Source organism: Streptomyces sp. 1-11 (genome assembly GCF_007176755.1).
Classification (GTDB): Bacteria; Actinomycetota; Actinomycetes; order Streptomycetales; family Streptomycetaceae; genus Streptomyces.
Genome location: NZ_BJTV01000005.1, coordinates 55157 through 164863, shown reverse-complemented (window position 1 = coordinate 164863; position 109707 = coordinate 55157). Strand labels below are relative to the sequence as shown.

Annotated in this window: 107 protein-coding genes, 1 tRNA gene, 1 pseudogene and 1 riboswitch (2 of these 110 only partly in view); of the genes and pseudogenes, 45 read left to right on the top strand and 64 right to left on the bottom strand. The window is 72.8% G+C overall.

The annotated features are described in order from the left end of the window. Positions 1–418, bottom strand: partial view of a DUF3027 domain-containing protein gene (locus TNCT1_RS12680; RefSeq protein ID WP_143630998.1) — the beginning only. 509 nt of this gene lie to the left of the window's left edge; 418 of the gene's 927 nt are visible here — the first part of the coding sequence; it begins with the start codon at positions 416–418; its stop codon lies off the left edge, out of view. A gap of 394 nt (positions 419–812) precedes the next feature. On the opposite strand from TNCT1_RS12680, the gene TNCT1_RS12675 reads away from it, so the two are divergent. From TNCT1_RS12675 to TNCT1_RS12660, 4 genes are all read left to right on the top strand, one after another. After that, on the top strand, positions 813–2216 hold the full coding sequence (locus tag TNCT1_RS12675) for an MFS transporter (protein WP_143630997.1): 1404 nt from the start codon (positions 813–815) through the stop codon (positions 2214–2216). Positions 2217–2278: 62 nt separating this feature from the next. Then, complete coding sequence (locus TNCT1_RS12670) at positions 2279–2779, top strand: DUF2771 domain-containing protein (protein WP_143630996.1); 501 nt, start codon at positions 2279–2281, stop codon at positions 2777–2779. Beyond that, the gene (locus tag TNCT1_RS12665; protein ID WP_174266263.1) at positions 2749–3498 is read left to right on the top strand and encodes a futalosine hydrolase; all 750 of its coding nucleotides are present in this window, start codon (positions 2749–2751) and stop codon (positions 3496–3498) included. Before TNCT1_RS12670 ends, TNCT1_RS12665 begins: the two co-directional genes overlap by 31 nt. After that, entirely contained in the window at positions 3488–4336 is an 849-nt protein-coding gene (locus tag TNCT1_RS12660) for a 1,4-dihydroxy-6-naphthoate synthase (protein ID WP_143630995.1), read from the top strand. Before TNCT1_RS12665 ends, TNCT1_RS12660 begins: the two co-directional genes overlap by 11 nt. A gap of 43 nt (positions 4337–4379) precedes the next feature. Here TNCT1_RS12660 and TNCT1_RS36810 read toward each other — a convergent pair whose 3' ends face one another. Next, a complete protein-coding gene (locus tag TNCT1_RS36810; RefSeq protein WP_143630994.1) occupies positions 4380–4763 on the bottom strand; it encodes a cold-shock protein in 384 nt (127 codons plus the stop codon). Positions 4764–4924: 161 nt separating this feature from the next. Here TNCT1_RS36810 and TNCT1_RS12650 point away from each other — a divergent pair, with 161 nt between their 5' ends. Further along, positions 4925–5188 carry a hypothetical protein gene (locus tag TNCT1_RS12650; protein ID WP_143630993.1) on the top strand — a complete coding sequence of 88 codons (264 nt, stop codon included), beginning with the start codon at positions 4925–4927 and terminating at the stop codon, positions 5186–5188. On the opposite strand, the gene TNCT1_RS12645 is transcribed toward TNCT1_RS12650, so the two are convergent. Both TNCT1_RS12645 and TNCT1_RS12640 read right to left on the bottom strand, forming a co-directional pair. Next, positions 5152–5781: an HAD family hydrolase gene (locus TNCT1_RS12645; RefSeq protein WP_174266262.1), complete on the bottom strand. Its 630-nt coding sequence runs from the start codon at positions 5779–5781 to the stop codon at positions 5152–5154. The two genes, TNCT1_RS12650 and TNCT1_RS12645, sit on opposite strands and share 37 nt — an antisense overlap. 308 nt (positions 5782–6089) lie before the next feature. After that, positions 6090–7079 (bottom strand): hypothetical protein, encoded by a 990-nt coding sequence (locus TNCT1_RS12640; RefSeq protein ID WP_143630991.1) that lies wholly within the window; start codon positions 7077–7079, stop codon positions 6090–6092. 122 nt (positions 7080–7201) lie between these two features. Here TNCT1_RS12640 and TNCT1_RS12635 point away from each other — a divergent pair, with 122 nt between their 5' ends. Further along, positions 7202–9733: a helicase C-terminal domain-containing protein gene (locus TNCT1_RS12635; protein WP_143630990.1), complete on the top strand. Its 2532-nt coding sequence runs from the start codon at positions 7202–7204 to the stop codon at positions 9731–9733. A 118-nt stretch (positions 9734–9851) separates the two neighbouring features. Here the strand turns inward: TNCT1_RS12635 and TNCT1_RS12630 are convergent, their stop codons facing one another. After that, on the bottom strand, positions 9852–10415 hold the full coding sequence (locus TNCT1_RS12630; protein ID WP_143630989.1) for a hypothetical protein: 564 nt from the start codon (positions 10413–10415) through the stop codon (positions 9852–9854). A gap of 148 nt (positions 10416–10563) precedes the next feature. On the opposite strand from TNCT1_RS12630, the gene TNCT1_RS12625 reads away from it, so the two are divergent. After that, on the top strand, positions 10564–12213 hold the full coding sequence (locus TNCT1_RS12625) for a DNA repair helicase XPB (protein ID WP_143630988.1): 1650 nt from the start codon (positions 10564–10566) through the stop codon (positions 12211–12213). Here the strand turns inward: TNCT1_RS12625 and TNCT1_RS12620 are convergent. Next, a complete protein-coding gene (locus TNCT1_RS12620) occupies positions 12165–13229 on the bottom strand; it encodes a glycosyltransferase 87 family protein (protein ID WP_143631515.1) in 1065 nt (354 codons plus the stop codon). The two genes, TNCT1_RS12625 and TNCT1_RS12620, sit on opposite strands and share 49 nt — an antisense overlap. Before the next feature lie 144 nt (positions 13230–13373). Beyond that, positions 13374–13556, bottom strand: a complete 183-nt coding sequence (locus TNCT1_RS12615; protein WP_143630987.1) for a hypothetical protein — start codon at positions 13554–13556, stop codon at positions 13374–13376. Between the two features lie 340 nt (positions 13557–13896). On the opposite strand from TNCT1_RS12615, the gene TNCT1_RS12610 reads away from it, so the two are divergent. Further along, on the top strand, positions 13897–15987 hold the full coding sequence (locus TNCT1_RS12610) for a UvrD-helicase domain-containing protein (RefSeq protein ID WP_143630986.1): 2091 nt from the start codon (positions 13897–13899) through the stop codon (positions 15985–15987). 140 nt (positions 15988–16127) lie between these two features. Here TNCT1_RS12610 and TNCT1_RS12605 read toward each other — a convergent pair whose 3' ends face one another. Both TNCT1_RS12605 and TNCT1_RS12600 read right to left on the bottom strand, forming a co-directional pair. Beyond that, positions 16128–16838 (bottom strand): copper homeostasis protein CutC, encoded by a 711-nt coding sequence (locus TNCT1_RS12605; RefSeq protein WP_143630985.1) that lies wholly within the window; start codon positions 16836–16838, stop codon positions 16128–16130. A gap of 91 nt (positions 16839–16929) precedes the next feature. Then, positions 16930–17607 carry a maleylpyruvate isomerase family mycothiol-dependent enzyme gene (locus TNCT1_RS12600; protein ID WP_143630984.1) on the bottom strand — a complete coding sequence of 226 codons (678 nt, stop codon included), beginning with the start codon at positions 17605–17607 and terminating at the stop codon, positions 16930–16932. Between the two features lie 51 nt (positions 17608–17658). Here TNCT1_RS12600 and TNCT1_RS12595 point away from each other — a divergent pair, with 51 nt between their 5' ends. Then, positions 17659–18303: a hypothetical protein gene (locus TNCT1_RS12595; protein WP_143630983.1), complete on the top strand. Its 645-nt coding sequence runs from the start codon at positions 17659–17661 to the stop codon at positions 18301–18303. Positions 18304–18392: 89 nt separating this feature from the next. Beyond that, the gene (locus TNCT1_RS12590; RefSeq protein WP_373920471.1) at positions 18393–19445 is read left to right on the top strand and encodes a GNAT family N-acetyltransferase; all 1053 of its coding nucleotides are present in this window, start codon (positions 18393–18395) and stop codon (positions 19443–19445) included. Here TNCT1_RS12590 and TNCT1_RS12585 read toward each other — a convergent pair. After that, on the bottom strand, positions 19427–19705 hold the full coding sequence (locus TNCT1_RS12585; protein WP_143630981.1) for a DUF4031 domain-containing protein: 279 nt from the start codon (positions 19703–19705) through the stop codon (positions 19427–19429). The genes TNCT1_RS12590 and TNCT1_RS12585 overlap by 19 nt on opposite strands. Before the next feature lie 7 nt (positions 19706–19712). After that, complete coding sequence (locus TNCT1_RS12580; protein WP_143630980.1) at positions 19713–20096, bottom strand: hypothetical protein; 384 nt, start codon at positions 20094–20096, stop codon at positions 19713–19715. A 55-nt stretch (positions 20097–20151) separates the two neighbouring features. On the opposite strand from TNCT1_RS12580, the gene TNCT1_RS12575 reads away from it, so the two are divergent. From TNCT1_RS12575 to TNCT1_RS12565, 3 genes are all read left to right on the top strand, one after another. Beyond that, positions 20152–21057, top strand: coding sequence for a MurR/RpiR family transcriptional regulator (locus TNCT1_RS12575; protein ID WP_143630979.1), 906 nt, complete (start codon positions 20152–20154; stop codon positions 21055–21057). Between the two features lie 34 nt (positions 21058–21091). Continuing rightward, positions 21092–22015 (top strand): N-acetylmuramic acid 6-phosphate etherase, encoded by a 924-nt coding sequence (gene murQ / locus TNCT1_RS12570; protein ID WP_143630978.1) that lies wholly within the window; start codon positions 21092–21094, stop codon positions 22013–22015. A gap of 130 nt (positions 22016–22145) precedes the next feature. Then, entirely contained in the window at positions 22146–22721 is a 576-nt protein-coding gene (locus TNCT1_RS12565; protein ID WP_143630977.1) for a hypothetical protein, read from the top strand. A gap of 19 nt (positions 22722–22740) precedes the next feature. Here TNCT1_RS12565 and TNCT1_RS12560 read toward each other — a convergent pair whose 3' ends face one another. From TNCT1_RS12560 to thrC, 5 genes are all read right to left on the bottom strand, one after another. Next, the gene (locus tag TNCT1_RS12560) at positions 22741–23865 is read right to left on the bottom strand and encodes an NADH:flavin oxidoreductase (protein WP_143630976.1); all 1125 of its coding nucleotides are present in this window, start codon (positions 23863–23865) and stop codon (positions 22741–22743) included. 205 nt (positions 23866–24070) lie between these two features. Beyond that, the gene (groL, locus tag TNCT1_RS12555; protein ID WP_143630975.1) at positions 24071–25693 is read right to left on the bottom strand and encodes a chaperonin GroEL; all 1623 of its coding nucleotides are present in this window, start codon (positions 25691–25693) and stop codon (positions 24071–24073) included. A gap of 347 nt (positions 25694–26040) precedes the next feature. After that, positions 26041–26244, bottom strand: a complete 204-nt coding sequence (locus tag TNCT1_RS12550; protein ID WP_004929928.1) for a cold-shock protein — start codon at positions 26242–26244, stop codon at positions 26041–26043. Positions 26245–26687: 443 nt separating this feature from the next. Next, on the bottom strand, positions 26688–26963 hold the full coding sequence (locus TNCT1_RS12545) for a MoaD/ThiS family protein (RefSeq protein WP_020940781.1): 276 nt from the start codon (positions 26961–26963) through the stop codon (positions 26688–26690). Beyond that, complete coding sequence (thrC, locus tag TNCT1_RS12540) at positions 26960–28243, bottom strand: threonine synthase (RefSeq protein WP_174266260.1); 1284 nt, start codon at positions 28241–28243, stop codon at positions 26960–26962. The genes TNCT1_RS12545 and thrC overlap by 4 nt, the downstream gene beginning before the upstream one ends. Before the next feature lie 17 nt (positions 28244–28260). Beyond that, positions 28261–28401: riboswitch (SAM riboswitch) on the bottom strand. 157 nt (positions 28402–28558) lie between these two features. Between thrC and TNCT1_RS12535 the strand changes: the two genes are divergently transcribed. Both TNCT1_RS12535 and TNCT1_RS12530 read left to right on the top strand, forming a co-directional pair. Next, on the top strand, positions 28559–29503 hold the full coding sequence (locus TNCT1_RS12535) for a glucosyl-3-phosphoglycerate synthase (protein ID WP_143630974.1): 945 nt from the start codon (positions 28559–28561) through the stop codon (positions 29501–29503). Positions 29504–29647: 144 nt separating this feature from the next. Further along, the gene (locus TNCT1_RS12530; RefSeq protein ID WP_143630973.1) at positions 29648–31066 is read left to right on the top strand and encodes a trehalose-6-phosphate synthase; all 1419 of its coding nucleotides are present in this window, start codon (positions 29648–29650) and stop codon (positions 31064–31066) included. Positions 31067–31088: 22 nt separating this feature from the next. Here TNCT1_RS12530 and otsB read toward each other — a convergent pair whose 3' ends face one another. From otsB to TNCT1_RS12515, 3 genes are all read right to left on the bottom strand, one after another. Beyond that, a complete protein-coding gene (otsB, locus tag TNCT1_RS12525; RefSeq protein ID WP_143630972.1) occupies positions 31089–31922 on the bottom strand; it encodes a trehalose-phosphatase in 834 nt (277 codons plus the stop codon). A gap of 67 nt (positions 31923–31989) precedes the next feature. Next, the gene (locus TNCT1_RS12520; RefSeq protein WP_143630971.1) at positions 31990–32217 is read right to left on the bottom strand and encodes a DUF3263 domain-containing protein; all 228 of its coding nucleotides are present in this window, start codon (positions 32215–32217) and stop codon (positions 31990–31992) included. Between the two features lie 35 nt (positions 32218–32252). Continuing rightward, on the bottom strand, positions 32253–33488 hold the full coding sequence (locus TNCT1_RS12515) for an extracellular solute-binding protein (RefSeq protein WP_174266259.1): 1236 nt from the start codon (positions 33486–33488) through the stop codon (positions 32253–32255). Between the two features lie 142 nt (positions 33489–33630). Between TNCT1_RS12515 and TNCT1_RS12510 the strand changes: the two genes are divergently transcribed. The 3 genes from TNCT1_RS12510 to TNCT1_RS12500 all read left to right on the top strand — a co-directional run bounded on the left by TNCT1_RS12510 (position 33631) and on the right by TNCT1_RS12500 (position 36796). Beyond that, positions 33631–34584 carry an ROK family protein gene (locus TNCT1_RS12510; protein ID WP_143630969.1) on the top strand — a complete coding sequence of 318 codons (954 nt, stop codon included), beginning with the start codon at positions 33631–33633 and terminating at the stop codon, positions 34582–34584. Next, complete coding sequence (nagA, locus tag TNCT1_RS12505) at positions 34584–35747, top strand: N-acetylglucosamine-6-phosphate deacetylase (RefSeq protein ID WP_143630968.1); 1164 nt, start codon at positions 34584–34586, stop codon at positions 35745–35747. Before TNCT1_RS12510 ends, nagA begins: the two co-directional genes overlap by 1 nt. 119 nt (positions 35748–35866) lie before the next feature. Beyond that, the gene (locus tag TNCT1_RS12500) at positions 35867–36796 is read left to right on the top strand and encodes a 1-phosphofructokinase family hexose kinase (RefSeq protein WP_143630967.1); all 930 of its coding nucleotides are present in this window, start codon (positions 35867–35869) and stop codon (positions 36794–36796) included. A gap of 28 nt (positions 36797–36824) precedes the next feature. On the opposite strand, the gene TNCT1_RS12495 is transcribed toward TNCT1_RS12500, so the two are convergent. Both TNCT1_RS12495 and cdgB read right to left on the bottom strand, forming a co-directional pair. Then, a complete protein-coding gene (locus tag TNCT1_RS12495) occupies positions 36825–37769 on the bottom strand; it encodes a carbohydrate-binding protein (protein WP_143630966.1) in 945 nt (314 codons plus the stop codon). Positions 37770–37887: 118 nt separating this feature from the next. Then, entirely contained in the window at positions 37888–39543 is a 1656-nt protein-coding gene (cdgB, locus tag TNCT1_RS12490; protein ID WP_143630965.1) for a diguanylate cyclase CdgB, read from the bottom strand. A 343-nt stretch (positions 39544–39886) separates the two neighbouring features. Between cdgB and TNCT1_RS12485 the strand changes: the two genes are divergently transcribed. Then, positions 39887–40462 carry a flavin reductase family protein gene (locus TNCT1_RS12485; protein WP_235902557.1) on the top strand — a complete coding sequence of 192 codons (576 nt, stop codon included), beginning with the start codon at positions 39887–39889 and terminating at the stop codon, positions 40460–40462. A 22-nt stretch (positions 40463–40484) separates the two neighbouring features. On the opposite strand, the gene arfB is transcribed toward TNCT1_RS12485, so the two are convergent. Next, complete coding sequence (gene arfB / locus TNCT1_RS12480) at positions 40485–40922, bottom strand: alternative ribosome rescue aminoacyl-tRNA hydrolase ArfB (RefSeq protein ID WP_143630964.1); 438 nt, start codon at positions 40920–40922, stop codon at positions 40485–40487. 171 nt (positions 40923–41093) lie between these two features. Here arfB and TNCT1_RS12475 point away from each other — a divergent pair, with 171 nt between their 5' ends. The 3 genes from TNCT1_RS12475 (at position 41094) to TNCT1_RS12465 (ending at position 44198) form a co-directional block, all read left to right on the top strand. Then, complete coding sequence (locus TNCT1_RS12475) at positions 41094–41669, top strand: TerD family protein (RefSeq protein ID WP_143630963.1); 576 nt, start codon at positions 41094–41096, stop codon at positions 41667–41669. A 118-nt stretch (positions 41670–41787) separates the two neighbouring features. Then, entirely contained in the window at positions 41788–42342 is a 555-nt protein-coding gene (locus TNCT1_RS12470) for an N-acetyltransferase (protein ID WP_143630962.1), read from the top strand. A gap of 299 nt (positions 42343–42641) precedes the next feature. Then, positions 42642–44198 (top strand): M4 family metallopeptidase, encoded by a 1557-nt coding sequence (locus tag TNCT1_RS12465; RefSeq protein WP_174266288.1) that lies wholly within the window; start codon positions 42642–42644, stop codon positions 44196–44198. A gap of 43 nt (positions 44199–44241) precedes the next feature. Here the strand turns inward: TNCT1_RS12465 and TNCT1_RS12460 are convergent, their stop codons facing one another. Next, positions 44242–45633 (bottom strand): M1 family metallopeptidase, encoded by a 1392-nt coding sequence (locus tag TNCT1_RS12460; protein ID WP_174266258.1) that lies wholly within the window; start codon positions 45631–45633, stop codon positions 44242–44244. Positions 45634–45703: 70 nt separating this feature from the next. On the opposite strand from TNCT1_RS12460, the gene TNCT1_RS12455 reads away from it, so the two are divergent. Beyond that, on the top strand, positions 45704–46204 hold the full coding sequence (locus TNCT1_RS12455) for a hypothetical protein (RefSeq protein ID WP_143631507.1): 501 nt from the start codon (positions 45704–45706) through the stop codon (positions 46202–46204). 4 nt (positions 46205–46208) lie between these two features. Here TNCT1_RS12455 and TNCT1_RS12450 read toward each other — a convergent pair whose 3' ends face one another. Next, on the bottom strand, positions 46209–46892 hold the full coding sequence (locus TNCT1_RS12450) for a pentapeptide repeat-containing protein (protein WP_174266257.1): 684 nt from the start codon (positions 46890–46892) through the stop codon (positions 46209–46211). 117 nt (positions 46893–47009) lie between these two features. On the opposite strand from TNCT1_RS12450, the gene TNCT1_RS12445 reads away from it, so the two are divergent. Continuing rightward, positions 47010–48524 carry an MFS transporter gene (locus tag TNCT1_RS12445; protein WP_143630960.1) on the top strand — a complete coding sequence of 505 codons (1515 nt, stop codon included), beginning with the start codon at positions 47010–47012 and terminating at the stop codon, positions 48522–48524. Here the strand turns inward: TNCT1_RS12445 and TNCT1_RS12440 are convergent. Genes TNCT1_RS12440 through TNCT1_RS12430 form a run of 3 tightly spaced genes read right to left on the bottom strand, consistent with a single transcriptional unit; the run spans position 48513 to position 51119 of the window. Continuing rightward, complete coding sequence (locus TNCT1_RS12440) at positions 48513–48995, bottom strand: GNAT family N-acetyltransferase (RefSeq protein WP_143630959.1); 483 nt, start codon at positions 48993–48995, stop codon at positions 48513–48515. The genes TNCT1_RS12445 and TNCT1_RS12440 overlap by 12 nt on opposite strands. 41 nt (positions 48996–49036) lie before the next feature. After that, positions 49037–50443: an FAD-binding oxidoreductase gene (locus TNCT1_RS12435; RefSeq protein WP_143630958.1), complete on the bottom strand. Its 1407-nt coding sequence runs from the start codon at positions 50441–50443 to the stop codon at positions 49037–49039. A gap of 10 nt (positions 50444–50453) precedes the next feature. Continuing rightward, on the bottom strand, positions 50454–51119 hold the full coding sequence (locus tag TNCT1_RS12430; protein WP_174266256.1) for a rhomboid-like protein: 666 nt from the start codon (positions 51117–51119) through the stop codon (positions 50454–50456). 275 nt (positions 51120–51394) lie between these two features. Between TNCT1_RS12430 and TNCT1_RS12425 the strand changes: the two genes are divergently transcribed. Then, positions 51395–52588 (top strand): nitrous oxide reductase family maturation protein NosD, encoded by a 1194-nt coding sequence (locus TNCT1_RS12425; protein WP_143630957.1) that lies wholly within the window; start codon positions 51395–51397, stop codon positions 52586–52588. Between the two features lie 59 nt (positions 52589–52647). Then, complete coding sequence (locus tag TNCT1_RS12420; protein WP_143630956.1) at positions 52648–53676, top strand: methyltransferase; 1029 nt, start codon at positions 52648–52650, stop codon at positions 53674–53676. Between the two features lie 88 nt (positions 53677–53764). Here TNCT1_RS12420 and TNCT1_RS12415 read toward each other — a convergent pair whose 3' ends face one another. The 7 genes from TNCT1_RS12415 to TNCT1_RS12385 all read right to left on the bottom strand — a co-directional run bounded on the left by TNCT1_RS12415 (position 53765) and on the right by TNCT1_RS12385 (position 59009). After that, entirely contained in the window at positions 53765–54088 is a 324-nt protein-coding gene (locus tag TNCT1_RS12415; protein ID WP_143630955.1) for a TcmI family type II polyketide cyclase, read from the bottom strand. A gap of 20 nt (positions 54089–54108) precedes the next feature. Next, entirely contained in the window at positions 54109–54588 is a 480-nt protein-coding gene (locus tag TNCT1_RS12410; RefSeq protein ID WP_143630954.1) for an SRPBCC family protein, read from the bottom strand. A gap of 1 nt (position 54589) precedes the next feature. Beyond that, positions 54590–54844 carry an acyl carrier protein gene (locus TNCT1_RS12405; RefSeq protein ID WP_143630953.1) on the bottom strand — a complete coding sequence of 85 codons (255 nt, stop codon included), beginning with the start codon at positions 54842–54844 and terminating at the stop codon, positions 54590–54592. 45 nt (positions 54845–54889) lie between these two features. Next, positions 54890–56131, bottom strand: coding sequence for a ketosynthase chain-length factor (locus TNCT1_RS12400; RefSeq protein ID WP_143630952.1), 1242 nt, complete (start codon positions 56129–56131; stop codon positions 54890–54892). A gap of 6 nt (positions 56132–56137) precedes the next feature. Then, positions 56138–57397 (bottom strand): beta-ketoacyl synthase, encoded by a 1260-nt coding sequence (locus tag TNCT1_RS12395; RefSeq protein WP_143630951.1) that lies wholly within the window; start codon positions 57395–57397, stop codon positions 56138–56140. Next, a complete protein-coding gene (locus TNCT1_RS12390) occupies positions 57394–57834 on the bottom strand; it encodes a cupin domain-containing protein (RefSeq protein ID WP_143631495.1) in 441 nt (146 codons plus the stop codon). The genes TNCT1_RS12395 and TNCT1_RS12390 overlap by 4 nt, the downstream gene beginning before the upstream one ends. An 89-nt stretch (positions 57835–57923) precedes the next feature. Further along, on the bottom strand, positions 57924–59009 hold the full coding sequence (locus tag TNCT1_RS12385) for a SchA/CurD-like domain-containing protein (RefSeq protein WP_143630950.1): 1086 nt from the start codon (positions 59007–59009) through the stop codon (positions 57924–57926). 201 nt (positions 59010–59210) lie between these two features. On the opposite strand from TNCT1_RS12385, the gene TNCT1_RS12380 reads away from it, so the two are divergent. Next, positions 59211–60851 (top strand): FAD-dependent monooxygenase, encoded by a 1641-nt coding sequence (locus TNCT1_RS12380; protein ID WP_143630949.1) that lies wholly within the window; start codon positions 59211–59213, stop codon positions 60849–60851. A gap of 60 nt (positions 60852–60911) precedes the next feature. On the opposite strand, the gene TNCT1_RS12375 is transcribed toward TNCT1_RS12380, so the two are convergent. Then, positions 60912–60985 (bottom strand) — tRNA-Thr (locus TNCT1_RS12375). Between the two features lie 175 nt (positions 60986–61160). Here TNCT1_RS12375 and TNCT1_RS12370 point away from each other — a divergent pair. The 4 genes from TNCT1_RS12370 to TNCT1_RS12355 all read left to right on the top strand — a co-directional run bounded on the left by TNCT1_RS12370 (position 61161) and on the right by TNCT1_RS12355 (position 65588). Continuing rightward, positions 61161–62561, top strand: a complete 1401-nt coding sequence (locus TNCT1_RS12370; protein ID WP_143630948.1) for an RNA-guided endonuclease TnpB family protein — start codon at positions 61161–61163, stop codon at positions 62559–62561. A gap of 316 nt (positions 62562–62877) precedes the next feature. Further along, a complete protein-coding gene (gene msiK / locus TNCT1_RS12365) occupies positions 62878–64017 on the top strand; it encodes a diacetylchitobiose ABC transporter ATP-binding protein MsiK (RefSeq protein WP_143630947.1) in 1140 nt (379 codons plus the stop codon). A 228-nt stretch (positions 64018–64245) separates the two neighbouring features. Beyond that, positions 64246–64707: a hypothetical protein gene (locus TNCT1_RS12360; protein WP_143630946.1), complete on the top strand. Its 462-nt coding sequence runs from the start codon at positions 64246–64248 to the stop codon at positions 64705–64707. A gap of 149 nt (positions 64708–64856) precedes the next feature. Further along, positions 64857–65588, top strand: coding sequence for a nucleotidyltransferase family protein (locus tag TNCT1_RS12355; protein WP_143630945.1), 732 nt, complete (start codon positions 64857–64859; stop codon positions 65586–65588). A gap of 86 nt (positions 65589–65674) precedes the next feature. On the opposite strand, the gene TNCT1_RS12350 is transcribed toward TNCT1_RS12355, so the two are convergent. The 7 genes from TNCT1_RS12350 to TNCT1_RS12315 all read right to left on the bottom strand — a co-directional run bounded on the left by TNCT1_RS12350 (position 65675) and on the right by TNCT1_RS12315 (position 72499). Then, positions 65675–67381: a DoxX family protein gene (locus TNCT1_RS12350; protein WP_174266255.1), complete on the bottom strand. Its 1707-nt coding sequence runs from the start codon at positions 67379–67381 to the stop codon at positions 65675–65677. A gap of 153 nt (positions 67382–67534) precedes the next feature. Beyond that, complete coding sequence (rlmB, locus tag TNCT1_RS12345; protein WP_143630944.1) at positions 67535–68476, bottom strand: 23S rRNA (guanosine(2251)-2'-O)-methyltransferase RlmB; 942 nt, start codon at positions 68474–68476, stop codon at positions 67535–67537. Positions 68477–68572: 96 nt separating this feature from the next. Beyond that, complete coding sequence (gene cysS / locus TNCT1_RS12340; protein WP_143630943.1) at positions 68573–69973, bottom strand: cysteine--tRNA ligase; 1401 nt, start codon at positions 69971–69973, stop codon at positions 68573–68575. A gap of 44 nt (positions 69974–70017) precedes the next feature. Beyond that, complete coding sequence (locus TNCT1_RS12335) at positions 70018–70422, bottom strand: PPOX class F420-dependent oxidoreductase (RefSeq protein WP_143630942.1); 405 nt, start codon at positions 70420–70422, stop codon at positions 70018–70020. A gap of 55 nt (positions 70423–70477) precedes the next feature. Further along, on the bottom strand, positions 70478–70972 hold the full coding sequence (gene ispF / locus TNCT1_RS12330; RefSeq protein WP_143630941.1) for a 2-C-methyl-D-erythritol 2,4-cyclodiphosphate synthase: 495 nt from the start codon (positions 70970–70972) through the stop codon (positions 70478–70480). Next, the gene (gene ispD / locus TNCT1_RS12325) at positions 70962–71714 is read right to left on the bottom strand and encodes a 2-C-methyl-D-erythritol 4-phosphate cytidylyltransferase (RefSeq protein ID WP_143630940.1); all 753 of its coding nucleotides are present in this window, start codon (positions 71712–71714) and stop codon (positions 70962–70964) included. Before ispD ends, ispF begins: the two co-directional genes overlap by 11 nt. A gap of 302 nt (positions 71715–72016) precedes the next feature. After that, a complete protein-coding gene (locus TNCT1_RS12315; protein ID WP_003953493.1) occupies positions 72017–72499 on the bottom strand; it encodes a CarD family transcriptional regulator in 483 nt (160 codons plus the stop codon). Between the two features lie 636 nt (positions 72500–73135). Here TNCT1_RS12315 and TNCT1_RS12305 point away from each other — a divergent pair. Then, positions 73136–73831: a copper chaperone PCu(A)C gene (locus tag TNCT1_RS12305; RefSeq protein WP_143630938.1), complete on the top strand. Its 696-nt coding sequence runs from the start codon at positions 73136–73138 to the stop codon at positions 73829–73831. Between the two features lie 71 nt (positions 73832–73902). On the opposite strand, the gene TNCT1_RS12300 is transcribed toward TNCT1_RS12305, so the two are convergent. Beyond that, positions 73903–74583: a response regulator transcription factor gene (locus TNCT1_RS12300; protein ID WP_010358452.1), complete on the bottom strand. Its 681-nt coding sequence runs from the start codon at positions 74581–74583 to the stop codon at positions 73903–73905. Beyond that, complete coding sequence (locus tag TNCT1_RS12295; protein WP_143630937.1) at positions 74580–75833, bottom strand: cell wall metabolism sensor histidine kinase WalK; 1254 nt, start codon at positions 75831–75833, stop codon at positions 74580–74582. Before TNCT1_RS12295 ends, TNCT1_RS12300 begins: the two co-directional genes overlap by 4 nt. A gap of 234 nt (positions 75834–76067) precedes the next feature. Between TNCT1_RS12295 and phoU the strand changes: the two genes are divergently transcribed. Together phoU and TNCT1_RS35985 are read left to right on the top strand one after the other, a co-directional pair. After that, on the top strand, positions 76068–76757 hold the full coding sequence (gene phoU / locus TNCT1_RS12290; protein ID WP_143630936.1) for a phosphate signaling complex protein PhoU: 690 nt from the start codon (positions 76068–76070) through the stop codon (positions 76755–76757). A 193-nt stretch (positions 76758–76950) separates the two neighbouring features. Further along, positions 76951–77106, top strand: coding sequence for a hypothetical protein (locus tag TNCT1_RS35985; RefSeq protein ID WP_216856612.1), 156 nt, complete (start codon positions 76951–76953; stop codon positions 77104–77106). Positions 77107–77183: 77 nt separating this feature from the next. Here the strand turns inward: TNCT1_RS35985 and TNCT1_RS12285 are convergent, their stop codons facing one another. The 6 genes from TNCT1_RS12285 to TNCT1_RS12260 form a co-directional block, all read right to left on the bottom strand. Further along, positions 77184–78383 carry an ANTAR domain-containing protein gene (locus TNCT1_RS12285; protein WP_143630935.1) on the bottom strand — a complete coding sequence of 400 codons (1200 nt, stop codon included), beginning with the start codon at positions 78381–78383 and terminating at the stop codon, positions 77184–77186. A gap of 129 nt (positions 78384–78512) precedes the next feature. Further along, positions 78513–79244: a GAF and ANTAR domain-containing protein gene (locus TNCT1_RS12280; protein ID WP_143630934.1), complete on the bottom strand. Its 732-nt coding sequence runs from the start codon at positions 79242–79244 to the stop codon at positions 78513–78515. Beyond that, positions 79241–80068: a GAF and ANTAR domain-containing protein gene (locus TNCT1_RS12275; RefSeq protein ID WP_143631491.1), complete on the bottom strand. Its 828-nt coding sequence runs from the start codon at positions 80066–80068 to the stop codon at positions 79241–79243. The genes TNCT1_RS12280 and TNCT1_RS12275 overlap by 4 nt, the downstream gene beginning before the upstream one ends. Before the next feature lie 182 nt (positions 80069–80250). Beyond that, positions 80251–80712, bottom strand: coding sequence for a hypothetical protein (locus tag TNCT1_RS12270; protein WP_143630933.1), 462 nt, complete (start codon positions 80710–80712; stop codon positions 80251–80253). 102 nt (positions 80713–80814) lie between these two features. Further along, positions 80815–85377, bottom strand: coding sequence for a HEAT repeat domain-containing protein (locus tag TNCT1_RS12265; RefSeq protein ID WP_143630932.1), 4563 nt, complete (start codon positions 85375–85377; stop codon positions 80815–80817). 94 nt (positions 85378–85471) lie between these two features. Next, a complete protein-coding gene (locus TNCT1_RS12260; protein WP_143630931.1) occupies positions 85472–85909 on the bottom strand; it encodes a hypothetical protein in 438 nt (145 codons plus the stop codon). Between the two features lie 71 nt (positions 85910–85980). Here TNCT1_RS12260 and TNCT1_RS12255 point away from each other — a divergent pair, with 71 nt between their 5' ends. Further along, the gene (locus TNCT1_RS12255) at positions 85981–86577 is read left to right on the top strand and encodes a TetR/AcrR family transcriptional regulator (protein ID WP_143630930.1); all 597 of its coding nucleotides are present in this window, start codon (positions 85981–85983) and stop codon (positions 86575–86577) included. 526 nt (positions 86578–87103) lie between these two features. On the opposite strand, the gene TNCT1_RS12250 is transcribed toward TNCT1_RS12255, so the two are convergent. Next, positions 87104–87325 (bottom strand): hypothetical protein, encoded by a 222-nt coding sequence (locus tag TNCT1_RS12250; RefSeq protein ID WP_143630929.1) that lies wholly within the window; start codon positions 87323–87325, stop codon positions 87104–87106. Positions 87326–87600: 275 nt separating this feature from the next. Between TNCT1_RS12250 and TNCT1_RS36265 the strand changes: the two genes are divergently transcribed. After that, positions 87601–88488, top strand: coding sequence for a sulfocyanin-like copper-binding protein (locus TNCT1_RS36265; RefSeq protein WP_235902576.1), 888 nt, complete (start codon positions 87601–87603; stop codon positions 88486–88488). 369 nt (positions 88489–88857) lie between these two features. Here TNCT1_RS36265 and TNCT1_RS12235 read toward each other — a convergent pair whose 3' ends face one another. After that, positions 88858–90831 (bottom strand): heavy metal translocating P-type ATPase, encoded by a 1974-nt coding sequence (locus tag TNCT1_RS12235; RefSeq protein WP_143630928.1) that lies wholly within the window; start codon positions 90829–90831, stop codon positions 88858–88860. A 120-nt stretch (positions 90832–90951) separates the two neighbouring features. Between TNCT1_RS12235 and TNCT1_RS12230 the strand changes: the two genes are divergently transcribed. Beyond that, entirely contained in the window at positions 90952–91356 is a 405-nt protein-coding gene (locus TNCT1_RS12230) for a metalloregulator ArsR/SmtB family transcription factor (RefSeq protein WP_143630927.1), read from the top strand. 187 nt (positions 91357–91543) lie between these two features. Here TNCT1_RS12230 and TNCT1_RS12225 read toward each other — a convergent pair whose 3' ends face one another. Continuing rightward, entirely contained in the window at positions 91544–92662 is a 1119-nt protein-coding gene (locus TNCT1_RS12225; RefSeq protein WP_143630926.1) for a hypothetical protein, read from the bottom strand. Between the two features lie 907 nt (positions 92663–93569). Here TNCT1_RS12225 and TNCT1_RS35545 point away from each other — a divergent pair. Both TNCT1_RS35545 and TNCT1_RS36930 read left to right on the top strand, forming a co-directional pair. Then, the gene (locus tag TNCT1_RS35545) at positions 93570–94163 is read left to right on the top strand and encodes a hypothetical protein (protein ID WP_160160396.1); all 594 of its coding nucleotides are present in this window, start codon (positions 93570–93572) and stop codon (positions 94161–94163) included. Between the two features lie 304 nt (positions 94164–94467). Next, positions 94468–94653: pseudogene (locus TNCT1_RS36930) on the top strand (hypothetical protein); the annotation flags it as partial. 52 nt (positions 94654–94705) lie between these two features. Here TNCT1_RS36930 and TNCT1_RS12210 read toward each other — a convergent pair. After that, positions 94706–95467, bottom strand: coding sequence for a phosphoglyceromutase (locus tag TNCT1_RS12210; protein WP_143630924.1), 762 nt, complete (start codon positions 95465–95467; stop codon positions 94706–94708). 211 nt (positions 95468–95678) lie between these two features. Here TNCT1_RS12210 and TNCT1_RS12205 point away from each other — a divergent pair, with 211 nt between their 5' ends. Further along, on the top strand, positions 95679–96962 hold the full coding sequence (locus TNCT1_RS12205) for an MFS transporter (RefSeq protein ID WP_143630923.1): 1284 nt from the start codon (positions 95679–95681) through the stop codon (positions 96960–96962). Positions 96963–97083: 121 nt separating this feature from the next. On the opposite strand, the gene TNCT1_RS12200 is transcribed toward TNCT1_RS12205, so the two are convergent. After that, positions 97084–97314: a hypothetical protein gene (locus TNCT1_RS12200; protein WP_143630922.1), complete on the bottom strand. Its 231-nt coding sequence runs from the start codon at positions 97312–97314 to the stop codon at positions 97084–97086. A gap of 371 nt (positions 97315–97685) precedes the next feature. Further along, positions 97686–98135 (bottom strand): DUF2000 domain-containing protein, encoded by a 450-nt coding sequence (locus TNCT1_RS12195; RefSeq protein ID WP_143630921.1) that lies wholly within the window; start codon positions 98133–98135, stop codon positions 97686–97688. Between the two features lie 49 nt (positions 98136–98184). Here TNCT1_RS12195 and TNCT1_RS12190 point away from each other — a divergent pair, with 49 nt between their 5' ends. Then, positions 98185–99003: an AraC family transcriptional regulator gene (locus TNCT1_RS12190; RefSeq protein WP_143630920.1), complete on the top strand. Its 819-nt coding sequence runs from the start codon at positions 98185–98187 to the stop codon at positions 99001–99003. Here TNCT1_RS12190 and TNCT1_RS12185 read toward each other — a convergent pair. From TNCT1_RS12185 to mshA, 3 genes are all read right to left on the bottom strand, one after another. After that, positions 98996–99799, bottom strand: coding sequence for a hypothetical protein (locus TNCT1_RS12185; protein WP_143630919.1), 804 nt, complete (start codon positions 99797–99799; stop codon positions 98996–98998). The genes TNCT1_RS12190 and TNCT1_RS12185 overlap by 8 nt on opposite strands. A gap of 162 nt (positions 99800–99961) precedes the next feature. Next, positions 99962–100462 (bottom strand): YbjN domain-containing protein, encoded by a 501-nt coding sequence (locus TNCT1_RS12180; RefSeq protein ID WP_143630918.1) that lies wholly within the window; start codon positions 100460–100462, stop codon positions 99962–99964. After that, entirely contained in the window at positions 100455–101792 is a 1338-nt protein-coding gene (mshA, locus tag TNCT1_RS12175) for a D-inositol-3-phosphate glycosyltransferase (protein ID WP_174266254.1), read from the bottom strand. The genes TNCT1_RS12180 and mshA overlap by 8 nt, the downstream gene beginning before the upstream one ends. A gap of 356 nt (positions 101793–102148) precedes the next feature. On the opposite strand from mshA, the gene TNCT1_RS12170 reads away from it, so the two are divergent. The 3 genes from TNCT1_RS12170 (at position 102149) to TNCT1_RS12155 (ending at position 105969) form a co-directional block, all read left to right on the top strand. Then, positions 102149–102937 (top strand): class I SAM-dependent methyltransferase, encoded by a 789-nt coding sequence (locus TNCT1_RS12170; protein WP_174266287.1) that lies wholly within the window; start codon positions 102149–102151, stop codon positions 102935–102937. 288 nt (positions 102938–103225) lie between these two features. Next, the gene (locus tag TNCT1_RS12160; protein WP_143630915.1) at positions 103226–104347 is read left to right on the top strand and encodes a C40 family peptidase; all 1122 of its coding nucleotides are present in this window, start codon (positions 103226–103228) and stop codon (positions 104345–104347) included. 320 nt (positions 104348–104667) lie between these two features. Next, the gene (locus TNCT1_RS12155; RefSeq protein WP_143630914.1) at positions 104668–105969 is read left to right on the top strand and encodes a PP2C family protein-serine/threonine phosphatase; all 1302 of its coding nucleotides are present in this window, start codon (positions 104668–104670) and stop codon (positions 105967–105969) included. A gap of 19 nt (positions 105970–105988) precedes the next feature. Here the strand turns inward: TNCT1_RS12155 and TNCT1_RS12150 are convergent, their stop codons facing one another. The 3 genes from TNCT1_RS12150 to TNCT1_RS12140 form a co-directional block, all read right to left on the bottom strand. Further along, positions 105989–106336: a DUF2516 family protein gene (locus TNCT1_RS12150; RefSeq protein ID WP_174266253.1), complete on the bottom strand. Its 348-nt coding sequence runs from the start codon at positions 106334–106336 to the stop codon at positions 105989–105991. A gap of 106 nt (positions 106337–106442) precedes the next feature. After that, positions 106443–107087: a hypothetical protein gene (locus TNCT1_RS12145; protein WP_143630912.1), complete on the bottom strand. Its 645-nt coding sequence runs from the start codon at positions 107085–107087 to the stop codon at positions 106443–106445. A gap of 75 nt (positions 107088–107162) precedes the next feature. Further along, on the bottom strand, positions 107163–107648 hold the full coding sequence (locus TNCT1_RS12140) for a helix-turn-helix domain-containing protein (protein WP_143630911.1): 486 nt from the start codon (positions 107646–107648) through the stop codon (positions 107163–107165). 178 nt (positions 107649–107826) lie between these two features. Here TNCT1_RS12140 and TNCT1_RS12135 point away from each other — a divergent pair, with 178 nt between their 5' ends. Beyond that, a complete protein-coding gene (locus tag TNCT1_RS12135) occupies positions 107827–108774 on the top strand; it encodes an aminoglycoside phosphotransferase family protein (protein ID WP_143630910.1) in 948 nt (315 codons plus the stop codon). Here TNCT1_RS12135 and TNCT1_RS12130 read toward each other — a convergent pair. After that, complete coding sequence (locus tag TNCT1_RS12130) at positions 108710–109225, bottom strand: HAD domain-containing protein (protein ID WP_143631483.1); 516 nt, start codon at positions 109223–109225, stop codon at positions 108710–108712. The two genes, TNCT1_RS12135 and TNCT1_RS12130, sit on opposite strands and share 65 nt — an antisense overlap. Positions 109226–109329: 104 nt before the next feature. Beyond that, on the bottom strand, positions 109330–109707 hold the final stretch of the coding sequence (locus TNCT1_RS12125; protein ID WP_143630909.1) for an aminoglycoside phosphotransferase family protein. It continues 1800 nt past the right edge of the window; the window shows 378 of its 2178 coding nt (coding positions 1801–2178); the start codon falls outside the window, past its right edge; it ends in the stop codon at positions 109330–109332.

The window sequence follows — 109707 nt, the reverse complement described above, 5'->3', positions numbered from 1 at the left end:
CGACCGAGTTCGGCGGGGGCTCCTCCTCGCCCGTGTAGCCGGGCTCCAGGCGCAGGTCCTCCTGGTCGGTGGGGAGCAGGTCGCCGGGGCCGAGGTCGCCGGGGCGCAGGCGCTCGCTCCAGGGCACCCATTCGGGGGCGAGGAGGGCGTCCGGACCGGGGAGCAGGACCACCTCGTCCAGGGTCACGAACTTGGCGCGGGAGGCGCGGGCGACCGTCGCGGCCCAGCGCCAGCCCCGGTACCCCAGTTCCTTGCACTCGAAGAAGTGCGTGACAACACGGTCGCCCTCCGACACCATCCCGACGTGCTCGCCCACCACTCCGGGTGCGGCGGCCTCCTCGGCGGCGGCGCGGGCGAGGTCGACGGCCTCGGCGCACAGACGGTCGGGGGTGCGGCTTCGCGTTGTCGCTGCGCTCACAGGTATCGCTTCTCTCCTACGCCGTCTGCAATGAGTGCGGCTGCCTCCGGCGGTTGGCGGGACGGAGCGGACCTGGGGGCCGCATCGACGTCCGCATCCGATCGCGCTCGGGCGCACCTCTGCCATCCATTCTGCGTTATGGCTGAGATACGCACGCTACCCGGTCGCCGGTGGTCGGGGACAGTCCGCCGCTGCCCGGCGATGTTTCCCGAGCGGCCGCGCGTGCCGGTTGGCCGAGAACCGGCCCCGGCGGACGGCCCGGTTGGCCGAAAGCCGACCGGTTCGCGGGCAGGCGTCCGCCCCGGGGTGATCGGGGGGCGGGCCGGCCGTCGCCGGGTGGCCGGCCGACTCGCTTGGATCCAAACCGCACTATCGGGCGGGGTCTCGGGGCACTATGAACGACGTGGCAGCCACGGACAAGGGCAGCGTTCGGGGTGGCGGTTCGGGCCGGGTCGGCGGTGCCGTCCGCTCGGTCGGCCGCGCCCTGCACCTTCCCGTGACCGGGACCGCGCGCGGCATCCGGAGGGTCACGCACGCCCACGGCGCGGGCGAGTCGGGGCTGGGCAAGCTGATCGAGCTGCACGCGGTGAACGGCGCCGGGGACGTCATGATCACGGTCGCGCTGGCGTCGACCGTGTTCTTCTCGGTGCCGACCGACGAGGCCCGCGGGCGGGTCGCGCTCTACCTCGCGATCACCATGGCTCCGTTCACCGTCCTGGCGCCCGTGATCGGGCCCCTGCTGGACCGGCTGCCGCACGGGCGGCGGGCCGCGATGGCCGGGGCGATGCTGGCCCGGGCCCTGCTGGCGCTGATCATCTCGGGGGCGGTGGCGAACGGGAGCCTGGAGCTGTATCCCGCCGCGCTGGGGGTGCTGGTCGCGTCCAAGGCCTACGGAGTGGTCCGCAGCGCCGTCGTGCCCCGGCTGCTGCCACCGGCGTTCTCGCTGGTGAAGGCGAACTCCCGGGTCACCCTCGCCGGGTTGCTGGCCACCGGGGTGGCCGCGCCGATCGGGGCGGGGCTGCACGCCCTCGGTGATCCCTGGCCGCTGTACGGAGCGTTCGTGATCTTCGCCGCAGGGACGTTTCTGTCTTTCTCCCTGCCGCGCAAGGTCGACTCCGCCAAGGGCGAGGACGTGGCGCTGCTCGCGGCCGACGAGCAGCACCTGCACGGGGAGCGGCGCAAGCAGCAGGCCAGGCGGCCGGGGCTGCGGACCGTGGGACCCGCCGTCACGCACGCCCTGGCCGCCAACGCCGCGCTGCGCTGCCTGTCCGGCTTCCTGATCTTCTTCCTCGCCTTCCTGCTGCGCGAGCACCCGCTGACCGGGGAGAGCGCGGCGGTCTCGCTGGGGATAGTGGGGGTCGCGGCCGGTGCAGGCAACGCGCTCGGCACGGCGGTGGGCGCCTGGCTGAAGTCGAAGGCGCCCGAGATCATCATCGTGACGGTCGTCGCGGTGGCGCTGGGCACGGCGGTCGTGGCCGCCGTATTCTTCGGGGCCTTCCTCGTGGCCTGCCTGGCCGCCGTCGCCGGGTTCGCCCAGGCGCTGGCCAAGCTGTCGCTGGACGCGCTGATCCAGCGGGACGTGCCCGAGCAGGTGCGCACCTCGGCGTTCGCCCGGTCCGAGACCCTGCTGCAGATGGCGTGGGTGTTCGGCGGCGCGGTCGGCATCGTGATGCCGCTGAACGGCACTCTGGGCCTGGCGGTCGCCGCCGCGTTCGTGGCCGCCGGCTGGCTGAGCACGCTGCGCGGGCTGCTCGCCTCGGCCCGGCACGGCGGCCGGACCAGGGCGCGAGTGGCGTAACGAACCGGGCACGCCGCACCCCACGTGGGCGGACGGCTGCGGGTGCCCGATAGCCTTCGGTCATGACCACGCTGCCCCGCGGCGAAGCCGCTGATGTAACACGTGCTGTGCGACGCCGCCGCGCCGTCGCCGCCGCCGGCGCCGTTACCGCCGGACTGCTCGTCCTTTCGGCCTGCGACAAGCCGACGCCCGTCGCGACCGTCACCGTAGGCCAGGACTCGGTCAGCTCGGAGGCGCTCTGCTACAACGACGGCAAGTCGCTGGACGCCAAGTCGATCGCCAAGTGCGCGAAGAACTCCAAGGACATCAAGTCCATCAAGGTGGGCCAGGACCAGGAGGTCCGCTTCGGCGTCGACCCGAAGATCGCGGACGCCGGCTGGACGATCCTGGTGAACGGCAACCCGTTCTCCGAGTCGAGCCACCTGACCACCCGCACCCTCCCGTACAACGCGTTCTTCAACCAGCAGTACGGCACCCAGGGCGACACCAACACCGTGTCCGTCCAGATGGGCAGCAACCCGCCCAAGGGGCTGTGGTCGTTCAAGGTGAAGAAGGCGAGCTGACCACGCCTTCCGCACGCTTCCTCGTCGCCACCGCCGTCCCGGCCGAACGGGACGCGGTGGCGGGGGCCTTCCCCGGCGGGACGACGGCGGTCCCCCTGCCGGGCGCCGCACTCGTCCGGGTCCCGGGCGGGTGCGACCTGCTGGCCGCCGGCGTCGGACCGGCCCTCGCGGCCGCCTCCACGGCCGCCGCGCTCACCGCGGCCGCACTGGCCGGCACGCCCTACGACCTCGTCGTGTCCGCCGGGATCGGCGGGGGCTTCCCGCCCGCGGCGCCGCTCGGCTCGCTCGTCGTCGCCGACGCGATCACGGTGGCCGATCTGGGCGCCGAGACCTCCGACGGCTTCCTCCCGGTCACCGAGCTGGGCTTCGGAACCATCACCCACCGGCCGCCGGAATCACTCGTACGAGCGGTTGCCCAGGCCACCGGCGCACGTGTCGGCACCGTCCTGACCGTCTCCACCGTGACCGGCACCGCCGGCCGCGCCGCCGAGCTGCGCGAGCGTCACCCCCGGGCCCTCGCCGAGGGCATGGAGGGGTTCGGCGTCGCCGAGGCGGCCGCCGCGCACGGCGTGCCCGTGCTGGAGATCCGCGCGGTGTCCAACCCGGTCGGCCCGCGCGACCGCGCCGCCTGGCGCATCGGCGAAGCCCTCGCCGCCCTCACCGAGGGCTTCGGGAAGCTCACGCCCGCACTGGAGAGTTGGAACCCACATGACCGCTGATCAGCTTCAGATCGCCTACTCGCCCTGCCCGAACGACACCTTCGTCTTCGACGCCCTCGCGCACGGCCGCGTCCCCGGCGCCCCCGCGCTGGACGTGACCTTCGCCGACATCGACATCACCAACGGGATGGCCGAGCGCGGCGAGTTCGACGTGCTGAAGGTGTCGTACGCGGTGCTGCCGTACGTCCTCGACGAGTACGCGCTGCTGCCGTGCGGCGGGGCGCTGGGCCGGGGCTGCGGTCCGCTGGTGCTGACCCGCGAGGCGGGGGCGGAGCTGACCGGGGGCACGGTCGCGGTGCCGAGCGAGAAGTCCACCGCCTACCTGCTGTTCCGGCTGTGGGCCGCGGACACCCTGCCCGGCGGGGTCGGCGAGATCGTCGTCATGCCGTTCCACGAGATCATGCCGGCCGTGCGGGACGGCAAGGTCGACGCGGGGCTCGTCATCCACGAGGCGCGCTTCACCTACCAGAACTACGGGCTGCACAAGCTCGCCGACATGGGCGAGCACTGGGAGCGCACGACCGGGCTGCCGATCCCGCTGGGCGCGATCGTCGCCAAGCGCTCGCTGGGCGAGGCGGCGCTCGGCCGGCTCGCCGAGTCCGTGCGCGCCTCCGTACGGGCCGCCTGGGACGACCCGGAGGCGTCCAGGCCGTACGTCATGGCGCACGCCCAGGAGATGGACCCGGCCGTCGCCGACCAGCACATCGGGCTGTACGTGAACGAGTTCACCGCCGATCTCGGCGACGACGGCTACGCCGCGGTCCGCGGGCTGCTCACCCGCGCGGCGGCCGAGGGGCTCGTGCCGCCCCTCGGTCCGGACGCGCTCGCCTTCCCGTAGGCCGCCGCCGGGCGGGCCCGGCCGGAAGCGGCCCCGGCCGGAATCAGACGTCGAGCTGGTCGGCGACCGCGCGCAGCAGGCCGGCGATCTTCTTGCCGGAGGTCTTCTCCGGGTAGCGGCCCCGCTCCAGGCCCGGCGTGATGTTCTCGAGGAGGGTGGTCAGGTCCTGCACGATCGAGGCCAGCTCGTCGGGCTTCTTGCGCTGGGCCGCCGCGACCGAGGGCGCCGGGTCGAGCACGGTCACCGACAGTGCCTGGTCGCCGCGCTGACCGGCGACGACCCCGAACTCCACCCGCTGTCCCGGCTTGAGCGCGTCGACTCCGGCGGGAAGTACCGAGGAATGGACGAAGACGTCACCGCCGTCGTCGCGGGAGAGAAAGCCGAAGCCCTTCTCACTGTTGAACCACTTGACTTTGCCGGTGGGCACGTCTGTCCTCGTCCTCGTACTCGTCGGAAAATGCTCGGAAACGGCTGGTGATAGCAGAGAGCGGGCCGACCATGACCCGCCGCTACCAAGGCTAATGGTCTTCGGGCGGGTGACAAGACGTCCCCCGGTTGTTCTCTCGCGCTGGGAACTACCCTGGTCCGGTGCGTGACAAAACCCAACCGAATTCCGCCGGGCCCGGTGACGGACTGATCCGCGCCGGCGCCATCGTCTTCTTCGTCGGGGCCGTGGCCACCCTCGTCACGATGGCCCCGCTGCTGCTCGGCACGAAGCCTTTCCCGACGTTCATGTTCGGCCTGAGCATGCTCATGGCCGTCGGCTTCCTGATCGCCGGCGCGGGAATACTGCGTTCCGTCGCCGCCGGACGCCGTCAGGCCAGGGAGGCCGCCCCGGGCGCCTCGCGGTAGCCGGCCAGCCAGGCCGGGAACGCGCCGAGGTCGTCCAGCACGACGTCCGCACCGGCGGCGCGCAGTTCGTCGCCGTCGCACGGTCCGGTGGCCACGGCCACCGAAAGGGCGCCCGCCGTGCGGGCGCCGCGGACGTCACCCACATGGTCGCCGACGTACACCCGCGCGCCGTACTCGCGCAGCGCCAGCGCCTTCTGCTCGGCCCACAGGTCCCCGACCACCACGTCCGGTTCCAGGCCCAGGTGGGCGAGGTGCAGCTTGGCGTTCGGCTCGTACTTCGCCGTGACCACCATGGTCCGCCCGCCGGCCGCCCGCACCGCCTCCATCGCCTGCCCGGCCCCGGCCATGGCGGGCGTCGCGGCGATCGCGGTCGCCGGGTACATCTCCCGGTACAGGTCGGCCATCGCGGGGACCCGCTCCGCGGGGAACCAGTTGATCAGCTCGTCCGCGAGGGGCGGGCCCAGCCGGGTGACCGCGAGGTCGGCGTCGATGTACGTGCCCGTCCGCTCCGACAGCGCCAGGTAGCAGGCGCGGATGCCGGGGCGGGAGTCGATGAGGGTCATGTCCAGGTCGAAGCCGACGGTGAGGGTCATGGGGGTCATTGTGCCTGGGGGCGCGGTGCGCCTTCGGGTGCGGTGCCCCTCCGGGTGCGTGCGCCTCCGGGTGCGGTGCGCCTCCGGGTGCGGGTGCGCCTCCGGGTGCGGGTGCGCCTTCGGGTGCGGGTGCGTGGGAGGCACCCGGCCTCCGGCCGGATGGGGGTTCCCACCCGCACCGCCCGTGCGGGTTTCGTGGTCGGGTGCGGGTGGCCCCGGCGGGGGGCCTTCGCCGTCGGCGGGTGCGGGTGGTCGGCCGGGGGCGGTGAGCGCGGGGGCCGGGGTCAGCGGGAGCGCTGGGGGCGGGGTCAGCGGGAGCGCTGGGAGCGCCAGACCAGGTAGAGGGCCGAGGCCACCGCGGCGCCCCGGACCACCCAGGGCCAGGTCTGGGTGAGGGCCTCGTTCATGTGGCCCTGGGCGATGGGGTCGCCCCAGCGGCCGGTGTTCCTGCCCCACAGCCAGACGAGGCCCGCCGCCACCGCCGAGCCGGGCAGGACGAGTACCGCCCACTTGGTCTCGGCCGGGGTCAGGCGCCGGGAGCCGTAGGCGATCAGCCAGCCGAGGAGCAGCGCGAACCAGTTGCCGAGCACGGCTCCAGCGACCAGCGCGGCGGCGGCCAGCAGCAGGAGCGGGTTGGTCCAGCCGGCGGCCGGGCGGGGCAGCGGCAGGAGGCGCCGGCGCGCGGGAGCCGTGACCTGCTCGGCCCGCTCCTTCGCCTCCGCCGGGTCCTCCGGGGCGGGGCGGTCCGCCTCCTCGGGGTCCTTCGGGGGGCGTTTGAGCAGGTCGGGGATCTCCACACCGCCCACGAAGCCCGGCACCGCGTCACCGGCCTGCATCCCGAACGGGCCGTCGTCCACCCGCCACCAGTCGGGACGGGCCGCGCTGTCCCCGAGTTCGTGCGCGGCCGCCAGGTGCGGCGGCGAGGCGCCCGCGCGCGGGGCGGGCGGCTCCGGCGCGGCGGGGCGCGGACGCGGTACGACCCGGCGCAGCCCCTTGGGCCGCGCCGCCGGCTCCGGCCCGGGCTCGCGCTGCACGGGGACGGCGGCGGGCGGCGGCTGCGGGGCCGCCGCCGCGCCGCCCGCGGCCTCGACCACCTCGTCCGGCGTGCCGAGCCGGTCCAGGATGCCGCGCACAGCGGCCGGGCTGTCCACGGCCGCTCTGGCGCGGTGCCGGTCGATCTCGTCGCGCAGTCGTGACACCAGCCGCATCCGGGCGGACGACGGCAACTGCCGTTGCTGAGCGACGTCCCCGACGCGGCTCAGATACTCGTAGACGACCTGATCGCTCTCGATCCCCACGGAACCCCTCCGGGGCGACGCCGATGAAACCCCTTGCCGATATGACCTGTTGAGGACGGTAGCGCAGACCGGCGCCGAACAGCCGCCCGGCGTTCGGCACGGCACCCGCTAACGTGGGTCAGATGAGCCCCGAGGCCAACTCAGCCCCCCGTTCCCTCGCCGAATCGCTCCGCATGAGGGACGACGCCTCGCTGGCCGCGCTGCTGCGCAGCCGCCCCGATCTCATCACCCCCGTGCCCACCGACCTCACCCAGCTCGCCACCCGCGCCGGCACCCGCGCCTCGGTGCTGCGGGCGCTGGAGCGGCTGGACCGGTTCGCCCTGCAGACGGCGGAGGCGCTCGCGGTGGCCCCGGACCCGGCGTCGTACGGCACGCTGCACGGTCTGATGGCCGGTGACACGGGGGACCCGGCCGTCGCCGCCGCGCTGCCCCGCGCCGTCGCCACCCTGCGCGAACAGGCGCTGGTGTGGGGCGACGACGACCGGCTGCGGCTGGTGCGCACCGCGCAGGAACTGCTCGCGCCCTCCGCGCAGCACCCCTCCCCCACCGGTCTCGGCCCGAGCGTGCAGGAGGCCACCTCGGGCATGTCGCCGGGGCGGATCCAGGAGATCGTCGCGTGCGCCGGTCTGCCCTCCACGCACGACTCGGTCTCCGCGGTGGCCGCGCTGACCGGCCTGTTCACCGACCGCAGGAAGATGGCCAAGCTGCTCTCCCAGGCGCCGGAAGCCTCCCGCGAGGTGCTGTCCCGGCTGGTGTGGGGGCCGCCGTACGGGCAGGTCACCCCGGATCCGGCGGCCCATCTGCGCTGGCTGCTCGACCGCGGCCTGCTGCTGCCGACCGCGCCGGGCACGGTGGTGCTGCCCCGTGAGGTGGCGCTGCACCTGCGCGAGGGCCGCGCCCACCGCGAGCCCGAGCCGCGTCCGCCCGCCGTCGAGCCCGCCACCACGCACGACGCTCAGGTGGTGGACGCCACCGCGGCCGGGCAGGCCTACACCGCGCTGGCCACCGTCGAGGAGCTGCTGAAGGACTGGGACGAGGGCGGGCCCGCGGTGCTGCGGGCCGGCGGTCTGAGCGTGCGGGACCTGAAGCGGACCGCGGTCGCCCTCGACGTGTCCGAACCGGTCGCCGCCTTCTGGGTGGAGCTGGCCTACGCGGCCGGCCTGCTCGCCTCCGACGGCGAGGCCGACGAGCGGTACGCGGCCACGCCCGCCCACGACGAGTGGCTGGAGCTGCCGCCGGCCGAGCGCTGGGCCCGGCTGGCCCAGGCCTGGCTGGCGGCGACCCGGACACCGGGGCTGATCGGCGGACGGGACGCCAAGGACCGCACGCTGTCGGCGCTCGGCCCGGGGCTCGACCGGTCCGCGGCGCCCGAGGTGCGGCACCGGGTGCTGACCCTGCTGGCCGGGCTCCCGGCGGGCGCGGCGCCGGCCGCCGACGCGGTCCTGGCCCGGCTGCGCTGGGAGCGGCCGCTGCGCGGCCCCCGGCCGGACGGGGAGGAGGACCTGCGCTCCCGGCTCGCCCGCTGGACCCTGGCGGAGGCGGAACTGCTCGGCGTCACCGGGCGGGGTGCGCTGTCCGCGCACGGCCGGGCGCTGCTGGGCGGGACCGCGCCCGGACAGCCGGCGGGCGGGGCGCGGTCCGCCGGACCCGGTGACAAGCTGCCCGTGCACCACCGTCCGGCCGCACCGGCCGAGCCGCCGACCGCCGCCGAGCAGGCCGTCGCCGCCGGCGCCGCCGCCCGGCTGCTCGCGCCGCTGCTGCCCGAGCCCCTGGACCACGTGCTGCTGCAGGCCGACCTGACGGCGGTGGCCCCGGGCCCGCTGCGGCGGCCGCTCGCCGAGACGCTCGGGGTCCTCGCGGACGTCGAGTCCAAGGGCGGGGCGACCGTCTACCGCTTCACGCCGGCCTCGGTGCGCCGTGCGCTGGACGCCGGGCGGGCCGCCGCCGATCTGCACGCCTTCCTCACCGCGCACTCCCGCACGCCGGTCCCGCAGCCGCTGGCCTACCTCATCGACGACGTGGCCCGCAGACACGGCCACCTGCGGGTCGGCGCGGCCTCCGCGTACGTGCGCTGCGACGACGACGCCCTGCTGAACGAGATCCTCGCCGACAAGCGGTCGGCCGCGCTGCGGCTGCGCAGGCTGGCGCCGACCGTCCTCGCCACCCAGGCGGACCCGGCGACCCTGCTGGAGGGCCTGCGCGCGATGGGCTACGCGCCGGCGGCCGAGTCCGCCGAGGGGGACGTGCTCATCGCCCGCGCCCATGCCCACCGCACTCCGCCGCGCACCGCGCCCGAGCCGGTGCCGGACGGCCCGCCGCCGCCCGACGCCACGCTGCTCTCGGCGGCGATCCGGGCCATCCGGGCGGGTGACCTGGCCGCCACCGCGCCGCGCAAGGCCACCGGCGCCGCTCCGGCCCGGGGCGAGCTGCCGCGCACCGGTTCCGCCGAGACCCTGGCCACCGTGCAGGCCGCCGTGCTGACCGGCGAGGCGCTGTGGATCGGCTACGTCAACGCCGAAGGCAGCGCCAGCCAGCGGGTGATCGCCCCGATCCGGGTCGAGGGCGGCTTCGTCACGGCGTACGACCACACGGCCGACGAGGTCCGCACGTACCCGCTGCACCGCATCACCGGGGTCGCCGAACTGGAGGAGTGACCCGGGCATGTCCTGCAGTCCGGTCAAGGGTCCTGGACGGCGCGTCCACGGGCAGCCCGGCCGGGAGTGACACCGGCGCCAGCGTGCCGGTGCCGGGTGGGCGTCGGTCCGGAGCCGGTCAGCAGCCCCGGACCGGGGCGTTCACGGGCAGGCCGAAGTGGGCGCGGGCGGTGGCCTGCAGGGTGCCGGCCGGCATCGAGTCGCCGGGATCCGCCCGGTGGCCGAAGTTGGCGTCCACCCATTGCCCGTACCCCACGCCGTCCGGCGGCCGCAGCGCCGACACCACGCGGTAGCCGCCCGGCGCGCCCGCGTCCTGGCGCAGCCGCAGCACCTGCGGGCCCTGGGCGCCGCCGCACTCCAGCAGCGCGCCCGCCCGCACCCCGTACTCCAGGCACAGCGTGCTCACGCCCGCCCGCACCAGGCCGTCGTGCTCGTCGAGGTCCCGCGCCTGCGCCCGGCAGAACCACCGCGCCCGCAGTCCGGGCACCGCCTCCCCGTACCCGCCGCCCCGGGAGTCGGCCACCAGCCGGGCCTCTATCACCGGCCGCACCGCGCGCCACAGCCGTCCGTCGACACCCGTGCGCCCCTGCAGGCCGTCGCCGCCCTGCCCCATCGCCCACACCCCGGTCGCCACCAGTACCCCCGTGGCCGCCAGACCGGTCCCCCACCTGCCCACCGACATAGCCCCGACCTCCCTCACCGGGCCGCGCCCCGCGCCGTACCCGCAGGTGAAGACCCGCGGCGGGCGCCGAGGGTTGCGGTGGCCACGCCGCGATCACCCGCTGGTAGGGCACACTGGACGTTTGGCCGTGCGGAAGGGAAGTGCGTAGGTGAACGGACCGCTTATCGTCCAGTCGGACAAAACCCTGCTCCTGGAAGTCGACCACGAGCGGGCCGACGACTGCCGTCGGGCCATCGCGCCCTTCGCCGAGCTGGAGCGGGCCCCCGAGCACATCCACACCTACCGGGTCACCCCGCTCGGCCTGTGGAACGCGCGCGCGGCGGGGCACGACGCCGAGCAGGTCGTGGACGCGCTGGTGCAGTACAGCCGCTACCCGGTGCCGCACGCGCTGCTCGTGGACATCGCCGAGACGATGGACCGGTACGGCCGCCTCACCCTCTCCAAGCACCCCGCGCACGGGCTCGTGCTCACCACCACCGACCGCCCGGTGCTGGAGGAGGTGCTGAAGTCCAAGCGGATCGCCCCGCTGGTCGGCGCCCGCATCGATCCGGACACCGTCATCGTGCACCCGTCCGAGCGCGGGCAGATCAAGCAGACGCTGCTGAAGCTGGGCTGGCCGGCCGAGGACCTCGCCGGGTACGTGGACGGCGAGGCGCACCAGATCGACCTGCTGGAGGACGGCTGGGCGCTGCGCCCCTACCAGAAGCAGGCCGTGGAGAACTTCTGGCACGGCGGCAGCGGTGTCGTCGTGCTGCCCTGCGGCGCGGGGAAGACGCTGGTCGGCGCCGGGTCGATGGCCCAGGCGAAGTCCACCACCCTGATCCTGGTCACCAACACCGTCTCCGCCCGGCAGTGGAAGCACGAGCTGGTGAAGCGGACCTCGCTGACCGAGGACGAGATCGGCGAGTACAGCGGGACCAGGAAGGAGATCCGCCCGGTCACCATCGCCACCTACCAGGTGCTGACGACCCGGCGGAAGGGCGTCTACCCGCACCTGGAGCTCTTCGACTCCCGTGACTGGGGGCTCATCGTCTACGACGAGGTGCACCTGCTGCCCGCTCCGGTCTTCAAGTTCACCGCCGATCTCCAGGCGCGGCGGCGGCTGGGACTCACCGCCACCCTGGTGCGCGAGGACGGGCGCGAGTCGGACGTGTTCTCCCTCATCGGGCCCAAGCGGTTCGACGCGCCCTGGAAGGAGATCGAGGCGCAGGGCTACATCGCGCCGGCGGACTGCGTCGAGGTCCGGGTCAACCTGACCGACTCCGAGCGGCTGGCGTACGCGACCGCCGAGACGGAGGAGAAGTACCGCTTCTGCGCCACCACCGCGACCAAGCGGAAGGTCACGGAGGCGATCGTGCGCCGGTTCGCCGGGCAGCAGATCCTCGTCATCGGCCAGTACATCGACCAGCTCGACGAGCTGGGCGAGCACCTTGGCGCCCCGGTCATCAAGGGCGAGACCTCCAACGCCCAGCGCGAGAAGCTCTTCGACGCCTTCCGCGAGGGCGAGATCAGCGTGCTGGTCGTCTCCAAGGTCGCCAACTTCTCCATCGACCTGCCCGAGGCCACGGTCGCCGTCCAGGTGTCCGGCACCTTCGGCTCCCGCCAGGAGGAGGCCCAGCGGCTCGGCCGGGTGCTGCGCCCCAAGGCAGACGGCCACCAGGCCCACTTCTACTCGGTCGTCGCCCGCGACACCATCGACCAGGACTTCGCCGCCCACCGCCAGCGGTTCCTGGCGGAACAGGGCTACTCCTACCGGATCGTGGACGCCGACGAGATCCTGGCCGAGGGCACCGGCTGAGCCGCGGTGAACGCGGCGCCCGCCAGCAGCGCGAGCCCCAGCAGCGGGTAGGGCGAGGCCAGCGGCTGCTGCCACCAGGACAGGCGCAGGTCGTCGTCGCCCTGGTGGGGCACCAGCCACAGCGTGCGGGCGGTGAACACGGCCGCCGTCACGCCCGCGACCAGGGCGCGGCCGTCGGCCAGCAGCACCGCGAGCAGCGGCACGCACCACACCCAGTGGTGTGACCAGCTGATCGGCGAGATCAGCAGGGCCGTGAGCGCGGTCAGCAGGACGCCGTGGCGGTCGTGCCGGGCGCGGGCCGCCAGGTACAGGCCGGCCACGCCCACGGCCGCCGCCGGGAGGAACCAGCGGGGCCCCGGCGCCGGGTCGTGCAGCGCGCGGGCGATCAGCCCCTGCAGGGACTGGTTGTCCACGATCCACGCCTTGCCCACCCGGCCGGTCTCGTACAGCCGCCGCGTCCAGTACTCGGCGCTCGCCGCGGGGAGCAGCAGGACGCCGAAGAGGACGGTGGCGGTGAAGGCCGCCGTCGCCGTGGCCGCCTCGCGCATGCGGCCCCTCAGCAGCAGGTAGGCGATGAAGAGCGCCGGGGTGAGTTTGACGCCGGTCGCCAGGCCGAGGGCCAGTCCCTTTCCCCGGGCGCCCGGGGGGCGGGTCAGGTCCCACAGGACCAGGCAGGTGACGGCGAGGTTGATCTGGCCGAAGAGGACGGTCTGGAAGACCGGTTCGAGCCAGAGGGCCAGGGCGGTGGCCGTGCAGAGCAACGGCGGAGGCAGGGGCGGAGGGCGGGAGGCGAGCCGGGCGGAGAGGGTGACCAGCGTGGCGAGCAGGAGCGCGTTGCCCGCGAGGAACGCCGCCTTCAGGACGGGGGCCGCGATCCAGGCCGCGGGGGCGAACAGGGTCGCCGCGAAGGGCGGGTAGGTCGCCGGAAGCCGCCAGTGGGTGACCGTGAAGCCGTACAGGTCGCCGCCGTGCAGGGCGGCGGCGCCCTCGGCCCGGTAGACCAGCACATCGGCCATCGGGGCCCGCTGCAGCAGGCACAGGGCGGCGAAGGAGCAGAGGGAGACCGCCAGGAGAAGCGGCGGGAGGAACGAGGGGATACCAGGTGGCAGGGCGAGGAGGGGCTTCACCGTCCGTTTCCGCACGGAGGTGACCCTATGCCGTCACTTGCGGCGTATGCCCGCTTCCTCGCCGTACTCGCCGAGGATCACGACCTCGAACGCGGCCTCCGCGAACACCTTCACGGCGCGCAGGACGTTGCCGAGGGGGTGGTGATGGGGGCCGTCCAGGGCCGTGGCGCCGGACGGCGGCCGGAGCGGGGCTGGAGAGATGGTCGCTGCACTCATGTCTCCATGGTGGAACGCGGGACGCCTGTCCGGAATCGGTCTCCGGGTCCAATTACCGCGAGCCGCGCATAGCCCTCCGGGTGGAGCGCACCCCTACACCCGATCGATCTCGTCCCTTAAGGGGCGGCACGGCGGAGAGAAAGGCCCGGGCGCGCAGCAGAGAATCGGACGGACCTAAATCCATTGGCTCCTCGCCCCCTCCCTCACCTAAGATCTCCGCTCTTGCCCGCCTCCTCTCGGAGTGCCGCCGCCCGGCCGGAAACCGGACGGCATCGTCGCCGGCCCGAAGACCGACGGCATTCGTCGTAGCCACGCAGCAGGCCCACCCGGAGGCACCCCCTTGTCCACGCCCGCCCACGAACAGCTCGACGGCCCGCTCGACGGCTCGCCGGACGCCCCGCTCGACGACCCGCTGGCCCGGGAACGCTCCCACCTGGCCTCGTCCCGGTCGGCCCTGCGCGCCATGCGCGAGGACGTCGAGGCGCTGGACATCCGCGACGTCACCGCGAACTGGGTCAACGCCGCGGTGCTCGCCCACCAGATCGACGAGCGCATCAAGGCGCTGGCCGACCTCAGCGACACCCCGCTGTTCTTCGGCCGGCTCGACTACCTGCACGCCCCCGGCGCGTCGCAGGCCGAGGGCGCGGAGGGCGAGCAGTTCTACATCGGGCGGCGGCACGTGCACGACGCCGACGGCGACCCGATGGTCATCGACTGGCGGGCCCCGGTCTCGCAGCCCTTCTACCGCGCGTCCAAGAAGAACCCGATGGACGTCGCGCTGCGCCGCCGCTTCGGCTACACCGGCGGCGACCTCACGGCGTACGAGGACGAGCACCTGTCCGACCCGGCCGAGGCGGCCACCACCAGCAAACTGCTCCAGCAGGAGATCGAGCGGCCGCGCGTCGGCCCGATGCGCGACATCGTGGCCACTATCCAGCCCGAGCAGGACGAGATCGTCCGCAGCGGGCTCGGCGGCACCGTCTGCGTGCAGGGAGGTCCCGGCACCGGGAAGACGGCCGTCGGCCTGCACCGGGTCGCCTACCTCCTCTACGCCCACCGGGAGCGGCTCGCGCGCACCGGCACGCTGGTCATCGGCCCGAACCGGTCCTTCCTGCACTACATCGAGCAGGTCCTGCCGGCGCTGGGCGAGCTGACCGTGCAGCAGGCGACCGTGGACGACCTGGTCGCGCAGGTGGAGGTGCGCGGCGCGGACGACGCGGCCGCCGCCGTGATCAAGGGCGACGCCCGCCTCGCCGAGGTGCTGCGCCGGGCCCTGTACTCCCATGTGAGCACGCCCGCCGAGCCGGTCGTGGTGGTGCGCGGCTCGCGGCGCTGGCGCGTCCCGGCGTACGAACTGGAGGAGCTGGTACGCGAGTTGCTGGACCGCGACATCCGCTACGGCGCCGCGCGCGAGGCCCTGCCGCAGCGGATCGCGCACGCGGTGCTGGTGCAGATGGAGCGGTCCGGGGAGGCGCCGGACGACCGGGTGCAGGACGCGGTCGCGCGCAACAGCGCGGTCAAGGCGGCCGTCAAGCAGGTCTGGCCGGCCGTGGACCCGGCGAAGCTCGTGCTGCGGCTGCTCACCGACGCCGACTTCCTCGCCGAGCACGCCGAGGGACTCCTGGACGAGGACGAGCAGAAGACCATCCTGTGGGCCAGGCCGGTGCGCAGCGTGAAGTCGGCGAAGTGGTCGGCGGCGGACGCGGTGCTGATCGACGAGGCGACCGACCTGATCCAGCGCACGCACTCGCTGGGCCACGTCGTCCTGGACGAGGCGCAGGACCTGTCCCCCATGCAGTACCGGGCCGTGGGGCGCCGCTGCACCACCGGCAGCGCGACCGTCCTCGGCGACCTGGCGCAGGGCACCACGCCGTGGGCGACCCGGAGCTGGGAGGAGGCGCTGGCCCACCTCGGCAAGCGCGAGGGGGTCGTCGAGGAGCTGACGGCCGGTTTCCGCGTCCCCACCGACGTCATCACGTACGCCTCCCGGCTGCTCCCGCACATCGCGCCGGGGCTCACCCCGGTCGCCTCGGTCCGTGAGAACCCGGGCTTCTTCGAGGTCCGCCCGATCGACGGGCCGGCCGACGTGGTCGCCGCCTGCGAGGAGTCGCTGCGCAACGAGGGGTCGACGGGCCTGATCGCCGCGGACGCCCGTGTCCCGGTGCTCGCCGAGGCGCTGGCCGCGGCCGGCATCGCCCACCTGGCCCCGGGTGAGGAGACGACCCGCGAGACCCGGCTCACCCTGGTGCCGGCCTCCCTCGCCAAGGGCCTCGAGTACGACTACGTCGTGCTGGACGAGCCGGGGGCGGTGGTGGACGGCGAGCCGGACGAACGGACCGGACTGCGCCGCCTGTACGTGGCCCTGACCCGTGCGGTGTCCGGCCTGATCGTGACGCACACGGCCCCACTGCCGGAGCAGCTCGCCGAATAGGGGCAGTTGGCGGGCGGCGGACGGCGCCCGGCCGGGCCTGCCAGCGCCGGAGCGCCCTGACCCGCGGCAGGCGGCGGGATCCCCTGCCGGTGTGCGGCCCGTACCGGCGGGTGCCCGCCGCTGGTGTCCTGGAGGGGCCCTTAGGACCTGGCCAGGGCCGCGTCCGCGTCGAGCACCGACCGCCACTGCTCGACCGCCGTCGCCGAGACCGGTCCGAGCCAGCCGTCGGGGCGGGCCGCACCGCCGATGTGGAACGCCTCGATCCCGGCGGCGCGCAGCCGCGGCACATGGTCGAGGCGCAGTCCCCCGCCCACCATGATCTGCTGCTCGTAGCCGGGCTCGCCGCACAGCGCCGCCTCGGCGACCAGGGTCGGCAGGCCGTCGTCCACGCCGGTCGCGGCTCCGGCCGTCAGATACGTGTCCAGACCGGGCAGCCCGGCGATCCGGCGGCGCAGGGCGTCGCGGTCGGCGGTGCGGTCGATGGCCCGGTGGAAGGTCCAGCGGCAGCCGTCCAGCGCGGCCACCAGCCGCTCCACCGCGGCCAGGTCGACCGCGCCCACCGGGTCGAGGAACCCGAGCACGAACTGGTCGGCGCCCGCGTCCCGCATCTCCCGCGCGAGCGCGACCAGCCGGTCCACGTCACCGGCCGCGAACCCGTCCGCCAGCCGCAGCATCACGCGCAGGTCGATGTCGACGGCGGCCCGGATGCCGGCGACGGTGGCGGCCGGCGGGGTGAGTCCGTCGGCCGCCATCTCGGTGACCAGCTCGAGGCGGTCCGCGCCTCCGGCCTGGGCGGCGACCGCGTCCTCGATGTCGAGGGCGATCACCTCCAGGACTGCACGCTTGCTCATGGCACCCCATTCATCGGCGGTATTCGTCGGCGGTTCATCGACGGCTACAGGTCTAGTCCAATCCAAGACTACGCCGATCCGGGGACGCCCTTCAGCCGAAGATGTTCAGCTCTCCCTCCCGCGCCCCCGCCAGCTCGTACCCCGCCCCGGACAGCGGCCGCCCGGAGTACAGCCGTACGAGGGTCGGCGCATCGCCGATGTAGCGGGCGGGCGGGGCGTCCGCGGCCACGGCGCCCAGCCGCAGCGGCTCGTCCATGTCGTCGAGGTCGGCGTGCAGCGACAGGTGCTCCTTGTCACGCGTGACCCGGGCCAGCAGCGCCAGCGCGTCCGGCAGCCCGGCGCCCGCGTAGGCCCCGGGCTCGCCCAAAACCTCCCGCACGTCCCCGGCGTGCACCCACTCGCCCAGCGCGACCATGTCCAGCACCCCGCCGGCCTTGGCGATCACCGGCCCCGCCTCGGCCATCCCGCGCTCCAGCTCGTCCACGACCTGGGCGTTCGTCCACCGGGCGCGTTCGGCGATGTCCCGGTCGTTGGACTCGGGCGAGAACACGCCCTTCTCGAACCGGCTCTGCACCACCCGGGTCAGCGCGGCGGAACAGTGCGCCAGCACGTCCCGCACGGTCCATCCCGGACACGCGAGGGTCGGCAGCGCGAAGTCCGCGTCCGCACGCGCCCGCAGCAGCGGTATCAACACGTCCCGCTCGGCGGCCAGGAGCCGGCCGGGCAGCTCGGGGTCTCGTACGTCGTGCACATCCGCAGGAGTCGTCATGGGTGTCACGCTAGGGGGCCGATGAGCACACGTCACGGAACAATGGGGGGTATGGCCGACCTCGACGCCCTGCGTGCCCGCTTCGCCCGCGCCCTGGAAGGAGCCCGCGGCCCCGGCGGCGGCCCCGATCCCGCCCGGTACGCCGACAACCTCCTGGCCCGCTGGCAGGAGCCGCAGCGGCACTACCACACGCTGACCCACCTCACCGCGGTCCTCGACCACGTCGACACCCTGGAGAAGTACGCCGCCGACCCGGACGTGGTCCGGCTGGCCGCCTGGTTCCACGACGCGGTGTACCTGCCCGACCGCTCCGAGAACGAGGAGCGCTCCGCGGCGCTGGCCGAGCGCGCGCTGCCCGAGGCGGGCGTACCGGCGCCGAAGACGGCCGAGGCCGCCCGTCTGGTCCGCCTCACCGTCACCCACGCCCCCGCCGCCGACGACCCCGACGGCCAGGTCCTGTGCGACGCCGACCTGGCCGTCCTGGCCTCGCCCCCGTCGGAGTACGCCCACTACACGGCCGAGGTCCGCGAGGAGTACCACTTCATCCCCAGCGACGCCTTCCGCGAGGGCCGGGCCGCCATCCTGCGCCAACTCCTCGGCCTGCCACGCCTCTTCCACACCCCGCACGGCCGGGAGCACTGGGAACGCACGGCTCGCTACAACCTCACGGGCGAGCTGGAACTGCTGTCGGGCTGAGGAGTTCGGCCGGACAACCGGAAATACCGTCGCCCCCCTCGGGCCGCACCCCTAGGGTTCGCCCCATGCGACCTATGAACGGGGAAGACGTGACCAAGGCCGTCGACGGGTGCCTCGCGGTGCTCGGGCCGGTGGCGGGGCGGGACTGGGAGGAGGTGCGGGGCGCCGGTCTGGAGTGGAGCTGCCGGAGGACCGTGGAGCACGTCGCGAGTGATCTGATCGCCTACGCGGGCCAGTTGGCCGGCCGGCCGCAGGACGCCTACACACCCTTCGAGATCCGGATCGACGAGGACACCGACAACGCCGGCCTGCTGGAGGTCGTGCGGACGACGGGTGCGCTGCTCGCCGCCGCCGTACGCACCACCCCGCCGCACGTACGCGCCTTCCACCCCTTCCCCTTCCGCACCGCCGACCGCGAGGGCTTCGCCGCGATGGGCGTCGCCGAGGTGATCCTGCACACGCACGACGTGGCCCGGGCGCTCGGCGTCGCCTACGAGCCGGCCGACCATCTCGCCGACGCCGTGCTCGGCTGGCTGTTCCCGCACGTGCAGCCCGGGCCCGCGGCCTGGCCGACCCTGCTGTGGGCGACCGGCCGGGGCGAACTGCCGGGGCGGGCCCCGGTCACCGAGTGGCGCTGGAACAACAACCTCGTCCTGCCCGCCGAGCGGCTCGATCTGGTCGGACTGCGGCCGGCCGTCGCCCGCGATCTCCGGCTCGGCGGCGACGGGGGGCTGGACTGGCTCGAGGGCGGGCCGTACGAGGGCACGCGGGAGGCCGCCGGCTTCATGGTGAAGGCGTACGAAGGGGGCGTGCACCGGCCGGAGTTCGGGGTCTTCGCACTGGTGCGGAAGGAGGACGGCCGCGCGGTCGGCGGCATCGGCTTCCACGGCGTGCCGGACGAGGACGGCCGGGTGGAGATCGGCTACGACCTGGTGGAGGGCGCCCGCGGCCAGGGCTACGCCACCGAGGCCGTGCGCGCGCTGGCGGACTGGGCGCTGGCCCGGGACGACGTCGCCTCGCTGTTCGCGACCGTGGAGCGGGAGAACACCGCCTCGCAGGCCGTGCTGGGCCGGGCCGGCTTCGCACGGGTCAGCGAGGAGGACGGCAGCGGCGCCGAGTTCGCCTACGAACTGCGGCGCTGAGCGAGCCCCTTGGGCCGGCGCAGCCCCGCCGCGCGCAGCAGCCGCACCACCTCGCGACTGCTGATCTGCACGGCCCCGGCGGCCACCGCGTCCGCGTACCGGTGCGACGGAAGGTCGTAGTGGTCGCGTTCGAAGGCCCGCCGGGGCACGCCGAGCCCGGCGGCGAACACGTGCAGTTCGTCGTAGGAGGCGTCGCTCACCAGGTGCGACCACATGCGGCCGTGGCCGGGCCAGGCCGGCGGGTCGATGTAGACGGTCACGGGCGCCTCATGAGGTGTGCGTCCCGCCCGTGGCCCCGCCGAGCGACCCCACCGAGGCGACCTTGACGCCGGCCTTGTGGCACACCCAGTGCGGGTCGGGGCCCAGTTCCGGCTCGACGTCCAGGGCGTGCGGGTCGCCCGCGCCGCACACCGGGCACAGCGGCCAGCGGCCGTAGCGCTCCAGCAGCGCGTCCTGGACGTCCTGCGCGACGAGCCCGGGCAGGAAGGGCACGCCGTCCGGCCACTGCTCGACCCACCAGCGCCGTTCGGCGACGGAGTCCTCCACCAGTGAGACCACGTCTGCCTCGGCGACCTGGCCCGCGACCAGGTCGGCGAGCACCAGCGCGCGGGCCGTGTGCAGCGCCTGCTCGAGCGGGGTGAATGACTCCATGGTCCCATTGTGCGCACTCTTGACCGCGAGACCGAACCGAAAATATCTTTCATCGGTGACCCAGGACGTGAAGGAAATTTTCGGCAGTCCGGTCGGCTCCCTCGCCGCGAAGGTGCGTACCCTCGCGCCGTCCATGACCCGCTCCATGCAGCGCGTCGCCGAGGCCGTCGCAGGCGATCCGGCCGGCTGCGCCGCCCTCACGGTCACCGGCCTCGCCGAACTGACCGGCACCAGCGAGGCGACGGTCGTCCGCACCGCCCGCCTGCTCGGCTACCCCGGTTACCGCGATCTGCGCCTCGCGCTCGCCGGCCTGGCCGCCCAGCAGCAGTCGGGCCGGGCGCCCGCGATCACGACGGACATCGCGGTGGACGACCCCATCGCCGACGTCGTGACCAAGCTCGCCTACGAGGAGCAGCAGACCCTGGCCGACACCGCCGCCGGGCTCGACACCGCACAGCTCGGCGCGGCCGTCACCGCGCTCGCGGGCGCCCGCCGCACCGATGTGTACGGGATCGGCGCGTCCGGTCTCGTCGCCCAGGACCTGACCCAGAAACTGCTGCGGATAGGGCTCATAGCCCACGCGCACAGCGATCCGCACCTCGCCGTGACCAACGCGGTGCAGCTCCGCTCGGGTGACGTGGCGATCGCCATCACCCACTCGGGTTCCACCGGCGACGTCATCGAGCCGCTCCGGGTCGCGTTCGACCGCGGGGCGACCACCGTCGCCATCACCGGCAGGCCCGACTCGCCGGTGACGCAGTACGCCGACCACGTGCTGACGACGTCCACGTCACGGGAGACGGAGCTGCGGCCCGCCGCGATGTCCTCCCGGACCAGTCAGCTCCTGGTGGTGGACTGCCTGTTCGTCGGGGTGGCACAGCGGACGTACGAGAGTGCGGCGCCCGCGCTGGCCGCGTCCTACGAGGCGCTGGCACACCGGCACCGCTCCACCCCCAGGTGACTGCAAGCACGCGAATCGGAGAGAGCCACCCCCCATGACCTCCCAAGACCTGCGCAGTGAGCTGGAGTCCCTCACCACGGAAGCGTTCCGGCCGGAACTCGCCGAGATCGACCGGCTGCCCACCCTCGACATCGCACGCCTCATGAACGGCGAGGACGCGGGCGTGCCCGCCGCCGTCGCCGCGCGCCTGCCGCAGATCGCGGCGGCCATCGACGCCGTGGCCGAGCGCATGGCCCGCGGCGGGCGCCTGGTCTACGCCGGCGCCGGCACCGCCGGGCGGCTCGGCGTCCTCGACGCCTCCGAGTGCCCGCCGACCTTCAACACCGAGCCCGGCCAGGTGGCCGGTCTGATCGCGGGCGGCCCCGAGGCGATGGTCACCTCGGTCGAGGGCGCCGAGGACTCCGCGGAACTGGCCCGCGAGGACCTCGACGCGCTGAAGATCGGGCCCGAGGACACGGTGGTCGGCATCTCCGCCTCCGGCCGCACCCCGTACGCCGTCGGCGCCGTCGAGCACGCCCGCGCGCTGGGCGCCCTGACCATCGGCCTGTCCTGCAACGAGCACAGCGCGCTCGCGGCCGCCGCCGAGCACGGCATCGAGGTCGTCGTCGGGCCCGAACTGCTCACCGGATCGACCCGGCTGAAGGCAGGCACGGCACAGAAGCTGGTGCTCAACATGCTGTCGACGATCACCATGATCCGGCTGGGGAAGACGTACGGGAACCTGATGGTCGACGTCCGCGCCTCCAACGCCAAGCTGCGGGCCCGTTCCCGCCGCATCGTCTCGCTGGCCACCGGAGCCCCCGACGAGGAGGTCGAGAGGGCGCTCACCGAGGCGGGCGGCGAGGTGAAGAACGCCATCCTGATCGTCCTCGCCGGTGTCGACGGCCCCACGGCCGCCCGCCGCCTGGCGGACTCCGCCGGCCATCTGCGCGCCGCGCTGGGCACGACGGCCACCTGAGCGGGCGCCGGCCGGGGCGTACCACCGCCGCCGGGGCGTACCACCGGCCGCGGGCGCGTTACCGTCGAACTGCCGGCTCCGGCCGGCGCCACCCTGCACCCGGAGAAGCCGAAGGACTGCGCGGACCGACATGAACCACGCCCAGCTCACCGCCCTCGGACGTGCCCTCAGGCTGCTCGGGGAGCACGGGGAGGCCCTGTCCGCCGACACCCCGGACGCCCGGCTGCACGAGGTCAAGGCCGATCTGCGGCGGGCCCTGGACCTGCTGGACGAGACCGTGGGGGCGGGGGCGCCCACCACCCGGTGCCCCGAGCACCCGCACGGCCCCGTCGACAGGAGCGCGCCCGATCTGTGCCTGCTGTGCGAGACCCGGCGCCGGGCCGCCCGGCGCTCGGAGTACCAGAGCGGCGGCCGGGCGCAGGCGGACGCCGCGCCCGCCGCCGGGACCTCTCGGTACGGCGTGCGCGCAGACCGCCCCCAGCCCCAGCAGCGGTGGCTGCCGGAGGCGTGGAACGGGCGGGAGTGGCAGCTGTGCGGGACGCCCCGGCGGGACCGGCGGGAGGCCGAGGCGTACCTCGCCGCCCAGCGGCGCGGCTCCCGGCCGGCGATGGCCTACCGGCTGGTGCACGAGTTCACCGACTACGAGGTGCTGCGGGTGTGGGGGACGCCCGTCCAGGTCGACATCGAGCCGATGGGCAACCTGTAGGCGTCCCCGGGACCACGCCTCAGCTCAGGGACTGCAGCGCGGCCGCGTCGTACGGCTTCAGCTCGTCGAAGCGGTCGCCGAGCACCTTGGCCGCCCACTCGGGGTCCTGCAGCAGGGCGCGGCCGACGGCCACCATGTCGAACTCCTCGGCCTCCAGGCGGTCGAGCAGGTTGTCGATGCCCTTGACCGGGGAGCCCTCGCCCTGGAAGGCGTTGATGAAGTCGCCGTCGAGGCCGACCGAGCCGACGGTGATGACCGGCTTGCCGGTGAGCTTCTTCGTCCAGCCCGCGAGGTTCAGGTCGGAGCCCTCGAACTCGGGGAGCCAGTAGCGGCGGGTGGAGGCGTGGAAGACGTCGACGCCCGCGGCGGCCAGCGGGGCGAGGATCGCCTCCAGCTCCTCGGGGGTCTCGGCGAGGCGGGCGTCGTAGGCCTCCTGCTTCCACTGCGAGAAGCGGAAGATGACCGGGAAGTCCGGGGAGACGGCGGCGCGGACGGCCGCCACGATCTGCGCGGCGAAGGTGGTGCGGGCGACCGGGTCGCCGCCGTAGGCGTCGGTGCGGCGGTTGGTGCCCTCCCACAGGAACTGGTCGAGCAGGTAGCCGTGGGCGCCGTGGATCTCCACGCCGTCGAAGCCGATGCGCTCGGCGTCGGCCGCGGCCTGGGCGAAGGCGCCGATGACGGCGTCGATGTCGTCCTGGGTCATGGGCGTGGCGTCCTCGGTGCCGTCCACGCGCAGCCCGGAGGGGCCGTGGGAGGGGGCGTCCGGGTGGGGGTTCTGGCCCTGCTTGCGGACGGTGCCGATGTGCCAGAGCTGCGGGACGATGGTGCCGCCCGCCTGGTGCACGGCCTCGGCGACCTTCGCCCAGCCGGCGAGCTGCTCCTCGCCGTGGAACCGGGGCACCCGGCTGCTGCCGCCCGCGGACTCGTGGCCGACGTAGGTGCCCTCGGTGACGATCAGGCCGACGCCGGCGGCGGCGCGCCGGGCGTAGTAGGAGACCACGTCCTCGCCGGGGACGCCGCCGGGGGAGAACATCCGGGTCATCGGCGCCATCACGATGCGGTTGGGGACGGTCAGACCGCCCAGGGTGATGGGGCGGGAGAGGATCTGGGCCGCGCGGGAGGCGGGGGGCGGCGTGACGGTCACGTGGGGGCTCCTCGGTGACGACTCGGTTGACCGATTGGTATGTGCGCACGCATTGTTGCAGCTCCTTAAGCAAACCTCCCAGGGGCGGTGGCGCATTCCGCCGGCGGCCGAGCGGCGCTGTGATCCCGGACACGCCCGAGGGCGGCACCCCCTGCCACAGACAGGGGGTACCGCCCTCGGAAAGGACAGGCCGATCCGCGTGGGATCAGAAGTCCATGTCACCGCCCGGCATGCCGCCCGGAGCGGCCGCGGCGGCCTTCTCCGGCTTGTCGGCGATGACGGCCTCGGTGGTGAGGAACAGCGCGGCGATGGAGGCGGCGTTCTGCAGCGCGGAACGGGTCACCTTCGCCGGGTCGATGATGCCCTCGGCGACCAGGTCGACGTACTCGCCGGTCGCGGCGTTCAGGCCGTGGCCCGGGGTCAGGTTGCGCACCTTCTCCACCACGACACCGCCCTCGAGGCCGGCGTTGACGGCGATCTGCTTCAGCGGGGCCTCGAGCGCGAGCTTCACGGCCTGGGCGCCGGTCGCCTCGTCACCCTCGAGCTCCAGCTTCTCGAAGACCTGGGAGGCCTGCAGCAGGGCCACGCCACCACCGGCGACGATGCCCTCCTCGACGGCGGCCTTCGCGTTGCGGACGGCGTCCTCGATGCGGTGCTTGCGCTCCTTGAGCTCCACCTCGGTGGCGGCGCCGGCCTTGATGACCGCGACACCGCCGGCGAGCTTCGCCAGGCGCTCCTGCAGCTTCTCGCGGTCGTAGTCCGAGTCGCTGTTCTCGATCTCGGCGCGGATCTGGTTCACACGGCCGTTGACCTGCTCCGAGGAGCCGGCACCGTCGACGATGGTGGTCTCGTCCTTGGTGATGACGACCTTGCGGGCGCGGCCCAGGAGGTCCAGGGTCGCGTTCTCCAGCTTGAGGCCGACCTCCTCGGAGATGACCTCGCCGCCCGTGAGGATGGCGATGTCGCCGAGCATGGCCTTGCGGCGGTCGCCGAAGCCCGGGGCCTTGACGGCGACGGACTTGAAGGTGCCGCGGATCTTGTTCACGACCAGGGTCGACAGGGCCTCGCCCTCGACGTCCTCGGCGATGATCAGCAGCGGCTTGCCCGACTGCATGACCTTCTCCAGCAGCGGGAGCAGGTCCTTGACGGAGCCGATCTTGGAGTTGGCGATGAGGATGTACGGGTCCTCGAGCGACGCCTCCATGCGCTCCATGTCGGTGGCGAAGTAGGCGGAGATGTAGCCCTTGTCGAAGCGCATGCCCTCGGTGAGCTCGAGCTCGAGGCCGAAGGTGTTGCTCTCCTCGACGGTGATGACGCCTTCCTTGCCGACCTTGTCCATGGCCTCGGCGATGAGCTCGCCGATCTGGGTGTCGGCGGCGGAGATGGACGCGGTGGAGGCGATCTGCTCCTTGGTCTCGACGTCCTTCGCCTGCTCCAGCAGGGCGGCGGAGACGGCCTCGACGGCCTTCTCGATACCGCGCTTCAGGGCCATCGGGTTGGCGCCGGCGGCCACGTTGCGCAGGCCTTCCTTGACCAGGGCCTGGGCCAGCACGGTCGCGGTGGTCGTACCGTCGCCGGCGACGTCGTCCGTCTTCTTGGCGACTTCCTTGACCAGCTCGGCGCCGATCTTCTCGTACGGGTCCTCGAGCTCGATCTCCTTGGCGATGGAGACACCATCGTTGGTGATCGTGGGGGCGCCCCACTTCTTCTCGAGGACGACGTTGCGGCCCTTGGGGCCGAGCGTCACCTTGACGGCGTCCGCGAGCTGGTTCATGCCGCGCTCGAGGCCGCGCCGCGCCTCCTCGTCGAACGCGATGATCTTGGCCATGTGAAGTGGTCCCTCCAGGACTGGGGGTGATTCCTTCGGACCGCGCCCGCGCCCGCGACGGACGGCTCGCCTGCCGCGTGGTTCCTTGCCCCACTTGGCCTGCGGGCCTCACCGACCCGGTCCTCACTGTCACTCTCACCTTCAGAGTGCTAACGCCAATGATTAGCACTCGGCATGGTCGAGTGCAAGCGCCTTCGGGGTTGCGGGGCGCTGTCAGCCCCCGGCGAACAGGGGGGCGCGCGGCCCGGGCGCGTGGGCGCCCCCGCCCCGGCGCGCGCGGGGGCGCGCCGGGCACGGCGAAGGGCCCGCACCCTGTGCGAGGTGCGGGCCCTTCGTGCAAGAAACGTTCAGGCGCTGAGGCGAACCATGTCGGCCTGCGGGCCCTTCTGGCCCTGCGAGATCTCGAACTCCACCCGCTGGCCCTCTTCCAGGGTGCGGTAGCCGTCCATCTGAATGGCGCTGTAGTGGACGAATACGTCCGCACCACCGTCGACCGCGATGAAGCCGTACCCCTTCTCCGCGTTGAACCACTTGACGGTGCCCTGAGCCATGCCTAACTCCCCTATTACTGGCCCTTGCACAGATCCACACTTCGCGGACCCGGGTCAGACCTCACCCCCCATTGGCCGGGGGCGTGCGCCGGAACGCGTCGACCGCCGCTGAATGTATCTGCCCAACTGCCGTCTGCAACAGGTCAATCGGACGAGAAATATGGACGCGAACGGTCCGGAATGTAGCGTGAATTCGCCCGAATTCAGGGCAAGTCGGGCCCCATAAAATACGCAAAAGCCGCAGAGAGAGCCCGCACTTTGGCTGTTTCTTGTCGGGTGCACCGCGGTGAATCCAAGACTCCCGGCCAACGATCCGGGGGCGGGTTCCCCAACTCTACCGTGCTCAATCAATCAGAATGGCCCCCTCCGCTTCTCTCGCGGAGGGGGCCATTCAATGAACAATCGGTAACCGGCGTTACCGAAGGTAATGATCGGTCATTCTGTCAGCCGCCGGCGACGGCCGGAATGATCGAGACGCCGGCGCCGTCCGGCGTCGCGGTCTGCAGGCCCTGCTCGAAACGGACATCGTCGTCGTTCACGTACACGTTGACGAAGCGGCGCAGCTTGCCCTGGTCGTCCAGCACGCGGGCGGCGATCCCGGTGTGGTTCTTCTCCAGGCTCTCGATGACCTCGGCGAGGGTGGCGCCCTCGGCCGCGACCTCGGCCTGCCCGCCGGTGTAGGTGCGCAGGATGGTGGGGATGCGAACGGTCACGCTCATGCGAGGCCAGCCTCTCGGAAGGAGTCCAGGTTCGGGCGGATGGTGGCGGTGAGGCCGGTGCCGGCCACCGCGTCGAGGGTCTTGAGGCCGTCGCCGGTGTTGAGGACGACGGTGGTCTTCGCCGGGTCCAGGACCCCGTCCTTGATCAGCTTGCGGGTGACGCCGACGGTCACCCCGCCCGCCGTCTCCGCGAAGATGCCCTCGGTGCGGGCCAGCAGCTTGATGGCGTCCACGATCTCCTCGTCCGTCACGTCCTCCACCGCGCCGCCGGTGCGGCGCGCGATGTCCAGGACGTACGGCCCGTCGGCCGGGTTGCCGATGGCGAGGGACTTGGCGATGGTGTCCGGCTTCTGCGGCCGCACGACGTCGTGGCCCGCCTTGTACGCGGTCGACACCGGCGAGCAGCCCGCGGCCTGGGCGCCGAAGATCTTGTACGGCCGGTCCTCGACCAGGCCGAGCTCGATCAGCTCCCGCAGACCCTTGTCGATCTTGGTGAGCTGGGAGCCGGAGGCGATCGGGACCACGATCTGGTCCGGCAGCCGCCAGCCGAGCTGCTCGCAGATCTCGTACGCCAGCGTCTTGGAGCCCTCGGCGTAGTACGGCCGCAGGTTGACGTTGACGAAGCCCCAGCCCTCGCCGGCCGGGTCGCCGATCAGCTCGGAGCAGAAGCGGTTCACGTCGTCGTAGTTGCCCTCGATGCCGACGAGTTCGCCGCCGTAGACCGCGGCCATGACGACCTTGCCCTGCTCCAGGTCGTGCGGGATGAACACGCAGGAGCGGAAGCCGGCCCGGGCGGCGGCGGCGCCGACGGCGCCGGCCAGGTTGCCGGTGGAGGAGCAGGACAGGGTGGTGAAGCCGAAGGCGCGCGCGGCCTCCAGGGCCTGGGCGACGACGCGGTCCTTGAAGGAGTGCGTCGGGTTGCCGGAGTCGTCCTTCACGTACAGCCCGCCGGTGACGCCCAGCTCGGCGGCCAGGTTGTCGGCCTTGACGAGCTTGGTCCAGCCCGGGTTGATGTTGGGCTTGTCGGCCACGTCGGCGGGGACGGGCAGCAGGGGCGCGTAGCGCCAGATGTTCGCGGGGCCCGCCTCGATGCGCCGGCGCAGCTCTTCGGCGTCGTAGCCGGAGAAGTCGTAGGCGATCTCCAGCGGGCCGAAACACTCCTCGCACGCGAAGACCGGTCCGAGGGGTACCCGGTGGCCGCATTCGCGACAGCTCAGTGCAGCGGCGGGGCCGAGGTCGACGGCGGGATTGCTGGTGCTTGCAACTGTCTGCACAGCCATGGAGGCGAGGCCCTTTCTCCTCATCTTCCTCACGACGCATCTCGCCGTGAGACGGATTTGGCACCTTCCCTGGCCGGGAGCCTCGCGCGAACGAGTGCGGCTCAGGGGGGTTGCCGGGGCTTCATCGGGCCGTGTCCCTCTGCCCCTCTGGATGAGCGGTATTCGGTTGTGAACGCCGGGCGACCCCCGACATGCGATGGTCATCGGCGTTGTTCAAGACTGTAACCGACGGCCGGGACAGTTGAGACAGTCGTCCGAACCGCGAGATGCATCACTCCCGTGAGGTGTGATCACGACAGTGAGGAGCCCCAGACCGTGCTGGAAGAAGTCGAGCGCTGGCTGGCCACCCGCTCCTGGTCCGTGGCCGACCGTCCGCTGCACGGGGTCCTGGCCGCCAAGCAGCGCACCGGACTGTCCGTCTCCGTCGTCCTGCCCGCGCTCAACGAGGAGGAGACGGTCGGCGAGATAGTCGCCGCCGTCCGCCGGGACCTCATGCGCCGGGCCCCGCTGGTCGACGAGCTGGTCGTCGTCGACTCCGGCTCCACCGACCGCACCGCCCAGGCCGCCGCCGCGGCCGGCGCCCGGGTGGTGCACCGCGACGCCCTACTGCCGCGCATACCGGCCGTCCCCGGCAAGGGCGAGGTGCTGTGGCGCTCGCTGCTGGCGACGAGCGGGGACATCGTCTGCTTCGTCGACGCCGACCTGCGGGAGTTCTCCTCCGACTTCGTGCTGGGCATCGTCGGCCCGCTGCTCACCGACCCGGACGTCGACCTGGTCAAGGCGATGTACGACCGCCCGCTCGGGGGCGCCGCCGGGCAGGGCGGCCGGGTCACCGAGCTGATGGCCCGGCCGCTGCTGAACATGCACTGGCCGCAGCTCGCCGGGTTCGTGCAGCCGCTGGGCGGGGAGTACGCGGCCCGCCGCTCGCTGCTGGAGCGGCTTCCGTTCCCGGTGGGCTACGGGGTGGAGCTCGGCATGCTGGTGGACGCGCTGCACCTGGTGGGCCTCGACGCACTGGCCCAGGTGGACGTGGGCGTGCGCAGGCACCGGCACCAGGACGGGCAGGCGCTCGGCCGGATGGCCGCGGCGATCTACCGCACCGCTCAGCTCCGGCTGGCCCGCGGCCACCTCGTGCGGCCCTCGCTCACCCAGTTCGAGCGGGGCGAGGACGGGTTCGAGCCGCGCACCTACCCGGTGGACACCGAGGAGCGGCCGCCGATGGCGGAGATCGCGGAGTACGCGCACCGCAGGGTGGCCTGAACCCGCACCGCAGGGCGGCCTGAGCCGCCGGGCGGGCGGGGCGCCGGGCGGGCGCCGCGGACGGGGGAAGAACGGCTGTATACAGCCCCCTTCCCGGGCGGAGCGTACGTTTGAGCGTTTCCGGGCCGGGCTAGGTTGAGAGTCATGTCTTCCACGCACGCCGCTGAGGTGCTGGTCGCGTCCAACCGCGGCCCGGTTTCGTACGAGGTGCTCGAGGACGGCTCGCTGCGCGCCAAACGGGGCGGGGGCGGGCTGGTCTCGGGACTGTCGGCCATCGGGCCGGACACCAACGCGGTGTGGGTCTGCGCCGCGCTCGGCGACGGCGACCGGGAGGCGGCACGGCGGGCCGGGGGCGGCCTGCTGCCGGCCGAGGACACCGGCGGGCAGCACGTGCGGATGCTGGACATCGACGCGTCCGTGCACCACGACGCCTACAACGGCATCGCCAACTCGGTGCTCTGGTTCGTCCACCACATGCTCTACCAGACCCCGCTTGAGCCGGTCCTCGACGCGGAGTTCCGCCGCCAGTGGGCCTCCTACCAGGCGTACAACCGGGCGTTCGCCGAGGCGCTGGCGCAGGAGGCGGCCGAGGGCGCCGCGGTGCTGATCCAGGACTACCACCTGGCCCTCGCCCCCCGCATGCTCCGCCAGCTCCGCCCCGATCTGCGCATCGGCCACTTCTCGCACACCCCCTGGGCCCCGCCGGACTACTTCCGGCTGCTGCCCGACGACATCGCCGCCGAGCTGCTGACCGGCATCCTCGGCGCGGACCGCGCGGCGTTCCTGACGCAGCGCTGGGCGGACGCGTTCACGGACTGCTGCCACGCGGTGCTCGGACCCGGCATCCCGTCCGGCACCAGGATCGGGGTGCACGGGCTCGGCGCGGACGCCGACTTCCTGCGCGAGCGGGCGCACCGGGCGGACGTGGACGAGCGGATGACGGCGCTGCGCGCTGAGGTCGGCGAGGGGCGCCGGACCATCGTCCGGGTGGACCGCACCGAGCTGTCCAAGAACATCGTGCGCGGGCTGCTGGCGTACCGGCAGCTGCTGGAGAGCCGTCCCGAGTGGCGCGAGCGGGTGGTGCACATCGCGTTCGCCTACCCCTCGCGGCAGGACCTGGAGATCTACCGCGACTACACGGCCGAGGTGCGGCGGGTCGCGGAGGAGATCAACTCCCGCTACGGGACGCCCGGCTGGACGCCGGTGGTGCTGCACGTCAAGGACGACTTCGCCCGCTCCCTGGCCGCGTACCGGCTCGCGGACGTGGCGCTGGTCAACCCGATCCGGGACGGCATGAACCTGGTCGCCAAGGAGGTGCCGGTCGTCTCCGACGAGGGGTGCGCGCTGGTGCTCTCACGGGAGGCCGGGGCGTACGAGGAGCTGGGCGAGGACGCGATCGTGGTGAACCCGTACGACGTCGTGGGGACGGCGGAGGCGCTGCACGCCGCGCTGGGCATGTCCCCGGGCGAGCGGGCCGAGCGGTCGAAGAGGCTGGCGGCCGCGGCGACCGCGCTGCCGCCCGAGCGGTGGTTCCTGGACCAGCTCGACGCGCTGACCGGCTGAGGAGTCCGGCGGCGGGGCCGCGTCAGCCGAGCCTCGCCGCCAGTGCGCCCAGGAGCGCGACCACGCCCTGCGGGCCGTCGACCACCAGGTCGGCCCGTTCGGCCAGTTCCGTGACCTCGGTGCTGCCGCTGCAGACCAGCAGGCCGGGGATGCCCTCGGAACGCAGTTCGGTCACGGCCGCGAAGGCGGGGAGGTCGCCGAGGTCGTCGCCCGCGTAGAGGACGGACCCGGCGGCGGTGCGGCGGACGTGGTCGAGGAGGGCGACGCCCTTGTCCATGCCGGGCGGCCGCAGCTCGAGCACCAGCCGGCCGGGTTCGACGATCAGGCCGTGCCGCGCTGCCAGCTCGGCGAGGGGTGCGCGCAGGGCCTCGAAGGCGGCCTGGGGGTCGTCGGCGCGGCGGGTGTGCACGGCGACGGCCCGGCCCTTGTCCTCGGTCCAGGTGCCGCGCCCGGCGCCGGCCCGCTCCAGCAGCCGGGGCAGCTCGGCGCGGACCGCGGCCACACCGGGGTGCGGCGGGGGCGCGGTGACCTCGCCGGTCGCGGCGTCCCAGCGCTCGGCGCCGTAGTGGCCGAGGACGGTGAGGTGCTCCAGACCCGGCACGTCCGCGAAGCCGCCGTAGCGCACCGCGACCTCGGCGGGCCGGCCGGTGATCACGGCGACGGAGGCCACCTCGGGGGCGAGCGCGGCGAGCGCGGGGACGGTGCCGGGGTGGGCGCGGGCCTGTTCGGGGTCGGCGACGATCGGGGCGAGCGTGCCGTCGAAGTCGAGGCCGATCACCGCCGCGCGGGGCTTGGCCAGCAGCGCGTGCAGTCCGTCGCGGCCGGCCTGGGTCGCCGGGGTCGGCAGGAGGTCCATACAGGGACACTATCCGGCGGGGGCCCGGGTCACTCCTGGAGCTTCTGCCCCGCTCGGCGCCGGGGTGTCAGCGCTCCGCGCGGCGGGCGTCGCGCACCCGGCGCAGGCGGTTGACCGTCACCGGGTCCAGGGCGAGCGCCCGTGCGTCGTCCAGGAGGGCGTTGAGGAGCTGGTAGTAGCGCACCGGGGCGAGGCCCAGCTCCTCGCGGATCGCGCGCTCCTTCGCGCCGGGGCCGGAAAAGCCCCGGCGTTCCAGCGCGAGGATGGCCTGTTCGCGGCTGCCCAGTTCCTCCATGGGGGCAACCGTAGCGCCGGGCACCGACAGCTGGCTCAGTTGACGTCGGCGCTGTCCGCGGCGGCGGCCGTCGACTGCAGCCGGGACAGGACGTCGGCGGGGCTGCCGCCGGGGGCGACCGCCTTGCCGATGTCCTTCTTCACGGCGGCGCTGACCGAGGCCCACGAGGTCTTGCCGACCGGATAGAGCTGGGAGACCGGCAGTTCGTCGAGGAAGGGGCGCAGCGCCTTGTCGGCGGCCGCGTCCGAGGCGGACATGGCGCTGGACGCGGAGTCGGTGACCGGCAGCAGCCCATACTCGCGGGAGAAGGCGAGGACGTTCTTCTTCTCGTAGACGAAGTCGAGGAAGTCGCCGATCTCGCGGGCGTGCCCGTTCTGCCTGAAGCCCATCATCCAGTCGGTGACGCCCATGGAGGCCTTGGTCCGGCCGGTGCGCCCCGGCATCGGGACGGTGCCGAACTTCACGCCCTTCCTGGCCGCCTGCTGGATCAGCGTGGGGTGGCCGTTGAGCATGCCCACCTGGCCGTCGGCGAAGGCGGCGAAGGCGTCCGCGCGGTTCAGTTTCCCGGGGGCGACGGGGCCGGTCAGGCCCTTGCCGACCAGGTCGTCCCGGAGCCAGGTGAAGGTCTCCACGTTCTTCGCGGAGTCGATGCTGTAGGCGCCGGCGTCGTCGGTGTAGCCGTCGCCGCCGCCCAGCAGCCACTGCATGGTCTCGGCCTGCGCCTCCTCCGGGCCGAGCGGCAGCGCGTAGGGGTACTTCACGCCCTTGTCCTTGAGCGCGCGGGCGTCGGCGGCCAGTTCGTCCCAGGTGGCGGGCGGGGTGATGCCAGCCTCGTCGAAGAGGGTCCTGTTGTAGAAGAGCACCCGGGTGGAGGCCGCGAACGGGATGCCGTACTGCACGTGCTTCCACTGGCCGGCGTCGGAGAGCGCGGAGGGGAAGTCGGCCTGGGTGCGGATGGAGAGCAGGTCGGAGGCCTGGTAGAGCTTGTCCGCGGCCGCGTAGTCGGCGTAGGCGCCGATCTGGGCCAGGTCGGGGGCGTGCCCGGCGTCGACCATCTCCTTGACCTTGCGGTCGACGTCGTTCCAGGAGTAGACGCTGACCTCGACCTTCACCCCGTGCGCGGCTCCGTACTCCTTGGCCAGCGCGTCCCAGTACTTCTGGGAGCCGTTCGCCGCCGAGTCGCCGTAGTCGGCCGCGACGAGTCTGAGGGTCACGTCGGAGCCCGTGCTCCCGCAGCCGCCGAGGACCGCCGTCATGCCCAGTGCGGACATCACCGCGATCGTTCCTGCCGTACGCCGACGCACCCTCAAAGCCCCAACCCTGCCGTCTGACCGTTCAACATGTGGACACGTAAGGTCTACACCACGTGAGTGGACTAGACCTCTTGTGGGTCAGGGGGCCACACTGTCCCCCGTGAGACATGTCATCGCCCTGGACGTGGGCGGTACCGGGATGAAGGCCGCCCTCGTCGGTGACGACGGCGCGCTGCTGCACCGCGCCCGCCGGGCGACGGGGCGCGAGCGCGGGCCGGACGCGGTGGTCGGGACGATCCTCGGCTTCGCCGCCGAGCTGCGCGCGTACGGCCTGGAGACCTTCGGCGAGCCGGCCGCGGCGGCCGGCATCGCGGTCCCCGGCATCGTCGACGACGAGCGCGGCATCGCCGTGTACGCCGCCAACCTCGGCTGGCGGGACGTCCCGCTGCGCGCGCTGCTCGCCGAGCGGCTCGGCGTCCCGGTGGCACTCGGCCACGACGTGCGCACCGGCGGCCTCGCGGAGGGGCGGATCGGCGCGGGCAAGGGCGCCGACCGGTTCCTGTTCGTGCCGCTGGGCACCGGGATCGCCGGCGCGATCGGCGTCGACGGCCGGGTGGAGGCCGGCGCGCACGGCTTCGCCGGCGAGATCGGGCACATCGTCGTACGGCCCGGCGGCACACCGTGTCCCTGCGGGCAGCACGGCTGTCTGGAGCGGTACGCCTCCGCCTCCGCCGTCAGCGAGGCGTGGGCGGCGGCCTGCGGAGACCCGGAGGCGGACGCGGCCGACTGCGCCGAGGCCGTCGCGTCCGGTGATCCGAACGCCGTCCGGGTGTGGCAGGAGGCGGTGGACGCGCTCGCCGACGGGCTGGTCACCGCGCTCACCCTGCTGGACCCGCGCACGCTGATCATCGGCGGCGGCCTGGCCGAGGCGGGGGAAGTGCTGTTCCAGCCGCTGCGGGACGCCGTCCGGCGCCGGGTCACCTTCCAGAAACTGCCGTCCATCGTCCCCGCCGCCCTCGGCGACACCGCCGGCTGCCTGGGCGCGGGACTTCTCGCCCGGGATCTCCTCGACTCCACCGACCCCACGACCGACCCCACGGAGGTAACCGCCTGATGGCTCCCAGCTTGGTACTCGCAGGTGCTCGGGTGGTACTGCCCACCGAAGTGGTGGACGACGGGCGCGTGGTCGTGGAGGGCACGAGGATCACCGCGGCCGGCCCGGCGGACGCCGTGAGCGCCCCGGCCGGCGCCGAGGTGATCGACGTGAGCGGTCACTGGCTGGTCCCGGGTTTCGTGGACATCCACAACCACGGCGGCGGCGGGGCGTCCTTCTCCGGCACGGCCGAGGAGATCCTCACCGCCGTCCGCACCCACCGGCGGCACGGCACCACCACGCTGGTCGCCTCCACGGTCACCGACGAGATGGACCTGCTGGTCCGGCAGGCCGGGCTGCTGAGCGAGCTGGCCGAGCAGGGGGACATCGCGGGCATCCACTTCGAGGGACCGTTCATCTCGCCGTGCCGCAAGGGCGCGCACTCCGAGGAACTGCTGCGCGACCCCGACCCGGGCGAGGTGCGCAAGCTGATCGACGCCGGGCGCGGCCGGGCGCGGATGGTCACGCTGGCGACCGAGCTGCCGGGCGGCATCGACTCGGTGCGGCTGCTCGCCGAGCACGGGGTGATCGCGGCGGTCGGGCACACGGACGCCACCTACGAGCAGACCGTCGCGGCCGTCGACGCGGGCGCCACGGTCGCCACCCACCTCTTCAACGCCATGCCCCCGCTGGGCCACCGCGCCCCCGGCCCGATCGCCGCCCTGCTGGAGGACGAGCGGGTCACCGTCGAGCTGATCAACGACGGCACCCATCTGCACCCGGCCGCGCTGGAGCTGGCGTTCCGTCACGCGGGCGCCGGGCGGGTCGCGTTCATCACCGACGCCATGGACGCGGCCGGCATCGGCGACGGCCGCTACATGCTCGGCCCGCTGGAGGTCGAGGTCAGCGAGGGCGTGGCCCGGCTGGTGCACGGCGGCTCGATCGCCGGTTCCACGCTGACCCTGGACCGCGCGTTCAAGCGGGCGGTGACGGTCGACGGGCTGCCGGTGCCGGACGCCGTCACCGCGCTGTCCGCCAACCCGGCCCGGCTGCTGGGGATGTCCGACCACATCGGCTCCCTGGAGCCCGGCAAGGACGCCGACCTGGTGCTGCTGGACGCGGACTTCGACCTCAAGGGCGTGCTGCGCCAGGGAGAATGGGTCGTCGCGCCCCGACTGCCCTGATCCGTCCCGGCGTCCGGAGACGGCGGCCGACCCGCGCACTGGGCCGGCCGCCGTCTCTTTGGCATGATCAGGTCCCCGCAAACCGATGACGCGACGGACTTCGAGGGAGGTCGGACCGGGTGCTCCTCACGGTCACGCTGAACACCGCTCTCGACATCACCTACCGCGTGGGGTCGCTGCGGCCGCACACCTCGCACCGGGTCTCCCAGGTCATCGAACGGCCGGGCGGCAAGGGCGTGAACGTGGCCCGTGTGCTGGCCGCCCTCGGCCACGAGGTGACGGCGACCGGTTTCGCCGGCGGCCCCACCGGCCGGGTGCTGCGCGAACTCCTCGCGCGGACACCCGGGGTGACGGACGCGCTGATGCCGATCGGCGGGGCCACCCGGCGCACGGTCGCCGTGGTGGACGAGCGGACCGGCGACACCACCCAGCTCAACGAGCCCGGCCCGCAGATCTCCCCGGCCGAGTGGGCCGCCTTCCAGGACCGGTACGCCGAACTGCTCGGCGGCGCCTCGGCGGTGGCGCTGTCCGGCAGCCTCCCGCCCGGCCTGCCGGTGGGCGCGTACGCGGGTCTGATACGCGCGGCCCGCGCCCGCGGTGTCCCGGTGCTGCTGGACACCAGCGGGGAGCCGCTGCGCCGCGGGGTCGCGGCCCGGCCCGACATCATCAAGCCGAACTCCGACGAGCTGGCCGAACTCACCGGCTCGCACGAGCCATCGCGCGCCACCCAGGACGCCCGGCGGCGCGGCGCCCGCGCGGTGGTCGCCTCCCTCGGCCCGGACGGCCTGCTCGCCGCCACCCCCGAGGGCCGCTGGCGCGCCGCCCCGCCCGCCCGCGTCCACGGCAACCCGACGGGCGCCGGCGACTCGGCGGTCGCGGGCCTGCTGTCGGGACTCGTGGAACAACTCCCCTGGCCGGACCGGCTGACCCGGGCGGCGGCCCTGTCGGCGGCGACCGTACGGGCGCCCGGGGCGGGGGAGTTCGACCCCGGGACCTACGCGGAACTGCTGGGGCGGGTCGCGGTGACCGGAGTGGTCAGCGCGGCATGAGGACCCGCGGGCCCTCGCCCTCGGCGCCCTAGCTCTTGACCTGGCCCTTCTTGATCCAGAGCTGGTCCAGCAGGGCGTCGCACTTGTCGCCGGGCTGGCAGGAGATGGAGACCGTGTTGTGGCCCTTCTCGAGCGTGGGCCAGACGAACGTCGTGGTCCAGCCCTTGGAGAAGTCGCCGTCGTTGGTGTGGGTGTAGTTCTTCAGCGGCAGCTTCGTCGCGAACGGCTTGCCGTTGACGGTGACCGTCATCGCCTGGTCCTCGCCGACCACGCTGAAGTGCGCGAAGAGGGTGTAGGCGCCCTGCTCGGGAACGTTGTCGAACGTCCAGGTGACCGAGGACCCCACGCTGTTCAGGCCGCCCACGTACGTGCCGCCCGCGGCCTGGGCGCCCTTGACGTCCGAGGCCTTGGCGGCGTTGCCGGCGAGCTGGAGGGCGGCGGCGTCGGCCTTCGGCAGTTCGCCGGACGGCGCCGAGGCGCTGTTCGACGGGCTGGGCTCGCTGCTCTGCGACTGGGCCGGGGAGGCGTCCGCCTGGTTTCCGGACTTGTCGTCGCCGGTGTTGCCGTTGATCATCGCCACGCCGATGCCGATGACGACCGCGGCGACCACCGCGATCGCGCCGATCAGCAGGCCCTTGGTGTTCGGGCCGCGCCGCCCGCCGCCACCGCCGGCCGGCGCCATGGACTGCCGTCCCGACGGGGCGCCGCCGGGCAGCGTCTCCGGTGCCTGGTAGTGGGCGTTCGGCTGGCCGTAGCCACCCTGCTGCTGCGGGGCCGCGGTCTGCTGCTGGCCGTAGCCGGCCTGCGGCTGGGCGTACTGGCGCTCGCCGACCGCACGCACTCTGCTGACCGAGTTCGGATAGCCGTAGCCACCCGTCGGCGGCTGGGCCCCTCGGGCCTGGCCGTCGGCGTACAGATAGCCGAACGGGTCGTCGTCCTCGGGCGTGCTCGCGCCGTTGTCGCCGGGCGTCATCCCTTGGTACTCCTCAACAGGTGCGGGTGGATGCGATACGGGTGTGGAATGGCGAGCCTACCCGCTCCGACTGGGCCAAACGGGTGACTCGCATCGCATCAACTCACTGACCTGCGATTCATCCGGCACGCCGGTGCTGTTTGGGACGAGATCGTTTCTCTACGTACATCCGCTCGTCGGCGGACTTCAGCACTTCGTCCGCCGTCATCCCGCAGTGCGCCCAGCCGATGCCGAAGCTCGCGCCCACCCGGACCGCCCGGCCCTCGGCGCGGATGGGCTGGATGATCTCGTTGCGCAGGCGCACGGCGAGGTCCTGGGCGTCGGCCTTGCCGAGACCGTCGGCGAGGATCACGAACTCGTCGCCGCCGAGCCGGGCGACCGTGTCCCCGTCGCGCACCCCGCGGGTCAGCCGCCGGGCGACCTCGATGAGCACCGCGTCGCCCGCGTTGTGGCCGAACCTGTCGTTGATCGACTTGAAGCCGTCCAGGTCGCAGAAGAGGACCGCGAGCCCCTTGGCGCCGTCGTCGTGGGCGCCCTCCGGGGCGACGGTGTGGACGTGGTGGTCGTAGCCGTCGAAGGCCTCGGCGCCCTGCGCGAAGTCGAAGCCGTGCCCGGGCGGGGCGTCGAAGGCGGGGTGGCCGTAGGCCGCGTCCAGGGACTCCAGCGCGCCGGCGTGGGCCGGCCGGTGGCACAGGCGCGCGGAGAGCCTGGAGCGCAGCTCGGCGGAGTTCGGCAGGCCGGTCAGCGAGTCGTGGGAGGCGCGGTGGGCGAGCTGCAGCTCGCGGCGCTTGCGCTCCTCGATGTCCTCGACGTGGGTCAGCAGGAAGCGGGGCCCGTCGGCGGCGTCGGCGACGACGCTGTTGCGCAGGCTCACCCAGACGTAGCTGCCGTCGCGGCGGCCCAGGCGCAGCTCGGCCCGGCCGCCCTCGGCGGACGTCCGCAGCAGGGTGCCGATGTCCTCGGGGTGGACCAGGTCGGAGAAGGAGTAGCGGCGCATCGCGGAGGCGGGCCGGCCGAGCAGCCGGCACAGGGCGTCGTTGGTGCGCAGGATGCGGCCGTGCTGGTCGCCGCCCATCTCGGCGATCGCCATGCCGGAGGGCGCGTACTCGAAGGCCTGCCGGAAGCTCTCCTCGCTGGCCCTGAGCGCCTGCTGCTCGCGCTCCAGGCGGACCAGGGCGCGCTGCATGTTGGACCGCAAGCGCGCGTTGCTGATCGCGATGGCGGCCTGGAAGGCGTACATCTGCAGGGCCTCGCGGCCCCAGGCGCCGGGGTGCCGGCCGTTGCGCGGCCGGTCCACGGATATGACGCCGAGCAGCTCGCCGGAGGAGTTGCCCTGCGCCCCGGGCGTGTACATCGGGGCGAAGAGACGGTCGGCGGGGTGCCACTCGTCCTCGAAGCGGGGAGCGGGGCCGTCGGTGTACCACTGCGGGACGTCGTCGTCGTCCAGCACCCAGCCCTCGGTGTGGGGTATGAACACCAGGTCGCCCCACTGCTCGCCCATGGTCAGACGCCGTTCCCAGGAGTCCCGGGAGCCGACCCGGCCGGTGATCAGGGACTCGGCGGCGGAGTTGCCGGAGAAGGCGGCGACGACGAGGTCCCCGTCGGGCCGCACCAGGTTCACGCACGCCAGCTCGTACCCGAGAGCGCCCACGGCGCCGTCGGCGACGGTCTGCAGGGTGTCCGCCAGGCTGCGCGCCGTGTTCATGTCGGCCATGACCTGGTGAAGCTGCCGCAGGGACGCAAGGCGGACATACGGCTCCGACTCGGTCTCCATGCTCGCCCTCCCCCCGAGACCTCGCAGCGCGTCAAGGGCTGTCTCTGGCGCTTCCCTACCGTGCGTCCCGTCGTCTCTCAGTGGTCTTCAGCCACTGAATCACAGCGCGCTGCCCACTCGGTACACAGGGTCAACAATATCTGCCCCTTGTGACTCAAGTCACAGGGGAACGTGAACAATTGAGTGGAGTTTCTGCGTTTTCCCTGTGCGTTTCCTGAACGCAAACTTTGTCGTCGTGTGCACATGATGCACGAACCGTCACGTCGTGGTCCCCCGGTCCTAGGACCCGGCTCGGGCCAGGGCCCGATGCGGCGCGCTTGGCGCGGAGATTAGCGTGCAGGGTGTGCTGAACACCTCCTCCACCACCACCGCCACAGCCGCTTCCGGGCATGCTGAGGGGGTGAGCAACGACGAGTTCCGGGCCGCCATGTCCCGGCTGGCCGCGGGCGTGGTCCTGGTGACCGCGCAGGAACCGCCGCTGGACCCCGACGACCCGGGCGCGCCGGTCGGCGAGGACGTCGGCATGACCGCCACCGCCTTCATGTCCGTCTCGCTGGACCCGCCGCTGGTGCTGGTCAGCCTGCGCGAGGGCTCGCGCATGGACGACCTGCTGGACGAACAGCCGCTGTGGGCGGTATCGGTGCTCGCCGAGAGCCAGCGCCACATCGCCGGGCGCTTCGCCATGAAGGGCCGCATCAGCGACCGGCTGCTCTTCCAGGACCTGCCCCGGGCGCGCGGTGAGATCACCGGCGCCCCGCTGCTGGACGGCGCGCTGGCCACCCTGGAGTGCCGCACCGAGCAGCGGGTGACGGCGGGCGACCACACCCTCGTCATCGGCCGGGTGCTGTCCGCGCGGGTGCCGGGCGCCGAGGGCGGCCCGCTGATGTACTTCCGCGGCCGCTACCGCCAGTTGGGCTGACGGGCCGCCGCCGGGCTCCCGGCTATCCCCAGTCCCGCCCGGAGCGGCCGCGCTTGCGCTCCGAGCGCTGCTTCTTCTCGCGCAGCCTGCGCTCGTTGATGCCGCGGGGCACGCGGGTGGGACGGCGGGGCCGGGGCGGGGGCGCGGTGGCCTCGGCGAGCAGGGCGGCGAGGCGTACGGCGGCGGCCTCGCGGTTGCGCCACTGGGAGCGGTGCTCGGAGGACCGCACGACGACCACCCCGTCGACCAGCCGCCCGGCCAGCCGGCCCAGCGCCCGCTCCTTCCACACCGCCGGCAGCGCCTCGGTGCGCGCGAGGTCGAAGCGCAGCTCGACCTGGGAGTCACTGGTGTTGACGTGCTGCCCGCCCGGCCCCGAGGACCTGGAGAAACGCCACATCAGCTCGGCCTCGGGCAGCGAGACCGAACCGCGGATGACATGGGGACCGGACATGCCTCCCATGTTCCCGGCCCGGCCCGTCCCACGTCACCCGGTTTTCACCGGCTGACGGCCACATGGGTAAAAAAGGTAAAGGGATCCGGAACCACCGGGACACCCCTCGACGTTGTCCCGGGTGACGGTAGCTTCGTCGGCACAGATGCGCACGAATAACTAGGGAAGGGACTCCCAATCATGGCTGTAAGCCTGTCCAAGGGTGGCAACGTCTCGCTCACCAAGGAGGCTCCGGGCCTGACCGCCGTCACCGTGGGCCTCGGCTGGGACGTCCGCACCACCACCGGCACGGACTTCGACCTGGACGCCTCCGCCATCGCGGTCAACGCGCAGGGCAAGGTCTACTCGGACGCCCACTTCGTCTTCTTCAACAACAAGCAGACGCCGGACAGCTCGATCGTCCACACCGGTGACAACCGCACCGGCGAGGGCGAGGGCGACGACGAGGCGATCAACGTCAACCTGGCCGCCCTCCCGGCCGACGTCGACAAGATCGTCTTCCCGGTCTCCATCTACGACGCCGAGAACCGCGGCCAGAACTTCGGCCAGGTCCGCAACGCCTACATCCGCATCGTCAACCAGGCCGGCGGCGCCGAGATCGCCCGCTACGACCTCTCCGAGGACGCCGCCACCGAGACGGCCATGGTCTTCGGCGAGCTGTACCGCAACGGCGCGGAGTGGAAGTTCCGCGCGGTGGGCCAGGGTTACGCCTCGGGCCTGGTGGGCATCGCCCAGGACTTCGGTGTGAACGTCTGACACGCACCGCGTGGAGCGGGAGCCCCCGGCCCCTCGGGGCGGGGGCCCTCCCGGGCTGCCCGGGGGGCGCGCGGAGATCCGGCCGAGGCGCCGGCACACCGCGCGGTACGTTGCCCGTGTGATCTTCGAGCCCCTCGTCATCGGCGCCGACCGCGACCTCCCGGCCCCGCTGCTCACCGAACTGACGGCGCTTCACGCCTCCAACCGCGAGTTCCACGCGCTCAGCGGCGAGTTCCCCGACCCGGACGACATCCGGGCCGAGCAGGTGGCGGCGGCGCTGGCCGACGAGCTGGCCCAGCCGGGCGCCGAGGTGCTGCTGGCCCGGTCCGAGGGGCGCCTGGTCGCGGTCGCGATCACGCTGGCCCGCCATCCCGACCCGGCCGAGCCCGATCCGTGGATCGGCCTGCTGATGGTGAGCGGGGCAGAGCAGGGCAAGGGGTACGGCCGGCGCGTGGTCACGGAGGTCGAGGAGCGCTTCCGGGCCGCCGGCCGCCGGGCCGTGAGCCTGGCCGTCCTGGAGGGCAACACCCGCGCGCTGGCCTTCTGGACCGCCCTCGGCTACGAGGTGGTCGACCACCGCACCGACCGCGCCCTCGACCGCCCCTGCGCCGTACTGCGCAAGGTGCTGCGCACGCCGACCGGCCCGGCAGGGGCGCCGGAAGGTCAGGTGTGACGCCGGAGTCCTCAAATCCGCTGTGGGAATGACGAGTTGAGCACTCGGCGGACGTCCGGATAACGGTTTCCGGGGCACGGCATTCGGATATGAACACGTAAAGTTTTGTCGGCGCTCTGTCAAACAGGGCCTTAACGGTGTCACTCTCTCCGCACCCGCCGCAGCTTGTGCATCCCCTGTGCCCCAACTGTGTCTCCGGCCCCACCGGAGGCCAGCCAGAAGGAGATCGAGTGACACAGCACCCCAGCGCCCCCCGCAGGACCGCCGTGCGCGCCGTCGCACTCGCCGGCTCGGCGGCGATGGTCGTCCTCGCGCTGCAGAACGGCTCCGCCACCGCCGCCCCCACGCACACCCCCGGCGCCCTGGCCGTCCCGCTCAGCGCACCGGCCCGCGCCGCCGCCATCGGCACGGCCCAGCGGCACGCCGGCGCCACGGCCCGGGAGCTCGGGCTGGGAGCCAAGGAGAAGCTGATCGTCCGGGACGTCGTCAAGGACGCGGACGGCACCGTCCACACCCGCTACGAGCGGACGTACGCGGGTCTTCCCGTGCTCGGCGGCGACCTGGTCACCCACGTGGCGAAGAACGGCTCCCTGAAGGGGGTCAGCAAGGCGGCGAAGGCCCGCATATCCGTGCCGACCACCACGGCCGCCGTCTCCGCCACCGGCGCGAAGAAGACCGCCGTCAAGGCCGCGGACACCGCGAAGGCCACCGCCTCGTCCTCCCGCAAGGTGGTCTGGGCCGCCGGCGCCAAGCCGGTGCTCGCCTACGAGTCCGTGGTCAAGGGCGTCCAGCACGACGGCACCCCGAGCGAGCTGCACGTCGTCACCGACGCGCGGACCGGCAAGAAGATCTACTCCTACGAGGCGATCGAGACCGGCACGGGCACCAGCCAGTACAGCGGCACGGTCACCATCGGCACCACCGCCTCCGCCTCCGGCGGCTACGACCTGATCGACGGCGGCCGCGGCGGCCACAAGACGTACGACCTGAACGGCGGCACCACCGGCACCGGCGCCCTCTTCCACGACGCCGACGACGTCTGGGGCAACGGCACCGTCTCCAACCGCCAGACCGCCGCCGTGGACGCCGCCTACGGCGCCGCCGTCACCTGGGACTTCTACAAGTCCGCCTTCAACCGCAACGGCATCGCGGGCGACGGCAAGGCCGCCTACTCCCGCGTCCACTACGGCAACGCCTACGTCAACGCCTTCTGGGACGACAGCTGCTTCTGCATGACGTACGGCGACGGCTCCGGCAACGCGGACCCGCTGACCTCGCTGGACGTGGCCGGCCACGAGATGAGCCACGGGCTGACCGCGGCCACCGCGAAGCTCAACTACCGGGGCGAGTCCGGCGGCCTGAACGAGGCCACCAGCGACATCATGGGCACCGCGGTGGAGTTCTTCGCGAACAACTCCTCCGACCCCGGTGACTACCTCATCGGCGAGAAGATCGACATCAACGGCAACGGCACCCCGCTGCGCTACATGGACAAGCCCAGCAAGGACGGCGGCTCCGCCGACTACTGGTCGAAGTCCGTAGGCCGCCTGGACGTGCACTACTCGTCCGGTGTCGCCAACCACTTCTTCTACCTGCTGTCCGAGGGCAGCGGCGCGAAGACGGTCAACGGGGTGTCCTACAACTCCCCGACGTACGACGGCTCCACGGTCACCGGCATCGGCCGCGACAAGGCGATCCAGATCTGGTACAAGGCCCTGAGCACGTACTTCACCTCGACCACCAACTACGCGGGCGCCCGCACCGGCACCCTGCAGGCCGCGGCCGCCCTGTACGGCTCGGGCAGCGCGGAGTACAACGCGGTGGCGGCGGCCTGGAAGGCGGTCAACGTCAACTAGGGCCTGCCCCCCTCAGCGCGTTCCCGGCAGGCCGGGCCGTCCGTCACGGGCGGTCCGGCCTGCCGTCTCCGTAGAGCCAGTCCTTCCAGATCTCGCCGAAGTCCTTGTCCGGGGCCTTCCTCTCCACGAACGCGGTGAACTGCGCGGTGTCGGCGGTGCCGTGGCGGTGGGCGGCGGCCCAGCCCCGCAGGATGTCGTGGAAGACGGCGTCCCCCACCTTCCGGCGGATCTTCTGCAGCACCATCGCGCCGCGCTCGTAGACCGGCCGGCCGGAGATGTGCGCGGCGTCGGCCGGCCTCGCCGGCGGGAAGGCCCACAGGGAGTCGTCGTGGCTGCCGTACAGGTCGGTGAAGGTCTGCTGGGCGCTCTTGCCGCCGTGGTCCTCCTGGTACAGCCACTCCGCGTACGTCGCGAAGCCCTCGTTGAGCCACATGTCCCGCCAGCTCAGCGGGGTGACCGAGTCGCCGTACCACTGATGGGCGAGTTCGTGGACGAGCGTGCCGGTGTCGGGGGCGCCGGGGAAGACGGGGCGGGTCTGGGTCTCCAGGGCGTACTGGGCGTCCCCCGGGCGGTCGACGATCGCGCCGGCGGAGGAGAAGGGGTACGGCCCGAAGTTGCGCTCCTCCCAGCCGAGGATCTCCGGGATCTTCGCCAGGACACCCTTGCTCGCCTTCGCCTGCTGCGGGTCGACGGCGGTGAGGACGGGCAGGCCGTGCGGCCCGGTGGTGCGGCCGATGTCGAAGCGGCCGATCGCGACGGTGGCCACGTAGCTCGCCATCGGCTCGGCGGCGTGCCAGGAGTACGTCGTCCGGCCGTTCTTGCCGGTCCGGCCGGTGAGCTCCCCGTTGGAGACGGCCTGCAGCCCGTCGGGGACGGTGACGGTGATGTCGTAGGCCGCCTTGTCCGAGGGGTGGTGGTTGCCGGGGAACCAGGCCATCGAGCCGACCGGCTCGCCGAGGCCGAGCGCGCCGTCGGCGGTGCGCAGCCAGCCCTCCTTGGAGCCGTCGGGGTCGGTGAGGGTCCGCGGGACGCCGGAGTAGCGGACGGCGGCGGTGAAGGTCCGGCCCGCGCGGAGGTCGTCGTGGGGGCGGACGGTCAGTTCCTGGCCGGCCCGGTTCCAGCGGGCGTCCCGGCCGTCGACGGTGACCGAGCCGACGTCCAGCCCGTCGAGGTCGAGGTCGAAGGCGGTCAGATCGTGGGTGGCGCGGGCGGTGATCACGGCCCTGCCGGTGAGCCTGCGGGTGGCCGGCGCGTAGTCGAGGGTGAGGGCGTAATGGGTGACGTCGTAGCCGCCGTTGCCCGCCTTCGGGAAGTACGGGTCGTGCACGCCCGAGCCGCCCGGGGTGCCGCGTACGCCCGCGTCGCAGGCGGTGCCGGTGAGGGAGAGCGCCAGGAGGGCCGCGACGGCCGGGACAAGGCGTGCGGATCTGGACATGTCAGTGATCCTACGGCGGCGGCGCGCACCGGGGCGGGACGCGGCGGCGGGGCGTGACACCATCTCCTGCGTGCTCGACATCGGCTACGCCCTCTCCAACCGCTTCCCCGACCCGCCGCAGACCGACTACCGCCGCGCGGACGTCCGCGCGCTGCGGCACGACCTGTTCTGCGGGGACGTCTATCTGGCGGACACCAAGTCGGACCGGGAGCTGTCCACAGCCTGGGGATGGGTGCCGGTGCTGGACTTCGCGTGGGCGCTGTGCGACATCGTGGAGCGGCTGGACCGGGACCCGATGGGCTCGCGTGCCTCCCGGCCGCAGCGGGCGGAGCTGGACTTCACCGAGTCCACCGACCGGATGCTGTTCGAGCGCCGGTTCGGCTGGGTGGACATCGAGGCCGACTGGATGCCGGCCGAGGAGGCCCCGCTGTCCTTCTCCCACGCCGAACTGCGCCGGGAGTCCCGCGACTTCCTGCACGACCTGATCGCCGACCTGGGCGATCTCCACGAGGACCTGTCGGAGAACCCGGCGATCTGGACCCTGCAGGCCCGCTTCCCCCGCGTGTCCTGAGCCCTCAGTCCGCCACCCTGATGCCCAGCGCACCGGCCAGCAGCGGGGCCAGGTCCAGCAGCTGACCGGTGCTGATCACCGCCCCCGCCAGCCGGTCCAGGCCCCGGACGACCTCCAGCGGGGCGGCCCCGCGCAGGTCGACGTCCTTCAGCGTGGCGCCGCCGAAGTCGGCCTCCTTCAGGGCGCAGCCGGTGAACTCCACCCGCTCCAGACGGGCCCCGGCGAAGTCCGGCTCGACCAGGACGCAGTTCTCGAAGACGACGTCCCTGAGCCGGGCCTCGCGGAGGTTGAGGAAGTCGATCTTGCCGCCGCGGATCACGACCCGCTCCAGCACGGCGCCGTGCATCTGGGTGCCGCCCAGCCGGGGATCGAGCAGCTCGACGTCCCGGAACGTGGCCTCGGCCAGGTCCGTGCCGACACCCCGCGGGCCGCTCAGGACCGAGTCCAGCACCCGCGCCCGGCGCAGCACCGCCTCGTCCACCACGCAGCCGGTGAGCGCGCAGTCCATGAAGCGGGCGCCCGCGCCGTCCTGCCCGGTCAGGTCGGCCGCCCGGAACTGAAGGCCGTCGTAGTCGCCGTCCGGCTCCAGCGCGCCGCCGCTCCAGGGCTCCAGGGGCGGCAGCCGCACCTCCGGCCGCCGCGCGCCCTTCACCCGTGTCCCGTCCGCACCCGTCGCTCTGCTCGCCATGCCCCCATGCTGCACCGCGCCACTGACAACCGGTCCCGGCCCGGGCGAACCGCTCCGCCGGCGCGGGTCCCGGCGCACCCGGATGCGATACCCACCGATTCATGGTGTTCTGACCAGATGGATACCCGCCGAAAGGGTGAGGGCCCGCCGGCGCGCGCCGACGCCGTACAAGCCGATCCCCACCGCTGGTGGGGCCTGGTCGTCATCGCCCTCGCCCAGCTCATGGTGGTCCTGGACGCGACGATCGTGAACATCGCACTCCCCTCGGCCCAGCGCGAACTGCACATGTCCGACGGCGACCGGCAGTGGGTGATCACCGCCTACACACTGGCCTTCGGCGGACTCCTGCTGCTCGGCGGCCGGATCGCCGACCTCGTGGGCCGCAAGCACACCTTCGTCATCGGGCTCGTCGGCTTCGCGGCCGCCTCGGCGGTGGGCGGCGCGGCCAACAGCTCCGGCATGCTCTTCGGCGCCCGCGCCCTGCAGGGCGTCTTCGCCGCCCTGCTCGCACCCTCCGCGCTGAGTCTGCTGACCACGACGTTCACCGACCCGCGCGAGCGCGGCAAGGCCTTCGGCATCTACGGCGCCCTGGCCGGCAGCGGCTCGGCGATCGGATTCATCGTCGGCGGCCTGCTCACCGAGTACCTGGACTGGCGCTGGTGCCTGTACGTCAACGTGCCCATCGCCGCCGTCGCGGTGCTCGGCGCCTTCGCCCTGCTGCACGACCGCCCCGGCCACCGAGAGGCCCGTCTCGACGTGCCCGGTGCGGTGCTCGGCTGCGGCGGGCTCGTCGCGATCGTCTACGGCTTCGCCGAGGCGGAGCCGCGCGGCTGGACCGACCCGCTGGTGCTCGCCCTGTTCGCGTCCGGCGCGGTGCTGCTCACGGTGTTCGTCCGGTGGCAGACCCGGGCGCCGAGCCCGCTGCTCCCGCTGCACATCGTCCGGGACCGCAACCGCGCGGGCTGCTTCCTGACCATGATGCTCGCGGTGATCGGCATGTTCGGGCTGTTCCTGTTCATGACCTACTACCTGCAGGTCATCCTCGGCTACTCGCCGGTCCGGGCAGGCCTGGCCTTCCTGCCGCTGACCGCCGCGATCATCGTCGGCTCCACCCAGATCTCGGCCCGGCTGCTGCAGCGGGCGGCCCCGCGCATGCTCATGGTGCCCGGCATGCTGCTGGCCGCCTCCGGGCTGCTGCTGCTGACCCGGATGACCGTCGGCTCCTCCTACACCGGCGAGATCCTGCCCGCGCTGATCCTGATGGGCCTCGGCATGGGCCTGACCTTCATGCCGGTGTTCGCCACCGCGACCGCCGGAGTGGCCCCGCGCGACGCCGGGGTCACCTCGGCGACCGTCAACACCTCCCAGCAGGTGGGCGGCTCGATCGGCACGGCCCTGCTCAACACCGTCGCCACCACCAGCAGCGCCGCCTACCTCACCGCCCACCTGCGCGGCCCGGCCACCAGGGCCGCGGTCGTCCCGGCGGGCGTGGTGCACGGCTACACGGTCGCGATCTCCTGGGCGGCGGGCGTGGTGCTGCTGGCCGGCCTGGTGGCGGGCCTGATGGTGACCGCCCGGGCCCCCGGTCGCGGGGCCCGGTCCGAGACGCCGGTGCCGGAGTCAGTCCGCTGAGCGGCCCAGCTCGGCCAGCGCCCCGTCGGTGAGCCGGTACACCGTCCACTCGTCCTGCGGGCGGGCGCCGAGGGCCTCGTAGAAGCCGATCGCGGGGCTGTTCCAGTTGAGCACCGACCACTCCAGGCGCTCGTAGCCGCGCCGCACGCAGATGCGCGCCAGCTCGGTCAGCAGCGCCCGGCCGTGGCCGCCGCCCCGGGCGGACGGGCGGACGAACAGGTCCTCCAGGTAGACGCCGTGCACACCGCGCCAGGTGGAGAAGTTCAGGAACCACAGCGCGAAGCCGACGCACTCCCCGCTCTCGTCGTCCACGGCCAGGTGCGCGAAGGCCGCCGGCCGCTCCCCGAAGAGCGCCTCACGGAGCTGCTCCTCGGTCGCCCGCGCCTCATGCGCGGCTTTCTCGTACTCGGCCAGTTCACGGATCAGGGTGTGGATGACGGGCACGTCGGCGGGGGTGGCGGAGCGAATCATGAGGGTGAGGCTAACCGGGTGCGTCCGGGCGGGTCACCCCCTCAGCTCCGCCCGGCCACCCGGTCCGCCACCCGGGCCAGCCGGGAGGAACCGGTGCCGGGGTGCAGCGCTTCGCGCCGGTCGGCGGCGCGGTAGGTGGCGTACATGCCGTGCACGCCGAGCCAGCGGAAGGGCTCCGGCTCCCACTTGCGGACCTTGTGGTTCACCCAGGGCAGGTCCGTCAGCTCGGTCCGGCCGGACTGCCCCGAGTCCTGCTGCACGAGGTCGCGCAGGGTGCGGGCGGCCAGATTGGCGGTGGCGACGCCCGAGCCGACGTAGCCGCCCGCCCAGCCGAGCCCGGTGGCCCGGTCCAGGGTGACGGTGGCGCACCAGTCACGCGGGACGCCGAGCACCCCGGACCAGGCGTGCGCGACCCGTACGCCCGCGAGGGCCGGGAAGAAGCGGGTCAGGATCTCCCGCAGGGCCTCGACCGTCGCGACCTGGGTGCGGCCGTCGTTGTCGGTGCGCGAGCCGAAGCGGTACGGCACCCCGCGGCCGCCCAGCGCGATCCGGCCGTCGGCGGTGCGCTGGGCGTACATGTAGGCGTGCGCCATGTCGCCGAGCGTCTCCCGGCCGTCCCAGCCGACCGCCGCCCACTGCTCGTCGGTGAGCGGCTCGGTGGCGATCATCGAGGAGTTCATCGGCAGCCAGGTCCGCCGCTGGCCCTTCAGCGACGCGGTGAAGCCCTCCGTGCAGCGCAGCACGTACGGCGCGCGGACCGTGCCGTACGGGGTCACGGCGTGCTTCGGGCGGATCTCCGTCACCGGCGTGGACTCGTGGACGGTCACGCCCAGCGCCTCCACGGCCGCCGCGAGCCCCTTGACCAGCCTCACCGGGTGCAGCCGGGCGCCGTGCGGGGTCCAGCTCGAGCCCACCGCGCCGGCCACCCTGATCCGCTCGGCGGTCTGCCGGGCCCCGTACAGCTCGCGGTCCTTCTCGCCGTACGTCAGCTCCTGCTCGTGGAACGCCCGCAGCCGTGCCAACTGGGCCGGGGTGGTCGCCACTTCCAGCACCCCGCCCTGGTGCACGTCCGCGTCGACGCCCTCCGCCGCGGCGACGGCGACCACCTCGGCCACGGTGTCGTTCATGGCCCGCTGCAGGCGTACGGCGGCCTCGTGGCCGTGCAGCCTCGCGTACCGGTCGCGGCCCGCGATCCCATTGTAGAGCCAGCCGCCGTTGCGGCCGGAGGCGCCGTACCCGCAGAACTTCTGCTCCAGGACGGTGATCCGCAGGAAGGGTGCGGCCTTCTTCAGGTAGTAGGCGGTCCACAGTCCCGTGAAGCCGCCGCCGACGATGACGACGTCGGCCGAGGCGTCCCCGGGCAGCGGCTCCCGCACCGCGGGGAGGCCGTCGTCCGCGTACCAGAAGGAGATCCCGCCGTTGACGACGCTGGTTGCCGAGCTGCTCATGGCCGGGACGTTAACCCCTCGGAGCGGCCAGTGTCTCCTTCGGATTCCGTGCTTTTCCGCGGCCCCTGACCAGCGGACGGCACGCGAGACCGACCAGGACGGACAGGAAGTGCCCGAAGTCGGTGAAGGTGCGGCCCGTCACCAGCGGCACGCCGTAGAAGGCGAGCACGCAGGCGAGATACAGGTGACGCCAGGGCGCCGGCAGCCGGTAGGTCAGCACCGCCATCACCCCGGCGAGCGCGTAACTCACCCCGATGTCCAGGGTGTTGACGGCGGAGGGAGGGGCGTGGCCGGCGTGGATCGCCCGGAGCAGGGCCAGCTCGCTGATCAGCGTGGCGAGCACGTGCGCGGCGACGCACACCGCGAGCCAGCGCAGGGTACCGAGCCAGCGCTCGGCCTGGGCGTGGAAGACGGTGTACAGCACGGCGTACGGCAGCCAGCGGCCGCTGTCGATCCACATCGCGCTGGTGATCAGCACCCGTACGGGGTTCCGCGACAGCTCGTGGATGTTGGTCGAGCGCTGCCGCAGGAAGTCCTGCTCGAACGCCGGTGACATGTGGTGCAGGGCCACGGTGGTGAAGAACAGGATCGTCAGCCAGACGTAGGTGCCCGGGGCGCTGCGCACGTAGGCCGCGGCCGCCCGGAGCCCTCGCGGTGCGCGGATGACCCGGTTCACAACCGCCAGTATGGTCGCCGGGGCGTCCCAGGTCCTGCGAGTCCGGCCGGCGGCGCCCCGGCGGCCCGGCGCGGTGCCGCACCCGCCCCCGCACGGGCTGCGCCGTCCGGGTGACGGTGCGGGCGGCGCCCGGCGCGGGCCGAACGGGTCGCCACACCGGCCGCGGGCCACCGGCCGGCGCTCCAGGCTCCGCTCCGCCGACCGCGCCACGCCTGACACGCCACCGGACGGCCCATTCGGCCATAAAAGGATAAACCGGCCATACGGTACGCGATATGAAGAGATGTCACATCGCATATCTCGCGTGCACCGCCGCCCTCGCCGGCACCGCCCTCAGCGCGGCCCCCGCGGTCGCCGCCCACTCGACCCTGGTGGTCCGCCCCGGCGAGTCGATCCAGAAGGCGGTCGACGCCGCCAAGGCCGGCGACACCGTTCTCGTGCTCGCCGGCACCTATCACGAGAGCGTGACGATCCGCACCCCCTACGTGACCCTGCGGGGCGTCGGTTCCAGGACGGTCATCGAGCCCGCCGCCAAGAAGGGCGGGAAGAAGCCCGCCGGGGCGAGCGCCGGCAAGACCGTGAAGAAGGCCTCGAAGGCCTCGAAGGCCTCGAAGGCCTCGAAGAAGGCCACGGGGAAGGTTGCGAAGAAGACTTCCGGCAAGCCCGTCAAGAAGGTCGCGAAGAGCTGCGCCGAGGGCGGCAACGGCATCTGTGTCCTGGGCACCAAGACCAAGGACGTCGTGGGCGTCACGGTCGCCGATCTGAAGGTGACCAAGTTCAGCCGCACCGGTGTGTTCGGCATGGCGACCGACGGCCTGACCGTGCGGGGGGTGGAGGCCGCGGACAACGGCGTGTGGGGCATCGCCGAGGAACGGTCGGTGCGCAGCCTGTTGCGGGACAACTACGCGCACGGCAACGGTGACGCCGGCGTGTTCCTCGCCAACACCATCCAGGAGGAGGCCGGCGCCTACGACGCCAAGCAGACCCTGGTGGCGCACAACCTGCTCGAGGGCAACCGGATCGGCGTCACCGTGCGCCGGCTGCGGAACCTGACCGTCGGGCGCAACTACGTCTCCGGCAACTGCGCCGGGGTGTTCGTCGTCGGCGACGAGAACAAGCCCAAGGCCGGTCACCTGGACGTCACCGCCAACCGGGTCGTCGCGAACAACAGGTCCTGCCCGAAGACCGAGCGGCTGCCCGCCCTGAAGGGCTCCGGCATCGTCCTGACCGGCACCGAGCAGACCCGGGTGTCCCGCAACTGGGTCACCGGCAACTCGGGCAAGTCCCCGATGTCCGGCGGCATCGTGCTGTTCAAGAGCTTCGTGGGCGTGGCCGGCACCGGCAACCGCGTCGACCGCAACGTGCTCTCGGACAACTCCCCCGCCGACCTGGTGAACACCGAGACCAGCAGGACCAACGCCTTCGAGCGCAACTCCTGCCGGGCCTCGAAGCCCGCGGGCCTGTGCTGACCGCACGGGCGCTGCCACTGCTGGACCGACGAAGGCCAAGGAAAGAGAGAGGGCGGCAGATGACGTCCGCTGAAACAGCACCACCGCCTCCCATGCGGCTGCGCGAGCTCGTGTTCGGCGCGGCCTGTGCCGCCGCCGTCCGGGCCGCCGCCCGGCTGGGTGTCGCCGACGCCCTCGACGACACCCCGATGACCGCCGAGGAGCTCGCCGCCGCGGTCAAGACCGAACCCAAGCCCCTGCGCCGGCTGCTGCGGGCGCTGTCCTGCTACGGCGTCTTCGACGAGCAGCCGGACGGCGCCTTCGCGCACACCGGCATGTCCCGGCTGCTGCGCGAGGACGACCCCAACAGCCTGCGCGCCATCGCCCTGTGGTGCACCGAACCCTGGACCTGGGACGCCTGGCCCAGGCTGGACGAGGCCGTGCGCACCGGCGACAACGTCGTGGAGGGCCTGTACGGCAAGGAGTTCTTCACCTACCTCAACGAGGACGCCCCGGAGTCCGCGGACGTCTTCAACCGCGCCATGACCCGCTCCAGCGAGCAGTCCGCGCGCGAGGTCGCGGCCCTGCTGGACCTGTCCGGGGCCAAGTCGGTCGCGGACGTCGGCGGCGGCCAGGGGCACGTCGTGGCCTGCCTGCTGGACAAGTACCCGGCGATGCGCGGCACCCTGCTCGACCTGCCCCGGGTGGTCGACAACGCCCTGCCCCGGCTGCGCGAGGGCGGCGACCTCGCCGACCGCGCGCGGATCGTGCCCGGCGACGTCCGGGACGCGATCCCGGTCCAGGCCGACGTCTACGTCATCAAGAACATCCTGGAGTGGGACGACGAGAGCACGGCCCGCACGCTGCGCAACGTCGTCGAGGCGGGCGGCCCGGGCACCCGGGTCGTCGTCATCGAGAACCTGGTGGACGACACCCCCTCGATGCGCTTCAGCACCGCCATGGACCTGCTGCTGCTCCTCAACGTCGGCGGGGCCAAGCACACCACCGACTCCATGGTGAGCAGGCTGACCTCGGCGGGCCTGAAGGTGGGCGACATCCGTCCGGTCAACCCCTACCTGCACGCCTTCGACTGCCTCGTGCCCGCGTGACACGTCGGCGACGGCACAGGCCACCGGCCGCCGGGCCCGCGACGCTGCGGGCCCGGCGGCCGGTGGCCGTCCGGAGGTGCCGTACGGCTCAGTCGCGCTCCCAGACGTAGAAGCGCTGCGCCATCGCGTCCTTGGGGGACCGCCAGGTCTGAGGGTCGTACGCGCTGACGTACGCCGTCAGGCGCTCGCTGATGCCGCGGAACTCGGGGTGGCCGGCCACCTTGGCGATGGCGGGCCCGGGGTCGCGCTCGGACTCGACGAGGTGCATGTACACGTCGCCGAACTGGAAGAGGCTGCGCCGGACCACGCCGACGAGGTGGGGCAGCTCTCCCCGGTCGGACTCCTCGAACACCTTGGCGATGTCCGGGGCGGAGCCCGGGGCCATGCGGGCGACGATCAGTGCCTGGTGCATGGGCTCGGTCCTTCCTCGGCTCAGTCGGCCAGGGCCGGCGCGGGACGCCGCCCGGCGGCCGCCTTCTGGATCTTGTCCCGGATGAGGGCCATCTGGACCTTGGAGTTCTTGTTGATGTTGTCGGTCATCCAGTCGTCGTCGACCGGGGCGTCCGGCTTCATCGCGAAGTCCTGCGTCCAGACCATCCGGGTGCCGGCCGGGACCTCCTCGTACTCCCAGAGGATGTCCATGTGGGCGAAGGGGCCGGTCTCGACCCGGCGGGCCTTCACGGTGCGGGCCCGGCGGTCGGGCTCGCGCTCGGAGACCCAGCTCCAGACGGTGCCGTTGTCGTCCGGGTGCATGGTCAGCCGGAACGTCGTCTTCTTCCCCTCCTGGGAGAGGATCTCGACGGACGCGTACTCGCTGAACAGCTGCGGCCACTTCTCCAGGTCGTTGGTCATGTCCCAGACCAGGTCGAACGGCGCGGCGATGGTGATCTCGTTCTGGGTGTGTCCGGCCATCTCAGGCTCCTGCCATCAGGGTGCTGTTGACGAGGTTGAGGAACTGCTGGGGCGTCTTGCAGCGCTCCGCGTCGACCGGCATCGGGGTGCCGTGCGTGTTCTCCAGCTCGCCGACGATGCCGAGCAGGCCGAGCGAGTCGATGCCGAGGACGTCGAAGCCGGTGTCCGGCGTGTCCTGGAGCTGCTGCGGGCTGACGGTGACCCCGGCAGCCTTCTTCATCAGCGCGGCGAGTTCTTCCACGGTGATCTGAGGCATTGCTCTCCTCCTTTGCTGTCCTCACAGCTCTTTTCGGTCGTTCGCCTACGCGGCGCCGTGCCGCAGCACGAGCGCCGAGTTGGACCCCATGAGTCCGCGGCTGAGCACCAGCGCCGTCCGCAGTTCGGCGACGCGGGCGCGGCCGGTCACGAGGTCGAGGTCGTGGCAGACGTCGGCGACGTTGGGGGTGGGCGGAATCAGGCCGTGCTCCATCGCGAGCACCGCCGCCGCGGTGTCCAGCACCGGGGCCGCGCAGTAGCCCCGGCCGGTGCCGGTCTTCGGCGCGGTGACCGGAACCCGGGTGCCGTGCGCGCCGAGGGCGTCGGCGAGCGCGAGGGCCTCGGCGCGGTCCGCCTCCGGCACCCCGAGGGCGTCGGCGAAGACCACGTCGACCTCCTCGGGAGCACAGCCGGCCTCGTCCAGCGCCTGCCTGACGGCCTGCGCGAGACCCTCCCGGGACCGGTCCCAGCGGGAGGCGCCGGTGAAGGTCGCCGCGTGGCCCGCGACGAAGGCCCGCACGTCCGCGCCGCGCTCCCGGGCCGACGCCTCGGCCTCGATCACGAGCATCGCGCCGCCCTCGGCCGGCACGAAGCCGCGGGCGGCGTCCGTGAACGGCCGGTAGGCGCGGGACGGGTCGGACTCCGTGCTCAGCTCCTCGTACCCGAGCTGGCAGACCACCGAGTACGGCGCCAGCGGCGCCTCGGTGGAACCGGCCACGATCACGTCGGTGCCGCGCCGCACCGCCCGGGCGGCGTGCGCGAGGGCGTCCAGGCCGCCCGCCTCGTCGGAGGCGACGACCGAGCAGGGGCCCTTGAACTTCCGGCGGATGGAGATCTGGCCGGTGCTCGCCGCGTAGAACCAGGCGATGGACTGGTACGGGCCGACGAAGCGGCTGCCCTTGCCCCACAGCTGCTGCAGCTCGCGCTGGCCGAACTCGCCGCCGCCGGAACCGGCCGCGGTGACCACCCCGATGGAGTAGGGCTCCCCGGAGGTGTCAGCCTGCCCGAGCCGGGCGTCCTCCAGCGCGAAGTCGGCGGCGGCCAGGGCGAAGTGGGTGAACCGGTCGGTCTGGACGAGGAACCGCTCGTCGATGGTGGCCGCCGGCTCGAAGCCGCGGACCTCGCCGGCCACCTTCAGCGGAAGATGCTCACAGCCCTCACGGGTGACCCGGTCGAGGACGCTGAGGCCTTCCTGGGTGGCCTTCCAGAACGTGTCGGTGCTGGTTCCGTTGGGCGCGACCACCCCGATGCCGGTGACGGCCGCGCGCCGTTCCTGCGGAGCACTCATCTGTCCTCACTCCCTGGACCGGGTCAGGACCACCGCGGACTGGAAGCCGCCGAACCCGCTGCCCACGGACAGGACGCTGGTCAGCTTCCGTTCGCGGGCGACACGCGGGACGTAGTCCAGGTCGCACTCGGGGTCGGGGATCTCGTAGTTCGCGGTCGGTGGTACGGCCTGCTTGGCGAGGGCCAGCACGCACGCGACCACCTCGATCGCCCCGATCGCCCCGAGGGAGTGCCCCACCATCGACTTGATGGAGCTCATGGGGGTGTCATAGGCGTGGTGGCCGAGCGCCCGCTTCACGGCCGCCGTCTCGTGGCGGTCGTTCTGCCGGGTGCCGGAGCCGTGCGCGTTGACGTAGTCGATCGCCGTGGGGTCCAGCCGGGCGTGCCCGAGGGCCGTGTCGATCGCCCGGGCCATCTCCAGGCCCTCGCTGGTCAGGCCGGTCATGTGGTAGGCGTTGCCGAAGGTGGCGTAGCCGCCCAGCTCGCAGTAGACGTGCGCGCCGCGGGCCCGGGCGTGCTCCAGCTCCTCCAGGACGAGCACCGCTCCGCCCTCGCCCATGACGAACCCGTCACGGTTGTTGTCGAAGGGCCGGGAGGCGTGCGCGGGGTCGTCGTTGTTGGGGGAGGTGGCCTTGATCGCGTCGAAGCAGGCCATGGTGATCGGGGAGATCGGCGAGTCCGACGCCCCGGCTATGCAGATGTCGGCCCGGCCCTCCTCGACGGTGTGGAAGGCGTACCCGACGGCGTCCAGGCCCGAGGTGCAGCCGGTGGAGACGGTCTGCACCGGACCCTGGGCGCCGAAACGTTCCGCCACCGCTGAGGCGACCGTGCTCGGCGAGAACGCCCGGTGCAGATACGGCTCCGCCTCCCGGTGATCGACGTCCCAGCGCTCACCGCGATGGCTGACCAGGACGTAGTCACGCTCCAGCCGGGTCGTGCCGCCGACCGCGGTGCCCACCGACACACCCACCCGCCACGGGTCCTCCGCGGATAGGTCGAGACCCGAGTCCCGCACCGCCTCCTGCCCGGCGACCAGGGCGAACTGGATGTACCGGTCCGCACGCGCCGCCTCGTCCTCACCCAGGCCGTGCGCCGCCGGGTCGAAGTCGCACTCGGCCGCTATCCGCGACCGCAGCCCGGAGGGGTCGAAGAAGGTGATGCCCCGCGTCGCGGTCCGGCCGTTGGCAAGCAGATCCCAGAAAGCCGGTACGCCGATACCACCCGGAGCCACGATGCCTATGCCAGTGACCGCCACGCGCCGGGTCATGAGCGGACCTGACCCCGGTCGTGGGCGGCACCCGCCGCGACCGGCTCCGTGACCACCGCGGCGGCCCCGATGACCTCCGTCTCCTCGGTGTCCACGTGACCGAGCTGCGGACGCGGGGCCAGCGGGCCCAGGTGGAAGACGATCCGCGCCTCCGCCTTCCCGACGTTGCGGAACCGGTGCCGCATGTGCGCCGGGATCATCAGACCCTGCTCGGGCCGCAACGCGTGCGGCTCGCCGTCCAGATCCACCTCCAGCTCACCGCAGACGACGTAGACGAACTCCTCCGAGTAAGGGTGGTAGTGCTCACCGATGCGGTCACCGGGCTGCACGATGGCCACGCCCATGAAGCCGCTGGTGGAGCCGACCGTGGCAGGGGTGAGCATGGCGCGCAGATCGCCGCCTCGCCGGACGTTGGGCTCGACCTCACTGAGGTCCACGATTTTCGGACGGGGTTTGATGGACAACGTTTCCTCCGGTGTCTGGGCCGTGTACGGCGCTCGGTGCTGGGGCAAGCCGCGGCGCGGGATCAGGCGTCCGGCGAGCGGCGGTCGGTGATCAGGTCCATGCGCGCGGCCTCGCTGTCCAGCAGCTCCCGGACCTCGGCCGCCACCCGCGCCGGCAGCGGCACCGCCTCAGCGCCCTGGTCGGCACGCACGTCGATCAGCCGCACCACGACGTCGTCACGCTGGAAGACCGTGCTGCGCAGCACCGGGCTCGCCGGGTCGTCCGCGGACTGGGAGTCGGCCTGCGCGAGCAGCTCCGCCAGCCGCATCCCCACGCCCGGCCGGGCCGCGTAGTACAGGGCCTGGCGCATCCCCTCCCGGGAATCGCCGGCGGTCACGTGGTGCACGGCCGGCAGCGCCGCACGGGTGAAGAACATCCGGGCCGACTCCTGGTCGTCGAGGTCCCGGTCCTGCTCCAGGTACGGGTTGATCGCCTCCTCCACGGCCCGCACCTCCGGCTGCCGGGCCACGTGCCGCAGCGCCGCGAGCAGGTCGCCCCGCACCTCGATGGCCCGCACCACCCGGTTGCCGTGCATGAACAGCGATGTCCGCAGCAGCCGCGTGGCGTCGTCCACCCGCGCTTCGGGCGAGGCGTAGTCCGAGAGGATCCGGGCGACCTCCCGCTCACTGCCGGGCTTCACGGTGAAGGTCAGCGCGTGACGGATCACACCGTCACCGATGCGCGGGTGCCTCTGCAGCCGCCGCTGCCCCGGCCCGGCCTGCTGCGCGGCGCCGCCGGTCTCGCGCACCACGTGGAAACGCAGCGACCGGGTGTCCCGGACACAGCTGTGCAGCGGCTCCACCATCCGCACGTGATCCTCGCTGTTCACCCAGGTGAGGAACGGCGGAGCACTCTCCCACTCACTCGTGATGAGCCACTGCGACGGGTTCTCGATGGACTGGCAGAGCTGGTCGCTCACGTGTCCCGGCACCGACGCGACCTGGCTGCACAGCTGCTCGTACGCCTCCAGGAACTGCTGCTGCGCACCGTCGTGGACATCGACCAGCAGCACCACCCGGAGCGGCGAGCCGTCGAAGACGGACTGCGAGACACGCTTCGACACCTCACTGGCCGATGTTGCTGAAGGACGTTCAGACGTCGTGGTCATCCTGTACACATCTCCTTCGCGGGGCGGGATCGATGCCGCGCGACTGACGCGACGGCAGCGTTCCTTGATCCTGTGCCGGACCCACCACGCCCGCGACTCGTATGAACCACGTGGGTGATTGGGCACGCGGAGCCACCGCCACCGGGCAAGAAGACACACAGGGCCCCCCACTCGCGCACCCCCCTGCTCCTGGAGGCTTCGATGCATCAGAAAGCGGACCACCGGGTCCCCGTCCTCGTCGTGGGCGGCTCCCTGGTGGGCCTGTCCACGTCCGTCTTCCTGGGCCGTCACGGCGTCCGGCACATGCTCGTGGAGCGGCACTCCGGCACCTCCATCCACCCGCGCGGACGCGGCAACAACGTCCGCACGATGGAACTCCTCCGCGTGGCCGGCATCGAACCGGACGTCAAGGCGGCGGCCTCGCTCCTCGCCGACAACCACGGCATCCTGCAGACCCCCACCCTCGTGGGCGACGCCGGCGAATGGCTCTTCAGGCACATCGACCCCGGCGGCGGACTCGCCCGGTTCAGCCCCACCGGCTGGTGCCTGTGCAGCCAGAACGACCTCGAACCCGTCCTCGTCGACAGCGCCCGCGAACTCGGCGGCGACCTGCGCTACTTCCACCAGATGGAGTCCTTCGAACAGGACGCCGACGGAGTGACGGCCGTGATCCTCGACCGCGCCACCGAGGAGCACTACACCGTACGGGCGGACTACCTGGTCGCCGCCGACGGCCCGCGCAGCCCCGTGCGCAACGCCCTCGGCATCGGCCAGAGCGGCCCCGGAGACCTCTTCGCCAACGTCAGCGTCACCTTCCGCTCCACCCGGCTGGCCGACACCGTCGGCGACCGCCGCTTCATCTGCTGCTACCTCACCAGCCCCGGGGCCGACGGCGCCCTGCTCCCCGTCGACAACAAGGAGCACTGGGTCTTCCACGCCCCCTGGCACCCCGAGCAGGGCGAGACCCTCGACGAGTTCACCGAGGAACGCCTCCAGCGCCACATCCGCCAGGCCGTCGGCGTCCCCGGCCTCGACGTGGAGATCACCGGAAAGGCGTCCTGGCGCGCCGCCGAAAGAGTGGCCGACCGCTACTCCCACGGGCGTGTCTTCCTCGCCGGCGACTCCGCCCACGAGATGTCACCCACCGGCGCGTTCGGCTCCAACACCGGCATCCAGGACGCGCACAACCTCGCCTGGAAGCTGGCCGCCGTCCTCGACGGCTGGGCGGGCCCCGACCTCCTCGCCACCTACGACACCGAGCGCCGCCCGGTGGCGATCGCCACCAGCGCCCGCGCCTCCGCCCGCTCCGTCGAGCACAGCCACCCGGGCTTCGCCCCCGCCCCCGGCGTCGGCGCCGGCGGGCGCGGCGGCATCCTCGACGTCGTCCTCGGCTACCACTACCCGCACGGCGCCGTCCTCGGCGCCGACCCCGACCGGCCGGTCGTCCCCGACACCCTCGACCTCACCGGCCGGCCCGGCACCCGCGCCCCGCACCTCTGGCTGCGCCGCGCCAACCGCCGGCTGTCCACCGTGGACCTGTACGAGCGCTCCCTCGTCCTCCTCAGCGACTCCCCGGACGACGCGGGCTGGCACACCGCCGCCCGCAGGATCGCCGAGGCCGGCGGCGTACGCCTGGACGCCTACCGCATCGGCCCGGGCGCGGACGCGGACCTGACCTACGAGGACGACGCCACCGACTGGGCCGAGCTGCACGGCGTCACCGCCGACGGCGCGGTCCTCGTCCGCCCGGACGGCTTCGTGGCCTGGCGCGCCACGGGCGCCGTACCGGACCCGGAGGGCGTGCTGCGCGAGGTGCTCGGAACCCTGCTGGCAACCGCCTGAGCCACGACGACGGACAGGGCCACCCGCACCGATGGGTGCGGATGGCCCTGCCAGGTACGGAGCCCCCTGTCGGATTCGAACCGACGACCTCGATCTTACAAGGATCTTGCTCTGGCCAGCTGAGCTAAGGAGGCACCGCGCACTACGACGCCGTACGCGAAGGCGGATCCACTGTACACAGAGCCGCATTCCTCAGGCACGGAGTTTGTGGCGCTCGGCAGATTCGAGGACCGCGCGTAACCATCCGTGCACCCGTTCGTTGATCGATCTGACGTGCTTTTCCGAGGAGCGGATCGCCGGGAGGGGTTCATGGGGGACGTGGCGGAGAAGCCGGAGGCCGTGAGGGGCGGCACAGCGCGAACCATCAAGCGTGAGACTCTCGGCATCGGCGACCGCAGCAAGCACCACGCGCGCAAGGCGACTCCGCTGAAGGGGCACGTCAAGCGGGCGGACACCCACCATCGCCTCTACCGCTTCCGCTTCTATCCGACCGAGCAGCAGGCCGAGCAGTTGGGGCGGACGTTCGGCGCGTGCAGGTGGGTCTACAACGAGGGGCTGGCACTGCGGGCGGGCGCCTGGGAGCGACACCGGGTGAGCGTGGGATTCGCGGAGACATGCCGGGCACTGACCGGCTGGAAGCGGAACGCGGAGACCGCATGGCTCAAGGACGTGTCCTCGACGGTGCTTCAGCAGTCTCTGCGCCATCTGGATCAGGCGTACAGCCGGTTCTTCAAGGGTTCGGGAGGACGTCCGAGGCGCAAGAGGAAGGGGCGGTCCCCGGACACGGCGGTCTACGTCCGGACGGGTTTCCGGTGGATGGAGGATCCGGACCGGCCGGGTACCGGGACGGTCACGCTCGCCAAGCAGTCGCGACCGTTGGACATCCGGTGGTCGCGGGCGTTGCCCGCCGGGGTCGTGCCGGTGCGGCTGGCGGTGACGCGGGACCGGGCGGGCCGGTACTTCCTTTCGGCCTTGGTGGACGAGCGAATGGCGCCGCTGCCCGCGGCCTTCGTGCGGGGTTCGCGAGCGCCGAAGGCCACGGGCGTGGATGTGGGGCTGGCGTCGCTGGTCACCCTGGACGACGGGACGAGGTTCGATCACCCACGACTGCTGAGGCGGTACGCGGAGAAGCTGGCGCGGTTGCAGCGAGAGCTGCACAACAAGGTGCGGGGGTCGAGGAACCGGGGGAAGGCCAAGCAGAAGATCGCACGCGTCCATGGGCTCCTCGCGGACAAGCGGAAAGACATGCTGGACAAGCTCACCACCCGCCTCGTGCGCGAGAACCAAGTGCTCGTGGTGGAGGACCTGTCCGTCATGACGTTGCTGCGCGCGGCGCGGGGCAGGGGGAGGCGCCGGAAGGCAAGGCTGAATCAGGCGATCGCGGATGCCTCGTGGGGCGAGCTGTTGCGGCAGCTTCGGTACAAGTGCGGGTGGTACGGGCGGACGCTGGTGATCGTGGACCGCTTCTTCCCGTCGACGCGCCGTTGCTCGGCATGTCACGCCATGGGGCCGAGGATGGACGTCTCGGTCCGGGAGTGGACGTGTCCTGCGTGCGGGGCCCTGCTGGACCGGGATGTGAACGCCGCCGCGAACCTGCGGGACGAGGGGATGCGCCTGTACTGGCTGATGGCGGCGTCCCTGCCGCCCGGCAGGAAGGCGCCGGCAGTCATCAAGGCGTCGGAGTTCGAGGAGTGTCCGCCGGCGGCGTAGCGGCGGCTGGTGCGGTACGGACCGACGGGCCGTGGGCCGGAATGCCTGTGGAGTCCCTGTGAGACCGGTCAGGCGCGGCCCGCCAGGGTTGTGCGTGGCAGGCAGTGGGCGTCGAAGCAGGAAGCGAAGCAGGTCAAAAGAGTGGTGCTCTGCCTCCGTGGGCGATTTCCGCGAAGTTCACAGGGCTGTGGGTACTGACAGAGCGCGCGGCGCCAGGTAGCGTCCTGAGCCGGTTCACTTCGGTGGACTACACCAACCACCTTCCTACAACGGATCGTCCGGCACGTTCCTGCCGGTAGAAGGGGGCCCATTCACCATGGCCACTGTCACGTTCGACAAGGCGACCCGGATCTACCCGGGTTCCACCAAGCCCGCCGTCGACGGTCTCGACATCGCGATCGAGGACGGCGAGTTCCTCGTCCTGGTCGGCCCGTCGGGCTGCGGCAAGTCCACCTCCCTGCGCATGCTCGCGGGCCTGGAGGACGTCAACGGCGGCGCGATCCGCATCGGTGACCGCGACGTCACGCACCTGCCGCCCAAGGACCGGGACATCGCCATGGTGTTCCAGAACTACGCCCTCTACCCGCACATGACGGTCGCCGACAACATGGGCTTCGCGCTCAAGATCGCCGGCGTCAACAAGGCGGAGATCCGGCAGAAGGTCGAGGAGGCCGCCAAGATCCTCGACCTCACGGAATACCTGGACCGCAAGCCGAAGGCGCTCTCCGGCGGTCAGCGCCAGCGTGTCGCCATGGGCCGCGCGATCGTCCGCGAGCCGCAGGTCTTCCTCATGGACGAGCCGCTGTCCAACCTGGACGCCAAGCTGCGCGTCTCCACCCGTACCCAGATCGCCGGCCTCCAGCGCCGACTCGGGATCACCACCGTCTACGTCACCCACGACCAGGTCGAGGCCATGACGATGGGCGACCGGGTGGCCGTGCTCAAGGACGGTCTGCTCCAGCAGGTCGACTCGCCGCGCAACATGTACGACAAGCCCGCGAACCTCTTCGTCGCCGGCTTCATCGGCTCCCCCGCCATGAACCTGGTCGAGGTGCCGATCACCGACGGCGGTGTGAAGTTCGGCAACAGCGTGGTGCCGGTCAACCGGGACGCGCTGAAGGCCGCCGCCGACAAGGGCGACCGCACGGTCACCGTGGGCGTCCGCCCCGAGCACTTCGACGTCGTCGAGCTGGGCGGCGGCGCCTCGGCCGCCTCCCTGACCAAGGACAGCGCCGACGCCCCGGCCGGCCTCGCCGTCTCGGTGAACGTGGTCGAGGAGACCGGCGCCGACGGCTACATCTACGGCACCGCCGAGGTCGGCGGCGAGCAGCGGGACCTGGTCGTCCGCGTCAGCAGCCGTGCGGTGCCGGAGAAGGGCGCCACCGTGCACGTCGTGCCGCGTCCGGGCGAGACCCACGTGTTCTCGACCTCCACGGGCGAGCGTCTCTCCGACTGAGCCGCGCCCCGGCCGCTGTGCCCCGGTGGATCCGGGACGAACGGCCACGTCGACGCCAGAGGCCCCGCGGATCGCCGCGGGGCCTCTTCGTTCGCGCGGACATACCCCGGCGAAGCGACCACCGGGGGCGACCGGCGTCAACGCCTTACCCAGAAATCAGCGGCACCTCATCCCCCGTAGGGGTGACTGAATGTCGCCAAATCATTACTGCACGCTACCCTCACACGCGTGAAGCACTCCACCATCCCTCAGACGCGACGCGGCCACCGGGGCGGCCCTGCCCGCCGGATCGGCCGCACTCTCGCCCTCGTCCTGCCCGTCGTCCTGGTGCTCTCCGGGACCCTCGCGGTCACCCGGGTCAACTGGACGGGGAGCTCATCCAGCTCGGTGCTCATGGCCTCGGACGTCTCCTCGGCGTCCGTCTCCTCCAAGGCCGCCCCCCGCGCCCCGCAGGACGTGCTCCGCGACCGGCTCATGACCGAGCTGCAGGACAGGAACCCGGGCGTGGCCCTGACCCACCTCCAGCAGGCGGTGAACGGGCATCCGGCACTGGCCAGGCACTGCGGTTCGATCGCCCGCGCCCTGGGCAAGGCCGCCGTGCGCATCTACGGCCCGGCGCGCGCACAGTCGTACGCCCGCCCGGTCTGCGACACGGCCTTCGCCTCCGGAGTGCTGAGCGCGCACAGCTGAGCGGCGGCCACGGAACGGGCACCGGCTTCCCCCGTGAGCCGGTGCCCCTCGCGCGCCCGCGCTTGGCCACGGGGCCTTCCGTGCGGCGGGGCCGCCCACGAGCCGGTCGCGGTCCGGACCCACGCCGGGGCCCACGTACAGTTCGGGGCATGACCCATCCGAACGCGGCGACGCGCCCCACTCAAGCCGTCGTCCTGGCCGGTGGCCAAGGCTCACGGCTGCGTCCCTACACCGACGACCGGCCCAAGCCGATGGTCGAGATCCCCGGGACGGGCACTCCGATCATCGGCCACCAGCTCGCCTGGCTCGCCGAGGAGGGCGTGACGGACGTCGTGGTCTCCTGCGGCCACCTCGCCGACGTCCTGCAGAAGTGGCTGGACTCGGCCGATCTGCCGGTGTCCGTCACCACCGTCGTCGAGACCGAGCCCCTCGGCCGCGGCGGCGGCCTGAAGTACGCGGCCGCGCACCTCCCCCACCCCGACCGGCCCTGGTACGCCACCAACGGCGACATCTGGACCCGCTTCTCCCTGCGGGACATGGCCGACTTCCACACCGAGCGGGACGCCGTCGCCACGCTGGCGCTGGCCAGGCCGCGGATCCCCTGGGGCGCGGTCCGGACCGACGGCTTCGGGCACATCACCGACTTCATCGAGGCCCCGCCGTCGACGTTCGAGATCAACGCGGGCGTCTACGTGTTCTCGCCCGAGTTCGCCGGTCTGCTGCCCGAGCGCGGCGACCACGAGCGGACCACGTTCCCGCGGCTGGCCCGGGAGCGCAGCCTGGCGGGCTTCACGATCCCGCAGGGCGCCTACTGGCGGGCCATCGACACCGCGAAGGACCTCGCCGAGGCGGCCAGGGAACTGGCGGCCCTGGGGCGGTAGGCGCGCTGCCGCCGCCGCGCCCGCACCGAGCAGGCCGAAGGGCCCGTACCGCGGTGGTACGGGCCCTTCGGCGTGTGTGCGGCGGGTCAGCCGAGCAGGCCGCCCACCAGACCGGGCCGGCCGGAGGAGGTGCTGCCGCCGGAGTCGCCGCCCGAGCCGGTGCCGCCGGTCGTGCCGCCGCCGCCCGTCGTGCCGCCACCGGTGCTGGTGGGGCCCGCCGTGGTGCTCGGGGCGCCGCCGCCGGCCGGGGAGGACGGGCGGGGCGGGATCCGGCCCGTGGTGCCCTGGGTCTGGCTCGGCGTCGTCGTGGTGGCGCCGGTGCCGCCGCGGCTCGCGCCGGGTGTCGTGGCGGCGCCGGACGGGCCGGTGGTGGCGCCGCTGCCGCTGCCGGGGGCCCGGGAGGCGGGCGGTGACGTCCGCCGGTCCTGGCCCGGCTTCTGCGGGAGCGGGGAGCCGGGCAGGTTGTTGCGGGGGGCCTCGCCGGGCCGGGGCACGACCACCCGGCTGGAGTCCCGCACCGCGCCGCCCAGCAGGGAGCCGACGAGCAGGGTGAGGCCCACGGTGACGGCGGTGACCAGGGCGCCGCGGCGCAGGACGTGGCGGCGCAGCTCCCAGATGTCGGCGCGGGGCCCTAGCCGGCGCCAGGCGCTGCCCGCGAGGCGGCCGTCGACGGAGTACACGGGGGCGCCGGCGATGATCAGCGGGGACCAGGCGGCGAGGTAGATGATGTCGGGCGCGTCGTAGGCGGGGACCGTCTTCCAGCTCACGGTGACGATCAGCGCGGCGGAGAGCAGGGCGCCGACGACGGCGGCGACGCGCTGCCAGCAGCCGGCGATGGTCAGGACGCCGACGACCACCTGGAGGAAGGCGATGACCAGACCGGAGCCGATGGGGTGGTGCAGCGCGAACTGGCGCAGCGGCTCGGCGACTTCCCACGGGTGCAGGGTGTTGAGCCAGGTGACCATGGAGCCGCGTTTGCCGCCGTCGAAGTACACGGGGTCGCACAGCTTGCCCATGCCGGCGTAGATGGAGATGAAGCCGAGGAAGACGCGCAGCGGGAGCAGGACCACGCCGAGGTTCATGCGGCGGCCCGGGTAGTAGGCGTGCCGGGCCGGGTCGTCGCCGTGCCGCCTGCCGCGGCGGCGGCGGCCGCCGGCCTCTCCGGCGTACTCCTGGTGGTCGTCGAACTCGTCGTCGCCGTAGGCCGGTTCGTCGTAGCCGTGGCCGCCGTGGGCCGGCTCGGCGTAGCCCGGTTCGTCGTAGACGCTGCCGCCGCCGCGCAGGGGCGGCAGCAGCCGGGTGCCGCCGTCCGGGGAGGTGCGCTGGTGGCCGACGACGGGGGTCTCCACGGTTCCGTCGAGGCCGTCGTAGGCGCCCGGGTAGCCGCCGCCGACGCGCGGGATGACCTGGGTGGCGCCGGCCTCCAGGCCGGTCTCCTCATGGCGGACGCTGCTGCCCCGCACGGCCTGGAGCAGCCGGTGGGCGCCGGTGTCGTCGGGGGCGGACCTGCCGCTCCACACGACGGGCCGGCGGCGGCCGGCCGCCCCGGCCCGGCCCGCCGCGCCCATGGACGGCACGTGGGCGGTGTCCTGGGCGGTACTCAGGTGCCGGGCGATCCGCGGGGATTGGCTGCGCCTCGACGACGCGCCCAGCTGCACGCGGAAGCTGGCGTGGGTGACGATGACCTGCGCCGGATCACTCGGCACCTTCACCATGCTCAGCGCGGGAGCCTCGTCGAATCCCGACGAGCGGTCCCCCGTGGGTGTGCGGGGTGTTCTGGTGTCCACACTCATCTAACCGAGTGACGCGGAGTTAGGACACTGCCGTGACGGGGCGGATGTGTCCGGACTCCGTCAAAGGTGTCCCGAACGCCCCGTGGGCACCGGAATTCCCCCGTGCGGGTGAAGTCGCGGACGGGTGTTCAGTCCCGTCCGCGCGACGTCACGTCAGCTCCGGCGACGTGCGACCTCGTACAGCACGATGCCCGCCGCCACACCGGCGTTCAGCGACTCGGCGCCACCCGGCATCGGGATGCGCACCCGGAAGTCGCAGGTCTCGCCGACCAGGCGGGACAGGCCCTTGCCCTCGGAGCCGACCACGATGGCCACCGGGCCCGACAGCGCCTCCAGGTCACCGAGCGCCACCTCGCCGTCGGCGGCGAGGCCGACGACCGTGATGCCGGCCTTCTTGTAGGCCTCGAGGGCGCGGGTGAGGTTGGTGGCGCGGGCGACCGGGGTGCGGGCGGCCGTGCCGGCGGAGGTCTTCCAGGCGCCGGCGGTCATGCCAGCCGAGCGGCGCTCGGGGACGATCACGCCGTGACCGCCGAAGGCGGACACGGACCGGACGACGGCGCCGAGGTTGCGCGGGTCGGTGACGCCGTCGAGGGCGACGATCAGCGGGTCCTCGCCCTCGTCGTAGGCCGCCTCGGTGAGGTCCTCGGGGTGCGCGTACTCGTACGGCGGGACCTGCAGGACCAGGCCCTGGTGGTTCAGGCCGTTGGTCATCCGGTCCAGTTCCGGGCGCGGGGCCTCCATGAGGTTGATCCCGCCGCGCTCGCCGGCGAGCTGGAGGGCCTCGCGGACGCGCTCGTCGTTGTCGATGAACTGCTGCACATAGAGCGTGGACGCGGGCACGCCCTCGCGCAGCGCCTCGACGACCGGGTTGCGGCCGACGACCAGCTCGGAGGCGGACTTGCCGCCGCGGCCCCGGGCCACGGGGCGGCGCACGGCCTGCTTCGCCTTGGCGTTGGCGATGCGGTTCTTCTTGTGGCCCTTGCGCATCTCGGCGGGCGGGGTCGGGCCCCTGCCTTCGAGGCCCTTGCGCCGCTGGCCGCCACTGCCGACCTGCGCGCCCTTCTTGCCGGACATGCGGCGGTTGTTCGCGGCCATGACCTACCTGTTCTCTGACGGAAGTGTTCGTACGTCTATGCAGTGTGCCGCCCGGAGGCCCGGACGGCACAATCGATCACCGGATCGCCCGCGTGATCAGCGCGGGCCGAGGCTCCAGCGCGGGCCCTGCGGGCTGTCCTCGACGACCAGTCCGGCCTGGCCGAGCTGGTCGCGGATGGCGTCGGCGGTGGCCCAGTCCTTGCGGGCGCGGGCGGACTCGCGCTGCGCGAGGACCAGGCGCACGAGGCTGTCGACGACACCGTGCAGGTCCTCGCCCCGGTCGCTCTCGCCGGCCCAGTGCGCGTCGAGCGGGTCGAGGCCGAGCACGCCGAGCATGGCCCGCACCTCGGCGAGCCGGGCGACGGCGGCCTCCTTGTCGTCGGCGGCCAGCGCGCTGTTGCCCTGCCGGACGGTGGTGTGCACCACGGCGAGGGCCTGCGGGACGCCCAGGTCGTCGTCCATGGCGTCGGCGAACGCGGGCGGGACCTCGGCGGCGGGCTCGACCACTCCCCCGGCCAGCTCCACCACGCGCTGCACGAAGCCCTCGATGCGCGCGAACGCCGACTCGGCCTCGCGCAGCGCCTCCTCGCTGTACTCGATCATCGACCGGTAGTGCGGGGTGCCGAGGTAGTAGCGCAGGACGACCGGGCGCCACTGCCTGACCATCTCGGAGACCAGGACGCTGTTGCCGAGCGACTTGGACATCTTGTCGCCGGCCATGGTGACCCAGGCGTTGTGCACCCAGTACTGGGCGAAGTCGTCGCCGTAGGCCTTGGCCTGGGCGATCTCGTTCTCGTGGTGCGGGAAGATCAGGTCCAGGCCGCCGCCGTGGATGTCGAAGGCGCTGCCCAGGTACTTGTGGGCCATGGCGGAGCACTCCAGGTGCCAGCCGGGCCGGCCGGGGCCCCACGGGGTGGGCCAGGTGGGCTCGCCCGGCTTGGCCGCCTTCCACATGGCGAAGTCGCGCGGGTCCCGCTTGCCGGTCTCGCCCTCGCCGGACGGCTGGAGCAGGTTGTCCAGCTCCTGCCGGGACAGCTCCAGGTAGCGCGGGAAGGACCGCACGTCGAAGTAGACGTTGCCGTCGGACGCGTAGGCGTGGCCGCGCTCGATGAGGCCCTGCATCATCTCGGTCATCTCGGTGACGTGGCCGGTCGCGCGGGGCTCGTAGGTGGGCGGCAGGCAGCCGAGGGCGGCGTAGCCGTCGTTGAAGGCGCGCTCGTTCTCGTAGCCGATCGACCACCAGGGCCGGTTCTGCTCCTTGGACTTGGCGATGATCTTGTCGTCGATGTCGGTGACGTTGCGGACGAACGTCACCTCGTAGCCGCGGTACTCGAACCAGCGGCGCATGATGTCGAAGTTCAGGCCGGAGCGGATGTGCCCGATGTGCGGGGCCGCCTGCACGGTGGCGCCACAGAGGTAGATCGAGACGCAACCCGGCTTGAGCGGGGTGAAGTCACGGATCTGCCGGGCGCTGGTGTCGTACAGGCGAATGGTCACCACTCCAGGGTAGTGGCCCCGGAGTGGTGCCTGGTGCCGGTTGGCTAGAACATGCCCACGACCTTCTCGGGCGTGATCCGCACCACCACCCGTTCGGCGTCGTCCACGGAGGCCGGGTTGAACTCGGCGTACTTCTTGCCGGTGTACTTCACCGACAGCTCGTCGATGAGGTCGTCGGCGCCGTCGGCGGTGAGTTCGGCGGTGCCCCGGATCTCCCCGTAGACGTAGGGCATCTCGGGGTCCTGGACGACCACGCTCACCCGGGCGTCGCGGTCCAGGTTCTTCTTCTTGCGGCGGTCGGCGGTCGTGGAGAACAGGATCTGGTCGCCGTCCCGCTTCACCCAGACCGGGGACAGCTGGGGGCTGCCGTCGGGCTGGATGGTGCCGACCACGATGAAGACGGGGCCGTCGAGCAGGGACTTGAGCCGGTCGGACAGGGCGGCGGGCATGGATACCTCCGGGACCTCGAGTCAGCGGTGACCCTGCGGGTACCCTCGCACGCCCTCAGCGCACCCGCACCACGAGCGCGGTCGCGACCGCCATCAGCCCCTCCTCGCGCCCGGGGAAGCCGAGCCCGTCCGTCGTCGCGCCGGACACCGACACGGGCGCACCGGCCGCCTCGGAGAGGATCTTCTGCGCCTCGTCCCGCCGCTTGCCGATCTTGGGGCGGGGTCCGACGACCTGGACGGCGACGTTGCCGATGGTGAACCCGGCCTCGCGGACGATGCGGGCGGCCTCGGTGAGCAGGGTGACGCCGGAGGCGCCGGACCACTCGGGGCGGCCGGTGCCGAAGTGCTGCCCGAGGTCGCCGAGTCCGGCCGCGGAGAACAGCGCGTTGCAGGCGGCGTGGGCGACGACGTCGGCGTCGGAGTGCCCGGCCAGGCCCGGCCCCGCGTCCTCCCACTTCAGGCCGGCGCACCACAGCTCGCGGCCGTCCTCGAAGGCGTGGATGTCGGTACCGATGCCGACCTGGGGCAGTACCGGAGTGTCAGAAGCCATCGTTGAGCCTCCTGCGGGCCAGGACCGCCTCGGCGAGGACGAGGTCGAGCGGGCGGGTGACCTTGAAGGCCTCCTCGTGACCGGGGACGGTGACGACCCGCAGGCCGAGTTGCTCGACCATGGACGCGTCGTCCGTGACGTCCTCGGTGACCGTCTCGTGGGCGCGGACCAGGGTGGCCCGGTCGAAGCCCTGGGGCGTCTGCACGGCGCGCAGCCGGGACCGCTCGGGCGTGGCCACGACCGGCTCCGGGTCGCCGGGGACGGCGGCCGGTTCGACCTCCTTGACGGTGTCGGCCAGCGGCAGCGCGGGGACGACGGCGGGCGCTCCCTCGCGCACGGCCTCGATGACCGCGTCCACGGTGTCGACCGGGACGAGCGGGCGGGCCGCGTCGTGGACGAGCACCACGCCGTACTCGGGCGGCAGGGCGTCCAGGCCGAGCCGGACCGACTCCTGGCGGCTGTCCCCGCCGGGCACGACGAGGAAGTCGGTGCTCCCGGGCAGGGCGTGCGCGTCGAGCAGCAGCTTGGCCTCGGCGGCGCCGTCCGGGGGCGCGACGACGATCACCAGGGAGACGTGGCGGGACGCGGCGAGGGCGCGTACCGCGTGGATCAGCATGGGCGTGCCGTTCAGCGTGCGGAGCGCCTTGGGGGCGCCCGGGCCGAGGCGTACGCCGCGGCCGGCGGCGGGAATCACGGCGGCGACGGGGATCTGCGCGGGCGCGGGGCGCGAATCGTCAGACATCGGTTCCTGTCAGGTTTGTGTGCTCGACCTAGGTGGGTATGGCCTGGAGGAGTGCCGGGCACGACGCTCGACCGGACCCTTCCGTGACCCTGGTCGAGCCTTCTGCCCGGGCCCGGCACACCAAGTATCGGGGGCTTCCCCCGAGTCGAACGGCAGGCCGCTCGCGGCGGCCCGGCACCGCGGCCGGGACGGCCGGGGACGAACATGCCGCAGCGCCCGGCGACAGGGTGAGTGTCATCGGGCACCGCGGCATTTTCACTGTTCTGAGCGTGCCGGGGGCAGCGGATGCCGCCGGCCGCGCGTCAGGAGGCGAGCACCTCGTCGAGCAGTGCCTCGGCCTTGTCCTCGTTGGTGTTCTCCGCGAGGGCGAGCTCGCTCACCAGGATCTGGCGGGCCTTGGCGAGCATGCGCTTCTCACCGGCGGAGAGTCCGCGCTCGCGCTCGCGACGCCACAGGTCACGCACGACTTCCGCGACCTTGATGACATCGCCGGAGGCGAGCTTCTCCAGGTTTGCCTTGTAGCGACGGGACCAGTTCGTGGGCTCCTCGGCGTACGGCGCGCGCAGTACCTCGAAGACCCGGTCCAGCCCGTCCTGACCGACCACATCACGCACGCCGACGAACTCCGCATTGTCCGCTGGCACACGCACCGTGAGGTCACCCTGGGCGACCTTCAGCACCAAGTAGGTCTTGTCCACGCCTTTGATCTGACGAGTTTCGATGGCCTCGATCAGCGCGGCCCCGTGATGGGGATAGACCACGGTGTCGCCAACCTTGAACGTCATGTGACAGGTACCCCTTCCGTGGCTATCCAGGGTAACACGGATACGGCGTGTTCTGAATGGCGTTTTCGCAGGTCAGGGCATATCTCGGGGCTTGACAACAGCAACACGGACGTGCTGCGAGGGGCCGGGCCGAGCCGGGAGGCGGCGGGAATTCGCAGGTCGGAGGCACTCTCCGGGCGAGGCGAAACACATACGCCACACACCCGTCGAGTCGTCCCCAGAAGGTGGAACATCCCGATATGTCCGCTCCCAAGCGTACGACTTCCGCTACTCCGTTCGGCGACGGAGGCCGGGTCCGGGGCGATTCCGGAATTGATCACAAGGGCCGGGAAGGGCGGCGGATGATCAATATCCCGGGTGGTCGCGCATTCCTTCACGGAAATTTTCGCGTGCCGTGTTGCCGGCATGCGGACCGCGCCGTCGCGGGCGCGTTATGCGAATGCGCGGACGGCTCCGGCAATGTGACCGGCGAGTCACTCGCGGCCCCGCGGTACCCCCACCCGGAGGCAAGCCGGGCGCTTGGGGGAGGGTCGGGTGCGGTCGCGCGGGAACGGCTCGGTAACCTGAGGCCGCTGACAGACACTTAGGGTGGCTTTATACGGGAGCCGCCCGCGCGTTCAAGGAGATGCCGCCGCCGTGAGCAGCAGCCTTCGACGCGGCGCCCTCGGCGCCGCCGCCATCGCCTTCTCGGTCGCCTCGCTCGCCGCGTGCGGCTCCGGCAACGACGCCCAGACCCTGCAGATCAAGCCGGACAACGCGGCCACCAGCGTGGGCAGCATCAAGGTCCAGAACGCCACGGTCATCACCCAGCCCGACCTGACGTCGACCGGGCCGGCCGTCGTGTCCGCGACCATCTTCAACACCGGCAAGACCGCCGAGACCCTGCAGTCGATCGCCCTTCCCGGCACCGGCAAGACCGCCACGCTGCACCCCGCCAAGGGCCAGAGCCTGACCATCCCGCCGATGGGCTCGCTGATCCTCGGCGGCAAGGACAACGCCTCCGCGGTGCTGCAGAGCAGCCGCGAGGCGGTCCGCGACGGCAACGCCCAGAAGATCACCTTCACCTTCGACAAGACCGGTGACGTGAGCCTGCGCGCCTTCGTGGTGCCGGCCACCAGCTTCTTCAGCGGCTGGGGCCCGAGCGAGGTCCCGTCCGCCTCGGCCTCGGCGGCCCCGGGCGCGGAGGCCTCCGGCAAGGGCAAGCCGGGCAAGCCCGACGCCTCCGCGAGCGCCTCGGACGCCGCGGACGTCTCGGGCGGTGACGCCTCCGGCGCCGACGCCGCCGGCGCCACCCCGAGCGACTCCGCCTCGCAGTCGGCCGCCGGCCACTGAGCGGGCAGGCATGACGGAGGGCGGCACCCCGCGCGGGGTGCCGCCCTCCGTCGTGGTGCCGCGCGTCAGGCCTACGGCTCGAACTTGTAGCCGAGACCCCGCACCGTCACCAGGTAGCGCGGCGCGCCCGGGTCGGGCTCGATCTTGGCGCGCAGGCGCTTGACGTGGACGTCCAGGGTCTTGGTGTCGCCCACGTAGTCGGCGCCCCACACGCGGTCGATGAGCTGCATGCGGGTCAGGACCCGACCCGCGTTGCGCAGCAGCATCTCCAGCAGGTCGAACTCCTTCAGCGGGAGGTCCACCTTGGAGCCGGAGACGGTCACCACGTGCCGGTCGACGTCCATGCGGACCGGACCCGCCTCCAGGGCGGCCGGGGTGACCTCCTCCGGCTCGCCGCGGCGGCGCAGCACCGCGCGGATGCGGGCGACCAGCTCACGGGAGGAGAAGGGCTTGGTGACGTAGTCGTCGGCTCCTATCTCGAGCCCCACGACCTTGTCGATCTCGCTGTCCTTCGCGGTCACCATGATCACGGGGACGTTGGAGCGGCCGCGCAGCTGACGGCACACCTCCGTGCCGGGCAGACCCGGCAGCATCAGGTCGAGGAGTACGAGGTCGGCGCCGTTGCGCTCGAACTCGTCGAGTCCGTCGGGGCCGGTGGCCGCGACGGCGACCTCGAAGCCCTCCTTGCGGAGCATGTACGACAGGGCGTCGGAGAAGGACTCCTCGTCCTCGACGACGAGCACTCGGGTCACGGAAGGACCTCCGGGGCGGGAAGCGGTTCGTAAGGAGATGAGTCGGGGGCGCCGCCGTCCTCGTCGTCGAGGTCGGGGTGCTGCTGTGCGCGGTCGCGGGCCGCGCCCGCCTCCGGCAGTCTGAGGGTGAACGTGGAGCCCTGGCCTTCGGCGCTCCACACCGTGACCTCCCCGCCGTGCGAGGCGACCACGTGCTTGACGATCGCGAGACCCAGACCGGTGCCTCCGGTGGCCCGGGAGCGGGCCGGGTCGACGCGGTAGAAGCGCTCGAAGACGCGCTCCTTGTCCCGTTCGGAGATGCCGATGCCCTGGTCGGTGACGGCCAGTTCGATCAGGTCGCCGCCCGGGGCGGTGATCCGGCGGGCGGCGATGCCGACGCGGGTGCGGGCCGGTGAGTAGTTCACGGCGTTCTCGACCAGGTTGCCGAGGGCGGCGGCGAGCTGGCCCCGGTTGCCCCACACGTGCAGGTCCGCGGTGCCCCCGGCGGCCATCGTGATCTGCTTGGCGCCCGCCTGGTGGCGGCAGCGGTCGACGGCCTCGGCGACCAGCTCGTCCACCCGGACCGGCTCGGCGTCCTCGAGGGGGTCGTCGTTCTGGACCCTGGACAGGTCGATGAGCTCCTGGACGAGGTTGGTCAGCCGGGTCGCCTCGATCTGCATGCGGCCGGCGAAGCGCTCGACGGCCTCGGGGTCGTCGGAGGCGTCCATGACGGCCTCGGAGAGCAGCGAGAGCGCGCCGACGGGGGTCTTCAGCTCATGACTGACGTTGGCCACGAAGTCACGCCGTACGGCCTCGATCCTGCGGGCCTCGGTGAGGTCCTCGACCAGCAGCAGGACCAGCCGGGAGCCGAGCGGGGCCACGCGCGCGGAGACGGCGAGCGCCTCGCCGCGTCCGGTGCCCCGCCGGGGCAGGTCCAGTTCGACCTGGCGTATCTCGCCGTCGCGTCTGGTGTCACGGGCCATCTGCAGCATCGGCTCGACCGAGAGCTTGCCGCCGCGGACCAGCCCGAGGGCGTAGGCGGCGGAGCTGGCCTTGACGACGGCGTCGCCCTCGTCGAGGACGACGGCCGAGGAGCGGAGCACGGACAGCACGGTGTCCACGCCGGGCGGGAGTACGGCATCGGTGTGCAAGGAAGTCCTGGTGGGTCGCTTCTGGTCGCGTTCGCTCCAGCGGAACGCCAGCATGGCGATGACGCCGGTGAGCACCCCGGCGATCGCTGCCGCTGCGGCGACCGCCGCGTTCACGTCCATGCCACAAGGTTAGGCATGCGCAATGGCCTGGCCACAGCCGTCGCGGTGCGACCTCGAACACTCGTCGCCCAGAGTTCACCTTGGAGCCAGTGGTGGTTCATTTGGGGTGGCGGAAACGGACGCGTACGGGGCAGAACGTGGGAGCGTGGGGTTCACACCGCCGGTCACGCCACGGGGCGCCTGGTGTCACGGCCCCCGGCACCCCGAAGGAAGCACGTACGAGAGGGAATCCTGATGCGGGACGCGTACCACGAGGAACTTGACTCGATCGGCGACAGCCTGGTGGAGATGGCCCGGCTGGTCGGGTCGGCGATCGGGCGCGCCACGACGGCCATCCTCGACACCGACCTGAAGCTGGCCGAGAACGTGATCGAGGCCGACCAGAAGGTCGACGAACTCCAGCACGACCTGGAGGCCCGGGCGATAGCCCTGCTCGCCCGCCAGCAGCCGGTGGCGACCGACCTGCGGATCGTCGTCACGTCGCTGCGCATGTCGGCCGACCTGGAGCGCTCCGGCGACCTCGCCCAGCACGTGGCGAAGCTGGCCCGGCTGCGCTTCCCCGAGCGCGCGGTCCCGCACGACCTGCACGCCACGATCCTGGAGATGGGCCAGCTCGCCCAGCGCCTGATGGCGAAGGCGGCCGAGGTGCTCGTCACCAAGGACGTCGACCTCGCGCTGCAGCTGGAGCAGGACGACGACGACATGGACATGCTGCACCGCACCCTGTTCCAGCACCTGATCGACGACCGCTGGAAGCACGGCATCGAGACGGCCGTCGACGTCACCCTGCTGGGCCGGTACTACGAGCGGTACGCCGACCACGCGGTGGCCGTCGCCAAGCGGGTCGTCTACCTGGTGACGGGCGAGCACGCCGACGTGCTCCAGCAAGACATCCAGCCGGTGACCGGGATCGAGGGAGCGTAGGGCCCCGCCGGCCCGGCCCCGGGGCGCGCGCGGCCTGCCGTCCGGGGCGCGCGCGGCCTGCCCTCCGGGTCGTGCCGGGCTCGCGGGGAGGCGGAGCCGGGCGGGCGGACGCCTCGATGCGCCGTTGATGCGCCCGGCGGAACGGGCATGGAATGGGCGAAGGCATCTCGCCGAGCCTCTGAGGAGGGGACCCATGGCCGAATCCCCCGGCACCACGCCCGACCCCACGCAAGCGCGCGAGTCGGACCAGCCCACCGAGAGCAGGCACCTCCCGCTCGTCGCCGCGTGCGGCTGCGGGTCGGGCTGTGGCTGCGGCTGCCAGTCGGGCGCTCCCTGCCAGTGCGGCTGACCCGAAACGAAGTCCGAGGGCCGGTGCGAACCCGTTTCGCACCGGCCCTTCGGCGTCCCCGGCCCCGCGCGCGGGCCTCAGGGACCGTGCGCCCTGCGGTGCAGGTCCTCCAGCGCGTCCAGGACGGTGGTCGTCCGGTACCAGTCCAGCCAGGCGCCGGCCTCCCGGGCGACGGTGTCGAGGGCGACGAGCTCGGCGCCGGTGAAGGCGTGGCCGGCCTGGGCGTGATGGGTGGAGAGCATGCCCTGTGCGCGGCCGGCGGGGCCGGGGATGGGCGTGCACTGCACCGAGCGGCTGTGCGCGGCGAGCGTCGCGGCCCGTGAGGGCTCGTCGAACTCCGGGGCGCTGGCCACGTCGTCCACCACGATCCGCTCGCTCTTGCGGGCCGCGTGGCCGCACGGGGTGGCGGTGCCGTCGACCACCGCGAAGAAGTGCACGAACTCGGCGGGGAAGCCGCAGTGGGACTCCATCCGCAGCGTGTTGTCGCTGGGGTCGAGGAGCTGCACGTTGGCCATGTCGGTGTGGGTGATCGCGCAGACGGTGTCCCGGAGCGCGTCGAGGAACGCGGACAGCGGCCGCGGCCGGCCGGCGGACGGCAGCAGGAAACCGACGGCGGGCTCGGCGGGGTGCTCCCGGCCGGGGAACCACGCCTCGCCGGGCCGTGGCGCCGCGGCCTCCACCAGGGCCCCGGCCAGTGCGACGGTCCGCATCCCGTGCCGCCGGGCCACCATGCGCAGCAGCGCGCCGGCGGTGTCCGCGCCGGGGAGGCCGTAGCGCTCCATGAGCAGGCCCTGCGCACGGGCGACCAGGGCGTGCGCCAGCAGGCGGTGCCGCAGCTCCACCGCGTCGGTGCGCGCGAACGGCGCCCCGGGCGGCGGCTCCGGCGCCGCCGCGGCCGCGGAGATCACCGCGGCGAGCGCCTCCGACACCGAGCCGTACAGCTCGGGCCCGGCCCGGCCGACCGGCGCGCGGGCCGCCCGGGTCCGGGCGAGCACGGCGGCGGCCTGCGCGGTGCATCCGGTCAGGCGCAGCGGGCGGCCCTGGGCGGCCGCCTCCTCGGCGAACCGGTACAGGATCTCGGCGCCGGCGGGCTCCAGCCGGTACAGGCCGGTCAGATCGACGACGAGCTGGGCGGGGCCCGGCGCGGCGAGGGCGGAGGCGAGAGCGGTACCGGTCGTGGTGTCGGCGACACCGTGCACGGCGATCACCGTCAGCCTGCCGGTGGCCAGTCCGGGGACCGCCAGGTCGGCCACGGTCTCGCAGGAGAACTGCTGCATGGCCGCTCCCTCGCTGGGGGGCCACGGGACCTGCGGGTCTCGCTGCCGGGTTCGTCCCGGCACCTTTCAGCGTAGTCGTGTGCGGATGGGACGGCAGGTCAGAGCCGTCCGGCCGCTCGCGCCAAGGCGTCAGCCCCGGGTCGCGAGCACTTCGTCCGGGGTGAGGGTGCGCCGGATCAGCGCGTGCGCGGTGTCGACCAGACGCCGGCGCCGGCCCGCCGAGTACGCGCGCAGCACGCCGTGGGCCTCCGCCAGGGGGAGGCCGGACGCCTCGGCGATCATCCCGGTGGCCATGCTGACCGCCGCGCGGCCGGCCAGCGCGGCCTGGACGCTGCTGGCGACGTCGGCGGAGCGCAGCGGCTCCGGCGACCAGTTGACCAGCGCGACGGCCGACACGTCCGCGAGCGCCTGGGCCAGGTCCAGATCGACCGGGGCCAGCCCGCCCGGCTCGCGCAGCAGCAGGTTGACGGCGCCGACGGTCTGACCGTGGACGCGCAACGGCAGCGCGTGCGCCGCGCGGAAACCGATCTCCAGGGCGAACGGGACGACCTGGGGCCAGCGGCCGGCGTCGGCGGCCATGTCACGGACGTCGACGCGGTGCCCCTCGCGGTAGCAGTCCAGGCAGGGCCCCTGGTCCGTCTGGAGCTGGAACAGTTCGAGGAAGCCGGCCTGGTCGTCGGTGACCGCGAGCGTGCGCAGGTCGCCTCGGGCGGAGACGACCATGATGCCGACCGCGTCGGCGCCGGTGATCTCGACGCAGCGCTGTGCCAGCCGGTCCACGAGCACGACGGGGTCGATGTCGTCGGCGAAGGAGTCGGCCAGCCCGACGAGCGCCTCGGCGAGCTGCTGTTCCCGGCTCATGAGCGGTCACCGTCCCTTCCCTGGTCGTCGTCGCGGCCATCCGGCTCCGGCCGGAAGCGGAGCCTGCGGGCCAGGACCTCGCGGGCCACCTGGCTGACCGTACGGCCCTCGGCGAAGGCGCGGGCGCGCATCCGGTCCAGGGCCTGCTCGGGGTCCACGTCGATCTGCACCATCACCATGCCAACGGCCTGGTAGACCTCCGTGTGGTCGGCTTCCGAGGCCTCCACCCAGGACGCTACCGCTTCCTCCGCCTCGTCCTCGGTGCCGTCATAGGCGGGCTGCACGCTCATCAGGGCGTACGTGACCGCGTCGCGCACCCACAGCGCGGTCCGCAGGTCGGGTTCGGAGAGGCCGCCCACCCGGTCGCAGTACAGATCGAGGGTGCCGACCGCGGCTCCGCTGACCCCCAGGGGCAGCGAGAACACCGCGAGCACACCCATCTCGGCCGCCTCGTGCGCGAAGACCGGCCAGCGCCGGGTGTCACGCCCCGCGGTCAGATCGGCGGCGATCACCGGGGCGCCCTGTTCGAGGGCGGTCTGGCAGGGCCCGTCGCCCAGGGTGTACTGCAGCTCGGCGAGCCGCGCCGCGACCCGGTCGCTGGCGCACCAGGTCATCTGCACCCCGCGTCCCCCGGAGATCGACACGGAGGCGCCGGTTACCGGCAGCAGCCGTACGCACGCCGCGCACAGCGCCGCCGGCATCCGCTCCGGTTCGTCCCGCACCCCGCGGGCGGCGGCGGCCAGCGCGTCGGTGACCCGAAGGCGGTCCCGGACGTCGGGCGGCACACCACCGCCGTCCGGCTGCTCGGGCTGCTCGGGCGGCATGGTCATCACCCCCGTCCGGCCAGGCGGTCAGCACACATGATCCCTCAGTATCCCGTCCCCGGGCCTGCGGTCCGGGGGCGCTACGGGAGCCGGGTTCCCTTCTGACGAGAAGTAGCCCGGTCGAGGGGAGGCAGTACGGGAAATCGCCCCGGCCGCCTCGGGAGCCGTCCGGCCCGCCGGGTTCACCGGTCGGCGGTCGCCGCCACGATCCCGTAGGTGACCAGCCCGTAGGCGATGTGCGGGACCACGTCCGAGGCCCAGTCCGCCGCGGACCACGTCCGGGGGTCGCTCACTCCGAGCCCGGCGATCGGCGCGTCGGCCGCCGCCATCGCCAGGGCCCCGGTGAGCGGCCCGCCCAGCCACACCGGCAGCCGCGCTCCAGCCCGGTGGGCCACCGCCACGGCCACGCCGGCCGCGACGCCCACGGCGATGCCCGACAGCGCGCCGAGCCCGGTGAGCCGGTTCTCCCGCCCCTCCGACTCCGGGACAGGATGCCCGAGCCCCGAACTGACCTTGTCCACCACGGTCTCCGGTGTCCCGCTGGAGGGCCGTCCCCGCAGCGCCATGTCCGCGTACGTCACGGCGTTCAGCGCGGTGGTGCCGGCGGCCCCCGCGGCACACCCCCACAGGATGCTTCGGATCATGCGGCTACGGGTTTCCAGAACCCGCGCGGCCGAACCGCCGCCGGCCGCACGGTCACCGGAGCGGACCAAGGACGGGCCGGGCACAGGACCCTGGGGGGCGGGTCAGGTGTCCGCGCGGCGGAACGCCGCCGCCACGTCCAGCGCGACGCGGGCCGCCCGCCGCGCGGCTTCTGTCTGCTTGGCCTTCTTGTCGACGGACATCTCCTCGTCGCCGAGGTCGCTGACGCACTTGAGCATCGCCCCGCCCACGAAGTCCTTCGCCTTGAACGCCTCCCAGATCGCGTGCAGCACGCCGTGAGCCTCGGTCTCCACCCCGGCGATGTCCGGGGACATGGCGAGCAGTTCGGCGCGGAGCGCGGAGTCGCGCCAGGCGATCACCTTCTCGCCGCTCGCGAAGTCCTTCACGTGCAGCTCGCCGCCGCCCAGCGACGCCTCCAGCCGGCCGACGTTGTCCAGCCGTGTGACGAGCCGCAGCACCTGCGGGTCCGTCCGGTAGACCTGCGGGCGCAGGCCGCCGCCCTCCGGCCGCACCTTCTCCGGGCCGTAGTCGAAGACCTCCCGCGCCAGGAGCACGTCGTGGATCGACACCCCGCGCTCGCCGAAGCCGCCGCACACCCCGACCAGGAGCACCAGGTCCGGCCGGAACGCGGACAGCAGCTCGCGGGTGACCGCCGCCGCCGACTGGCCGCCCTGGTCGGTGGCCTGCGTGGTGACCACCCGGACGGGGGGCTGCCCTTCGGGCCCCAGCTCGAAGACGTCGTAGTACCGCCCGTCGCGCTGCATGTCGGTCGGGGTGATGCCGCGCTCGCCGAGCACGCGGAAGAGCGCCTTGGTCTCCACGGGCACCGCCGTCAGCAGGGCGACGTGGTACTCGTCGCCGCCGGCGTCACTGGGCACGGTCACTTCGAACCTCGACTTCTGTCGGTCGCGGAACCCGGCGAGCACCGCCGCGGGGTCGCGGTTGAACGACTCGACGCAGGCCTGTACGCGCCTGCGCTCGGCCATGTGCTCCCGTTCGACGTCCAGCCCCGTCGCCAGGTACGGGTTCTCCGGCGGCTCGTCGCCCACCAGCTCCACGATGCGGGCGAGGACCCGCTCCGCGACGGGCAGCGGAAGCAGGCGGAGCTGGATGAGCGGGGGGATGACCGTCGGCCGGTAGGTGCTCTTGGCCACGAGCAGCCGGACGAGGCTCGGGAGCAGCGCCTCGGTGTAGTCGGGGCGGTCGGCGGCGGCGCGTACGACGGCGGCCGCCGCGACGCCCAGCACGCCCGCGTCGCTGTCCCGGGGCCGCTTGTCCGGCCGCGGGATCTCGGGTGCGATGGTGAACTTGATCAGGTCCGGATCCGCCTGCCCGGCCCGGGCCAGACCTTCGAGGGCCGTCGTGCGGTTCAGCGGGTCCTTGTCCCGGTGGATCACGCCGATCAGCCAGCTCTTCGTCTCCGGGGTGATCTCCCGGTGGGCCACCAGGCCGATGATGGCTCCGCGCAGCGCGCGCCCGTCCCGGTCACGGGCCCGGAACCGTAGCCGGTCGGCGACCTTGGTGATCCACGCCTCGTCCCCGGTGTCCAGGTGACTGAGCGAGCCCACGGCGGCGCGCCGGGTCAGATAGGTCTCCTCGGGGTTGTCGATGGTGGCCCGCAGGGCGTCCGCGGCGGCCGGGTCGCCCAGGTGCCCCAGGGCGTTGGCGGCCGAGCCGCGCGCCTTGCCGACGGGGTCGCGGACGAGCGTCCCGATGAGCGGGGCCAGGGCGCCGGGGTCCCCGATGTGGCCGAGGGCGTTGGCGGCCGCCCCTCTGGTCTGGCCGTCGGTGTCCTCGGCGAGGGCGGTGACGAGCGCGTCCAGGGCGCGGGGGTCCCCGATACGGCCGAGGGCGGTGGCGGCCGCCCCTCTGGTGTAGCTGTCGGTGTCCTCGGCGAGCGCGGTGGTCAGCGCCTCCAGGGCGGCCGGGTGGCCGATGAGACCGAGGGCGTTGGCGGCCGAACCGCGGACCTTGGCGCCGCTGTCGGTGAGGGCGGCGGTGAGCGCGTCGACGGCGCCCGGGTCCCCGATACGGCCGAGGGCGGTGGCGGCCGTTCCCCTGGTGTAGCTGTCGGTGTCCTCGGCGAGCGCGGTGGTCAGCGCCTCCAGGGCGGCCGGGTGGCCGATGAAGCCCAGGGCGTTGGCGGCCGAACCCCGGATGATGGGGTACGGGTCGTTGAGGGTGGCGGTGAGCGCGTCGATGGCGCCGGGGTCCCCGATACGGCCGAGGGCGTCGGCGGCCGCCCCCCTGGTGTAGCCGTCGGTGTCCTCGGCGAGCGCGGTGGTCAGCGCCTCCAGCGCGGCCGGGTGGCCGATGAGACCGAGGGCCTTGGCCGCCGAACCCCGGACGTTGGGGGTCGGGTCGGTGGCGAGGGCGCCGGTCAGCGCGGGCACCGCCCCGGGGTCCCCGATACGGCCGAGGGCGTCGGCGGACGAACCCCGGACCCCGGCGTCCTCCTCGTCGGTGAGGGCGGTGCTCAGCGCGGGCAGCGCCTGGGGACTGCCGATCTGGCCGAGGGCGTTGGCGGACGAGCCCCGGACGCCGACCTCGGCGTCGCCGGCGAGGGCGGTGCTCAGCGCGGGCACCGCCCGGAAGTCGCCGATGTGACCGAGGGCGTTCGCGGCCGAACCCCGGACACTGACCTCCACGTCGCCGGCGAGGGCGTCGATCAGCATGGGCACCGCCTGCGGGTGGCCGATGTGACCGAGGGCGTACGCGGCCGAACCCCGGACACCGCCCACCGCGTCGCCGGCGAGGGCTTCGACCAGCACGGGCACCGCCTGCGGGTGACCGATCTCCCCGAGCGCCTTGGCCGCCGAACCGCGGACGGCGCCGTCCGGGTCGGTTCCGGCGGTCCCCAGGAGCGCGGGGATCGCCCGGTGCGAGCCGATGCGTCCGAGCGCGGTGGCGCAGGCGCCGCGGACCCAGGCGTCGGCGTCCGTCAGCATGGTCGTGCACAGGTCGTCGACGTCCGGCTCGCCGCCGTTGCTGCCCAGCCAGTTGGCGCTGCGGCGGCGCGCGGCCGGATCGGACTCCGCGCGCAGCCACGCCCGCCGTTTCGCGGCCGCGTCCTTGTCGCGGTCCCGTCCGTCCTGGGCCGGCACCTTCTTGTTGCGCTCGTGCCTGCGGCGCAGCCGCTGCAGTGTCTGGGCGTCCAGCGCGCCGTTGCGCAGGGTGTCCAGGACGCTGTCGGCGAGCTGCGGTGCCCTGGCGTTGAGCGCCCGCAGCAGGCCGCGCTGGAGCCCGTCGCGCAGCACGGTCGGGGGCAGACCGGCCAGCGCGCCGGCCAGACGGTCGCGTATCTGTCGGCCCTGTTCGAAGCAGCCGCCGAGCTGCCGCCACAACGCCCCGCGCGCCTCGTCGCCCAGCACACCCCGGTTGGCCACGAGGACGTCCACGAGCAGTTCGGGCGGTAACGGCCTGGCGCCGGCGGCGAGCAGGCCGAGCACGGCGCCGTCCGGATCGGTCTGGAGGCCGACCCAGTCGCCCAGGCACTGGTCGAGGAAGGCGGGGTCCAGCACGAAGGGCGGCGGGTCGGTGCGCTGCCAGGCGAGGGCCAGCCCGAAGTCCACGAAGGCCGGGTGGACGAGGCTGTACTGGCCGGCCGGCGCGTCGGCGACGGGCTCCACCATCTGCGTCTGCAGGAAGGCCTGCACCGCCCGGGCCGTCTCCCGCTCGTCGTCCCAGACCTGGCCGAGCAGCGCCTTCACGTCCCGGTCGACGAAGTCCGCGTTGCCCTTGCCCGAGGTGATCGCGGCCAGCGACGCCGCGCACAGCGTGGCCTCCATGCCGGGCCCGCGCTCCGCCTCGCCCTCGTCCGCCGTGCCGGACCCGATGCCGCCGCCGGGCCGGACCATGGTCTCCCGGAGCAGGTCCGCCCGGCTGCGCGGGATCCTGCGGCCCTTGACGGACCGTGTGCCCAGCAGCCAGTCGGTCAGCAGCGACAGCATGAACGGGTTGGACGCCACGCCCAGCATGTCGCCGGACCTGATCTCGTCCAGGGTCTCGGTGGCCGACTCGTCGCGCATCCTCAGGTAGCGCTCGATGTCCTGCTCGTCCAGCGGTTCGATGGACACGGTCTCGACGTCGCGCAGCAGCGTCGAGTCGAAGTCCTCCGAGTCGCTGCGGGAGGTCGCCAGCACCGTGAAGTCGTGCGAACCCGTCAGCAACCGGCGTACGAAGCTCCACTTGGGGGTGCCGGCGAACTCACGCTTCAGCTCGTTCAGGGCGTCGACCAGGAAGACCACACGGTGCTTCTTGATGTGCGCCTTCCACAGAACCGGGTCGAGGCCCGTCGGCCGGGACTCCCCCGCCAGTCCCTCGACGGTGAGGCCGGTCACCTCGAGGTCCCTGAGCACGCGGTTGTCGATGACGGCGCAGGGGGTCTCCCGGTCCATCAGCGCCATCGCGTACTGCTGGACGGCGGTGCTCTTGCCGCTGCCCGCACCGCCCGTGATCAGCCAGGTCTTGGCGACCGGGTCGTACTTGGGCCGGTACGAGGGGAGTTGGTCGAGAAGCGCGTCGAACCCCAGGCGCTCGGGGGACTCGTCGGCGGAGTCACGGACCCGGAACGTGGGGCGGAGATAGTGCTGGACGGTCTTGCTCGCCAGCCTCGCGCGCATCGCGCTGTACGGCGAACCACTCATCCGTCCCTCGCGCCCGCTCCACGCCACCCCGACAAATGTGCTTCAAGTTACCACGCAGAGCGTCTGGTTGAGCCGGGATCGCGACCGCGCACGGTCAGTGCTCGGGGTCGGCCGCGCGGGCGCCGGAAGCCTCCGGAACCGGCGCGGACGCCAGCAGCAGCGCGGCGAACACGAGGGGCGCGACCGCCTGGTACCCCATCCACACCTCGCCGCCGGAGCCGCCGCCCCGCCACGCCGTCAGCAGGCCGGTCAGCGCCGTCAGCGTCCAGCCGCTGTCGTAGGCGATCATGAGCAGCGTGTAGGTGCGCAGCCGGCGCCGGCGCGCGTACCTCATCTCGAGCCCGCCCGCGGCGAGCAGCACCACGCCGGAGGTGATCATCAACCAGGTGGGCACGCCGAGCAGATCGCCCAGCCGGGTCGCGCCGATGAGGAAGGCCGCGCCGAGCAGGACCTTCACGGCTCCGTCGGCGACGATCCCCACCACCCGGTAGGTCGCTGCCGGCGTGGTGGCCTGGGCCTGGGCCTGGGTCATGAGCGTCCCCTTCGCTGCCTGTAATGAGCTCGGTCGCGTAACTCGATTACTAGGATAATGAAATTATGAGAATGACGAGAGCGGAAACGAAGGAACGAAACCGCCGCGCCCTGCTGGAAGCCGCCTTCGAGGTCGTCTCCCGGGACGGGCACCGCGCCCGGCTCGATGAGATCGCCGAACTGGCCGGCCTGACGACGGGCGCCGTCTACTCCCTCTTCGGCAGCAAGAACGGCCTGGTCGTCGCACTGGTCACGGACCATCTGCGGCCGCATTACGAGGAGATCGAACAGGCTGTGCCCGCGGGGCTCGACCTGCTCGAAGCGGTCGACGCCTTCGCCCGCCACTACCGGCGCTCCTGTGACGCCTCCGGCGCGTTGTCCGGCCTGTCGCTGCAGATCACCCTGCTGGACATGGCCCTGCACGACCCGGAGCTGGCGTCCCGGCTAGCCGAGTCCGTCCGGACGCAGGAGAGCCATCTGGCGGAGCTGTTCGCCGGCAGGCGGCACGGGGACGGCGTCGTGACGCCGCATCAGGCCCGGCGTCTGGCCCTCGGCCTCAGGGCGCTGTTCGTCGGCCTCACCCAGGGCGTCACGCTCGGTCTCGCCCCCGGCGCCGACGAGCAGTACTTCGCCGACGCCGCCCGCGCGCTGGCATCCGGCATGGCGTGATCCACCCCGGCCGGCGGGGAGCTTTCACGCCGGACGGCCGGCGCGGGTGCCGTCGTCCCACGGCCTGGTCGTCACGGGCTGCGCCCTGGCCAGGGCCGTCGTCACCGCGTGACCAGAAACGCCGGCCGATCTGTCAGCCGGTGCGCGTTTCCGCGCGGCAGCGCGGGGTGCCGCCGGGGTCCGTGGGGGCTGAGTCGCGCGCGGCAGGGCGGGCGCCGCCGCGCGCCGTGGTGCTGAGCCGCGCGGCAGGGCGGGCTGCCGCCGCGCGCCGTGGGGGCTAAGCCGCGCGGCCCCGCGTCGCGTGGGCGCCCGGGACGGGCTCCTGCGCGTCGTCGAACGACCAGGTTTCGTCTTCCCCGAAGTCGGGGGCCTGGAAGGGGTTGGTCGCCGGAGGCGGCGATGCCGCCGCGGAGCGGTTGGGTTGCCCTTCCAGGGCGGAGAACAGCGACGTCATGTCGATGGGAGGACTCTCTTTCGTTGCAGGTCCCGTACGGGACCTGGGTGTGCCTGACCGGGCACAGCGGTCCTACAGCTTGGTCATCTTGGCGTACGGGCTCAGGATCCGCATCTGCGACGAGCCGAAATCCACGAGCACCGCGACCCCGTCCTCGACGCCGACCACGCGGCCGAGGCCGTACATGTCGTGCGTGACCTGGTCCCCTACAGCGAAGTGCTTGGGAGCCGGGGCGACCGGGGCCTTGAACGGGCTGGTGGGCAGATGGCGCTTCGGCGCGGCAGGCTTGGTCATGGCTCAGTATGCGCCTCCGCGTGTCCCGTTCGCTGTGGCCGTCGGCACAGATCCACAGGGCCGCAACCGCTTCACGTCGCTGACCAGCGGTTCTTCTGATCTGCGAGAGTGAAACCGGAGCAGAATCCGGGCTCGGCCGGGCAGCTTCCGCCGACCGGGGTCCGACGACGGGCCGTCCGGTCCCGAGGCCGGGAACCAACGGCCCAAGCCACGCTGGTCCGACCGGTCCATGCTGGCGTTGACGTGGCGATCAGCCGAGGGAAGTGATCGGCGTGATGTGGTTCGGCGACGGATGGGGCTGGGCCGGCCGGTTCCTCATGACGGTGACGACGGTGCTGGTCTGGGCCGTGCTGATCGCGGGGCTCGCCGCGCTGGTGCGCCACCTCACGGGTGCGCGCCACCAGCGGCCGGGCCCGCCTCCACGGCCCGGCGACGGTGGCGGCGGGTGGCAGGCGCCGGGAGCCGGGAACCCGCCGGCCGAGCGGTTCGCGCGCGGGGAGATCGAGGAGGACGAGTACGCAACGTCGGCCCGCGCCGCTTCCGGAGCGACGGCGAACCCGCGTTCGCGCCGAGGGGTCTGGCCGGCGATCGCCGTCTTCGCCTCGGCTCTGGTGCTGGGCCTCGCCTCGACGGGCCTGATGGCCGCGTCCGGTGCCTTCCACCGGCCGCCACCGGCGTCCTGGCGGGCACAGGGCGCGCGATGCGGCGCACCGGCCGCGAGAGGCAGTGCGGTCGACGTGACCGTGTGGGACGCGGGGCGCATGATGCACGGCCCGAACCGGCTCGCTCCCGACAGCACCCGCCCCGGCCCGCGGGGCACGGGCATGATGCGCCTGGTGGCCCACCCCACGACCGTGCCGGCCGGGAGGACGACGGTGCGGGTCTTCAACGCGGGAACCGTCACGCACGAGGTGGTCGTGCTGCCGCTGGCGCCGGGCCGGGCGGTGGGGGAACGTGCCGTCGGCTCCGACGGCCGGGTGTCGGAGGCGGGCAGCCGCGGCGAGGCGTCGCGCACCTGCGGCAGCGGCGCCGGAGAAGGCATCGCCCCGGGTGCGGCGGCCTGGACCACGGTGACACTGCGGCCGGGCCGCTACGAGCTGGTGTGCAACATACCGGGGCACTACGCGGCCGGCATGTACACGGAACTGGACGTCACGAGGTGAGCGGAGGCCGCTTCGGCCGGGGACGCAGGCTTCGGGGTCGGTGACGACCACCGGGGCCTCCCGCGGGTTCACTGAGCGCCTGCGGCTCTTTGACCGCCCGCGGCTCACGGATCGCCTGCGGCTCCACCGCCGGCCCACTGCCCCGTCTGCGGCCTCACGGACCACTTCCAGCATCATGGACCACCACCCGCGGCCCCACAGTCACACGGCCTCATGGACCACCTGGGGCCCCATGGCCCCGTGGACCACTCGCGGCCCACGAACCGCTGGCCTCATCGCCCACGCAAGGCCTCACAGACAACCTGCGGCTGGCTGGCCCGATACGCCCACGGCTCCCAGCCGCCCCGCTGCCCCGGACCACCCGGGACCTCACCGGCCCAGCCCTGCCCGGGCGCGGCTCCACGCTCCGTCGGCGAGCAGCCGCAGGCCGTTGAGGCCGACGATCACCGTGGAGCCCTCGTGGCCGGCGACGCCCAGCGGCAGCGGCAGCCGGCCTGCCAGGTCCCATACGACCAGGCCGGTGATGAACACGGCGGCGATCACCAGGTTCTGCACGACCAGGCGGCGGGCACGGCGGGAGAGCCCGATCACCGTGGGAATGGTGGCGAGCTCGTCGCGCACGACGACCGCGTCGGCGGTCTCCAGGGCGAGGTCCGACCCGGCCCGCCCCATGGCCACGCCGGTGTGGGCGGCCGCCAGGGCGGGGGCGTCGTTGACGCCGTCGCCGACCACCAGCACCTTCCGGCCGGCCCGCTCCAGCTCCTTGACCGCCGTGACCTTGTCCTGCGGAAGCAGCCCGGCGCGCACGTCCGTGATCCCGACCTCGTCGGCGAGACGCGCCGCGGCGCGCGGATTGTCCCCGGTCACCAGCACCGGGGCGGCGCCGGTCAGACGCTCCAGCGCGGCGGTGGTGGCCGCCGCCTCATCGCGGAGCCGGTCGGCGATGCCCAGTACGCCCACCGGGGTGCCGTCGGCCACGACCAGGACCGCGGTGCGGCCGTCCTCCTCCAGAGCGGTGGCGGCGGCGACCGCCCGGTGCGTGCCGTCCGTCAGCAGCCGGGTGGGGCTGCCGACCCCGACCGTACGGCCGGCCACGGTCGCGCTGACGCCCGTACCGGGAGCGGACGTGAAGTCCTCCACCGGGGGAATGTCCAGGTCACGGGCGCGGGCGGCGTCCACGACGGCGCGGGCCAGCGGATGTTCGCTGGGGTGCTCGACGGCCGCCGCGAGGCGCAGGAGTTCCTCCTCGCCGAGCCCGGAACCCGGCAGTGGGCGGACGTCCGTCACCTTCGGGGTGCCCTCGGTCAGGGTGCCGGTCTTGTCCAGCGCCACCGCGTCCACCTGGCCGAGCCGTTCCATGACCACGGCCGACTTCACCAGCACACCGTGGCGTCCGGCGTTGGCGATCGCCGACAGCAGCGGCGGCATGGTGGCGAGCACGACGGCACACGGGGAGGCGACGATCATGAAGGTCATCGCCCGCAGCAGCGTGGGCTGCAGCGCGGCGCCGAACAGCAGCGGCAGGGTGAACAGGGCGACCGTGGCCGCGACCATGCCGAGCGAGTAGCGCTGCTCGACCTTCTCGATGAAGAGCTGGGTCGGGGCCTTGGTCTCGGAGGCCTCCTCGACCATGCTCACGATCCGGGCGATCACCGAGTCGGACGGGTCACGCTCGACCTTCACCCGCAGGGCGCCGGTGCCGTTCAGGGTGCCGGCGAACACCTCGTCCCCGGCCTCCTTGACCACGGGCAGCGGTTCACCCGTGATGGTGGCCTGGTCGACCTCACCGGCTCCGTCCACGACCCGGCCGTCAGCGCCGATCCGCTCGCCGGGGCGCACGAGGATCGTGTCGCCGACGCGCAGTTCCCCGGTGGGCACACTCTCCTCGCCGCCGTCGTCGCTCAGCCGGGTGGCGGTGGTGGGGGCCAGGTCGAGCAGGCCGCGCACCGAGTCCGCGGTGCGGGCGGTGGCGATCGCCTCCAGTGCGCCGGAGGTGGCGAAGATGACGATCAGCAGCGCACCGTCCAGCACCTGTCCGATCGCCGCCGCCCCTAGCGCGGCGACGACCATGAGCAGGTCCACGTCGAGGGTCCTGTCCTTCAGCGCCCGCAGGCCCGCCCAGCCGGGCTCCCAACCTCCGCTGACGTAGACCGCCGCGAACAGCGGCCCCCACGACCACGCGGGCGCACCGCCCAGGTACAGCGGCAGCGCGACCAGGAACAGCACCAGGGCGGCCGCCGCCCACCGGGCCTCGGGCAGCGCGAAGATCCGCGTGCGCCGCCGGGGCGCCACCTCCTCGCGGGCGGCGCCGGTCGCGGCCGGGCGGGTGAGGGTGGAAGACATGGGAACGGGGTCCTTCACACGAGTTCGGACGCGCGGACGCGACGGGTCGGTCCCACCACCGTAACAGGAACGAATGAAGAGTCATTCATGTGTTCATGTGAGGTGCCGTAGCATGGGCGCATGGGTCATGGAGCCGCACCGCCGACCGGAGGCGTCCCGCGCGGACGCCTGGACGCTGCCAGTGCCGCCAAGGTCGCCACCACCCTCCAGGCGCTGGCCACCCCCTCCCGGCTGCTCATCCTGGCGCGGCTGCGCGAAGGCCCCCTGCCGGCGACCGAACTGGCGGCGGAGGTCGAGATGGAGCAGTCCGCCTGCTCCCACCAGCTGCGCCTGCTCCGCAACCTCGGCCTGGTGGTCGGCACCCGCAAAGGCCGGTCGGTGGTGTACTCCCTCTACGACAACCACGTCGCCGAACTCCTCGACCAGGCCCTCTACCACGTCGAACACCTCCGCCTCGGCCTGAGCGACATCCCCACGGCCACGGGCGAGCGGGAAACGGAGCCTGTGACGGCCCCTCGTCCCTGACGGGGACGGCACCGGACCGGCTTCCGGCGGTCACTCCGCGGACAACGGACAGCGGGTTCGGCCACGCGGCCGTCGTCGGCCTTGGGTCCTCCGTAGGGGGAGACGCGAAGGCGGCGTCATGGACGGCGACGGCGACATGGGCCGCCGCCAGGCCAGTACCCCCGCCCCTCGATCGCGGACCGATCCGTCAGCGCAGCGCGGTGGGCTGCTGTGCCCCGGCGACGCCGTCCCGCATCATCCTGTCCGCCACCGCCATCTCGGGCAGGCGAAGCTCGGCGGCGATACGGGTCGAGCCGGGCTCATCCAACGTGACCGCCGCCAGGTGCATCGGCTCAGCGCTCAGCCGGGCCACGCGCGAGGCATCCGCATGACCACGGGTGGCATCGCCGTCTCGTTGTTCACGCAGACGTGCCGCCTGGCGGGCGAGGCTCTCCCAGAAGTCCTGCTGGGGGGCTGCGCCGGCTCGCCTGGGGGCGAGTGTCTTGGTCTCGATCACCAGGCGATGCGCTTCGATGCAGACCGGGCGGGCAAGGTCCTGGTCGTTCAGCGCGGCGACAGCGGCCTCGGAGGACGCTGTACGGGCTGCCGCGTCGTCCGCCTCCAGCAGCGCGCCCCGAGTGGCCGGCAGCGTGAGCCAGAGCAGCAGACGCGCCGTCGCGGCCATGGCCGTCCGCGGGATCCACAGCACCCACTCGCTGACCTTGCCCCGGATGTTGAAGCTCCGTGCTCCGAGCGCCACATCTTCCGCACCGAAGGCGAGCAGGCTGGGGTTCCAGGAGATGTGCGCGGTCTCGTTGGCCCGCACGGTCCACGACCCGGCGGTCAATGACTCGAGGGCCATGGCCACGAACGCGCGGGAACGAACGTTGCGAGGAGCCGCGTAGGCCAGCGCATGGGCGATGGCGGCGACGCGTTGCTGGGGCGGGTAAGCGGCCCAGAGCGGGAGGCCGATGACGAGGCAGCGCTTCCGGGAGAACCCGTAGTGGGTGACGGCGACCGAGAACTCCGGAGCGAGCTGGACCGCATCGGGAGCCCGCACCCCACACGTGTCGGCTATGCCGCCCACTAGGTCGAACAACGCCGGTGCATCCGCCTCTCGCAGCGTGGGCAGATCGGGATTCAGCTGCCCGATCCGCGGACGCAGAGCCAAAGCCAGGCCCAGAAGCACCAGGCCCATCATCGGCTGAACGACCGTGTCGAATCCGATGACGATCAGCAGCACGCTGCCGACGAACAGCACGGCCGTCACGAGATGGACCAGGCCGGCGACGGCGTACGCGGCTGCCGTCCCGGTTCTTACGCGCATAGCGCTTACCGGCAGACTTCGGCGGTCATGTTCCACGAGTCCCCCTAGCAGTGAGCGGCTGACACCGCTCGAACATGTGGTGATCCGACCATCGCGGGGGAGCCCGGGCAAGCGGCCTGAGCAACATCTGAGCCTCCCCGCCCGACAGCCGCCACAGCCGCCCCCGGGACGGGTCCGACTGGGCACCGCAGGACCCGGGGGCCTGAGGGCCCAGAAAACGCCCAGGCCGTGAAAATGCTCCTGAACCGCGCCGTCCGCGCAACTCAGGGGCATGAGCGCCAGAGCTACTTCTTCTTGCCCTGGGTCCTGTGAGCCCGCGTTCTTGACCAGGTCAGCGGGACACGGACTCCCGCTGACCTGCGATCGGGCTGTCGAGCGGTCTGCGAACACGCAGTGACAGCAGATGCCTTCGACCCACAGCGGTCCGCGGCGTCCACCCATCAGCCCGCGTCGCAGGTCAGGAAGCATGTCGGACGGCCACGGACCAGTGCGTACCGGACGGGAATGCGCGGCGACCGAGACTAGAACTGAGACTGACCGCGTCCGCCCCAGTCACCCTCGACCTCTCGCTCTCACTGAGCCGAAGCCGACTTCACCAAAGGTGAATTAACGTGACGGAGCGCTTGCTTATTCGACGGAATTAGCATGTACATGCACGCGCGGGCTTGTGATGTCCAGCACAGAACCAGCATTCTAGATATATCTAACATCCCCACACCGACAGCCCCCGTACCACCAGATACAGGACTTTTTTTGTAAACAGCCTTTAGCAATGCGCGTAGAGCAAGCATCCACTGCAAATGGTCTAAACCGCCATCTCGGGTGTCACTTCCAATTAACATTCGCCATACGTGTCCGTGACGTGCACTCTGATCCTCCCCACTGGTCCCACAGAGGCAAGGACAAGATGAAGACCGGGCACAAAATTGCACTTGGTGGCGCTGTCATCGTGGCCGCCGGAACGATCATCGCCCCGCAGCTCATCAGCGACGACGGCGACAAGAAGGAGCCGAACACGTCAGCGTCAGTGAGCGGCGACATGGGCGGCAATGGCGACGGCCCCCGCTGCCAGGGAGCCAAGGTCAACTGCCCCCAGGGGAGCCAGCCGATTCCGGAGAACACCTACCGGACGGACAAGGCCCCAAGCAAGGTAGGCCCTTGGGCCTACAAGGTCGTCCGCACGGTGACCCAGGCCGGCGACGAGGGACTGATGGTACGGACGTGCAACGTCAGCGACTGCCCCGGACCGGACTCGGCACGCCAGGTCGGACTCGTCCGCGTGCACCACACGGTCTGGGTTGAATGCTGGAAAGACTCCGGCTACGACGGCGGCGAAGGCCAGGGCATTACCAAGTGGTACAAGGTCAAGTGGCCGACCGACCAGCCTCACGCGACTCCCGACCTCGAAAGTTCGAGGGAGGACAAGTACACAGCCTGGATGTACAGCGGCTACATGGAGCCATCGGGACACAATGGGAAGATTCCTGAGTGTAGTAGCTAGCCTCGTTCGGCCAGCATGAACCGGGAGCGCCAATTCTGCTCGACGGACCAGGCTGGACCGGAACATGAAAGGGCGGCCCGGGGTTTCCTGGCCGCCCTTTCCAATGCAAACGCCTGAAATTACGACCCGTATGGCGCGCGAGCGCAGGACCGGTTCGAGGGCCTTGAGAGCGCCGGAGAGAAACCAGGCCAGACGGCCGTGAGTACGTGCGAGGGAGATGGCCAGAACGGCGAAAGTTTCCCGCAGGTGTTCGAGCCGCTTGATCTGCGGCAGGTCCTCCTGGACGTTCGGGGGGGCCGACTGCATCATCCCGAGGGCCAAGAGCCGCGAGCACGCCGCCGCCCGTGAGCATGGGATGCACGCCCTGCGGCACTTGGTGTATGGGCACCTCATGCCCAGCAGCCGGGACCGGGCCCGAAATGCTCTCGGGCGTGCGCTCCGGCCGCAGGACCCGGGGGGCCTGAAGGCCCGGAGAGGGCCCGGGCCGTGAAAATGCCCCCGAGCCGCGCCGTAAGCGCAACTCAGGGGCATGATCCCAAGAGCTACTTCTTCTTGCCCTGGTTCTTGACCGCCTCGATGGCCGCTGCCGCGGCCTCCGGGTCGAGGTACTTGCCGCCCGGGGTGACCGGGTGGAAGTCGGCGTCGAGTTCGTAGTAGAGGGGGATGCCGGTCGGGATGTTCAGGCCCGCGATGTCGGCGTCCGAGATCCCGTCCAGGTGCTTGACCAGGGCGCGCAGGGAGTTGCCGTGGGCGGCGACGAGGACCGTGCGGCCGGTGAGGAGGTCGGGGACGATGCCGTCGAACCAGTACGGCAGCATCCGGTGGACCACGTCCTTCAGGCACTCCGTCTTCGGGCGCAGCTCCGGCGGCAGCGTGGCGTAGCGCGCGTCGTCGAACTGGGAGAACTCGGAGTCGTCCGGGAGCGGGGGCGGCGGGGTGTCGTAGGAGCGGCGCCAGAGCATGAACTGCTCCTCGCCGAACTCGGCCAGCGTCGCCGCCTTGTCCTTGCCCTGCAGCGCGCCGTAGTGGCGCTCGTTCAGGCGCCAGGTCCGGTGGACCGGGATCCAGTGGCGGTCCGCGGCCTCGAGGGCGAGCTGGGCCGTGCGGATCGCGCGCTTCTGGAGGGACGTGTGGACCACGTCGGGGAGGAGGTCGGCGTCCTTCAGGAGCTCGCCACCGCGGACTGCCTCCTTCTCGCCCTTCTCGTTCAGGTTGACGTCCACCCAGCCGGTGAACAGGTTCTTCGCGTTCCACTCGCTCTCGCCGTGGCGGAGGAGGATCAGCTTGTACGGTGCGTCGGCCATGCCTCAGAGCGTAATCCACGTGTTCGGCCCGCCGCCCGGCCCGCCCGAGGGGCGGACGGTCCGCGGGGGACCAGCAGGTCAGGCAGGGGTTCACGACCGCCGCCGCCGTTTAATCGGGTAGCCGCCGCCCGCCCTGTGCATGTAGGTTGCCTGTAAGTTGCGCTTACCCGGTGAGCCGCTTACATCTCCGTACCCGTGGGGGGTCCCGTCCGTGTCTGCCGCGTCCGTCGCGTCCGTCGCCCGTCTCAGACGTGCCGCCCGGGAGACCGTCTCCGGGCTGCCCCGCGAGTTCTGGTGGCTGTGGACGAGCACCCTGGTCAACCGGCTCGGCGCGTTCGTCGCCACCTTCATGGCGCTGTACCTCACGCTCGACCGCGGCTACTCGGCCTCGTACGCCGGTCTCGTCGCCTCGCTGCACGGGCTGGGCGGGGTCGTCTCCTCGCTCGCCGGCGGGGTGATGGCCGACCGGCTCGGCAGGCGGCCCACGCTGCTGATCGCCCAGAGCGCCACCGCCGTGTCCGTCGCGGTGCTCGGGTTCATGCAGGACCCGGTCGCCATCGCCGGCGTCGCCTTCCTCGTGGGCATGGCCTCGAACGCCTCGCGGCCCGCCGTACAGGCGATGATGGCCGACATCGTGCGGCCGGAGGACCGGGTTCGGGCGTTCTCGCTGAACTACTGGGCGATCAACCTCGGCTTCGCCGTGTCCTCGATGGCGGCCGGGTTCATCGCCGAGTTCAGCTATCTCGCCGGGTTCCTGATCGAGGCCGCGATGACCCTGGCGTGCGCGGTGGTCGTCTTCCTCAAGCTGCCCGAGTCGCGGCCCGTGGCCTCGGCCAAGCGGGCGGACGGCGACGTGGGCCTCGGCACGGTGCTGCGCGACGGGCGGTACATGGCCGTCGTCGGGCTGTCCTTCCTCGTCGCCCTCGTCTTCCAGCAGGGGTCCGTCGGACTGCCGGTGGCCATGGGCCGGGCCGGGTTCACCGCCGCCGACTACGGCTTCGCGGTCGCCGTCAACGGCGTCCTGATCGTCGCGCTGCAGATCCCCGTCACCCGCTTCATCGAGCACCGCGATCCGCGCACGCTCCTCGTCGTCTCCTCCGTGCTCGCCGGGTACGGCTTCGGGCTGACCGCCTTCGCCGGGTCGGTCGGGGTCTTCGCGCTCACCGTGTGCGTGTGGACGCTCGCCGAGATCGTCAACGCGCCGACCCAGACCGGGCTCGTGGTGCGGCTGTCGCCGGTGCACGGGCGCGGGCGGTACCAGGGGGTGTACACGCTGTCGTGGTCCCTGGCCGCGCTGGTGGCGCCGCTGATGTCCGGCGCTGTCATCGACCGGTACGGCGCGCAGTGGCTGTGGGCCATGTGCGCGGTCGTGGGCACCGTGGCCGGGAGCGGGTACGGGGTGCTCATGCGGCGGCTGCCCGCCGAGCGGCGGACGGCGGAGACCGCCCCTGCGAGCACCGACGCGGACACGGGAGCCGAGCTCAGCACGGCCTGAGCGGAGGCCGCCGAAGGTACGAGCCCCTTGCCCGCGGTGCGCCGCAGGCAAGGGGCTCGTCGCCGTGGGCGCCGGGGGGCCGGCGCCCACCGTGGGCGCCGGAGGGGGCCGGCGCGCGCGGTCAGAAGGAGGCGTAGACGCCGACCTGGTGGAACTGGGCGGCGGCGCCCTGGAGCTGCCCGACGGCGCCCTGGACCGTGTCCGTGACGGTGTCGAGGCGGGACAGCAGGTCCGCGCTGTTGACCGCGGCGGGGCCGGCGACGATGCCGGCCTGGGGGTTCAGGCCGCCGGAGACGCCGTCCAGCTCGGCGTCGGAGATCTCGGAGGTCAGGACCTGGGGAGCGGAGGTCATGTCGGTACGCCCTTCATCGGAGGTGCCACAAGGGGGAAAGCGGCCCGCTGGGGACAGAGGCGCGGCCGCGGCCGCGGGCCGGTGGCATCCGTTTCCGGACGCCGTGGCTCGAACCCGGCGGCGCGATGGATCAAATCACGGGGCGTGGCCGCCATCCAGCCGACCGGCTCGCGGGACAGGGCGGCTGGGGCCGGCGGCTCCTCATTCGTGACGGCGCGGTCATCGGTCGTGGCCCGCTTCTCCACATGTGATCCGGCGCGGACGGGCCGTCGCTCTTGCCAGGGCCGCACCGATCCGGACAACTGTGCACCAACCGCGCTCGCGCGCGCGGGCTTGCGCAAGCGCTGTGCAGATTCGGTCACCGACGCCGGTCACCGGTGCATCCGGGCGCCCTTCAGCACCTTGTCCACCCCGTTGCGCGGGCCGTACACGGCGAGTCCGACGAGGTCCAGATCGGCGGTGCCCACCGCCCGCACCGCGGCGCGGTTGTCGCGGTCGTTGCCGGTGGCGAACAGGTCGGAGGTGAACACGGACCTGGGCAGAGCGCGGGACAGGGCCCGGGCGTGGGCGGCGGCGAGCGTCTCCTTCGTGCCCTCGAAGACCAGCACCGGCTGGCGGAACATGGGCAGGTAGGCGACGTCGTCGGCGTCCTCGTAGGGTTCGCCGATCACCTCGGGGACCTGGGTGCCCAGTCCGCTGACGAGGAACGCTGTCACGTTCAGGCGCTGCCAGGGCGCCAGGTCCTCGCGGAGCAGTACGGCGATCCTGGTGTCGAAGCGGACGGGGGCTGCGGCCGGCTCGGCCTGCGGTGCGGTGTTCATGGAGTGAGACTGCCGACCGCGGCGCGCCGCCGTCTTGTACGTTTTTTGCGTGGCCGCCGACCAGTCCGACGTCTCCGCCTGGCGCCCGCGGGTCCCGGGTGTCGTGGAGGTCTTCCACGCCCACTTCACCGAGTACGCGTACCCGATGCACGTCCACGACGCCTGGACGCTGCTGATCGTCGACGACGGCGCGGTGCGCTACGACCTCGACCGGCACGAGCACGGCACCCCGCACGACACCGTCTCGCTGCTGCCGCCGCACGTGCCGCACAACGGCTCCCCCGCCACCCCGCACGGTTTCCGCAAACGGGTGCTGTACCTCGACGGCAGCCACCTCGGCGACGAGCTGATCGGCCCGGCCGTGGACGGCCCCGATCTGCGGGATCCCGCGCTGCGGCTGCGGGTCGGGCAGTTGCACTCCGCCCTGGGCCGGCCAGGCGACGAGCTGGAGGCGGAGAGCCGGCTGGCCCTAGTCGGCGAGCGGCTTCGGGCGCACCTGCGGCGGCGGGCGGACGGCGCGGGCCGCTCCGGCCGTGGGGCCGGGCTCGCCCGGTCGCTGCGCGAGCTGCTCGACGAGCACGTCACCGAGGGGCTCGTGCTCGCCGACGCGGCCCGGCTGCTGCACGCCCACCCCGCCCACCTGGTGCGGGCGTTCAGCGGCGCCTACGGCATCCCCCCGCACCAGTACCTGATGTCCCGGCGGGTCGGCCGGGCCCGGCGGCTGCTGCTGGACGGGCTGCCGCCGGGCGAGGTCGCGATGGCGACCGGGTTCTGCGACCAGGCGCACCTCACCCGGCACTTCAAGAGGCTGGTGGGCGTGCCGCCGGGGCGTTACCGGCTCAGCGCCGGGCCGCGCCGGGTCACTTGACGTCGACGTAGTCGCCGGTGGCCGTGGCGCCGCCGGTCGTGGACGTCTCGCTGAAGGTCCAGCGCCAGTAGCCGTCGGAGGCCGCGGTGACCGTGGTCTTCAGGTAGCCGGCGGAGTCGGCCTGCACGATCTTGACGGTGGAGTAGGTGCTGGTGCCCGCCTTGCGGAACTGGAGCTTGGCCGACTTGCCGCCGAAGCCGGTGTAGGCGTGCTTCACCCAGTCCGCGCGGGTGAGCCGACCGGTCACGGTGAGCTTCTTGCCCTTGACGACGGGCTCGGGCGAGGCGTTGACGGTGGCCTTCCCGGCCCGCTTGACGGGCACCGAGGCGAAGCCGGTCAGGTACTGCTCGCCCTTCAGCTTGTCGTTCGAGTCCCAGACGCGCACCCAGACGGCCGTCTTCCAGGTCGTCGCGTCGTTGTTGGAGTCGAGCCGCCAGCGGGGATCGATGTACAGCTTCCCCTCGCAGTCGGCGGTCCGCGAGCCGGACGGGTCGCACATGACGAGGCCCGTGTAGAGGCCGCCGGATTCGGCGCCCTTGGCGGCCGTGGTGTCGTGGTACAGGTACGGGAACGGGGTCACGTCGTCGGCGCTGACGCCGGACGGCAGGGACATGTGGAAGGTGAAGCCGGGCTCCACCTCGGCGGTGGTCCCGACGACGACGGGCTTGCCCTTGTTGACGACCAGGTTCGACACCGTGACGCCCGTGCCCGCCGCCGCCGCGGACGGTGCGGCGTACGCTCCCAGGGCGAGCGCTCCCGCGAGCGCGACCGCGGAGCCGGATCTGCCTGCGCGCATGCACAACCTCTTGCTGGTGAGAGAACGTTGAGGACCCGGTAAGAATCCGGGTCGCCGCAGGCTAACAGCAGGCGTGCGCACACCGGTTCGGGGACCGGGAAACCCCGTTCGCGGGGAAGGGGAGTTCGGCGCTTGCGGGGGCCGGGCTCCGGTCCGGGCCGGTCAGTCGGCCGGACGCTCGATCAGATGGCTGAACGCGTCCAGGTTCCGGGTCGACTCGCCGCGCGAGACCCGCCAGGCGTACTCCTTGCGGATCGCGGAGGCGAAACCCAGCTCCAGCAGGGTGTTGAAGGCCCCGTCGGCGGCCTCGAGGACCTGGCCGAGGAGACGGTCGGTCTCCTCGGGCGTGACGGCGGCCAGCGGGAGGCGGGCGGTGACGTAGATGTCGCCGAGCCGGTCCACGGCGTAACTCACGCCGAACAGCTTGAGGTTGCGCTCCAGCAGCCAGCGGTGGACGCCCGCCTCGTTCTCGTCGGGCTGCCGGATGACGAAGGCGTTGAGGGACAGGGTGTGGCGTCCGACGATGAGGCTGAGCGTGGTGGAGAGCTTGCGGGTGCCGGGGAGCTTGACGACGTACGTCCCGGGCTCGGGGCTCTCCCACTCCAGCTCGGCGTCCTTCAGGACGTCCTCGACGACCTGCGCGGTCTTCTCGACATCACCCATGCTGGGAGCGTACGCGACGACGGTGTGACTGGGCCGCGGCCGTGTAGACGTCGGCGGTGGCGGCCGCCGCGGTGTCCCAGCCGAAGCCCAGTGCGTGCCGGGCGGCGGCCGCGCCCATGCTGTCCGCCAGCGAGGGCTCGTCGGCGAACCGGGCCAGCACGCGCGCGTACTCGGCCGGACGGTGGCCCTTGACGAGGTAGCCGGTGACGCCGTCGCGCACGGCCACCGGCAGACCGCCGACCGAGGCGGCGAGCACCGGGGTCCCGGCCGCCTGCGCCTCTATGGCGACCAGCCCGAAGGACTCGCTGTAGGAGGGCATGACCAGGACCGAGGCGGCCCGGAACCAGTCCGCGAGCTGCTCCTGGCCGACCGGCGGTCGGAACCGCACGACGTCGGCGATGCCGAGGCGCGCGGCGAGCTTCTGCAGTCCCTCGGGCTTGGCGAGCCCGCTGCCGCTGGGTCCGCCGACGACCGGCACGACGATCCGGGAGCGCAGTTCGGGGCGCTCGTCCAGCAGGGCGGCGACCGCCCCGAGCAGCACGTCCGGCGCCTTCAGGGGCTGTATGCGGCCCGCGAAGAGGGGGATCAGGGCGTCCTGCGGCAGCCCGAGGCGGGCACGGGCGGCGGCGCGGCCGTCACCGGGACGGAAGCGGTCGAGGTTCACGCCGGGGTGGACGACGGCGACCTTGGCGGGGTCGGCCGCGTAGTGCCGGACGAGTTCGCCGGCCTCCTCGGCGGTGTTGGCGATGAGGCGGTCGGCGGCGGCGACGATCTGCGTCTCGCCGATGACGCGGGCGGCGGGCTCGGGGGTGTCGCCGTCGGCCAGGCTGGCGTTCTTGACCTTGGCCATGGTGTGCATGGCGTGCACCAGCGGCACGCCCCAGCGCTGGGCGGCGAGCCAGCCGACGTGGCCGGAGAGCCAGTAGTGGGAATGGACGAGGTCGTAGTGGCCCGGGCGGTGGCCGGCCCACGCCTGCATCACGCCGTGCGTGAAGGCGCAGAGCTGGGCGGGCAGGTCCTCCTTGGCCAGGCCCTCGTAGGGACCGGCGTCGACGTGCCGGACGAGGACGCCGGGGGCGAGCTCGACGCGGGGCGGGAGGCCGCCCTCGGTGGCCCGGGTGAAGATCTCGACCTCGATGTTGATCGCGGCGAGCCGCTGGGCCAGCTCCACGATGTAGACGTTCATGCCGCCGGCGTCACCGGTTCCGGGCTGGTGGAGCGGCGAGGTGTGCACGGAGAGCATCGCGACGCGGCGGGGTCTGCGGTGCAGCCTGAGCCGCGGGGGTGCCGCCGGTGAGCGACGCCCGAGCCTGCTGGCGTACTGGCTCACGTGGCGTTCCTCCTTGGTGCGGGCATGCCTGCCGGAGGACCGACCGCGCCCTCCAGGGAGTGCAACAGCCGACGAGTGCCCTGCCATTTCCCGATCACGCGCCTTTACCGAATCATGACCTATCTTCGCTCAACCGTTCGATGAAGCGTCGTATGGGTGCGGTGCGCGGCTCGGCCCGCGGGGACGGGCGCCCGGCCCGGCGGGCGGTGAGCGGGCCGAGCGGAAACCGGATGATGCGGGAGCGGGCTGGTGCGGGAGCCGGGTGGTGCGGGAGGCCGCTTACTCTCGTAGGCATGACCGCCCGCGCCGCGCCCGCCCCCCACGCTCGGCTTCGCCCGAGCGGGCGGGCCCCCGTCGTGGGCAATGTGACGCGCGGGACCACGAACCCCAACCGGCTGCGCCGCATGGACCGCTGGATCGCCGCCACGCACGGTGCCGCGCTGCGCCGCGCGGCCGACCCGGTGGCCGTCGACCTCGGGTACGGGGCCGCGCCCTGGACCGCCGTGGAACTGCTCGGCCGGCTGCGCACCGTCGCGCCCCGCGCGCGCGTGGTCGGGGTCGAGATCGAGCCGGAGCGGGTGGCGGCCGCCAGGCCCTACGAGCGGGACGGGCTGGTCTTCCGGCACGGCGGCTTCGAGGTGCCGGTGCCCGGGCGCCCGGTGCTGGTGCGGGCCGCCAACGTGCTGCGGCAGTACGACGAGGAGCAGGTGGCCGCCGTGTGGCAGCGGCTGTGCGCGCGGCTCGCGCCGGCGGACGACGGCTCGCGCGGCGGACTGCTGGTGGAGGGGACCTGCGACGAGATCGGGCGGCGGCACGTCTGGGTGGCGCTGGGCCCGGAGGGCCCGCGGACGGTGACCTTCGCCACCCGGCTCGGTTCGCTCCAGCGGCCCTCCGACCTCGCCGAGCGGCTGCCGAAGGCGCTGATCCACCGCAACGTCCCCGGTGAGCCGGTGCACGCCTTCCTGCGCGACTTCGACCGCGCCTGGGCCGCCGCCGCGCCCTACGCCTCCTACGGCGCCCGCCAGCGCTGGATCCGCGCGGTGCGGGACCTCACCGCCGACTGGCCCGTGACCGACTCCGCCGCCCGCTGGCGGCAGGGGGAAGTGACCGTCGCCTGGAGCGCGTTGGCGCCACGCGCGCGCTGACGGGCCGGGCCGGGTCGGCGGGAACGTTCCCGGTGCGTCGTTCGTCACATCGGTCGGAAGATCGTCGTGCGCGGGTCCGGCCAGGGGAAACGCGCGGAGGGGGCGGTGCGTCGCCGGGGCGTACGCGAGGGCGTGGCGGCGGAGCGCGGACCGGCGGGCCGGGCGGAAGGGGCGGGCGGGGCGGGCGGAAACCCGACTTCCGATGACCTCTGTCGTTTTGCGCGCCGCCGTGGCACCATCCCTCAGACGACCACAAGTTACTGACGGTTAATCAGCTTGGGGGACTGTATGGGTACGGGCAAGCGCGGCCTGCTCACCGCCGCCGTGACCGTGGTCTGCGCGGTGACCGTGCTGGCGGCGCCCGGCACGGCGTTCGCCGCCGAAAGGCCCACGCCGGGCGGGAGCGCGACGCCGGGCGCGAGCGCGGCACCGGGCGCGACACCCGGCGCGTCCCCGAGCCCGGCGCCCCCGCCCAACAAGGACCTGGAGAAGGTCCGCGCCCGGCTGGACCGGCTCTACCACGACGCGGCCGTGGCCACCGACGCCTACAACGCGGCGGAGGAGAAGACCGAGAAGCAGTCCGCCCGCATCGAGGTGCTGACCCAGAAGATCACCGAGGGCCAGGAGAAGCTGGAGCGGCTCAAGGACCAGGCCGGCGCCTCGGCCCGGGCCCAGTACCGCACCGGCGGGCTGCCGCCCACCGCGCAGTTCCTGCTCAGCGACGACCCGCAGCGCTTCATCGACGGCGCCGGCACGGTGCTCAACGGCCAGCGGGCCACCGACAAGCTGATCGGCGAGATGACCCGCACCCAGCGGGACTTGCGGGACTACGCCGACGACGCCGCCGCCCAGTGGCGGAAGCTCGAGGTCAACCGCAAGGCCAAGGCCACTGCGAAGAAGCGGGTCGAGCGGCAGATCTCGGAGGCCGAGCGGCTCGAGGACCGGCTGGAGAAGAAGGAGAAGGAGCGGCTCGCCCAGCTCGAGGCGCAGGCCGCCCACAAGGCGCAGACCAAGTGGCTGGACACCGGCGTCCTGGACGACGTCAAGGGCAAGGCGTCCGAGCAGGGCCGCAAGGCGGTTGAGTTCGCCACCGCCCAGCTCGGCAAGCCGTACGTGTGGGGCGCCGAGGGGCCGGACTCCTACGACTGCTCGGGCCTGACCTCCCAGGCCTGGGCCGACGCCGGCCGGCCCATCCCGCGCACCTCGCAGGAGCAGTGGAAGCAGCTCCGGCACGTCGACGTCGAGGACATGCGCCCCGGCGACCTCGTCATCTACTTCCCCGACGCCAGCCACGTCGCGATGTACGCCGGCGACGGGCAGATCATCCACGCCCCGCGGCCGGGGCGGACGGTGACGGTCGCCGGCGCGGGCACGATGCCGATCCTGGGTGTCGTACGGCCGGACGCGTGACCCAGCTCATGTGACGGCCCGCACGTCCGGCGTCCCGCGCCCGCCCGCACGCCCCGCCGGACCCCGCCTCGGCCCGGCCGTGTGACCCACCGCACGGCCAACCCCCGCACAAACCGGGGCGATCAGTGAGCTTCGTCATCCCCGTCGCCCGCGCTCGCTGTCCAACTGCGTTGCGAATCGCGGCATATGACGGCGGCCCGCGCGCGAGCGACGCGGCTCACACCATTCCGCCGGGGCGGGCAGTACCGCTATGGTCACCCGACGGTGGGTCGAGGTCCCTCGCCCCGCCCGCCCTCGGGGGGAGGGAAGGAAACCAGACGATGCCCGTACCCGTACCGCGGCAGAGAGCGATCCCGGCCGTGGAGAGTGGTCAGGCGCCGGCCGTCGCCCAAGGCGGCCCCCTCAAGGAAGAGGCTCACCGCAACGCCACGGCCGGCGCGACGAGCGCCACTCTCACCCTGCTGCTGATCGAGGACGATCCGGCAGGCCTGCCGATCGTGCCCGACGTGCTGGACTCCTCCGGCAAGCCGGTCCGTGTCCGCACCGCCCGCAACCTCACCGAGGCCGAGCGGCTGCTCACCGACGACGTCCACTGCATCCTGCTGGACCTCGCCCTCCCCGCGCCCGGCCGGGCGCGGGGCGAGGACGCCGACGAGCTGGCCGTGCTCCGGCACGTGCTCCAGCTCGCGCCCCGGCACGCCGTGCTCGCGCTGACCGCGTCCGGCGACGCCGAGCGCGGCGCCGAGGCCGTGCGCGTGGGCGCCCAGGACTACCTGTTCCGCGACGAGCTGGACGGCCGGCTGCTCAGCCGCGCCATCCGCTACGCGGTGGAGCGCAAGCGCTCCGACACCGCCGAGCGGCGGCTCGCCGAGGGCAAGCTGCGCGCGCAGGAGAACCGCCGGCTGGAGCGGGGCCTGCTGCCCACGCCGCTGCTGGAGGGCTCCTCGCTGCGCTTCGCCGCCCGCTACCGGCCGGGCCGTTCCCGCGCCCTGCTCGGCGGCGACTTCTACGACGCCGTGCGCACCCCCGACGGCACGGTGCACGCCATGATCGGCGACGTCTGCGGCCACGGCCCGGACGAGGCCGCGCTCGGCGTGGAGCTGCGTATCGCCTGGCGCGCGCTGACGCTGGCCGGGCTGTGCGGGGACGAGCTGCTGGGCACGCTGCAGGAGGTGCTGGAGCACGAGCGCGCGGACGAGGAGATCTTCGCGACGCTGTGCACGGTGGACATCGCGCCCGACGGCCGCCGGGCGGGCCTGTGCCTGGCCGGTCACCCGTCGCCGCTGGTCGCCCGCCCCGGCCGCGCCCCGAAGCTGCTGCCGTACGAGAACAACGGCCCCGCGCTCGGCCTGCTGCCCGGCGCCCGCTGGCCCCGGATGCAGGTGGAGCTGGGCGCCGAGTGGAGCCTGATGCTCTACACCGACGGCCTGATCGAGGGCCGCGTCGGCACGGACGGGGAGCGGCTCGGCCAGGACGGCATGGTGGACATGATCCGCCGCCAGCTCGCCGAGGGGCTGCGCGGCGAGGATCTGCTGCGGGCCGCCGTGAGCGAGGTCCGCGACCTCAACGGCGGCGAGCTGACCGACGACGTGGCGGTGGTCCTGCTGGACCGCACCGCCTGAGCGCCCGGACGCCGGGCGTTCAGCGGCCGCCGTTGTACGGCCCGTAGGGGCCGTCGCTGCTGCTTCCGCCGCGGCGGCGGCCCCAGCCGCTGCCGCCGGAGACCTGCTTGAGCGCGGGGCGCACGTCGACGATGTAGACGATGCTCGCGATCACACCCGCGATCGGCAGGATGGACAGGAGCGAGAACAGGTAGCTGACCACGAGCGCGATGCCGAGGATGATCAGCCAGAAGACCTTGTTCTGCTTGTCGGCCGCGCGGAAGGCGTCCTCGCGCCGGAAGGCGGCGTCGAACAGCCCGAACGCGGCGAGGGCCATCATGACGATCTTCAAGATCCCCATGAGTCCCGTGAAGCCCAACATCAGCATGCTGCCCACCGCCCGTTGTCTCCCGATCCGTACGCGGTCACCGTACCCGGAGAACGGTCCGGGCACCCCGAGGGTGCCCGGACCGTTCAGGTCGTCGCGGACGTGCTCACTTGGCCGGCGGGGTCGGCTTCTTCGCGTTCGGCGTCACCTTGCGCGGCGCCGGGGTCTTCTTCGCGTCGGAGTCCTTGGCCGCGGCCTCCTTGACGACGGACTCCTTCACCGTGGGCTTGTGCACCTCGGCCGGCTCGGTCCTGACCGCGGCCGGCTTCGGCTCGGTGCGGATCTCGCCGGGCTCGGGCTTGCCCTCGACGGCGATGGCCAGGTCCTCGATCTCCTCGGCGGCCTCACCGCGCCAGTTCCGCACGGTCTGCTCGCCGTGCTCGGCGACCTTCTCGTAGGCCTCGCGGGCCTTGACGGCGTACTCCGCGGCGACGCCGACCCCGCGCAGCGCGAGGTCCTGGGCGTTCTCGCCGAGCTTCTTCAGGTCGACGTCGAGGGTGCCGATGAACTCGTTCACCTTGGTCTGCAGGGTGGTCTGGGCCTCCTTGGCCCGGCTGGCGGCCCTCTCCTGCACGGCCTTCGGGTCGGTGTTGCGCACCGCCTCGATGCGGGCCGGCGCCTCGGCGCGGAGCTGCTCGACCAGGGCGGGCACCTTCTTGGCCTGCTGGAACGCGAGGTCGGCGGTGCCGGCGGCGAAGTAGAGCGGCTTCGGGTCGCTGAGGGTCTTGCGCAGGTCGTCGGTGATGGCCATGGTGATGGTCCTCCCGGATTCGCGTTCGGCTGAGGGTTGAGTGTCCGCGGTCTGGGCGGCCGGGCCCTGGTCCGGCTATCCGGCCGTCCGCCGCGGACCGGCATCACTTCCGCCGGCCGTGCGGGTGCCGCGTACGGCGGTGTCGCCCGGGACGTCGGTGCCGTCGGTCCGCTCCGCCGCTTCCCCGTCCTCCGCCGCCGGCTCGCCGACCCCGAATCCGTTCTCCTTGCGGAACGACTCGTAGATCTGGAGCAGCACCTGCTTCTGCCGCTCGTTCAGCGAGGGATCGGCGAGGATGACGGCGCGCGTCTCCACCTCGTCCCGGTCCCGTTCGGCGTCGAGGATGCCGGCGCGGACGTACAACGTCTCGGCGGAGATGCGCAGCGCCTTGGCGACCTGCTGCAGCACCTCCGCGCTGGGCTTGCGCAGCCCGCGCTCGATCTGGCTCAGGTACGGATTGGACACCCCGGCGGCATCGGCGAGCTGCCGCAGCGAGAGCTGGGCGTTTCGCCGCTGCTCGCGCAGGTACTCACCGAGATTGCCGACGTTGAGCGATGCCATGCCTCCACCATGCACCACCGCCGCTAACAATTGCAAGCATCCGCTTGCAAGAGTGCGCCACGCCACCCGCGGACTTCACCCGCTCGCCCCAACACCCGCCCCGCGGGCCCCTTTCCGGAGCGCGGCCCCGGCGGAAACTCGGTGGCCGCCCGCTCCCGGCAGCCGGGAGACTGCCGCCGTGACGCTTCACGACGACGAGATCGCGGTCGACGAGGGGCTCGTCCGCTCGCTGCTGCGCGCCCAGCGCCCGGAGTGGGCCGGCCTGCCGCTCTCGCCCGCCGGCGCCGGCTCCGACAACACCATGTACCGGCTGGGCGAGGACCTGCTGGTACGGCTGCCGCGGACCGCCGGCGGGCGGGCCGTGCGCAAGGAGCAGCAGTGGCTCCCCCGCCTGGCGCCCCTCCTCTCCTGCCCGGTCCCCGACCCCGTGTACGCCGGGACGCCCACCGAGGTCTATCCCGCCGCCTGGTCCGTGCACCGCTGGATCGACGGTGACGAGGCCGGCCCGGACACCGTCCGGGACTGGGCCGCGTTCGGCGCCGACCTGGCGGCGGTGGTCCGCGAACTGCACGGCATCGGGCTCATGGGCGCGACCCGCACGGGCGACCTGAGCTGGTACCGCGGCGGCACCCTGCGCTCCTGCGACGAATGGGTCCGCGCGGCCTTCGCGGACTGCCGGGCCACCGTCGGCCCCGCTCTGGACGTGGACACCCTGGAACGGCTGTGGCGGGCCGCGCTCGACCTGCCCGACCCCTCCGGACCCCATGTATGGCTGCACGGCGACCTCAAGCCGAGCAACCTCCTGGTCCGGGACGGCAGGCTGCACGCGGTCATCGACTTTGGAGCGCTCTCGGTCGGCTTCCCCGACGCCGAGCACGCCCCCGTGTGGGACCTGCCGCCGCGGGCGCGGCAGGCCTACCGCAACGCGCTCGACCTCGACGACACGACCTGGGCGCGCGCCCGCGCCTGGGCGATCGCGGTGGGGGTCAGCGGTATCCCCTACTACTGGCACACCTGGCCCGCGTTCGTCGCCGAGTGCCGGGCCCGGCTCGAGGCGATCCTCAGCGACGCCGCCGCCCGCCGCCCGGCGGGACCGGCCGGCGCAGCCACTGCGCCACGGCCGTGAAGTCGGCGCCGGTGAGGCCGTACCGGTGGTCGACCCGGTGCAGGAGGGCGGGCGCGGGATGGTGGGCGGCGACCCAGGCACGGTCGGTCCCGGTCAGCTCGTCGTCGATCCAGACGAAGGGACGGCCCGCCGCCCAGGCGACCAGCGGGCGGGTCTTCCAGTGCAGCCGGCCGGGCGGCTCGTCCCGGTCCGGCCAGCGCACCACCGGCAGCGCGGGCAGTCCCAGCCAGGGCGCGAGACAGTCGTTGGCGTCGTCCATCCAGGTGGTCGCCCACACCAGTTCGCAGCCCAGGCGGCTGAGCTGCGCGCCGAGGCCCGGGTCGACACGGCTCAGCAGCGGATGCGCGTGCGCCCCCGGCGGCCCGGCGAGGCCCCGGTCGTAGCACGCATAGGTCCGGTCCGCCGCCCCGAACGGGATGAGCGGCCCGTCGACGTCGAGAAAGAGCAGCATCACCGTCCAGAGTGCCCCCTCCACCCACCCACCGAAAAACCGCCCAGCCCGACAGCGACCGGGCGGGCACGGCGTCCAGGCGTGTCCGACGGCCCACGGCCCCCTCAGGCCAGGGCGCGGGCGAGATAGGGGTTCACGATGGGGCGGCGGACCGGGAGGCCCAGGGAGGCGGTCGCGGCGGCCAGTGTCATGGCGTACGAGTCGACGGCGCGGCGGACGTTGGGGGCGTCCAGGCTCGCGCCGGTCACCAGGCGGTCCAGGTCCACGTAGGCCGAGCGGACGATCTCGATCCAGCGGTAGACGCGCCAGTCCTTCAGCCAGTCGACGGTGTGCGCGGGTGCCAGCAGCTTCTGCCAGCGCTGGAACATGCGGTCCCGGATCTCCGGGCGGGTCGGGGTGAGGTGCATGTGCCTGACCAGGTCGTAGAGCGGGTCGCCGACCACCGCCATCTCCCAGTCGATGATCGTCAGCGCGACCTGGTC

What these genes read in the sequence shown, in the direction of transcription:
- TNCT1_RS12675 (WP_143630997.1), top strand. Translation starts at nt 813, where the DNA reads ATGAACGACGTGGCAGCCACGGACAAGGGCAGCGTTCGGGGTGGCGGT.
- TNCT1_RS12670 (WP_143630996.1), top strand. Translation starts at nt 2,279, where the DNA reads ATGACCACGCTGCCCCGCGGCGAAGCCGCTGATGTAACACGTGCTGTG.
- TNCT1_RS12660 (WP_143630995.1), top strand. Translation starts at nt 3,488, where the DNA reads ATGACCGCTGATCAGCTTCAGATCGCCTACTCGCCCTGCCCGAACGAC.
- TNCT1_RS12645 (WP_174266262.1), bottom strand. Translation starts at nt 5,781, where the DNA reads ATGACCCTCACCGTCGGCTTCGACCTGGACATGACCCTCATCGACTCC.
- TNCT1_RS12635 (WP_143630990.1), top strand. Translation starts at nt 7,202, where the DNA reads ATGAGCCCCGAGGCCAACTCAGCCCCCCGTTCCCTCGCCGAATCGCTC.
- TNCT1_RS12630 (WP_143630989.1), bottom strand. Translation starts at nt 10,415, where the DNA reads ATGTCGGTGGGCAGGTGGGGGACCGGTCTGGCGGCCACGGGGGTACTG.
- TNCT1_RS12620 (WP_143631515.1), bottom strand. Translation starts at nt 13,229, where the DNA reads ATGGCCGATGTGCTGGTCTACCGGGCCGAGGGCGCCGCCGCCCTGCAC.
- TNCT1_RS12615 (WP_143630987.1), bottom strand. Translation starts at nt 13,556, where the DNA reads ATGAGTGCAGCGACCATCTCTCCAGCCCCGCTCCGGCCGCCGTCCGGC.
- TNCT1_RS12605 (WP_143630985.1), bottom strand. Translation starts at nt 16,838, where the DNA reads ATGAGCAAGCGTGCAGTCCTGGAGGTGATCGCCCTCGACATCGAGGAC.
- TNCT1_RS12600 (WP_143630984.1), bottom strand. Translation starts at nt 17,607, where the DNA reads ATGACGACTCCTGCGGATGTGCACGACGTACGAGACCCCGAGCTGCCC.
- TNCT1_RS12595 (WP_143630983.1), top strand. Translation starts at nt 17,659, where the DNA reads ATGGCCGACCTCGACGCCCTGCGTGCCCGCTTCGCCCGCGCCCTGGAA.
- TNCT1_RS12580 (WP_143630980.1), bottom strand. Translation starts at nt 20,096, where the DNA reads ATGGAGTCATTCACCCCGCTCGAGCAGGCGCTGCACACGGCCCGCGCG.
- murQ (WP_143630978.1), top strand. Translation starts at nt 21,092, where the DNA reads ATGACCTCCCAAGACCTGCGCAGTGAGCTGGAGTCCCTCACCACGGAA.
- TNCT1_RS12565 (WP_143630977.1), top strand. Translation starts at nt 22,146, where the DNA reads ATGAACCACGCCCAGCTCACCGCCCTCGGACGTGCCCTCAGGCTGCTC.
- groL (WP_143630975.1), bottom strand. Translation starts at nt 25,693, where the DNA reads ATGGCCAAGATCATCGCGTTCGACGAGGAGGCGCGGCGCGGCCTCGAG.
- TNCT1_RS12550 (WP_004929928.1), bottom strand. Translation starts at nt 26,244, where the DNA reads ATGGCTCAGGGCACCGTCAAGTGGTTCAACGCGGAGAAGGGGTACGGC.
- TNCT1_RS12545 (WP_020940781.1), bottom strand. Translation starts at nt 26,963, where the DNA reads ATGAGCGTGACCGTTCGCATCCCCACCATCCTGCGCACCTACACCGGC.
- thrC (WP_174266260.1), bottom strand. Translation starts at nt 28,243, where the DNA reads ATGGCTGTGCAGACAGTTGCAAGCACCAGCAATCCCGCCGTCGACCTC.
- TNCT1_RS12530 (WP_143630973.1), top strand. Translation starts at nt 29,648, where the DNA reads ATGTCTTCCACGCACGCCGCTGAGGTGCTGGTCGCGTCCAACCGCGGC.
- otsB (WP_143630972.1), bottom strand. Translation starts at nt 31,922, where the DNA reads ATGGACCTCCTGCCGACCCCGGCGACCCAGGCCGGCCGCGACGGACTG.
- TNCT1_RS12520 (WP_143630971.1), bottom strand. Translation starts at nt 32,217, where the DNA reads ATGGAGGAACTGGGCAGCCGCGAACAGGCCATCCTCGCGCTGGAACGC.
- TNCT1_RS12515 (WP_174266259.1), bottom strand. Translation starts at nt 33,488, where the DNA reads ATGTCCGCACTGGGCATGACGGCGGTCCTCGGCGGCTGCGGGAGCACG.
- nagA (WP_143630968.1), top strand. Translation starts at nt 34,584, where the DNA reads ATGGCTCCCAGCTTGGTACTCGCAGGTGCTCGGGTGGTACTGCCCACC.
- TNCT1_RS12495 (WP_143630966.1), bottom strand. Translation starts at nt 37,769, where the DNA reads ATGACGCCCGGCGACAACGGCGCGAGCACGCCCGAGGACGACGACCCG.
- cdgB (WP_143630965.1), bottom strand. Translation starts at nt 39,543, where the DNA reads ATGGAGACCGAGTCGGAGCCGTATGTCCGCCTTGCGTCCCTGCGGCAG.
- arfB (WP_143630964.1), bottom strand. Translation starts at nt 40,922, where the DNA reads ATGGGAGGCATGTCCGGTCCCCATGTCATCCGCGGTTCGGTCTCGCTG.
- TNCT1_RS12475 (WP_143630963.1), top strand. Translation starts at nt 41,094, where the DNA reads ATGGCTGTAAGCCTGTCCAAGGGTGGCAACGTCTCGCTCACCAAGGAG.
- TNCT1_RS12465 (WP_174266288.1), top strand. Translation starts at nt 42,642, where the DNA reads ATGGTCGTCCTCGCGCTGCAGAACGGCTCCGCCACCGCCGCCCCCACG.
- TNCT1_RS12460 (WP_174266258.1), bottom strand. Translation starts at nt 45,633, where the DNA reads ATGTCCAGATCCGCACGCCTTGTCCCGGCCGTCGCGGCCCTCCTGGCG.
- TNCT1_RS12450 (WP_174266257.1), bottom strand. Translation starts at nt 46,892, where the DNA reads ATGGCGAGCAGAGCGACGGGTGCGGACGGGACACGGGTGAAGGGCGCG.
- TNCT1_RS12445 (WP_143630960.1), top strand. Translation starts at nt 47,010, where the DNA reads ATGGATACCCGCCGAAAGGGTGAGGGCCCGCCGGCGCGCGCCGACGCC.
- TNCT1_RS12440 (WP_143630959.1), bottom strand. Translation starts at nt 48,995, where the DNA reads ATGATTCGCTCCGCCACCCCCGCCGACGTGCCCGTCATCCACACCCTG.
- TNCT1_RS12435 (WP_143630958.1), bottom strand. Translation starts at nt 50,443, where the DNA reads ATGAGCAGCTCGGCAACCAGCGTCGTCAACGGCGGGATCTCCTTCTGG.
- TNCT1_RS12425 (WP_143630957.1), top strand. Translation starts at nt 51,395, where the DNA reads ATGAAGAGATGTCACATCGCATATCTCGCGTGCACCGCCGCCCTCGCC.
- TNCT1_RS12420 (WP_143630956.1), top strand. Translation starts at nt 52,648, where the DNA reads ATGACGTCCGCTGAAACAGCACCACCGCCTCCCATGCGGCTGCGCGAG.
- TNCT1_RS12415 (WP_143630955.1), bottom strand. Translation starts at nt 54,088, where the DNA reads ATGCACCAGGCACTGATCGTCGCCCGCATGGCCCCGGGCTCCGCCCCG.
- TNCT1_RS12410 (WP_143630954.1), bottom strand. Translation starts at nt 54,588, where the DNA reads ATGGCCGGACACACCCAGAACGAGATCACCATCGCCGCGCCGTTCGAC.
- TNCT1_RS12405 (WP_143630953.1), bottom strand. Translation starts at nt 54,844, where the DNA reads ATGCCTCAGATCACCGTGGAAGAACTCGCCGCGCTGATGAAGAAGGCT.
- TNCT1_RS12400 (WP_143630952.1), bottom strand. Translation starts at nt 56,131, where the DNA reads ATGAGTGCTCCGCAGGAACGGCGCGCGGCCGTCACCGGCATCGGGGTG.
- TNCT1_RS12395 (WP_143630951.1), bottom strand. Translation starts at nt 57,397, where the DNA reads ATGACCCGGCGCGTGGCGGTCACTGGCATAGGCATCGTGGCTCCGGGT.
- TNCT1_RS12385 (WP_143630950.1), bottom strand. Translation starts at nt 59,009, where the DNA reads ATGACCACGACGTCTGAACGTCCTTCAGCAACATCGGCCAGTGAGGTG.
- TNCT1_RS12380 (WP_143630949.1), top strand. Translation starts at nt 59,211, where the DNA reads ATGCATCAGAAAGCGGACCACCGGGTCCCCGTCCTCGTCGTGGGCGGC.
- TNCT1_RS12370 (WP_143630948.1), top strand. Translation starts at nt 61,161, where the DNA reads ATGGGGGACGTGGCGGAGAAGCCGGAGGCCGTGAGGGGCGGCACAGCG.
- msiK (WP_143630947.1), top strand. Translation starts at nt 62,878, where the DNA reads ATGGCCACTGTCACGTTCGACAAGGCGACCCGGATCTACCCGGGTTCC.
- TNCT1_RS12355 (WP_143630945.1), top strand. Translation starts at nt 64,857, where the DNA reads ATGACCCATCCGAACGCGGCGACGCGCCCCACTCAAGCCGTCGTCCTG.
- TNCT1_RS12350 (WP_174266255.1), bottom strand. Translation starts at nt 67,381, where the DNA reads ATGAGTGTGGACACCAGAACACCCCGCACACCCACGGGGGACCGCTCG.
- rlmB (WP_143630944.1), bottom strand. Translation starts at nt 68,476, where the DNA reads ATGGCCGCGAACAACCGCCGCATGTCCGGCAAGAAGGGCGCGCAGGTC.
- TNCT1_RS12335 (WP_143630942.1), bottom strand. Translation starts at nt 70,422, where the DNA reads ATGCCCGCCGCCCTGTCCGACCGGCTCAAGTCCCTGCTCGACGGCCCC.
- ispF (WP_143630941.1), bottom strand. Translation starts at nt 70,972, where the DNA reads ATGGCTTCTGACACTCCGGTACTGCCCCAGGTCGGCATCGGTACCGAC.
- ispD (WP_143630940.1), bottom strand. Translation starts at nt 71,714, where the DNA reads ATGTCTGACGATTCGCGCCCCGCGCCCGCGCAGATCCCCGTCGCCGCC.
- TNCT1_RS12315 (WP_003953493.1), bottom strand. Translation starts at nt 72,499, where the DNA reads ATGACGTTCAAGGTTGGCGACACCGTGGTCTATCCCCATCACGGGGCC.
- TNCT1_RS12295 (WP_143630937.1), bottom strand. Translation starts at nt 75,833, where the DNA reads ATGGACGTGAACGCGGCGGTCGCCGCAGCGGCAGCGATCGCCGGGGTG.
- phoU (WP_143630936.1), top strand. Translation starts at nt 76,068, where the DNA reads ATGCGGGACGCGTACCACGAGGAACTTGACTCGATCGGCGACAGCCTG.
- TNCT1_RS35985 (WP_216856612.1), top strand. Translation starts at nt 76,951, where the DNA reads ATGGCCGAATCCCCCGGCACCACGCCCGACCCCACGCAAGCGCGCGAG.
- TNCT1_RS12285 (WP_143630935.1), bottom strand. Translation starts at nt 78,383, where the DNA reads ATGCAGCAGTTCTCCTGCGAGACCGTGGCCGACCTGGCGGTCCCCGGA.
- TNCT1_RS12280 (WP_143630934.1), bottom strand. Translation starts at nt 79,244, where the DNA reads ATGAGCCGGGAACAGCAGCTCGCCGAGGCGCTCGTCGGGCTGGCCGAC.
- TNCT1_RS12275 (WP_143631491.1), bottom strand. Translation starts at nt 80,068, where the DNA reads ATGCCGCCCGAGCAGCCCGAGCAGCCGGACGGCGGTGGTGTGCCGCCC.
- TNCT1_RS12270 (WP_143630933.1), bottom strand. Translation starts at nt 80,712, where the DNA reads ATGATCCGAAGCATCCTGTGGGGGTGTGCCGCGGGGGCCGCCGGCACC.
- TNCT1_RS12265 (WP_143630932.1), bottom strand. Translation starts at nt 85,377, where the DNA reads ATGAGTGGTTCGCCGTACAGCGCGATGCGCGCGAGGCTGGCGAGCAAG.
- TNCT1_RS12260 (WP_143630931.1), bottom strand. Translation starts at nt 85,909, where the DNA reads ATGACCCAGGCCCAGGCCCAGGCCACCACGCCGGCAGCGACCTACCGG.
- TNCT1_RS12255 (WP_143630930.1), top strand. Translation starts at nt 85,981, where the DNA reads ATGACGAGAGCGGAAACGAAGGAACGAAACCGCCGCGCCCTGCTGGAA.
- TNCT1_RS12250 (WP_143630929.1), bottom strand. Translation starts at nt 87,325, where the DNA reads ATGACCAAGCCTGCCGCGCCGAAGCGCCATCTGCCCACCAGCCCGTTC.
- TNCT1_RS36265 (WP_235902576.1), top strand. Translation starts at nt 87,601, where the DNA reads ATGTGGTTCGGCGACGGATGGGGCTGGGCCGGCCGGTTCCTCATGACG.
- TNCT1_RS12235 (WP_143630928.1), bottom strand. Translation starts at nt 90,831, where the DNA reads ATGTCTTCCACCCTCACCCGCCCGGCCGCGACCGGCGCCGCCCGCGAG.
- TNCT1_RS12230 (WP_143630927.1), top strand. Translation starts at nt 90,952, where the DNA reads ATGGGTCATGGAGCCGCACCGCCGACCGGAGGCGTCCCGCGCGGACGC.
- TNCT1_RS12225 (WP_143630926.1), bottom strand. Translation starts at nt 92,662, where the DNA reads ATGCGCGTAAGAACCGGGACGGCAGCCGCGTACGCCGTCGCCGGCCTG.
- TNCT1_RS35545 (WP_160160396.1), top strand. Translation starts at nt 93,570, where the DNA reads ATGAAGACCGGGCACAAAATTGCACTTGGTGGCGCTGTCATCGTGGCC.
- TNCT1_RS12210 (WP_143630924.1), bottom strand. Translation starts at nt 95,467, where the DNA reads ATGGCCGACGCACCGTACAAGCTGATCCTCCTCCGCCACGGCGAGAGC.
- TNCT1_RS12200 (WP_143630922.1), bottom strand. Translation starts at nt 97,314, where the DNA reads ATGACCTCCGCTCCCCAGGTCCTGACCTCCGAGATCTCCGACGCCGAG.
- TNCT1_RS12195 (WP_143630921.1), bottom strand. Translation starts at nt 98,135, where the DNA reads ATGAACACCGCACCGCAGGCCGAGCCGGCCGCAGCCCCCGTCCGCTTC.
- TNCT1_RS12185 (WP_143630919.1), bottom strand. Translation starts at nt 99,799, where the DNA reads ATGCGCGCAGGCAGATCCGGCTCCGCGGTCGCGCTCGCGGGAGCGCTC.
- TNCT1_RS12180 (WP_143630918.1), bottom strand. Translation starts at nt 100,462, where the DNA reads ATGGGTGATGTCGAGAAGACCGCGCAGGTCGTCGAGGACGTCCTGAAG.
- TNCT1_RS12160 (WP_143630915.1), top strand. Translation starts at nt 103,226, where the DNA reads ATGGGTACGGGCAAGCGCGGCCTGCTCACCGCCGCCGTGACCGTGGTC.
- TNCT1_RS12155 (WP_143630914.1), top strand. Translation starts at nt 104,668, where the DNA reads ATGCCCGTACCCGTACCGCGGCAGAGAGCGATCCCGGCCGTGGAGAGT.
- TNCT1_RS12150 (WP_174266253.1), bottom strand. Translation starts at nt 106,336, where the DNA reads ATGCTGATGTTGGGCTTCACGGGACTCATGGGGATCTTGAAGATCGTC.
- TNCT1_RS12145 (WP_143630912.1), bottom strand. Translation starts at nt 107,087, where the DNA reads ATGGCCATCACCGACGACCTGCGCAAGACCCTCAGCGACCCGAAGCCG.
- TNCT1_RS12140 (WP_143630911.1), bottom strand. Translation starts at nt 107,648, where the DNA reads ATGGCATCGCTCAACGTCGGCAATCTCGGTGAGTACCTGCGCGAGCAG.
- TNCT1_RS12130 (WP_143631483.1), bottom strand. Translation starts at nt 109,225, where the DNA reads ATGCTGCTCTTTCTCGACGTCGACGGGCCGCTCATCCCGTTCGGGGCG.